Raw genomic sequence first — 115,343 nt, forward strand, 5'->3', positions numbered from 1 at the left:
CGCATTGTTACAGCGCGCATTCGATCTGGGGATTAACCATTTTGATCTGGCAAATAACTATGGTCCACCGCCGGGTTCGGCAGAACGGAATTTTGGTCGGATCCTGCAGGAAGATTTTTTACCGTGGCGAGATGAGCTTATTATCTCCACTAAAGCGGGCTACACCATGTGGGAAGGTCCCTACGGTGACTGGGGTTCACGCAAATATCTGATTGCCAGTCTCGATCAAAGCCTGAAGCGTCTGGGGCTGGAGTATGTCGATATCTTCTACCACCATCGCCCCGACCCTGAAACGCCGCTCAAAGAAACCATGCGCGCGCTGGATCACATCGTCCGTCAGGGCAAAGCGCTGTACGTCGGACTGTCTAACTATCCCGCGGATCTTGCCAGGCAGGCGATTGAAATACTCGACGATTTAGGCACGCCATGCCTTATTCACCAGCCCAAATATTCCATGTTTGAACGTTGGGTCGAAGGTGGCTTGCTGTCGCTATTACAGGAAAAAGGTGTCGGCAGTATCGCCTTCTCACCGCTGGCTGGCGGACAGTTAACCGACCGCTATCTGAACGGCATTCCTGCGGATTCTCGTGCGGCAAGCACCAGTCGCTTTCTGAATCCGGACCAGATCACTCCACAAAAACTGGAAAAAGTGCGGGCGCTGAATGTGCTGGCAGAACGACGCGGGCAAAAGCTTTCCCAGATGGCGCTGGCATGGGTGTTACGGGATGACAAAGTCACGTCAGTGCTGATTGGCGCGAGTAAAACGGCGCAGATTGAAGACGCTGTCGGCATGCTGGCAAACCGTCACTTTACGTCTGAAGAGTGCGCGGAGATTGATGCTATCCTGAGTTGATTGAAATAAAGACACATTTATTAACAAAAAGTGCTCTCACTTGCGATTTAAGAGTTAAGGCGATGAAACGGGGCTTTACTGCCCCGTAATATTACGTTAACAGGCCGGCTACGGCTCGATCGTGAAGGAGAGAAAACATGTTCAGGTCACTGATTCTGGCGGCAGTCTTATTGGCTTTTACACCGCTGGCCGCGAACGCTGGCGAAATCACCCTGCTGCCATCAATAAAATTACAAATTGGCGATCGCGATAACTACGGTAACTACTGGGATGGCGGCCGCTGGCGCGACCGGGATTACTGGCACCATAACTATGAGTGGCGAAAAAATCGCTGGTGGCGTCATGACAACGGCTACCATCGTGGCTGGGACAAACGCAAAGCTTATGAGCGCGGTTATCGTGAAGGCTGGAACGATCGTGACGACCATCGCGGTCGCGGGCGTGGCCACAAACATCATCATTAATGTAACAAAAGGGCCAACAGGCCCTTTTGTTTTTACAAACCGAGTGCGGTTCCTACCAACAGCCAGATATTGAGCGCCACCACCAGCACAACAATCACCCAGCCTACCTGTTTCACCCATCGGGTATTCACCAAATCGCCCATCAGCTGACTGTTGCTGGTGAAGATCAACAGCGGCACCAGCGCCAGTGCAATACCAAAACTGAGCAACACCTGGCTCATCACCAGAATACGCGTCGGATCCAGTCCCATCAAAATCACAATAAATGATGGCATCATGGTGACGGTACGGCGTACCCATAGCGGAATGTGAAAGCGGATAAACCCTTGCATCACCACCTGCCCGGCCAACGTACCGACCACGGTAGAAGAAAGTCCCGCAGCCACCAGGCTTAAACCGAATACCGTCGCCGCAGCGTGACTCAACAGCGGTTCAAGTGTCAGATATGCTTGATCGAGATCGGCAATACCGGTATGCCCACTAAAATGAAATGCAGCGGCAGCCGTCGCCATCATCGCCAGATTGACAAATCCAGCAATCGTCATGGCGATTGCCACATCCCATTTCGTGGCCGCATAGCGCTGTTGACGTGTTCCGCCGTGCAGATGCTGAGTTAAGGAAGAGTGCAGATAAATGACGTGTGGCATGATAGTCGCGCCGAGCACGCCAGCAGCCAGGAACACCGCTTCGGAATTAGGCAGGCTCGGGATAACCATTCCCTTGCTAAGTTGCGCGAAGTTCGGCTGGGAAAAGATCAGTTCCACAATGTAAGCCGCAGCCACAAACAGCAGCAAGCCGCCAATCACTTTTTCCAGCGGTTTTTGCCCACGGCGCTGTAACATCAGAATCAAAAAAGTCGCGATACCGGTGAGCACGGCCCCCTGCAATAACGACACGCCGAGGATCAATTTGAAACCAATCGCGGCACCAATGAATTCAGCAAGGTCTGTCGCCATGGCGATAATTTCGGCCTGCACCCAGTAGAACCACACCACCGGACGAGGATAGTGATCGCGAATTTGCTCCGCCAGGTTTTTACCCGTGGCAATACCCAGCTTTGCCGACAGCACCTGGATCAGCATCGCCATCAGGTTTGCCCAGACCACCACCCACAACAGTTTATAGCCAAAGCTGGCCCCTGCCTGGATGTTGGTGGCGAAGTTGCCCGGATCGATGTAGCCGATCGCCGCGATGAACGCAGGTCCCATTAATGCGAGCTTCAACTTGCGCGCTGCCCGTCCACTGCTACTCTCAACGCGATCGTTAGTCATTTTAGTGCCTCAGAAACATAGCCTTTGCTATGTTTCAAGCTACGCCTATTGAGAATGATTATCAAATTCATTTTGATGGATGAAGTTGATTTCTCTGATAGCGTTTGTCTATGGATCGATAAGGATTCTGGAAATACTGGTGAGATGTTTAATTATTGTTATGAGATTAGCACAATGACATAACTTTTCACTTCCATACTAAACATAACAGAAGTGTATCACCGATCACTAATTTTGAATCTCGTCACAGGTCCTTATTATAGTGTGTGTTTGATCTCGTTTTCTTTATGGTTGTTACATAGAATGTGCACGAAAACTAAACCTGCCTCATATTTGGAGCAAATATGGACCGCGTTCTTCATTTCGTCCTGGCCCTTGCCGTGGTTGCGGTACTCGCACTGCTGGTAAGCAGTGACCGTAAAAAAATCCGCATTCGTTATGTTATTCAATTGCTTGTTATTGAAGTGTTACTGGCATGGTTCTTCCTGAACTCTGATGTCGGTCTGGGCTTCGTGAGAGGCTTCTCCGAGATGTTTGAAAAACTCCTCGGATTCGCTAATGAAGGGACAAACTTTGTCTTCGGCAGCATGAACGACAAAGGCCTGGCATTCTTCTTCCTGAAAGTGCTGTGCCCAATCGTCTTCATTTCCGCTCTTATCGGTATTTTGCAGCATATCCGCGTTCTGCCGGTTATCATCCGCGCGATTGGTTTCCTGTTATCCAAAGTGAACGGTATGGGCAAGCTGGAATCCTTCAACGCCGTCAGCTCCCTGATCCTGGGTCAGTCCGAGAACTTTATCGCCTATAAAGATATTCTCGGCAAAATGTCTCGCAACCGTATGTACACCATGGCTGCAACGGCGATGTCGACCGTTTCCATGTCTATCGTCGGCGCGTACATGACCATGCTGGAGCCGAAGTACGTGGTTGCAGCGCTGGTTCTGAACATGTTCAGCACCTTTATCGTGCTGTCGCTGATCAACCCGTACACCGTTGATGCCAGCGAAGAAAACATCCAGATGTCTAACCTGCACGAAGGCCAGAGCTTCTTCGAAATGCTGGGTGAATACATCCTGGCAGGTTTCAAAGTGGCAATTATCGTTGCAGCTATGCTGATTGGTTTCATCGCGCTGATCGCAGCCCTGAACGCCCTGTTCGCCACCGTGACCGGCTGGTTTGGCTACAGCATCTCCTTCCAGGGCATCCTGGGCTACATCTTCTACCCTGTTGCATGGGTAATGGGTGTGCCGTCCAGCGAAGCGCTGCAGGTGGGCAGTATCATGGCAACCAAACTGGTTTCCAACGAATTCGTTGCGATGATGGATCTGCAGAAAATTGCCGCCACGCTCTCTCCGCGTGCAGAAGGTATCCTGTCCGTGTTCCTGGTCTCCTTCGCTAACTTCTCTTCCATCGGTATTATCGCCGGTGCGATTAAAGGTCTGAACGAAGAGCAAGGTAACGTGGTTTCCCGCTTCGGTCTGAAGCTGGTGTACGGCTCTACGCTGGTGAGCGTACTGTCTGCATCTATCGCCGCACTGGTGCTGTAAGCGTAAGACAACGTCGTATTGATAAGACCGGGGAGATTCTGAACTGCACCCAAAAAGTTGGACACCCAACGAAGTAAGGTGCAGTTTTTTATGAGCAAGTATTCTCTCAGCTTCAAGCTTGAGGTTGTGCAGCACTACCTTTCCGGGCTGGAAGGACAGGAGGCGACTGCAAAACGTTTTGGTATCGATCACAGTGCCGTTCGTAAATGGTCTGCTGCCTGGAAGCTCCATGGCGAAGCCGGGCTTACAACCCGGCATTTCACCTATTCTCCTGCTTTTAAAGAGTCCGTTATCCTGCATATGCGTGAACACCAGCTGTCTGTTCGCGAAGTCTGTGCAAAATTCACTATCCCTGCCTTTTCCACTGTTAGTCAGTGGGAACGACTGTATGATGAAGGGGGATTAGAAGCCCTTACAGACAGTCGACGCAGGAAAAAAACGATGCCAGAACGCCCTGAGAATCACCCCGTCCCTCCTTTGCAGACCCCTCTTGCTCCGGATGAACGTGAGGAACTTGAACAACTGCGTGCTGAAGTGGCATATCTAAAAAAGCTGCAGGGCTGGCAAGAAGCTCGTTCTACTGGCAACTGGCCAACGGTAAAAAACCAGACAAATATGCCGATGATAAGCAGCATATTTTAACGCTGTTCCATAAACATAAAGGACGGTATGGATACAGGCGAATCACGCTGGCTGGCCGCCGGAAAGGAAGCTTACTGAACCATAAAACGGTTCAGAGGTTAATGAAGGTGTTAGATTTAACCTGTTGTATCAGAAGGAAGAAATATAACTCTTACAAAGGCCGGCATGGGAAAGTTGCGGGTAATGTACTGAACCGGCAGTTCAGTGTGGATAAACCCAACCAGAAGTGGGTAACATATGTCACGGAATTTAAAATAAGCGGAGAAAAGCTGTATCTGTCCCCGGTTCTGGATCTGTATAACGGAGAAATAGTAGCGTATCAGATGGAGTCCCGTCCTCTTCTGTCGATGGTGGATAACATGCTGTCGAAGGCTATATCTGTACTGGGCAAAAACGAATACCCGCTGCTCCACTCAGATCAGGGCTGGCAATATCAGATGGCGCATTATCAGAACCGGCTAAAGGAGGCGGGTCTAAAACAGAGCATGTCAAGAAAGGGAAACTGTCATGACAATGCAGTGATGGAGAGCTTCTTCGGCACACTGAAATCTGTGTGTTTTTACCTCACGGAACACAAGAATATCAGCGAGTTGCGCATGGCTATCGATGACTACATCCACTATTACAACCATGAAAGAATAAAACAGAAACTGAAAGGCCTGAGTCCGGTAGAGTACCGAACCCAGGCCCAGATAACCGCTTAAAATAAACTGTCCAACATTATGGGGTCAGTTCAATTCTTCTCCCCGGTTTTTTTATGCCTGCTATTCAGCAAACCGAAGAGATACAGGATAAGAACAGGTAGGAAACAGAAACAAAAAACCCCCGCTTTTCAGCGAGGGTTTAAATTTTGGTGGAGCTAAGCGGGATCGAACCGCTGACCTCTTGCATGCCATGCAAGCGCTCTCCCAGCTGAGCTATAGCCCCACGATGCTATTACGTACGTACCAAATTTATTGGGATTAAATTTGGTGGAGCTAAGCGGGATCGAACCGCTGACCTCTTGCATGCCATGCAAGCGCTCTCCCAGCTGAGCTATAGCCCCATTACGTAAAGCTTGTCGAGTTGACGGGCGGCATCATATGAATTCCCTTCGCGTGTGTCAACGGCAAAATTAACTCATAGAATTCAATCGCTGAAAAAGCAGTCAAATGAAGAACATTGCGTAACAACTCGCATTCAGTAGTTAAACGCGTCACGGTTTCTACTAAAATGGTGCTATAAAATGAGCCACTAATTAACCCCACGACTATTCAGGGAATCGTTATGTTCAAGGAACGGATGACGCCAGAAGAACTTGCTAATCTGACCGGATACAGCCGACAGACCATCAATAAATGGGTGCGCAAGGAGGGTTGGGCTACATCACCAAAACCAGGCGTACAGGGCGGTAAAGCGCGTCTGGTTCACGTCACCGAACAAGTTCGTGAATACATTCGCAGTGCTGAGCGTTCAGCCGAAGGTTTATCAGATAATTTATCGTTATCCGGCGATACCTCTATCGAAGCTCTACTGATTAGGCTCGCCAAAGAGATGACTCCGTCAGAACAAAAAATGTTTACGTCACTGATCCTGCGTGAAGGCATTACGGGTTTGTTACAACGCTTAGGAATCCGCGACAACAAATAATATGAAAAAATTACGCAGCAAAATGACGACCGAAGAACTGGCGGACTGTCTCGGGGTTGCCAAACAAACCGTCAATCGTTGGATCAGAGAACAAAACTGGACCACCGAAAAGTTTCCCGGCGTTAAAGGGGGTCGTGCAAGGCTGATTCACATCGACTCCAGCGTCCGCACGTTTCTGCTCAATATTCCGGCTTTTCGCAAAGTCCCTGACATTTATCAGGCTGAGGAACCGCTGGCAGAATACAACCACGTGGTGCGTAGCCACGCCTGTCGCCAGATAATTAGCGCACTGGACAACATGTCCCCAACGGAACAAGAAAAGCTGGCTATGTATATTTCGCGCGAAGGTATTCGCACTTTCCTTACCCGTCTGGGTATTGATGAGTCTGAATAACAGGCAAAAAAAACGGCAGGATGCGCTCCTGCCGTTGTTTCATCGCTCAACCGATCTTACTGCTGGCTTTCACGCTCAGCAATAAACGCCAGCGCTTTATTAATACGCTCAATGCTGCGTGATTTACCAATCGCATGCACCGTGACGTCTAACGCCGGAGACTGACCCGCGCCGGTTACGGCTACGCGCAGCGGCATCCCAACTTTACCCATACCCACTTCCAGCTCATCAGCGGTCGCCTGAATCGCGTGGTGCACGTTTTCTGCCGTCCACTCGCTGATAGCAGCCAGCTTATCGCGAACCACTTCCAGCGGCTGACGCGCTACCGGACGCAGGTGTTTCTTAGCTGCATCCGCGTCGAACTCAGCAAAGTCTTCGTAGAAGTAGCGGCAGCTCTGTGCCATCTCTTTCAGCGTTTTGCAGCGCTCACCCAGCAGTTTAACCAGCTCAGACAGCTGCGGGCCGACGCGAGTATCGATATTTTCCTGCTCAATGTGCCATTGCAGATGCGTTGCCACATATTCTGGTGCCAACGAATTAATGTAGTGATGGTTCAGCCACTGCAGTTTTTCGGTGTTGAACGCACTGGCAGACTTGCTCACCGCACCAAGGGAGAACAGTTTGATCATCTCTTCACGGGTGAAGATTTCCTGATCGCCGCTGGACCAGCCCAGACGCACCAGATAGTTCAGCAGCGCTTCCGGCAGGTAACCGTCGTCGCGATACTGCATAACGCTGACCGCACCGTGACGTTTAGAGAGTTTTTTACCGTCGTCGCCGTTGATCATCGACACGTGTGCATAAACCGGCACCGGCGCATTCAGCGCTTTCAGGATGTTGATCTGACGCGGAGTGTTGTTGATATGGTCTTCACCACGAATAACGTGAGTGATTTCCATATCCCAGTCGTCGACAACAACACAGAAGTTGTAGGTCGGGGAACCGTCAGTACGGCGGATGATCAGATCGTCCAGCTCCTGGTTGCTGAATTCGATCGGCCCACGGATCTGGTCGTCAAAAATAACGGATCCATCCTGCGGGTTGGCAAAACGCACCACGCATGGTTCATCAGCAGCATGATGCTCATGGCCGTGGCGGCAGCGACCGTCGTAACGTGGCTTCTCACCGTTTGCCATCTGCTCTTCGCGCAGTGCGTCCAGACGCTCTTTGGAGCAATAGCATTTATACGCGGTACCGGCTTCCAGCATCTCATCAATCACGGCGTTGTAGCGATCAAAACGTTTGGTCTGGAAGTACGGGCCTTCATCCCATTCCAGATTCAGCCAATTCATGCCATCCATAATGGCTTCAATAGCTTCCGGAGTGGAGCGTTCGAGATCGGTGTCTTCAATACGCAGCACAAACTCACCGTCATGGTTACGTGCAAAAAGCCAGGAATATAGAGCAGTACGCGCACCACCGACGTGCAGGTAACCTGTCGGGCTTGGCGCGAAGCGAGTTTTGATTTTCATGAAATGGCCTTACGTTTATAAAGATGCCGACAACCGGCAAATCCTGGGAAGATTATCAGGCTCGTATTCTATCACTGTGGTCTGATTCCTCAATGTTGTTCAGGTTGGAACATCACGCTTTGCCATTTTCGTATACAAATCATGCTGCATGGATTGATTTGCGATCGTTTTGTTTAAATTTACGACGAACGAACAAATTCTTTAGAAAATGCGTTGACTCATTTTCAACTCTCCCTATAATGCGACTCCACACAGCGGGGGTGATTAGCTCAGCTGGGAGAGCACCTCCCTTACAAGGAGGGGGTCGGCGGTTCGAACCCGTCATCACCCACCAACTACTTTATGTAGTCTCCGCCGTGTAGAGTAAGAAATTGAGAAGTGGGTGATTAGCTCAGCTGGGAGAGCACCTCCCTTACAAGGAGGGGGTCGGCGGTTCGATCCCGTCATCACCCACCACTTTCTCGCCAGCTGGATTTCTTACAAAAAATTGAAGTACCGAAGTGGGTGATTAGCTCAGCTGGGAGAGCACCTCCCTTACAAGGAGGGGGTCGGCGGTTCGATCCCGTCATCACCCACCACTTCGGGTCGTTAGCTCAGTTGGTAGAGCAGTTGACTTTTAATCAATTGGTCGCAGGTTCGAATCCTGCACGACCCACCAATGTAAAAAGGCGCCCTAAAGGCGCCTTTTTGCTATCTGCGATTTATAAGATTCGAACCTGCATCGCCTGATGCGCTACGCTTATCAGGCCTACAGACAATACCGCACACGTAGGCCGGCACAGACATCACATCGTCAATGCCGCTACCAGTTTCCCCAGCGCGGGTGTCGCCTGCTGTTGGTCATACACAATATACAAATCCGCCGGAATACGTTCCTCTAACGGTCGAAATACCACGCCAGGCCAATTCATCTGCGCATAGCTGTCAGCAATTAACGTAATACCAATCCCCATGCTGATCATCGCCAGCACCGTTTGCGGCTCCCTCACCTCACGAATAATCATCGGGGAAAATCCAGCACTCAGGCAAACTCGCTGCAAAAATGCCCAGTCAGTATGAATGGAAGGCATTGTGACAAAATATTCATTTCTCAACGCCTCCAGCGGTATGGACTCACAGGCAGTAAGAGGATGTTCTTCCGGCATGGCAACCAGAAAAGAGGACTCATGCAAACGCAAACTGGTAAAACCGGGAGAAAGCTCCGTAGCCATCCGCCAAATTCCCGCATCCAGTTCACGCCGTTCCAGCATCGTCATCTGCATCGCGGGCATGTTCTCGCGAAACAGCACCTCAACATTGGGATTATCCTTCATAAAACGCCGCATCACCGGACGCATTTTTCCCCACATCGCTGTACCGATAACGCCAAGCTCAATTCGCCCTGCCTCACCACGACCAATTTGCTCCACTCTCGCCAGCGCCTGATTGGCACTGGATAACAGTCGGCGCGACTCTTCCATCAATATCTTTCCCGCGTGAGTTAACGCCACGCTGCGGGAATGACGGATAAATAGCAAAGTGCCGAGCTGTTGCTCCAGCTCTTTAATATGGGTACTGAGCGGCGGTTGCGACATATTCAGGCGAGCAGCAGCACGTCCAAAATGCAGTTCTTCTGCGACAGCAAGAAAATAACGCAGTAACTTCAGATCGATGCGGTGCGTGCGTTCCATGGATAATGCGCTCCTGAAATAAGGATAATGCGCAAAGTTACCACATTGCCTCGCAGAAAATGAAACGGCGGGTATCAGATCCCGCCGCCAATGGAGTGTTAATGTGCCGGTGATTTCTGTGCCAGTCGTTCAGGCTCATGCTTGTACTTGAAGAACAATGCAAAGATAACCGCCAGAGCCAGCGCATACGCGGCAAACACCAGCCAGATAGTTTGCCAATCCTTGACGCCATCGACAGAAAAATAGTCTACCGCCATACCACTCAGGATTGATCCCACCCACGCGCCAACGCCGTTTACCATCGTCATAAACAGCCCTTGCGCGCTGGCGCGAATGTTAGAGCTAACCTCCTGCTCGACAAATACCGATCCCGAGATATTGAAGAAATCAAACGCACAGCCGTAGACGATCATCGACATCAGCAGCAGCACAAAACCAAACGGCGACGGATCGCCAAAGGCAAAGAAGCCAAAGCGCAGCGTCCATGCCAGCATGCTCATCAGCATCACCGTTTTTATGCCAAAGCGTTTAAGGAAGTACGGAATAGTGAGAATAAAGCCCACCTCCGCCATCTGTGAAACGGAAAGCAATATGGAGGGATACTTCACCACAAAGCTGTCGGCAAATTCCGGGTTACGGGCAAAATCATGCAGGAACGGATTGCCAAAGACGTTGGTGATTTGCAACACCGCCCCCAGCATCATCGCAAACAAAAAGAAGATTGCCATCTGCGGTTTTTTAAATAGGACAAAGGCGTCCAGACCGAGCTTGCTGGCAAGCGTGGTGTTTGCTTTCTTCTCAGCAACCGGGATTTTCGGCAACGTAAGCGCATACAGAGCCAGCAGCAACGATGCCCCTGAAGCGATATACAACTGCGCGCTGCTCAGTTCCAGTCCCATCAAACTGACTGTCCACATCGCCACAATAAACCCTATGGTGCCAAACACACGAATTGGCGGGAACGCGGTGACCGGATCCTGACCCGATTGTGCCAGACACGAGTATGAGACGCTATTCGATAACGCAATCGTCGGCATATACGCCATTGCGTTAACCAGCATCACCCAAAACATGGTCTGCGGATCGGTAACGGTTGTGGCATATAGCAACACGCCCGCACATACAAGATGACAAAGCATATAGGCGCGCTCGGCGCGTAGCCATTTATCGGCAATGATGCCCATAATGCCCGGCATGATAATCGCCGCCAGCCCTTTCGAACTGTAAATCATACCGACGTTCGCACCGGTAAAATCCAGGGTATTAATCATGTAGGAACCCAGGGTTACCAACCAGCTTCCCCAGATGAAATATTGCAAAAACGACATGAGCTTTAAGCGAGATGCGATACCCATTTTTCCGTTCCTTGCCATAAAGTAAGACCCCGCAAGCGGGGTCATTTTTTAGTTATTCAGGCCAGTTTGCGCAAGAATCCGCAGATCAAATTGATGAAATTCTGCCGGGAGAGTTCCGCCGCAGCCAGCGTCTGCGCGTGAGATAATTTAACATCACCCAGACCTTCCGCCAGGTTGGTGATGGCCGCCACCGCAACCACTTTCAAACCGCAGTGGCGCGCAGAGATGACTTCAGGCACCACCGACATCCCCACCACGTCGCCACCGATAATTTGCATCATGCGGATTTCTGCCGCGGTTTCAAAGTTCGGACCCGGATAAGAGACAAAAACCCCTTCACTCAGCGAGAATCCTTCCTCAGCGGCAACAGTTTGCAGGACCGCACGGTAGTCAACATCATAGGCATTCGCCAATGAAAAGAATCGCTCACCAAAACGCTCATCGTTTGGCCCTACCATCGGCGTACCCGGCATCGTATTGATGTGATCGCTAAGCGCCACGAGGCTACCCGGTCCGACTTCGGGACGCAAAGAGCCTGCGGCATTGGTGCAAAACAGCAGCTCACATCCCAGCAGCTTCAGCGTACGAATGGCATCCGTCATCACCGTCATACCGCGACCTTCATAGAAATGTCCACGTCCTTTCATACAGGCCACCGGAATTCCCGCCAGATTTCCCAATACCAGTTCACCAGCATGACCGTGTACGGTACTCACCGGGAACCCCGGCAGTTTCTCGTAAGAGATGGCAACCGCATCCTCAATTTGATCCGCCAGCGCCCCCAGGCCGGAGCCGAGGATAAAGGCTACGCGCGGCGTAAAATCCGGTTTGTAACCACGAATGATATCAGCGCTATACCAGGGATTTTGCGAGAAAAGAGAGTGGCTCATGAGATGTCCTTAATACTGAGTAATCGAAATAACGTAGCGTACCGCATTGTTATAGCGAGACTACGCAATCGATTACCAATACCGTTTATCCCGATTACCGATAGTAAATCGGTATAGATGGCATGTGCTAAATCAGCCTGAACTCACATTTTTTTTCTGCCAGAAATGGCAAGGAGTACCAACATATCCGGAATTCGTCAGACGAGTGGGCTGACAAAGCCCGCCCTGAGAATGACTGACAAACATTTGTTGATTATTAATAAGCGAAAGCAGGTATAACAACGCACTTTCGCTAATCAATAATCAAAACGGGGGAAACTGCTGTTTACTTTTTATAGAGTTCGCTGGTCACTACAGCCTGAGAACCATTGCCTATAGAAGAGAAGTTCTTAATGACAAAGAAATCAGCACCTTCTTTATCTGCCATTTTCGAAATTTTGTGCATACATTGATTCACCGTATTTTCCGTTACGGTGATTGACTTGACATGCTTTAAACTATTGGCTTCTTGTTGCGAGATTTCTGTAGCAGCAAAGGCAGACAGACTGAGAAAACACAAAGAAGCGGCCAATGATGTGACTAATGTCTTTTTCATAACTATCCTCATAACTTACATATTAATATTTGAGCGTCAAGATATACTTTCCTCATAATATTGCAAACAAAAACCCTTCAATTTATAAAATAGACGAATCGACAAACATTGAAGAGTAATGAACATCATATGTATTGTTCAATAGGTTTATTATAGCGGGTTAAATACTTTCATAATAAACGCAGAAAAATAACACTAAATATCCGCGAGGAATTTAGTGCTATTTGCAATTAATTACCGGCCACTTCGTTAAGAAGAGTTGCCAAAATGCTAACTGGAGCAACAATATTATGTGCAACACCATAATCAAACTCCAGAACAGTACTTGCATCCTGATAATCTATATGGGTATCACCATTGTCATCCTGCCAAATAACCACCCGTAGGGGTAACTCTATTGCCGCATGAGGATTTGCTTGCATGGCAGGAGTACCACCCTTTGGGTTACCAAACAGAAATAACATCGTCGGTCGCAGAGCAAGACCTACATCCGTTGCCGCTTGCTGTTGATCAACCTGCACAAAAATACGAATATTTTTAGCATTCAATACGCTGACGAGTCTGTTTACAGTATCATCAAAATTGAACTTACTAGGCAGCGTTTTTGTCCGCTCCGGCTTTCTCATCTGTCGTTCCTTTATTTATAGAATATTCATGAAAATACCCGCCAGCGAATGACGGGTATTGATAAATGCTAGCACAGTTATTTAGGCGTCACTTCGACAGAGCCCCAGCTGATACCATTTGGGTTGTTGTCTACCGGAAGCGTGTTCACTACCTTACGCTCATTAATGTCAATCATCGAGACAGAGTTTGCAAATGAGTTAGTTACGTAAGCATATTTGCCATTTTTATCGACGACCACGCCATGGGCCCCATCGCCAGTGGTGATGGTTTTCGCTACCGCAAGGCTTGCGATATCAATCATGTTTATTGTGTTACCCGGCTTGCTCTTCGAGCCCTGATTGGTTACCAGCATGCTTTTACCATCCGGAGTACCAAACAGCTGGATTGGTACGGTACCGACATTAATTTTCTTCACAACTTTACGCGTTGCTGTATCAATCACCGCTACAGCATCTTCACCAGACAGGGAAACAAACACCAGTTTTCCGTCCGGTGAGAAACCTACCTGGGCTGGCATTTTACCTAATGGGATCTGCGCGACTTCTTTATTACTGGCTGTATCAACAACGGATACCGAGCCCCCTTTCATATTCGCGATAAAAACTTCTTTACCGTCAGGACTCACTCTGAGGCCATGAGGGAATTTACCTACATTAATTGTCGTTAAATTTTTCAAATGTTCTGCATCAATCACGCTGATGGTGTTATCTGCACTATTTGAGATATACTCCATTTTCCCATCAGGGGTGACGACAACATGCGCAGGGTGTGCGCCAACCGGAAGTTTTGCAATAACCGTATCATTTTCGGCATTAATAACCCAAACTTCGCCATGTTCCTTTTTGCCAGCATGAGAATCTTTGCCCATGTCCATTTTCTCAGAATGAGCATCTTTACTCATATCCATATGTTCAGAGCCTGATGAATGTGTTCCGTTAGCACCAAGGTTGGTTACCCAAACTGTTTTATTGTCTGGTGACACCTGAACGTTATGCGGCATTTTACCAACATGTACTTTATCTACAGTCTTTAAAGACGCAGCATCAAGTACATTAACTGAATCTGCACCTTCATTTGCTACATACACTCTGTCTGCTGCAAACGTATAACCAGACCATGCCAGCATACTAATTTGCATTGCAATTAAAATTTTATTTTTGCTTATCATCGCCGCCAATACCCCATTAGTTAAATATATTTACCGGATTAGTTTCAGCAACCAGCTATTGTAGGATTATTTAACATATCACTAATATTACTCCATCGGGATCGTGTTAATTCTACCTATAACGAGCTACTGTATAAATTGCTTAGTCATTTCATTAATCAATCGCTATACATCATTGTATTAGATACTGCTATCCGTACTTGCGTATAAAGAGTATCAACCTTCCAGCAAGTGGAAGGTCAAGAAAAAAAAGTAATAATTTAAAATAGCCTTAAAAATCCGCAAGCTGAGCAATTGTCTAAGAATATCGCAGGAGAATTTATAAATATAAAGAGGTAGTCCGGTGCCGGGTAAAATATCAAAGTTAACGATCAGTTCATCGATACTGAAAGCCAAACCTAACGACATGACAAACACCAGCCATATCGTTAAAGCTGGTACAAAGGATCCCGTGCCCGACCGGCGGTTAATTCACTGGCCTGCATCCGCACCACGTCCCACAGCGCCTGGGCCGCAGTCGATAAAGAACGATTTTTACGTCGTGCCAGCATCAATTGTCGTTCCACAACCGGCGTCAAGCGTTTAACCTGCAAATGGCTGCCTTGTGGCAGAGGAAGCGCCAGCGCAGGCAGCACGCTGATACCAATCCCCGCCTCAACCATCGGGAACAGTGTGGCAGGGTGACCTATCTCCTGAACGATATTGGCCTCAATGGAAAAGTGGGCCAGTGCCGCATCGATCAACGGTCGACTGCCGGAAGCGTAATCCTGTAATACCAAGCGCTCATGATATAAATCCTGCCAATTTACCCATTCGCGTTGGGCTAGCGGATGATCCTCTCGACACAACAGCAGGAACGGTTCGGATAACACCGCTTCACACTGTAGATCGGTCACAGCACCTGGATCTATCACAATGCCAAAATCCACCTCGCCCTGACGAATACTCTCCAGCACCCACTGTTGCGGACGATCGTGCAGCACAAAATCGATTGCTGGATAAAGCTGATTACTCTGGGCAATACACTGTGGAATAAGGTGAGCAGATATTGTCTGGCTGGCGGCAACGCGCACTGTTCCGGTTAACTGCGTTCCCACCTGGCCTGCTTCACGCAGCGTGCTGTGCAGTTCATCCAGAATACGTTCCAGCCGAGCCGCCAACTGGTGCCCTGCTTCCGTCAGCACCACTTCCCGCGTTGTTCTATCTAACAACCGCACACCCGTCTGCCCTTCCAGCTCTTTAACGCTGTGGCTGACCGCCGACTGGCTTAAGCCAATGATATCCCCCGCCCGGCTAAAACTTTTGGCCTGAGCGACGGTAACAAAGATACGCAGCTGACGCAGAGAGTAATTCATTTATTCGATTCATATATGGATGCAATAAATCAATTTTATTTCTCAAACAGAAAAACGCAAAATGTTCCTACCGAATTTCAGGAGCTTTTATGAAACTTTTTCGTATCCTTGATCCGTTCACGATAACGTTGATTACGGTCGTATTACTGGCGTCCTTTTTCCCGGCCAAGGGTGGCTTTGTGCCTTTCTTTGAAGGCTTAACCACCGCTGCCATTGCCCTGTTGTTTTTTATGCACGGGGCGAAGCTTTCGCGTGAAGCCATTATTGCTGGCGGTAGTCACTGGCGTTTGCATCTATGGGTGATGTGCAGCACGTTTGTTGTTTTCCCGGTACTGGGTGTTCTGTTCGCCTGGTGGGCGCCGGTTAATGTTGACCCGATGCTGTACACCGGTTTCCTGTACCTGTGTATTTTGCCGGCCACGGTGCAGTCGGCAATCGCTTTTACGTCGCTGGCGGGGGGTAACGTTGCCGCTGCCGTGTGTTCCGCTTCGGCCTCCAGCCTGCTGGGTATTTTTCTCTCGCCGTTGCTGGTTGGCCTGGTAATGAATATGCACGGCGCAGAAGGCAGTCTGGAGCAGGTGGGGAAAATCATGCTGCAACTGCTGCTGCCGTTCGTACTGGGACATCTTTCACGTCCGTGGATTGGTAATTGGGTATCCCGACATAAAAAATGGATCGCCAAAACGGACCAATCCTCCATCTTGCTGGTGGTGTACTCCGCCTTCAGTGAAGCCGTGGTTAACGGGATCTGGCACAAAGTGGGGATTGGCTCGCTGCTGTTTATCGTGGTGGTCAGCATCGTATTGCTGGCAATCGTGATTGGCATCAACGTCTTTGTTGCGCGGAAATGCGGCTTCAACAAAGCCGATGAGATCACCATTGTCTTTTGCGGATCAAAAAAGAGCCTGGCAAATGGGATCCCAATGGCAAATATTCTGTTCCCGACGTCAGTGATAGGAATGATGGTGCTGCCGTTGATGATCTTCCATCAAATTCAGCTGATGGTGTGTGCCGTGCTGGCACGTCGCTACAAGCAACAAACGGACGCATTGCAGGCGCAGCAGAAAAGCCACGCCGCAAAGGCTTAGAGCGGGCGTTTCAGGGGCTGCACCAGTTGCGTCAGCCCTTCAGTTTTAATCAGCAGCGTGATTTGCATCAGCTCGCCGAGCTTGCCCGGCGGGAATTCATCTTTACGGGCAAACCACAGCAGATACTCTTCCGGTACATCAATCAGCCGACGCCCTTTATATTTGCCAAAGGGCATCACGGTATTGGCGATTTCAACCAGCTGCTCTTTTTCCATTTCAGGCACCCAGTAAGCGGATCATTTCAGCTTCATCGATCACGGCAATACCCAGCTCCTGCGCTTTCGCCAGCTTCGAACCCGCCGCTTCACCGGCAATCACCAGGTCGGTTTTCTTCGATACGCTGCCGGCCACTTTTGCACCCAACTCGGTCAGTCGCGCTTTGGCGTCATCGCGTGACATCAGGCTCAGGCTCCCGGTCAGCACTACCGTTTTACCCGCGAAGGGGCTGTCGATTTCTTCAGCGTTGATGACCACCGGTGCTGGCCAGTGAATCCCCTGCGCCAGCAGTTGGACGATCACCTCGCGGTTACTCTCTTCAGCAAAGAAATTAAACACGTGGGTCGCTACCACAATGCCGACATCCGGCACTTTTTGCAGCTCTTCAATAGAGGCCGCTTCCAGCGCCTCAAGGGTGCCAAAATGCGCCGCCAGACCAGCCGCCGTAGCTTCGCCGACTTCGCGAATACCCAGCGCGTAGAGGAAACGGGCAAACGTCGTTTCTTTTGCTTTTTCCAGCGCATTCACCACGTTTTGTGCCGATTTCGGCCCCATACGATCAAGACCGGTCAGCTTGCCTGCGGTCAGTGTGAAGAGATCCGCAGGCGTGTGGACATACTCCTTCTCGACCAATTGATCGATAATTTTGTCGCCCATGCCGTCAACGTCCAGCGCACGGCGGGAAACGAAGTGTTTCAGCGATTCCTTACGCTGCGCTCCGCAGATTAAACCACCGGTACAGCGTGTGACCGCTTCGCCTTCCACACGCTCAACGTCAGAGTTGCATACCGGACAGTGGGTGGGAAACTCAATTTCACGCGTATCGTCCGGGCGCTCGGAAAGCACGACGTTTACTACCTGCGGGATGACATCGCCCGCACGGCGAATGACGACTTTATCGCCAATACGCAAACCAAGACGCTCAATTTCATCCGCATTGTGCAAGGTGGCGTTACTGACCAACACCCCGGCAACCTGAACTGGCTCAAGGCGGGCGACAGGCGTAATCGCCCCGGTGCGTCCAACCTGAAACTCAACATCACGTACGAAGGTCATCTGCTCTTGCGCCGGGAACTTAAAGGCCACAGCCCAGCGCGGCGCGCGGGCAACAAAACCCAGTTGTTCCTGCAACACCATAGAGTTGACTTTGATCACCACACCGTCGATATCGAATCCCAGCGTCGGTCGGTCTTCTTCAACCTTGTGATAGTAAGCAAGTACTTCCTCCGGAGAGTCGCAAAGCGTAACTCTGTCGCTCACCGGCAATCCCCACTCTTTAAATTGCAGCAGACGGCCCAGGTGGGTATCAGGCAGCACACCACCTTCCAGCACACCGACGCCATAGCAGAAGAAAGTAAGCGGTCGCTTCGCTGTGATACGCGGATCGAGCTGGCGCAATGACCCGGCCGCCGCGTTACGCGGGTTAGCAAACACTTTGTTGCCAGTACGGCGGGCCTCTTCGTTAATTTTTTCAAACCCGGCCTGCGGCAGGAACACTTCACCGCGCACTTCCAGACGCGTCGGAATGTTATCGCCACGCAGTTTTAACGGGATCGCACGAATGGTGCGCACGTTCGAGGTAATATCCTCACCCGTAGTACCATCACCACGCGTTGCGGCACTGACCAGCACACCGTTTTCATACAGGATACTGACCGCCAGCCCGTCCAGCTTCAGTTCGCAGCACCAGGTTAGTTTGTCCGTACTCTTCAGTCTGTCCTGCACGCGCTTGTTGAAGGCGAGAAAACTCTCTTCATCAAACACGTTATCCAGCGACAGCATTGGCACTTCATGGCGAATCTGGCTGAACGCTGCTAACGGGGCGGCGCCTACGCGCTGGGTTGGCGAGTCGGGGGTGATAAGTTCCGGATGCTGCGCTTCCAGCTCGCGCAGTTCACGCATCAGGCGATCGTATTCCGCATCGGGAATTTCCGGCGCATCCATCACATGGTAGAGATACTCATGATGGCGAAGCGTGGTTCGCAGTTCTGTCAGTTGTTGTTCGATTGATTCCATATCGCACCATCAATGATAAAAAACCCCCGACAGGCGGGGGTTTAGCAAGGATATGTCACGCCAGAGGAGAATCAGGCGTGAGATTCTTTAACTTCGCGGATGCGGTCCTGATACTCGCGCAGTTTCTGCGGCGTCATCATACGACGTTGATCGTCGAGCACCACACCACCCACTTCATCGGCAATGTGCTGTGCGGACTGCAGCATCAGCTTAAAGTTTTGCAGCTCGTCACCGTAGGACGGAACCTGCATAAAAATAGTCACGCCAGGGGTGCTGAAATCACCCGTCATTTCGGGGTCAAACGTTCCTGGGTTAACCATATTGGCAAGGCTGAACAGCGAAGGACCGCTGCCATCCGGACTCAAATGACGATGGAAAATATTCATGTCGCCAAATTTAAAACCGGCTTGCTGAATGCTGTTGAGCAGCACTTCACCGTTGAGCTCACTACCGTGATGCGCCGCAACGTTCATAATAATGACCGCTTCTTTACGCTGCGGTTTTTCAGCAACAGGCGCTTCTTCAACTACCGGCTCAGGCTGAGGTTGATGTTCAACGGCAGGCTCTGCGGGCTGGAAAGCCTGCGGCGCAGGTTGCGGTGCTTGCTGCACGGGCTGCTGAACCTGCGGAGCAACGGGCTGATGCTGCATCGGCTGCTGCGCAGGTTGTTGCTGAACAGGCTGATGCTGCACCGGCTGCTGCGGTTGTACAGGCTGCGGCTGCTGCTGAGCATGCGGCGGCGGTACCGGCGCTTGTGCAGGCTGCGGCGCGGGTTGACGCGGCTGAGCAGACGCATAAGGCGGCTGGTACTGGTGTTGCGGCGACTGAGGAGGAACACCATGTTCCTGCGCGTTACCGGGAGCATGATTCACACGATGAACGCGAACTTCGCCCACGCCTTCGTCTTCCTCGACGTTGTCGTCGAACGAATCCTCGTCTTCACGTTTAGACTTCATGCGTTTCAGTGGGCGATCGCGGAATATAGAAGACCGCTCTTTACGGCTAGTCCAAAAACCATGTACCAGTAAAGCGATTATGGCGATCGCGCCAACAATGATTAATATCAGACGCAAATCCTGCATCATTATATTCTCTGTTGTTCTAACACCTTGCCACCACGGCAAACATTTACTCACTAAGAGTATTTGTCGATTACGCCAAGTGCAAGTGCACTCTTGGCTTTCACGGCATAAAGATGAACAAAATTGTGCTTTTTGCTGTTTTTTCGAACATTTCTGAACAGCTTAACGCTCAACAACCCGGTAAGATACGCAAAGTTTACCAGAGCTTATATAACAAGGAGTATGTCCTGACCATGGTTTCATCATCTGCAATCGTACCTCGCAGTGGCCTTTATTACTTTTCACAGGGATGGAAACTCATCACCCAACCGGGCATTCGTCGCTTTGTCATCCTGCCTTTGCTGGTGAATATTCTGCTGATGGGCGGCGCATTCTGGTGGCTATTCACACAACTCGATAGCTGGATCCCCGCGCTGATGAGTCACGTCCCTGACTGGCTTCAGTGGCTCAGCTATTTACTGTGGCCGATTGTCACTATCTCCGTACTACTGGTGTTCGGCTACCTGTTTTCCACCATAGCCAACTGGATTGCCGCGCCGTTTAACGGTCTGCTGGCTGAACAACTGGAAGCGCGCTTAACGGGCGCAACACCGCCTGACACCGGCGTTCTCGGCATCATGAAAGATGTTCCCCGTATTATGAAACGTGAATGGCAAAAGTTGGCGTGGTATCTCCCGCGCGCCGTCGTGTTGCTGATCCTCTATTTCATTCCGGGTATTGGCCAGACCGTAGCCCCGGTGCTGTGGTTCCTGTTCAGCGCGTGGATGCTGGCCATTCAGTACTGCGATTATCCGTTTGATAACCATAAGGTGCCTTTTAAGGAGATGCGCGTCGCGCTGCGCACACGCAAGGTCACCAATATGCAATTTGGCGCATTGACCAGCCTGTTCACCATGATTCCGGTGCTCAATCTGTTCATCATGCCAGTTGCGGTTTGTGGTGCCACGGCGATGTGGGTAGACTGCTATCGTGCTAAGCACGCGTTATGGAAGTAATGCAAAAATGTGTAAAAGCGGGCTGGCTTATGCCCGCTCTTATTCCATACTGCAACGCATTATTTCCTGGTGGCATATAGATATACGAATTCCTTACTTCCCCATACTTTCTCAACAGGTATGCTGAAGCGGTATCCCAATTTCATACAGTTAAGGACAGGCCATGAGTAAGATTTTTGAAGACAACTCGCTGACTATCGGTCATACGCCGCTGGTTCGACTGAACCGTATCGGTAACGGACGCATTCTGGCGAAGGTGGAATCACGCAACCCAAGCTTTAGCGTCAAATGCCGTATCGGTGCCAACATGATTTGGGATGCCGAAAAACGAGGTGTACTTAAACCGGGTGTAGAGCTGGTCGAACCAACCAGCGGCAACACAGGGATTGCGCTGGCCTACGTTGCCGCAGCTCGCGGTTACAAACTGACTCTGACCATGCCTGAAACCATGAGCATTGAGCGCCGCAAGCTCTTAAAAGCGCTGGGCGCGAACCTGGTGCTGACCGAAGGCGCAAAAGGTATGAAGGGCGCGATTCAGAAAGCGGAAGAAATTGTGGCCAGCGATCCGGAAAAATTCCTGCTGCTGCAGCAGTTCAGCAACCCGGCAAACCCGGAAATCCACGAAAAAACTACCGGCCCGGAAATCTGGGAAGATACCGATGGCCAGGTTGATGTCTTTATTTCTGGCGTTGGTACCGGCGGTACGTTGACTGGTGTGACCCGTTACATTAAAGGCACTAAAGGCAAAACCGATCTGATCACCGTCGCGGTTGAACCTACCGACTCCCCTGTTATCGCCCAAGCGCTGGCAGGTGAAGAACTCAAACCAGGCCCGCATAAAATTCAGGGCATCGGCGCTGGCTTCATTCCGGGTAACCTTGATCTGAAGCTTATCGATAAAGTCGTTGCCATCACTAATGATGAAGCTATTTCTACTGCGCGTCGTCTGATGGAAGAAGAAGGTATTCTGGCTGGGATCTCTTCCGGTGCTGCGGTTGCTGCCGCGCTTAAGCTCCAGGAAGATGAAACCTTTACCAATAAGAATATAGTGGTTATTCTACCGTCATCGGGTGAGCGTTATCTGAGCACAGCACTGTTTGCCGATCTCTTTACAGAGAAAGAACTGCAACAGTAGTGCCAGCATGTTAAAAACGCGTAAAAAAGCACCCTTTTGGGTGCTTTTTTGTGGCCTGCTTCAAAGTTTCAACTCGCCTGGCATTGATTCAACCCGCCGGAACTGGTATTTAACCAAACTAATTATTTTGATGCGCGAAATTAATCGTTACAGGAAAAGCGCTAGCTGAATCGATTTTATGATTTGGTTCAACTCTTCCTTTCGCGGCATAATGTTTAATGACGAACGAAACGTCAGCGGCAAGAAGTTGCCAGCAACGGATTGCACCGAACTCCTTTTGTGTCGCGTCCAGTTTACGCCGATGCTAACAATACAGGCTAAAGTTGAGCCGCCAGGCTAGACTTTAGTTCCACAACACTAAACCTATAAGTTGGGGAAATATAATGTTCCAGCAAGAAGTTACCATTACCGCTCCGAACGGTCTGCATACTCGCCCTGCTGCTCAGTTTGTTAAAGAAGCAAAAGGCTTTACTTCTGAAATTACTGTGACTTCCAACGGCAAAAGCGCTAGCGCCAAAAGCCTGTTTAAACTGCAGACTCTGGGCCTGACTCAGGGTACCGTTGTCACCCTGTCCGCAGAAGGTGAGGACGAGCAGAAAGCAGTTGAGCATCTGGTTAAACTGATGGCTGAACTCGAGTAAGTTCAACGAGTTCTTTTAAATATCAGTCACAAGTAAGGTAGGGTTATGATTTCAGGCATTTTAGCATCCCCGGGTATCGCTTTCGGTAAAGCATTGCTGCTGAAAGAAGACGAGATCGTCATTGACCGGAAAAAAATTTCTGCCGACAAGGTTGATCAGGAAGTTGAACGTTTTCTGAGCGGTCGTGCCAAGGCATCTGCGCAACTGGAAACGATCAAAACCAAAGCTGGTGAAACGTTCGGTGAAGAAAAAGAAGCCATCTTTGAAGGGCATATCATGCTGCTCGAAGATGAGGAGCTGGAGCAGGAAATCATAGCCCTGATTAAAGATAAGCACATGACGGCTGATGCAGCTGCGCATGAAGTTATCGAAGGTCAGGCCACAGCCCTGGAAGAGCTGGATGATGAATACCTGAAAGAACGTGCGGCTGACGTACGTGACATCGGTAAACGCCTGCTGCGTAACATTCTGGGTCTGGCAATTATTGACCTAAGCGCTATCCAGGACGAAGTTATCCTGGTTGCCGCAGACCTGACCCCGTCAGAAACCGCACAGCTGAACCTGAACAAGGTGCTGGGTTTCATCACTGACGCGGGCGGACGTACTTCCCATACCTCTATCATGGCGCGTTCTCTGGAACTGCCTGCCATCGTAGGTACGGGTAGCGTCACCTCTCAGGTGAAAAACGACGACTATCTGATTCTGGATGCCGTAAACAACCAGGTTTACGTCAATCCGACCAACGACGTTATTGAGCAACTGCGTGCCGTTCAGGAGCAGGTTGCTACCGAGAAAGCGGAACTCGCTAAGCTGAAAGATCTGCCGGCTATCACGCTGGACGGACATCAGGTTGAAGTTTGCGCCAACATCGGTACCGTTCGTGACGTTGAAGGCGCTGAGCGTAACGGCGCTGAAGGTGTGGGTCTGTACCGCACCGAATTCCTGTTCATGGACCGTGAATCGCTGCCAACTGAAGAAGAACAGTTTGCTGCGTATAAAGCCGTTGCTGAAGCCTGTGGCTCTCAGGCGGTCATCGTCCGTACCATGGACATCGGCGGCGATAAAGAACTGCCGTACATGAACTTCCCGAAAGAAGAGAACCCGTTCCTGGGCTGGCGTGCCGTGCGTATCGCCATGGATCGTAAAGAGATCCTGCGTGACCAGGTTCGCGCTATCCTGCGCGCCTCTGCTTTCGGCAAACTGCGTATCATGTTCCCAATGATCATCTCTGTTGAAGAAGTGCGTGCACTGCGCAAAGAGATCGAAATCTACAAACAGGAACTGCGCGACGAAGGTAAAGCATTTGACGAGAGCATTGAGATTGGCGTGATGGTGGAAACACCAGCTGCGGCAACAATTGCGCGTCATTTAGCCAAAGAAGTTGATTTCTTTAGTATCGGCACCAATGATTTAACGCAGTACACCCTGGCAGTTGACCGTGGTAATGATATGATTTCACACCTTTACCAACCGATGTCGCCATCTGTGCTGACGCTGATCAAGCAAGTTATTGATGCTTCTCATGCTGAAGGCAAATGGACTGGCATGTGTGGTGAGCTTGCAGGCGACGAACGTGCTACACTTCTGTTGCTGGGGATGGGTCTGGACGAATTCTCTATGAGCGCCATTTCTATCCCGCGCATTAAGAAGATTATCCGTAACACGAACTTCGAAGATGCGAAGGTGTTAGCAGAGCAGGCTCTTGCTCAACCGACAACGGACGAGTTAATGACGCTGGTTAACAAGTTCATTGAAGAAAAAACAATCTGCTAATCCACGAGATGCGGCCCAATTTACTGCTTAGGAGAAGATCATGGGTTTGTTCGATAAACTGAAATCTCTGGTTTCTGATGATAAGAAAGACACCGGAACTATTGAGATCGTTGCTCCGCTCTCTGGCGAGATCGTCAACATCGAAGACGTGCCGGATGTAGTTTTTGCTGAGAAAATCGTTGGTGATGGCATTGCTATCAAACCAACCGGTAACAAAATGGTTGCCCCTGTTGATGGCACCATCGGCAAAATCTTTGAAACCAACCACGCTTTCTCTATCGAATCCGACAGCGGCATTGAGCTGTTTGTTCACTTCGGTATTGATACCGTTGAACTGAAAGGCGAAGGCTTCAAACGCATCGCTGAAGAAGGTCAGCGCGTGAAAGTGGGCGACCCGGTTATTGAATTCGATCTGCCGCTGCTGGAAGAAAAAGCCAAGTCTACCCTGACTCCGGTTGTTATCTCCAACATGGACGAAATCAAAGAGCTGATCAAACTGTCCGGTAGCGTGACAGTGGGTGAGACTCCGGTTATCCGCATCAAGAAGTAATTCTTTTTGCAGAGAAAGATGGCGCCAGCAGGCGCCATTTTTTTTATCTGATGGTTATCAAAACCCTGCCGGATGGCGCTACGCTTATCCGGCCTACAACAAACTCCGTAACGTAGGCCGGATAAGACGTTCTCGCCGCCATCCGGCATTAAATCTGTAAGGTGACCGGTCGGTAACACGCCTCGCGCATCAGGATTTTCATCCCTTCCGGCCCGCTTTCCAGCATCCGTCGCTCCGAGTCTGCCACTAACAATTCACAGTCGTAGCCACCCGCAATACCAAACATGGCCCGCGCTACACAGATATCTTCCAGCGCTGCTGCCCCGTTGGTGTCAAAATGTCCAACCATACGCCCATTCTGGCGAATCACCAGCCGGTAACTCTTCATCGCGCCTCCCCTGCCGGTGGCAGAATTAATTCATCACAACCGCACAGGTGCGTCCACGTCATCACGTCCAGCACCCGCTGCGCGGCGTCGTGCGTCGCAGTCGTCAGCGCTTTCCCCAGTACAAGGCCGCTCACCAGCTCTGCACAAAACAGATCGCCAGTCCCCTTCAGATCCGTTTTCACTCGCGGATGGACTAACACCTCAACCGTTTCAGCCGTCACCACCGCAACGTTAATAATCTCTTCGGTATCCCCCGGCGCACTGGTGATCACCACCCATTTCAGGGTGTCAGTGAGCAGTGATTGTGCCGCCGTAATGGCTTCATCAAGCGTACGACACGGCTTTCCGCTCAGCATTTGCAGCTCGAACACGTTCGGCGTCAGCCCCTGCGCCAGCGGCAGCAGGTGCTGACGATAAGCTTCCGGGATTTCGGCTTTCACATACATGCCGCTATCCGTATCGCCAATCACAGGGTCGACCAAAATGCACAGGTCCGGATGCGTGGCCCGAACGGTTTCCAGCCACTGTGCCAGCAAGGCGATTTGCTCCGCGCTGCCCATGTATCCAGTAGTCACCGCCTTTAGCTCGCGCAAGGCATCACGCTCGCTTAAGGCGCGGAGATAGCCACTAAACCAGTCGGACGGAATAACGCCGCCGTAAAAGGTTTCATAATGCGGGGTATTACTGAACAGCACCGTGGGTACTGCCGTCACGCGTAACCCCTGCGCTTTAATGGCCGGGACGGCGATGCTGTTGCCTACGCTGCCATACACCACCTGTGACTGGACGGCGACGATATCGGTCTGTAACGCCCGATTCGTGTCGTCAAAGAGCACTGACTGGATATCACTCTCCTGCTCCATAAATTTCTCCTCTCTCTGGACAGCGGGCCTACGCCTCACTATTATCGTCATATGCTAAAATTCATTTTGTCATAGGTCAATAATGATCGACGGAAAAACCGCTAACGAAATTTTTGACAGTATCCGTCAACATGTCACTACAGGCACGCTGGCAGCAGGCGAAACGTTGCCGCCAGTGCGGGAACTGGCGACGGAATTAAACGTGAACCGCAATACTGTCGCGGCGGCTTACAAACGCCTGGTCATCTCCGGGTTGGCGCAGAGCCTGGGACGCAACGGCACGGTGATTAAGGGGATTACGGCCCCCGTTGCGCTGGAAGGTGGTAATCCGGATACCCCGCTCGTCGATCTTTCCGGCGGGAATCCATCGCCCTCGCGTCTTCCTGACCTGAGTAGTTATTTCGCAAAGATAAATAAGAGTCCGCGGTTGTATGGCGATGCCGCTGTATCACCTGGACTTAAGGCGTGGGCATCACAATGGATGCAAAATGCAATGCCCGGCAAAGGGGAAATTGATATCACCAGCGGCGCCATTGATGCTATCGAACGGCTACTGTGCGCCCATTTACTGGCTGGTGATAGCGTTGTCGTAGAAGATCCATGCTTTTTGAGCAGCATCAACATGCTGCGTTATGCTGGTTTCTCCGCCAGTCCGGCCAATGTTGACCACGAAGGTATGCTGCCGGACCAACTGGAACTCGCGCTACAGAAAGGTGCGCGGGCGGTGATTCTGACACCGCGCGCGCATAACCCCACAGGATGCAGCCTGAACGCATCCCGCGCGGCGCAATTGCAGGAAATCCTGGCCCGCTATCCGCAGACGCTGGTGATCGTCGACGACCACTTTGCGCTGCTATCTGCTTGCCACTGGTATCCGGTGATTGCGAAGGAAACCACGCACTGGGCGATTGTCCGTTCGATGTCCAAAACGTTAGGTCCGGATTTACGCCTGGCCATTGTGGCCAGCGATCCGCTCACTTCAGGGAAGCTACGTTTACGGCTCAACTCCGGCAGTCAGTGGGTCAGCCATCTGCTGCAGGATTTGGCCTGCGCCTGCCTGAGTGACAAGACTTATCAACACACGCTGGCGCAAACTCAGCAGTTTTACGCCGCCCAGCAGCAAACGTTGGCGGCAGCACTGCGGCGACATGGCATTGAGTTACCCGTTGGTGACGGTCTGAATATGTGGCTACCGCTGGAAAATAACAGCCAGGCTATCGCTTTTGCGCTGGCGAAGTCCGGCTGGCTGGTGCGGGAAGGCGAAGTGTTTGGCGTCAATACGCCTGCCCACGGCCTGCGTATTACGCTGTCAACCTTAACTGACAGCGACATTGATAAGCTGGCGGCTGATATTCATCAGGCGCTAAAACGCTAACAGGAGAGAAAAAGTGCGAGTTCATTTTGTTATTCATGAGTCTTTCGAATCTGCTGGCGCGTATCTGCCGTGGGCCGAATCACGCGGCTATACCATCACCTGGTCGCGCGTTTATGCCGGAGAAGCGGTCCCTGCGAACGCCGATGATTTCGATATGTTGGTGGTGTTTGGCGGTCCGCAGTCACCACGAACCACGCTGGCAGAGTGCCCGTACTTTGATTCTCAGGCCGAGCAGCATCTGATCAACCAGGCGATTGCGGCACGTAAAATTGTGGTGGGGATCTGCCTGGGTTCACAGTTAATCGGCGAAGCGCTGGGTGCGAAGGTGTGCCAGAGTCCGGAAAAAGAAATTGGTCACTACCCCATCGTTCTGACCGAAGCCGGTCAACAGCACCCGTTGTTCAGCCATTTCGGCTCACCGCTTACCGTCGGCCACTGGCACAACGACATGCCAGGATTAACCGACCAGGCGACCATTCTTGCTGCTAGCGAGGGCTGTCCACGACAAATCGTGCAATACGGTAATTTTGTTTATGGTTTTCAGTGCCATATGGAGTTTACAGCTGATGCTATAGAAGGGCTTATTCAACACTCCGAACAAGAACTGACGGAAGCTAAAGGCAAGCGCTTCATCCGTTCCGTTGAAGAGATGCGAGCATGGGATTATCAGCAGATGAATGAGAAGCTGTGGCAATTCCTAGATAAGCTTGTGGAAAAACGTAACGATTGATTATGGCAGGCCGGATAAGACGCTTTACGTCGTCATCCGGCGCTCGTGCCGTACGTTTGCCTGATAGTGCTATGGTTATCAGGCCTGAAAACTAAATCCCTAATCCCTGGTTAAAGTGCTCTTCGCCAAACACGCCGGTTGAAAGGTAGCGATCGCCGCGATCGCAGATGATCGCCACCACCACCGCTCCCGGTGTCGCGCGCGCCACACGTAACGCCCCCGCTACCGCGCCACCAGAACTGACACCACAGAAAATCCCTTCGCGCACGGCCAGTTCACGCATGGTGTTTTCTGCATCGTTCTGGTGAATATCCAGCACCTCATCCACCAGCGAGGCGTTAAAAATGCCCGGCATATATTCCGCAGGCCAGCGGCGAATTCCCGGAATACTACTGCCCTCTTCCGGCTGCAGGCCAACGATAGTGACCGCTTTTTCTTGCTCACGCAGAAAACGCGACACACCGGTAATGGTGCCTGTCGTTCCCATACTGGAGACAAAGTGGGTAATACGACCTGACGTCTGCTGCCAGATTTCCGGTCCGGTGGTGGTGTAATGCGCGTACGGGTTATCCGGATTATTAAACTGATCCAGCAGCTTGCCTTCTCCACGCTGCGCCATTTCAAGGGCTAAATCGCGCGCGCCTTCCATCCCCTGCTCTTTGGTGACCAGAATCAGCTCGGCACCATAGGCGCGCATCGCCGCACGGCGCTCCTGGCTCATGTTGTCTGGCATCAGCAGCTTCATACGGTAGCCCTTCAGCGCGGCGATCATTGCCAGCGCGATTCCGGTATTACCGCTGGTAGCCTCAATCAGCACGTCGCCTGGCTTAATTTCTCCGCGCTTTTCCGCTTCGACGATCATCGACAACGCGGCGCGGTCTTTCACCGAACCTGCGGGATTATTGCCTTCCAGCTTGACCCAAATTTCACTGCCGTTATCCGGCGCCAGACGTTGTAATTTCACCAGAGGCGTATTGCCAATTGTTTGTTCTAATGTGTTCACGTTTTCAGCTCAATAAAATGCCGGGTGGCGCTGCGCTTACCCGGCCTACAGGTCATGCTGCACCTGATAAGCCCGATAAGAACAGCGCCACCGGATGATAACTATACGAATTAACCTATCAGGCACTTTGCGCCAGGGCAAGTTCCTCTTCACGCGTTTCAATCCGCTGGTCTCCGTTATACAGGCGCGCATTTTGCAGCCCGACAAACAGCCGTTCGCCGCGGTTCGGGGTATCATCGCCCTGCATGATGACCGTCAGCGGTTCGTTATACCACCCCAACGGTTGCACAACTAATTGGGTGTAGTGTCCTTTCGGGCTGGCTTCCAGCACCTGTACCGGCAACGGCGAATCCAGGCTGGTACGACGGCTCACGTCCACTTCCCACGGACGCAGGAACAGATCCACCGGTCCCTGATAACCAGGCGTATAACCCAGCGGCCAGCGGTGTGCGCCCACGTGGAATTGCCCACCGCGAATCGTTCCCTGCAAGCGGTTAACCTCGCCCATAAACTCCAGCACAAAACGGGTAGCCGGTTCGCGCCAGACCTGATCCGGCGCATCAGCCTGCTCGATATGACCCTGACTCATCACCACCACGCGGTCTGCGACTTCCGTCGCTTCTTCCTGGTCGTGGGTCACAAACACGCTGGTAAACTTCAGCTCTTCATGCAGCTGACGCAGCCAGCGACGCAGCTCTTTACGCACCTGCGCATCAAGCGCGCCAAACGGCTCGTCGAGCAGCAGGATCTGCGGCTCTACCGCCAGCGCACGCGCCAACGCCACGCGCTGTTTTTGCCCGCCGGAGAGCTGTGCCGGGAAACGGTCCGCCAGATGAGCCAGTTGAACCATTTCCAGCAGTTTGGTGACTTTTGCTTTAATGGCCGCCGCATTCGGGCGCTCACGCCGTGGCAGGACCGTCAGACCAAACGCGATATTGTCGAAAACGGTCATATGACGAAACAGCGCATAGTGCTGGAACACGAACCCCACCTTACGGTCGCGGGCGTGCAATCGGCTAACGTCGGTACCGTGAAAACGGATATGCCCGCTGGACTGATGCTCCAGCCCGGCAATAATGCGCAGCAGCGTAGTTTTGCCCGAGCCAGACGGCCCCAGCAGCGCAACCATCTGACCTGAAGGAATATCCAGCGAGATATCGTTCAGCACCTGGGTGCGACCAAAAGACTTCTTAATATTGGCAATCTCAATGCTCATGATTTTCCTCCTGCTGCGCGCGTTTCTCCTGGTTCTCCAGACGCCATTGCAACATGCTCTTCAAAAACAGGGTAATAATCGCCATCAGCGTTAATAGCGCCGCGGCGGTAAAGGAGCCGACCGTATTGTAGTCCTGCTCCAGTAATTCAATCTGTAGCGGCAGCGATAAGGTTTCGCCGCGAATCGAGCCGGAAACCACTGACACCGCGCCAAACTCACCAATCGCACGGGCGTTGGTCAACACCACACCGTACAGCAATGCCCAACGGATATTCGGCAGCGTCACGCGGCGGAACATCTGCCAGCCGGACGCGCCAAGCAGCACAGCCGCTTCATCTTCATTGCTACCCTGGCTTAACATCACCGGCACCAGCTCACGCACCACAAACGGACAGGTCACGAACACTGTCACCAGCACCATCCCCGGCCAGGCAAACATAATTTGCAGGTTATGCTCATCCAGCCATCCGCCAAGCGGGCCGTTAGAACCGTAAAACAGCAGATAGACCAGGCCGGCAACCACCGGCGAGACAGCAAATGGAATATCCAGCAACGTCAGCAGCAGTTGGCGTCCGGGGAAGTTAAAGCGGGTCACCAGCCAGGCCAGCAACACGCCAAACACCAGGTTCACCGGCACCGCAATCAGCGCAATCAGCACCGTCAGCCAGATGGCATGCAGCATGTCCGGGTCCGCCAGATTCTGTAATACCGGCATTAATCCCTTGCTGAACGCCTGCACGAAGATGTAAATCATCGGCACCAGCAAAATAAACGCGGAGACCAGCATGCCCGTGCCGATCAGGAACCATTTCCCCCAGTTGATGCGGGGTGCGCCATAGCGTTTCAATTGGGTAATGTCTGCCATCAGTGACCTACCACACGTCGACCAAAGCGACTTTGCAGAGTGTTAATTGAAAACAGCAGCAACAACGAAGCCCCGAGGATCACAGAAGCAATCGCGCTGGCGGCCGGGTAGTCAAACTCCTGCAAGCGAACAAAAATCATCAGCGAGGTCACTTCCGTCTTCCATGCGATGTTTCCGGCGATAAAAATAACCGCGCCAAACTCACCGAGGCTGCGGGTAAACGACAGCGCAACGCCAGCCACCAGCGCGGGAGACAGCTCCGGCAGCACTACTTTACGGAAACTTTGCCAGCGCGTAGCACCGAGTGTTTCAGCTGCTTCTTCATATTCCGGGCCTAACTCTTCCAGTACTGGTTGCACAGTACGCACCACAAACGGAATGCTGGTAAAGGCCATCGCTACCGCGATACCGAGCCAGGTGTAGGTCACCTTGATATCCAGCTTCGCCAGCCACTCGCCGTAGAAGCCATTAACCGAAAACAGTGACGCCAGCGTCAGACCTGCCACCGCCGTAGGCAGTGCAAACGGCAGGTCCATCAGCGCATCCAACAGCGTACGGCCCGGAAAGCGATAGCGGGTTAATATCCACGCCATCAGCAAACCGAACACGCCGTTAAAAATCGACGCCACAAACGCCGACAGCAGCGTCACTTTATAAGCCGTCACCACCTGCGGATTGGTAATCACATCCCAGTATTGCGCCCAGCTCATTTGCGCCAGTTGCATCACCAGCGCGCTCAGCGGCAGCAGCAATATCAGGCAGACAAACAGTAAGCTGGTGCCCAGGCTCAAAGTGAAGCCGGGCAGCACGCGTCGGGAAGAAACAGCAAACATTTACTTACGCCCCGCCGCCAGCAGTTTGTCCAGCTCACCGCCGCTGACAAAGTGTGTTTTCATCACTTCAGGCCACGAGCCAAACTTATCTTCCACACGGAACAATTCGGTCTGCGGGAATTTATCTTTCAGCTTGTCCATTACCTGTGGGTTATTCACGCGGTAGTAGAAATCGGTAATGATGGTTTGCGCCTGCGGGCTGTACAGCCAGTTCAGGTAGGCTTTCGCCGCTTTTTCAGTACCGTTGGCCTGCACATTTTTATCTACCCAGGCCACCGGGAACTCCGCCAGAATGTTGACCTTCGGCACCACCACTTCGAAGCCCTGGTCTTCATACTGTTTACGGATATTGTTCACTTCCGATTCAAAGGTAATCAGTACGTCGCCCAGACCGCGCTCCACGAAGGTGGTAGTTGCACCACGACCGCCGGTATCAAATACTTCCACGTTTTTCAGAAACTGGGTCATGAACTGTTCGGTTTTAGCTTTATCCCCACCGTCCGCTTTATCTGCCGCGCCCCACGCTGCCAGATAGGTATAGCGTGCGTTACCGGAGGTTTTCGGGTTCGGGAAAATCAGCTTCACGTCCGGGCGAACCAGATCGTTCCATTCGTGGATATTCTTCGGGTTGCCCTTACGCACCAAAAACGCCATGGTGGAATAGAATGGCGAACTGTTATTCGGCAGGCGGCTTTGCCAGTCGGCAGGGATCAACTTGCCTTTGTCATGCAGGATCTGCACGTCGGTCACCTGGTTATAGGTCACGACGTCAGCTTTCAGCCCCTGCAAAATCGCCAACGCCTGTTTTGATGACCCGGCATGAGATTGTTTAATCGTCAGTTTGTCGCCGCCGTTATCCTTCGCCCATTGCTGTTCAAACGGCGGATTAAGGGCGGCAAACAGCTCGCGGGAAACATCGTATGAACTGTTCAGCAGTTCCGTTGCCTGCGCCTGCCCCACCAGCAACAGCATGGCTGCCAGCGTCAGTGTTCTTTTTTTCAGTAAGTTAACGGCCATTGCGCACCCTTATAAATTAAATGACTTTCTTATGGTCATCATATTTATAACCAGTGCTAAAGGAGTAACGGTTTTATATACCGTTTGATGATTTGAAAGTTGAAAAGAGAATAAGGGGTACCTCCTCCCCAGCACATGGGGAGGAGACTGGCATCAATCAGACGCCGACGCTTACGCTTTCAGGCAAAGTGCTGCCGCCATCAATCACGTTTTGCGTGCCAGTTAAATAACTGGACTCATCCGATGCCAGGAACGCCGCCAGTTCGCCGACCTCAAGCGGGCAGGCCAGACGACGCATTGGGATCGCTTTCGCCATTTCGACTAAAACGGATTCAGGATCTTCCGGGTTAGACTGACGCGCAATGCTTTCCGCCATCGGCGTACGAACGTAGCCAGGGCAAATGGCATTCACGCGAATGCCGGACTGCGCATATTCTACCGCCAGGGATTTGGTCAAACCGATGATCGCGGCTTTCGACAGCGCGTAGGCCGTTTCGCCCGGGTCAGCAACCATATCGCCGGTCACCGATGACATCATCACGATGCGCCCATCTTTGCGCGCAATCATCTCCGGCAGAACGGCTTTCGTCACGTTCCAGACGCCTTTAATGTTGATATCAATGTGAAAATCGCGATCTTCATCGCTCATATCAAGGAAGTTGCCGAGGCGGCATACGCCGGCATTGTTCACCAGAATATCGATTTTGCCTTCAATCTGCTTCGCGCGCGTCACCGCTTCCTTGACCGACGCAAAATCTCTGACGTCAGCGTGAACGGCTGTGCAACGGTGCCCACGCCCAGCCAACTCATCCGCCAGTTTTTCAATCTCATCGGAGATATCCAGCAGGATTAAGTTCGCGCCATGGCGGGCAAACGTTCTGGCGATACCCTCGCCAATACCCTGAGATGCGCCCGTAATCAATGCTGTTTTGCCCGTGAGTTTTCCCATTTCAATATTCTCCTTTTGAATATGAAGCCTTCGCTTCATTCACGCAGAAGATACAGCAATAACAAATTAGTGCTGAGGAATAGCTCACTAAATCAGGTTAATCTCAGGTAAAAAAAATCCCCGACGATGCGGGGATGTCTATTTCGTGGCCGATAACAGGATCAGCTCAACATTACAGCGCCATTAAACGGTCCAGCGACGGTGCAAAGTAATAGCCGCCGGTTACCGGTTTGGTGAAGCGCAGCATCGCATCACGCTTACCGTCAGTGTCACCAAACATGCTCAGCAATTGTTGTTCAATGTTGTGCAGACGAGCGCAGTAGGCGCAGAAATAGAGACCATGCGTGCCGCTGGCAGTACCGTATGGCAGGCTCTGGCGCACAATTTTCAGCCCTTTACCGTCTTCTTTGAGGTCAACACGGCTCAGGTGAGAGGTGACCGGACGGTCATCACCGTCGATCTCTTCGTTGGCTTCCTTGGTGCGACCAATCATCATTTCCTGGTCATGGATGCTCATGCGATTAAGCTGCTTCAGGTTATGTTCCCAACGCTGTACAAACACATAGCTGCCACCGGCATCCACGCCATCTTTGATAACGGCAACTTCACGGCGCGTTTCTTCGCCTGCCGGATTTTCCGTACCGTCAACAAAGCCGCTGAGATCGCGCTCTTCGACCCAACGGAAACCGTGGATTTCTTCTTTGACTTCAATACAGTCGCCAAATGCTTCCATTGCCGCCTGCGCAACGGAGAAATTCACGTCATGACGCAAAGAGAGAATATGGATCAACACGTCATATTGGGTTGCTGGTGCCAGACCTTTACCGTAAGGGATAAAGTCTTTTAACTCTTCAGCACCGACGCCGCCGCTCAATGCACGCCAGGTGTTGTTGCCAAAAGCGACAACCGCGCCCAGATGCGCATCCGGGAACTTAGCTTCAAAGGTCGCCAGCTTATCGGCGAAGGTTTTGCTGGCCGCACGCAGGGCATCAACGTCGCCTTTAACATTGGCTTCAATCCAAATCGCCGCACGGCAATGTTCTGGCAAAATGCCACTCTGAACCTGAGACATTGTTCCTCCTGAAAAAAAGATGCCACGACATCGTGGCATTGATGGGCGCTATTCTACCTGTTTTTTTAACAAGCCGATTTGTTCAGACGCAAATTAACGCCGCCAGATAATTTTGCTTACTTTCCACGCTTTCAGCGTGTCGTCAGACGGCATTATATCCTCAGGCCCGCTCCATTCACCGGAAAAAATATAGCTAATATGTTGACTTCCCTCAGCTTTACACTCAACGCCCGCGCTGTCATCGCCGGTTGCTTTTTGGCAATTACCGAAAGCTTTAGTGTAAAGGTCGCTAAACGGTGTACCGATTTCGACACCCGCGGCTGACGAAATATCGTGATCTAATATATCAATACGACTGATGGTTCCCTGGCTGCCGTTGATGACTATCGCCAGCTTGTCGTCTTTCATCGCTTCATAGAAGCGCACCACATTACCGTTATCGGTCTTCATTCCGCTACGCAGGCGGTAATCACCGTCCAGCGCATCAGCAATAGCTTTTTCATCCAGCGGCGTAGCGCCCGTTAACGCTCCGACGCCCTGCTCTGTGACCTGCGTTGAAGAACCAAACCAGTTCCACGGATTGGCGGCAGACCAGTTCACCGAGGACAACGTTGAACACCCGGCCAGTAGCAGCGGCATCGCGCATAAAGTCAAACGCAGTGATTTCATTTCACTTCCTTCCTTATTTATCAACGTTGCTTGGAGTCCGGTTTCCCCAAAAAGTGCCGTTATTCTTTCTCAAGGGAAAAACAGGCGCGCAGACGTTGATTGGTTAACAGCCAGATCAGCGCGACAATATCCGCCACCAGCAGCGCCAGCCCGACGCCATTGAGCGGATCGCCTGCCAGCCACATCACCGGCTGCCAGCACAGCAGCACTAGTTGAGCGAGAATCAATAATCCACGCAGCCAGCGCCAGATCACCGGAAACGCAAAGCGTCGCCCGCTGAGTAAAAACGCCAACACGGCGGGAACGCCGGGAAGCAACCCCAGCCAGAATGCGTCATGATCGGGATAAAACAGATTCAGCAAGGTGTTGCCCTGCTCACGGGAAGAACCGGCAATCACAAACAAAACCCAGGTGCGTGCCTGCAACAGCAGTACGCACCAGAAGAGAAAAGGCAGGCGCAGACGCCCATGACCATCATAGTCGGCCGGATGAAACTCAGTACTCTTCATCTTCGATCAAACGCTTGCCCAGATTGAGTACATCCGCATGTTCATAGCCCAGACGTTCATACATGCCCTGTACGACGTCGTTATCGTCACGCACCATGATTTGAATCTTCGGACAACCGCGGGCAATGAGCTTTTTCTCCAGCCGGTTGAGCAGCGCATTGGCAATACCGCGTCCGCGAAACTCAGGATGCACGCCCAGGTAATAGGCGGAACCGCGATGCCCGTCGTATCCGCCCATCACCGTGCCGACCACCTCGCCGTTCACTTCAGCAACGAGGAACAAGCTGACGTCATGATTGACTTTACGTTCGATGTCCATTTCGGGGTCGTTCCATGGACGCAGCAAATCACAACGCTCCCAGAGGGTAATCACCTCTTCGAAATCTTCCTGGCGAAAAACGCGTATTTCCATGGTATTGGGTACCTTTTCAGGACGTTAAAAAGCGATTATGGCGCGAACGGCTGATTTAGCCAATATCTGACGCGAAGCGGCGGAAAAAATGGCATAATACGGAATTGTCACGTATTGAAATGAAAAGTAAAACAATTCTTATCTCGATCCGTCGCAACGGACTACGCGATACGATATAACGTTTAGAACCTTTTTTTTACAACTCAGGCCGTATGAGCACTTTTAAACCACTAAAAACACTCACATCGCGCCGCCAGGTGCTGAAAGCCGGGCTGGCCGCCCTGACGCTGTCAGGCATGTCACAAGCCATCGCTAAAGAAGAAGCGCTAAAGACCAGCAATGGACACAGCAAACCGAAAGCGAAAAAATCCGGTGCTAAGCGCGTTGTTGTCCTTGATCCGGGGCACGGAGGGATTGATACCGGCGCAATTGGTCGCAACGGCTCGAAAGAAAAGCACGTTGTGTTAGCTATTGCCAAAAACGTGCGCTCGATCCTACGCAACCAAGGGATTGATGCACGCCTGACCCGCTCCGGCGATACGTTTATTCCGCTCTACGATCGCGTCGAGATCGCCCACAAACATGGTGCCGATCTGTTCATGTCGATACACGCCGACGGTTTTACCAATCCGAGCGCTGCGGGTGCTTCGGTCTTTGCCTTATCCAATCGCGGCGCCAGTAGCGCCATGGCGAAATATCTGTCCGATCGTGAAAACCGGGCCGATGAAGTCGCCGGAAAGAAGGCCACTGACAAAGATCATTTGTTGCAGCAGGTGCTGTTCGATCTGGTGCAAACTGACACCATAAAAAACAGCCTGACGTTAGGCTCGCATATTCTTAAGAAGATCAAGCCGGTACACCGTCTGCACAGTCGCAGCACGGAACAGGCCGCCTTCGTGGTGCTAAAATCACCTTCGATTCCGTCGGTCCTGGTCGAAACCTCGTTCATCACCAACCCGGAAGAAGAACGATTGCTGGGTACGGCGGCGTTTCGTCAGAAAATCGCCACCGCTATCGCCAATGGCATCATCAGCTATTTCCACTGGTTTGATAACCAGAAAGCCCACTCGAAGAAACGTTAACCATGAAGCCCGATGCACAGCGCGTAAAACAGTTCCTGCTCAGCCTGCAGGATGAAATTTGTCAGCAGTTATCCGCCGTAGACGGCAGCGAGTTTGTTGAAGATAACTGGCAGCGCGAAGCGGGCGGCGGCGGGCGCAGTCGGGTGTTGCGTAACGGCGGTATTTTCGAGCAAGCAGGCGTCAACTTCTCCCACGTCCACGGTGATGCAATGCCGGCCTCGGCTACCGCGCATCGCCCGGAGCTTGCCGGGCGCAGCTTTGAAGCGATGGGCGTCTCGCTGGTGGTGCACCCGCAGAATCCCTACATTCCAACCAGCCATGCCAACGTACGGTTTTTTATCGCGGAAAAACCGGGGGCCGATCCCGTGTGGTGGTTTGGCGGCGGCTTTGACTTAACGCCCTACTACGGCTTTGATGAGGATGCGGTTCACTGGCATCGCACGGCGCGGGATCTGTGCCAGCCGTTTGGCGATGACGTTTATCCACGTTACAAAAAGTGGTGCGATGACTACTTCTTCCTCAAGCACCGCAACGAGCAGCGCGGCATTGGCGGGCTGTTTTTCGATGATTTGAATACCCCTGATTTCGACCACTGCTTCGCTTTTATGCAGGCAGTAGGTCAAGGTTACACCGAGGCGTATCTGCCCATCGTCGAACGCCGCAAAATGATGAGCTGGGGCGAGCGCGAGCGTAATTTCCAGCTTTATCGTCGTGGGCGCTATGTGGAATTTAATCTGGTGTGGGATCGCGGCACGTTGTTCGGTTTGCAAACCGGCGGGCGCACGGAATCGATTCTGATGTCGATGCCGCCGCTGGTACGCTGGGAGTATGACTGGCAGCCGGAAGCGAACAGCCCGGAAGCTGCCCTTAGCGAGTTTATTCAGGTCCGCGACTGGGTGTAATTACCTGATAGCGCTACGCTTATCAGGCCTACAACAACGGCAAACCCGTAGGCCGGATAAGACGCGTTAGCGTCGCATCCGGCACAATAATCTCATCATGCCCACTGGCGCATACGCTGATGCAGCGTCAACGACGGTTTCTCCGCAAACAGCTGCTGGTAGTCGGTAGCAAACTGCCCTAAATGCCAGAATCCCCACTGCATGGCGGCGTCTTTCACCGTCGCACTCTGCGACCACGGGCTTATCAACTCACGGCGCACGGCGTTCAGGCGAATACGTTTCAACCAGGCATTCGGGCCAATACCGAGGATCGCGTGAAAGGCGTTTTGCAACGTTCGGCGGCTAACGTGCAGTTGATTGCATAAGTCGAGCACGGTCAGCGGCTCTGACATATTCTCCAGCACATATTCGCGCGCACGCGACAGCAAGCGACGATAGCTTTGATGGCTGATGCTCTCCGCAGTCATAATCGGCTGCGCTTCTTCCAGCATGGTGCCCATCGCCAGCAGCAGGTTATCGCTCAAGACCTTACGTACCGCAGGTTGATGGAGGTTTTCCGGGTTTTCACTAAACGTCGCCAGCGCCTGCTGCACAAAGCCCCATAGCGCGGCTTTGTGTTGTTCTTTAACTTCCAGCGCCGACTGGTTACGCAGCATATGCAACACCCTTTCCGGGTTATGCAGGAAGTTGGCCTGACGGGCAATGGCCTCTTCCGAAATGACGACACCCAAAATGGTGTAGTCATCCGGTGTACTCAGTTCAAACTCCGTCCCGCCTGGGCGGGTGGCAATTTCAGCGCTCCCCAAACACTGGGTACCAATAAATCCCTGCTCGCCGCGCGTGGCCGGAATGCCAAACCAAAATGAGTTTGGCCAGACAAGGCACGACTGACGCAGCGCCAGTCCGGTGTATTCACGGAACACCTGAATATCGTCGAGCAGGATTTCCGTGAACTCGCCATGAAATTTTCCCGGATGCAGCTGGTCGTAGATCTGCTGCCAGGCAGTTATCGTCAGAGCATGCTCATACACATCCGTTGTTCGCCGCTGGTGAACGTTGTCCACCTCCACTTTCGGCGTCAGTTTAACGTCTTCGGGTAATGCTTCATGATAAAGATGGTGCAGGTTTGCAGTACGTTTCTTTTTCATGATCTTTTAAGCCGGAAGCTTCAACGAAGCCCCCGGCCCTCCGACAGGTTAATTTTTTAAGCGATAGCGACTACTGCGTTTACGCAACGCTCCGTCAGAAAAGAGCTGTTCCAGCGCTTTTCTGGCTTCATCAAGTGACCAGCCAAAGTGGGCGGCCACTTCCCCTGCCGTCATTCCTTGACGGACCGATGCTAACAGCGTCAAAAGTTGGGCAGAGGATTCAGACGTCACTGGGGCGTCTTGTGTCTTCTCTGGTTTCACTTCTGTTTTCGCTTCTGGCTTCTGTTCAGGTTTCTTCGGCTGGCGTTTAAAACCGCCGATCAGCCACTGGGTGTCATCGTCCGGCCGGCCTATTTCCTTACGGCTGATAACACGGCCCGTACGCGCTGCGGCTGCACTGCCAGCATCCAGCGCTGCGCGGCATGCCGCCAGATCGCCTTCCACCACCAGCGTCAGCCGACCAGGATCGAGCACTTCGTGGCTAAGCAGACGCACGTTCGCGGCTTTCAGCATGGCATCCGCCGCGTCTACGGCAGCCACCATGCCATCCACTTCCAGTAATCCCAGTGCATTGATCATCACTACCTCTCTTACGCGCGCTGGATTGGATTACGGGCAATATCCAGAACGGCATCGGCAAAGGCGTTACATGCGGCTTTACAAGCGGCCTGGCTACCGGTCAAAAACGCTGCTGAATAGTTGGTTTCTGACGGCGGTGGTACATAGGTCACCAGTTGCACATCGGCAGATTTCAGCGCGGCATCAATACCAAATGTCGCTTCCAGCGGCGGTGCTACCAGATACGCCATCGGATCGCCCAGTCGGCATCCTGCGGTCGCGGAAAGATACGAACCGGTGCGCGAAACCACATGCGCCAGGAAGGCGGTATCTTCTGCGTCATTCGCCCACTGGAATGCCGCCCCGCTTTCAATATTGGCCACCATCGCGTCCAGACCTGCGCGAACTTCGGCTGGGTTTGGTCCACCGAGCATAATCAGCACTTCGCCCGAGGTTGGAGAGGGACTGTGCGCCGCACCGGCATACAGCGAGCGGCCATAAACCACTTCCACCATCGCCTGTTTTGTCGCTTCATCTGCGGCAATATACGCCACGTCATCAGAGTCTGCTGTGATGAGTCCGAGGCTACGTATATGTGGCGGCAATTTAAGTTCGCGGGCAAAACCGTCATTTACCGAGGCAATCACGCGCATCGCGGTGACTGAAGGTCTAATCAAATCTAATGCTGGCATGATGCCTCCTTAACGGGTCATATTGATGCCGGATGCTTTTTGCTCCAGCATGCGCTTGGCCAAATCCACAATTACTGCTGCCGCTTCAACCGGAGGCGTACCGCCCTGGTGAATATTCGAGATGCAGGTACGGTCAGCCTCAACGGTGGTTGCCACACGCGGCGAATAGACGGCGTAGCAAGAAAGACTTTCCGACTGGCCGAGGCCCGGACGTTCACCAACGAGCAGGATCACCGCTTTTGCACCCAGCAGTTCACCGATCTGATCTTCGATTTTCACGCGCCCATAGCGAACAAAGAACGGCGTCCCGACTTTCAATCCAGCCTGTTTTAAGCCCGACAACAGCGGCGGCAGGATCTCTTCGTAGTTGGCAGTGATGGCATCGGTAGACAAGCCATCAGAGATAATCACCTGTACATCCGGATTCATTACACACTGTGATTTCAGTGCTTCAATGGCTTCCGCACTCAGACGACGCCCCATGTCCGGGCGCGTCAGATACAGGTTTTTGTCGCTGATTTCCGAGCGCACTTCCAGCAGCCCCTGGGCTTTTACCCACTCTTCCGGCACTTCTTTCAATACCGTATCTTTCGAACGCGAGTGGTCAGCCAGGAAGCGCAGCAACGCCTGGGTACGCGGACGAGGACCAGCACGACCGGTACATACACGCGCAGCGGTGCTACGGCGCAGTTCGGTCAATACCTCTGCGCGGTGCGGATTCTCAACGCCTATCCACGCTTTGGCTTCGGCTGAGCCTAAGTCCATCGCGCAGCTTTCACCGGTCGATACGTCGCACTGCGTGGTGCTGCATTTTGCTGGTGCTGACGGTTCTTGAGCCTGCGGTTGAGACTCACCCATTGACGCCATTACGCTGCGTACAATTTCTTCAATCTGTTTTTGATCCATCGTGTGTCATCCCCGCGTCATCAGAAGAACAGTGACGGATCGCCCGCCCGTTTGGTCAGGCGACCGTTTGCCATAATGCCCATGGTTTCCAGCCAGCGTTCAAACTCCGGCGACGGACGCAGGTTCAGCAGCTGACGCACAGTCGCGGTGTCGTGGAAGGCGGTGGTCTGATAGTTGAGCATGATGTCGTCACCGAGCGGCATGCCCATGATGTAGTTGCAGCCAGCGGTGGCGAGCAGAATCATCAGGTTTTCGTTAAGGTTCTGGTCAGCATCAGCATGGTTGGTGTAGCAGCAGTCACAGCCCATTGAGATGCCGCTCAGCTTGCCCATAAAGTGATCTTCCAGACCGGCACGAATAATCTGACGGTCGTTGTAGAGATACTCCGGCCCGATAAAGCCCACCACGGTGTTCACCAGGAACGGATCGTAGTGGCGCGCCAGCCCGTAGTTACGTGCTTCCATCGTCACCTGATCGGCACCGAAGTTCGCGCCCGCGGAAAGCGCAGACCCTTGCCCGGTTTCGAAGTACAGGCAGTTTTCCCCGGCGATACGGTTGAACTCAGCGCCCACTGCGCGCGCTTCATCCAGCATGGCCAGCTCAACGCCAAACTCTTTTAAGCCTTTTTCGCTACCGCAGATACTCTGGAAAATCAGCCCGCCCGGCGCACCGCGACGAATCGCTTCGATCTGGGTAGTCACGTGTGCCAGTACGCAGCCCTGGGTCGGGATGTTAAATTTGTCGATAACGCCGTACACGGTATCCAGTACGCGGCTTAAGTTTTCCACGTCATCCGTTACCGGGTTAACACCAATCACCGCATCGCCCGCCCCGAAGGACAGCCCTTCGTAGATTTGTGCCGCAATACTCTGCACGTCATCACGGGTGTCGTTCGGCTGCAAACGGCAGCTGAAGGTGCCCGGCAGACCGATGGTGGTATTGGCCTTTTTGATCACCGGCATTTTCTTACCGCCGTAGATCAGGTCCGCGTTAGAGCAGATTTTTGCTACCGCAGCGACCACTTCCGACGTTAACCCTTTGCGCGTAAACGCAATGTCATCAACGGAGGTTTCATCGCTCAGCACGTACTCGCGCAGCTCGCTGATACTCCAGTTTTTGATACGGTTATAGGCCGTCTCGTTGACGTCATCCTGAATCAGACGCGTTACACAGTCCTCTTCATAGGAAATCACCGGGTTATTGCGGATATCCGCCACCGTCATTTCCGACAGTACCTGCTTGGCCGCCACGCGTTCCTGCGAACTGGTTGCAGCCACTCCTGCCAGCACATCCCCCGAACGCAGTTCGTTGGCTTTTGCCAGCACCTCTTTAACATCCTTAAACTGATAAACATTGCCGAACAATGTGGTCTTTAGTTTCATAAGTCGTTCCCTCAGGAAGGAAATGCGAGTGATTTCACCGTCACCGGCACAACCGATCCGCCAAAAAGAGGCGTACCAATGTCGATATAGTCCCCCGCCCGGACAACCACCTCATCGATGACTGCCAGCGGGTGTTGCTGTAACTGTGGGCGTAACAGCATGCCCAGGGCCTTACCAAAATCCTGCTCGGCTACCACCAGCAGGGGATGCGGATTCGGATAGCGCGCGACGAAGGCCAGCAGCGCATCAATCACCGTTAACAGCGCGGCGTAGCGCACCGGCAGTGAACCGGGCAGCGCCAGAACGTAAGCGTCTGTTTGCGGGTCAAGATCGAGCTGCATTAGCGCCTGTTGCCAGGCGGCCACCAAATCAGCCTCATCAACCGGAATCGCCACCGGCAGATTGCGCAGCGGAAGCGCCACACCTTCCAGCCAGATAGTGCTGCCCGAAAGCGACAGCGTATGCGCACCAGCGCCAATCACCGTGGCGCGCACGGTTTGCGCCGGGAACTGCACGTTCATCTCACGCAGGCGCGGATGTTCATGCAGAGCCGTCGCTAACAGCGGGCCAATGTCGGAAAAACAGAACGGATCGGCTGGTTGGTTGCGGTAGCACTCGCCCACCCCGCCGGACAACGTAATCACTTCCGGTTTCATGCCCGCCGGTAACAGGCCGGTTTGCATCAGCGCCTGTGCCAGCGGTGATAACGTGCCGTCGATCACCTCCACAATCAGCGCCGCCATCCGTCGGGCTACCTGAACAAGCTGCGCCGCATTGAGAGTTCGGGCATCAGTGCCCGGACCAAATACGTCATCAACAATCATCTGCCCCGGCTGATGCGCATGCACAACGCGCCCCTGGCCGTCCGTTTCCAGCAATCGTCCGCCGACGTTGAGGCAAGCCGAACCGCTGACCTTTCCGGCATCGAACAGAACGTAGTTCGACGTACCGCCACCGATGTCGATATTCAGTACGCGGCACAACTTCTGCTCGGACAGGGTTTGTGCCCCCGCACCGTGACCGGCAATCACCGATTCCAGATGCGGACCGGCGCTGGCCACCACAAAATCCCCCAGCGACTGAGAGAGCGCCATCACCGCCGGTCGCGCATTGCGGGTTTTGGCACTTTCTCCGGTGATGATGATCGCGCCGGAATCGACAGTCTCAGGCGCAATACCCGCCGCCTGATACTGGGCGAGGATCAGCGCCTTAAGTTCGGCCTCTTTCAACCCGCCCTGCTTATCAACGGGGGTAAAGAACACCGGGCTTTGCCAGCTAATTTCGCGTTTGATGAATTCGTAGCGCGGCACCTGCGACACTGCCGCACGGTTAACCAGTTCAAGGCGCGAGAAAATCACCTGAGTGGTAGTGGTGCCGATATCGATACCGACGCTCAGTAGCTGGCGAGTATTCACGATTGCGCCTCCGGGTTGGTTTCTACTTCTGCTGGCACATCTTCATCTTTCGGTACTAACAGCATAGCCACACCAATCGCCGTCACGCCGCCAATCAACTTGCCGACAATCATCGGGAAGATCATCGCGTTCATATTGGCAGCGGCGAAGCCTAAGTGGTCACCCAGTGCAAAGGCCGCGGAGACCGCAAAGGCGCAGTTGATCACTTTGCCGCGGGTATCCATATTCTTCATCATGCCGAACATTGGAATGTTGTTCGCCAGCGTCGCGACCATACCAGCAGCCGCAATATTATTGATTTTTAACAGATTACCGACGCTCATCAGCGGTTTTTCAAACCAGCGGGTCAGCAGCAGTACCATTGGGTACGCACCGAGCAGTACGCAGGAAATAGAACCGATAACTTCGATGGCGCGCATCACTTCACCCGGCTTGTCGCCCGGAGCCATGAAGATAGGATCAAGACCTGGGATTAGCTCCCAGCCGAGCAGGAATTTGACCACTGCTGCTGCCAGACCGATGGTGATCAGCGCCACCAGGAATTTCGCGAAGATCTGGAAGCCGTTGATCATTTTTTCCGGGATGAATTTCAGTCCCAGCGCCACCAGCACGGCCACGATCAGCACGGGAATCATATTCATCAGGATTAGCGCGAAGGTGAATTCCACCGGCTGTCCGTTGATTTCGACGCCGGAGTACATCGCAATCAAACCGCCCGCAATACAACCAATCGGAATGGTGACAATACCCGCCAGCACGCCCAGCGCCAGATAACGACGGTCAGACGGTTCAATAATCCCCAGCGCAACCGGAATGGAGAAGACCAGCGTCGGCCCCATCATCGCCCCGAGGATCAGGCCAGAGTACAGCCACGCCGCAACGTCGCCGCCCGCCAGTTCTTTCGCCAGGAAGAAGCCGCCCATATCGCACGCCAGCAGCGTTCCGGCAAACATCGACGGGTTCGCGCCCAACATTTCATACAGCGGAATAATTACTGGCCCGAGCACATGCGCCAGAACCGGTGCCAGCGCGGTCATACCGACCATCGCCAGGCCCAGCGCGCCCATCGCCATAAAACCTTCTTCAAACTGGCCGCCCGATCCCTCAATACTCTTACCAAACTTACCGAGGAAGCGTGCCGAACCGCCGAACTGCGACAGGATCCTGTCCACGGCGGCAATCAGCATAAAGAACATCATGATGTACATGATGATTTCGTTAATTCCCATAGCCCCTACTCCCTGTCATTTGTGATTTGTAGGCCGGATAAGACGTTTACGTCGCCTCCGGCATTAACGCCGTGTTATTGCCGGATGACGGTGCGAGCACCTTATCCGGCCTACAGGCATTACCCGGCAGCCGCGTACAGGTCGATGATCTGTGCCTGCGTGGCGGTGCGTGGGTTACTGCGAATACAAATATCCTCCAGCGCGGCGTGAGCCCATGCGCTGTACTGCTCGGGCTTTGCCCCAACGTCAGAGAGTCGTTTGGTCTGGCCCACTTCGCTAATCAACTCGCTGACCGCGTTGATAGCATCACGATCGTCCGATTTCTTGTTGGTTAACGCGCGTCCGATATGGCTGAAGCGCTCACGACACACCATGCGGTTGAACCCCATTACCGTAGGAAGCAGCATGGCGTTAGCCTGTCCGTGTGGAATGTGCAACGTCGCCCCCGGCTGGTGCGCCATCGCATGGCACAGGCCAAGCCCAGCGCTGGAAAACGCCATCCCGGCCATACAGGAAGCCAGCAGCATGCTTTCGCGCGCCGCCAGATCCTGACCGTAGCCGACGGCCTTCGGCAGCGATTTACCGATCATCGCTATCGCACCAATCGCCAGGCTGTCGGTAAACGGCGTCGCGTTCAGTGCGCTATACGCTTCAACGGCGTGCGTCAGTGCATCAATCCCGGTCATCGCCGTTACGTGCGCAGGCACGCCTTCCGTCAATGCGGCGTCAAGGATCGCTACATCCGGCATCAGGGTTGCGTGGGCCAGCACTTTTTTGAGTCCGGTCGCGGCGTCGATAATCACCGTGACGTTCGTGGTTTCTGAGCCCGTTCCGGCGGTAGTCGGTACGGCAATCAGCGGCAGACGCGGGCGTAACACGCTACGCTCGTCCATGTCAGCCAGCGTCTGGGTAGGATTGGTCACCAGCAACGCCACTGCCTTGGCGGCATCCAGCACGGAACCGCCACCAAAAGCCACGACGCCGTCGCACTTTGATTCACGCAGTTGCGCGACTGCCGCGCAGACGTCCGTAATGCACGGTTCACCTACCGGACAAGGCCACAGCGTCATTGCCACACCTTTCATCGCCAGGCTGCGCTCCAGTGCGGCGGTCATCCCCGCCTGATGCAGAAAGCTGTCAACCATGACGAACATATGCGTCAGTCCGCGCGTTTGTGCTTCCTGTCCGCAGGTACTGAGCGCTCCCAGTCCACATAACGTAACCGGGGGAACGCTAAACGTTTTTACGCGTTGCAGATTCAGGGTATCGAATGCCTGAAAGAGCGCGGTCTGCAATTCAGCTTGCATAGATTCCTTCCGCTTTTTCTTTTCCGCTGTTTGCAATCGCCAGCGGAGTCATAAACAGGCTGTGCTGGGGTAAATGCACCTGCAGTTCCGGGAAACGCTTACGGAACAGTTCATCAACGCCTGGCTGCATACAGGAGCCACCCGCCAGCCACAAATCAGCGACACTCTGTCCGGCAATATGGTGCGCCACGATTTCCGCCATCTTTTCGTAGACAGGCTTCACCACCGGCCAGATTTCTTTGCCATTGCTGCGCTTGTACTGCTCGGCTTCCTCCAACTGGATACGACGGTTCCCGGCCAGCGTCAGAGAGATATGGTGCCCGCCGGTCGCTTCATCAGCGGAGTAAGTCACTTTTCCCTGTTTAACAATTGCAATCCCGGTAGTGCCACCACCAATATCCACCACTCCGGCGTTATCAAGCTGCAACAGATCCGCCACCGCGGTTGGTTCGTCGAGGACATGGCTCACTTCAAGCCCGGCAGACTCCAGCACGTTAATAGAGATGCGTGGGTCAGTTCCCGGTGGAAACGAGGTTGCCGCATGGGTAAAACGGCAACCCAGCTGTTGTTCGAGCGTATCGAGATGGCGACGAACGATGGTCACCGCACCAAAGAAATCCCAGACGATGCCATCGCGCACGACATCGGCCCAGTCCAGGCAAACCGCGACCGGCTGTCCGTCACTGTCCACAACCATCGACACCACATCACACGTTCCCAAATCAATGCCCAACCACAGCGGTGAATCGCTCTTTGCGGGCGTCTGGTTACATAGCGTTGCCGCTTTTAGCAGTCTGGGTGTCAACCAACGTTGTTCGTCGTGCGCCATCTCATTTACTCCTTATACAATTCTGAAGGCGTCTACCAACACACAGCGACGCAGACGCACAAACGTACGCGCACTGGTCACCCCTTCCCCGGTTGGTGTGGTAATGGTCATCGTGGTCCAGCCTTCACCGCCCAGTCCAAGACCGGCAATGCACGGTCCGTTCTTAACGAAGATGCTGGTATCAATGGCGTTTGCCATACGGTTCATATTTTCGATATTGCGTGAGTGCATCGCCGCCGTATGGTGGCAGCCGCCTTCCAGCTTGACCGCCAGTTCAATGGCTTCATCGACGTTGGCAACCCGTACGACTGGCAGCACCGGCATCATCAGTTCGGTAACGGCAAACGGATGCGTCGCTGAGGTTTCGACGAATAACAGACGGGTTTGCTCCGGTACGTTCAGACCAATCGCCGCAGCGATTTTTCCGGCATCGCGCCCGACCCAGTCACGACTGACCGTGCCTTTACCGCGCTCATCGATATTTTTCAGCAGCACCGGCTGCAGCTGTTCGGCCTGAGCCGCGGTCAGTTTCACCGCATGCTGGCTTTCCATCAGACGCATCAGTTCATCAGCGACGCTATCGACCACGATCAGCACTTTTTCGTCGGCGCAGATGATGTTGTTGTCAAACGATGCACCTTTGACTATCGACTGCGCCGCGCGTGCCAGGTCAGCCGTTTCATCAACCACCACTGGCGGATTACCCGCACCAGCGGCAATCAGACGTTTGTTGGTGTGCTTACGCGCGGCGTCCACTACGGCTTCACCACCGGTCACCACCAGCAGGCCGATACCTGGGTACTTGAACAGACGCTGGGCAGTCTCGATATCCGGGTTGGCAACCGTCACCAACAGGTTTGCCGGACCGCCTGCGGCAACCACCGCCTGGTTAAGCAGAGTGATAGCGCGCTGAGAGACTTTTTTCGCCGCCGGATGCGGTGCGAAAACCACGCTGTTACCAGCGGCAATCAGGCTGATGGCGTTGTTAATGACGGTCGCGGCCGGGTTGGTGGATGGGGTTACCGAGGCCACCACGCCCCACGGCGCGTTTTCAATCAGCGTCAGACCGTTATCGCCGGTCAGAACCTGTGGAGACAGGCATTCCACACCCGGCGTGCCGCGCGCCTGCGCCACGTTTTTGGCAAATTTATCTTCGACACGTCCCATGCCGGTTTCAGTGACGGCAAGTTCCGCTAATTCTCTGGCGTGCTTTTCGCCCGCCTCACGTAGAGCCGTGATAGCCAGTTGGCGCATGGCGACGCTTTTCAGCCCCTGCTGGGCTAGTTTTGCTGCCGCCACTGCGTCATCCAGGGAGGCAAAAACGCCCATTTCTTGAACGGCACTGACGGGTTGGCTGCTGTCTTTCATTTTCAGCAGTACCGCTTTCACGACCTGTTCAATATCCTGTTGATTCATGATTTTCTGCCTTATTTATGGAAGATCACCTGACCACCTGCCACCACTTCATCGACAATGCCAATCACGCACAGATCGACAGGCGATGATTCATTCCGGTGCGCCTGACGGGCGGAGCTTCCGCTGACCAGCAGCACCCACTCTCCGGTTCCCGCCCCGATGCTGTCGATAGCAACAGCACATTGCCCGTCGGGATTTCCCTGGGCGTCAATCATTTCCACCATCAGCAACTTGTCGTGCGCGAGCCCCTGATGGCGTACGGTACAAACAATTTGTCCTGTAACGATTGCCAGTTTCATACGCGCCTCCGTGGCATATTTCAGGTAAAACCTCCCCCTACCCTCCGCAGAAGGTAATGTGAAAAGGAGAGAGGGTGACGCCAGCAATGAAGTCTGTGGCGTCACATGGACGACTTACATGTCGTTGCTGTCGCCTTTAAAGCTGATCGGGAACACTTCTTCCAGATCGCCGTGCGGACGTGGGATCACGTGTACTGAAACCAGCTCGCCAATACGCTGTGCAGCCGCTGCACCTGCGTCCGTTGCGGCTTTACATGCCGCTACGTCGCCACGGACCATGGCAGTGACCAGACCGCCACCGATCTGCTTCACGCCAACCAGTTTCACGCGTGCCGCTTTAACCATTGCGTCAGAAGCCTCAATCAGTGCAACCAGGCCCCGGGTTTCAATCATTCCTAATGCTTCCATTGTGTTTTCCTCTCATTAAGGGGTCCAGAACGGGACCTAAACAACCAGTGTGTGCGAGGCGTTTTCACGACTCATGTCAGTCTGGCGCGGCACTGCTGCCACCAACGCCAGTTCGATAATTTCCTGTACGCTACAGCCACGAGAGAGATCATGAAGCGGTGCGGCAAGCCCCTGAATCAACGGACCTACTGCGCGATACCCTCCCAGACGCTGAGCGATTTTGTAGCCAATATTGCCTGCCTCCAGCGATGGGAAGACCATCACATTGGCATTGCCCTTTAACGGGCTGGCGGGCGCTTTTTGCGCAGCGACATCCGGAACAAAGGCGGCATCAAATTGCAGTTCTCCGTCCACGGTAAGCTGCGGGGCACGCTCACGAACGATCTCGGTCGCCTGCTGCACGTTAGCAACGTTAGGATGACGAGCACTGCCATTACTTGAAAACGACAGCATGGCCACGCGCGGCTCTTCACCGGTAATCGCCTGCCATGTCTGTGCGCTGGCAATCGCAATATCCGCCAACTGTGCGGCGGTGGGCTGCGGCACGACGCTGCAATCGGCAAAGCCCAATGACGGCCCAAGGTACTGCGGCAGCATCAGGAAAATTGACGACAGCGTTTTACAGCCAGGCTGTAGCCCGATAATGCGTAATCCGGCACGCAGCACGTTCGCTGTTGATGAAAGATTGCCCGCAATACAGACGTCTGCTTTGCCCGCGCTGACCATTGCGGCGGCAAACATCAGCGGATCGTTGAGTTTTTCCAGCGCATCTGCAGGCGTTTTATCTCCCGCGCGGGCCAGCCAGCGCAGCGCAAATTCTTCGCGCATTGGCAGGTTGCTTTGCGGATCGATAACCTGAATGCCATCCATTGCCACCCGGTGGCTGAGGGCAAACTGGCGCAGCGCAAACGGACTGGCGACGAGAATGGGATGTGCCAGACCGTGCTGATGCAGGTAATTCGCCGCCTTCAGCACCCGGACATCCAGCGCATCCGGGAACACCACCCGTGCCGGTGAGCGTTGGGCGAGTTGACGAGCACGTTCAATGATCATTGCTTCTCCCCCAGTCGCTGTTGAATTTGGTTAACCGTCAGCGGATGCTTCGCAACGCTCAGAATCATCATCACGTAGACCGTACTGGAAAGGCGATTGAGCGCCTGCATAATGTCCGGTCGCATAACCTCAAAACTGCGAGTGATGAACACCTGGGCCGCCACCGTCTCCGTTTCACGGACTTTGGTACGCAGCAAATTAAGCAGCGCGCAATCGCGTCCGTGGCTGGCTTCAGGCACCAGATGGTCGTGATCCAGATAGCGCAGCGGTTGATGCGAAAGACGGTGTAAATCTTCGTCACTTAACCCCACGACAGCTTGTGCTGCCAGCGGCTCATCCATGGCGTCAGCGCGCATAATATTGCCCAGGCGCGAGCGGATATCCGCCAGCCACGGCTGCCACTGTTCTGCCATCTCAATCTGCAACCACACGGCCAGGGCGATGGTGCTGTCCAGCGCGGCGCGAAATCCCAGCCGAGGGTCACTTTTGGCGACCATCTTGTCCGCCGTCAGATGCGTCAGGGTGTCCGGTTTCTTCGCCACCGGTTGATGGCACAGTTCGCAGCTGGCCTGTGGATGCGTATCACTGCTGGTTAATCCATGCACCGGCTGCGGCTGCTGTTCTTCGTCATCAATAAACAGGCTGCCCTGCTCGTCGATAAACTTAATACGCAGATGTCGGCTTTCCAGTAATTCCCGGGCAGACGGCGTCAGGCGAGCGTCAGCGGGGAGATGAATTTCAGCCCCTTCGCTGAGCGTATGATTCGCTCTGAGCCATGCTTCGGTAATGAAATCCTTCATACATCCGCCTTAGCAGGACTGCCAGTTCGCAGGCCAGGCCACATACAGAAACTTCACCGTCGATGGCGTACCAAATTCGATGCTGGAACCTTTCGGGATAAACATTACGTCCCCGGCTTTTGCAATCATGGTTTCGCCTTCGTGGCGAACGTGCAGCTCGCCTTCCAGAATCATGTCGATTTCGTCGTAGTTCAGCGTCCATGGGAAAAAGGCGTTATCCCACTGCATAAACCCGGCGGCCATACTGCTACCGTCCTGGTCGGTCACCAGATCGGTTAAGCCCACGCAGTGCGGCTGCGCGCCGTCAAAACGACCAAACTTCACGCTGCTGCCGTCGATGACTTTGACGCCGCCTTTGCCGGTTACCGAGTTAAAGCTCGGCTGCATTCCGCCCTGTTCCAGCGACTGCTTCTCCTTCATAACTTTGTCCATCAGTTGGGCGACCAGGCTTTCGGTAAACTGCCCTTCCGGTAACTGCGCAATGATGGTTTCGCGAATGCGCTGGCTTTCCGTTTTGCCGTCATCCGCCGCCGCAGGTGCTGCCGTAGACGTTGATACGGCTGCCGGTGCGGATTCATCGCATTCCGTGATAGTGACGCCCAGCAGCGCCGCAACTTCGCGCGCCTCCGGGGTGATGATGCTGGCGCGCAGAACAACCGATACGTCCTGTTCACCGCGTGCGTGGGCCGCACGAATATCGTTAGCTGTGATGAGTTTTTTCACCTGCCCTTTCCTCCTTTTGGCTGAGCTCAGTCAGATAATCCACCAGGTGCTGCACGCTGCGCGGGTCATGGCTATTGAGCTCAAAAATCGGCTCCTGAAACCCCATCCCGCGAAGTAGTTGTCGCGTTGCGGCGACGTCGGCATCCGGCATGTCCGTTTTGCTGATAACGGCGATTTGTCGTTTACTGGCGCCGATATCCAACAGCCCGGCAGGTAAGCGACTTTCTTTATCATTTGCCGCGTGTATATAAATCAACGTATCGACATCCTGCAGCGTAGTAATTAAGGCGTGATACCAGCGCGGATGGCTAAAATATTCCCCTGGCGTATCGATATCGCCATTTTCATTAAACTCCACGGCCTGTGTTTTTCTGGCGAGGGAATAATTCCCCTGTAGCGCATTAAAGAGCGTGGTTTTCCCCGCCCCCACCGTACCGACAAATGCAATACGTTTCATCGCCGCCTCTGATTAACTTTTTGTCAGGTTGCACAAAGTGAAATTTAATAATCGACCCAGACCGCTTACCGTCTGTAATAACGCTTCTTCTACTGCGCCTACCGAACCGTAGATCACCAGTGCGCCGCTGAATCTATCGAGAAAACCGATATGTACATCCGCCGCCTTCATGGCTAAGTCACCGGCAATCATCGCGGTTTCGCCTGGCGTCAGCGTCATGATGCCGATAGCGCCCGCTTCGGGAACGCCGATCTTTTTCGCTAATTCCTCGCCGGGGTGCGCAATGAGATGCGCCAGCGTGACCTGTTTCCCCGGCACAAATTCCTGAATAATGCGTTCTTTTTCCATTGCTCACCGCCTCCGCTAAAACTGCCCTTATCGTGGCAATTTTTTGTCAGAGTAAATAACAAAATTCGGCAACCAGGTTTAAAAGGTGAAGTAGATCACTAAGAAAGGGAAAATAAAAAGGCGCGGGAGAAACCCGCGCCGGAAATAAATTAAAGTGAAATTACAGCGGCTGCGTTTGGGCTTCTACAACCGCCAGCGCCACCATATTAACGATACGACGAACAGAGGCGATCGGCGTTAATACGTGAACAGGTTTCGCAACCCCCATCAGCACCGGGCCAACCGTTACGCCTTCAGAACTGGAAACGCGTAGTAAGTTGTAACTAATACGGGCCGCTTCCATATTTGGCATCACCAGAATATTCGCTGAGCCTTTCAATGGACTGTCCGGCATGCGGTCATTACGGATGCTTTCCACCAGCGCGGCATCGCCGTGCATTTCGCCGTCAATCATCAACTCTGGCGCACGCGCCTTAATCAGCTCCAGCGCGTCGCGCATTTTGCTGGCCGACGGGCAGTTAGAGGAACCAAAGTTGGAGTGCGACAACAACGCCACCTTCGGTTCAATACCAAAGCGGCGCACGGTCTCTGCCGCCATCACAGCGATTTCCGCCAGTTGCTCAGGCGTAGGATCGTCGTTAACGTAAGTATCGGCGATAAAGGTGTTACCGCTTGGCAGCAGCAAGGCGTTCATCGCTCCGGCAGTATGCACGCCGTCGCGATGACCAAACACCTCTTTTACCACGCTGAAGTGCTCATGGTAGTCGCCAATCGTACCGCAGATCATCGCATCCGCTTCGCCGCGCTGTACCATGATTGCGCCGATCACCGTGGTGTTGGCAATCACCGCACGCTGCGCCTGCTCCTGGGTAATCCCACGACGCTTCATAATCTGGTAGTACTCGCTCCAGTACTCTTTAAAGCGCGGATCGGACTCATTGTTGACGATTTCAAAATCGACACCCGCTTTGATCTGCAGACCCAGCTTCTGGATACGCATTTCAATAACGCTCGGACGCCCGATCAGGATCGGTTTTGCCAGCCCTAACGTGATCAGCTCCTGGGTAGCGTGCAGTACGCGCGCTTCTTCCCCTTCGGTCAGCACCACGCGCTTTGGCGCTTTGCGTGCCAGGGAGAAAATCGGCTTCATGAACAGGTTGGTTTTGTAGACGAACTCGGTCAGCTTATCGATGTAAGCGTCAAAGTCGGCAATCGGACGCGTTGCCACGCCGGAGTCCATCGCCGCTTTCGCTACAGCAGGGGCGATTTTGACGATCAGACGCGGGTCGAACGGTTTCGGAATGATGTATTCCGGGCCGAAGCTCAGGTCCTGATCGCCATAAGCAGAGGCCACCACTTCACTCTGCTCGGCATGCGCCAGCTCAGCAATGGCGTGCACCGCCGCCAGTTTCATCTCTTCGTTGATGGCCGTGGCACCAACGTCCAGCGCACCGCGGAAGATGAACGGGAAGCACAGGACGTTGTTAACCTGGTTCGGGTAGTCTGAACGACCGGTACAGATGATGGCGTCGGAACGCACCTCTTTTGCCAGCGGCGGCAGGATTTCCGGCTCCGGGTTGGCGAGTGCCAGAATCATTGGCGCACGCGCCATCTTCTTAACCATTTCCTGCGTCAGCACTTTCGGGCCCGAGCAGCCGAGGAAAATATCTGCGCCGTCAATAACATCATCCAGCGTGCGCTTACCATCATCCACCACCGCGTAAGCCGCTTTGGTTTCCGCCATGTTCGGTTCGCGGTCTTTGTAAATCACGCCTTTGGAGTCACAGACCACAATATTGTGTTTCTGCATACCCAGCGCTACCAGCAGGTTCATACAGGCAATCGCCGCCGCACCTGCACCAGACACCACCATGCGCACGTCAGAGATATTTTTCTCAACCACCCGCAGACCGTTCAGAATTGCGGCAGTACTGATGATTGCCGTACCGTGCTGGTCATCGTGGAAGACCGGAATATTCATGCGTTCGCGCAGTTTTTGCTCAATGTAGAAGCACTCCGGCGCTTTGATATCTTCGAGGTTGATACCGCCAAACGTGGGTTCCAGGGCCGCAACCACATTGATAAATTTATCCGGATCGAGTTCATCGACTTCAATGTCGAACACGTCGATCCCGGCGAATTTCTTAAACAGAACGCCTTTACCTTCCATCACCGGTTTGCCGGCCAACGCGCCAATGTTGCCGAGACCCAGCACCGCTGTGCCGTTGGAAATAACCGCAACCAGGTTGCCGCGCGCGGTGTATTTGTAGGCTGCCAGCGGGTCCTTTTCAATTTCAAGACACGGTGCAGCCACGCCCGGCGAATAGGCCAGCGCCAGGTCGCGCTGCGTTGCCAGAGGCTTGGTTGGAGAAACCTGGATTTTACCGGGTACCGGAAATTCGTGGAAATCGAGGGCGCTTTGTTTTAACTGGTCATCCATCTTGTTGTTCCTTTCACGTATCTATCAAAAAAGTGGCGCGGGTAACCATTCTACTGAGCCGCACATTATCACCTCAGTCAACGGCACAAACTTTGAAGGTCCCCAAACTCTCACCATTCAAAGAAAGAATTTGTTATCAATTTATAACAGCCATGTTACCTGCTTAATCCAGCAATACCATGCTTGTCTGCTATGCTTTTTGCTGACAACGGCCGCAATTTTCCCAAAAGTGTGAATCACAACACGCATCTAACACTTTACTTTTCAAGGAGTATTTCCTATGACCCGTAAAGAGCTTGCCAATGCCATTCGTGCGCTAAGTATGGATGCCGTCCAAAAAGCAAACTCCGGCCACCCTGGAGCACCAATGGGGATGGCCGATATCGCCGAAGTGCTGTGGAACGATTTTCTACGCCATAACCCGGCCGATCCCACCTGGTACGATCGTGACCGGTTTATTCTGTCCAACGGCCACGCCTCAATGCTGCTTTACAGCCTGTTGCATCTTTCCGGTTACGACCTGCCGATCGAAGAATTAAAGAACTTCCGTCAGCTCCATTCGAAAACGCCAGGTCACCCGGAAATTGGCTACACACCGGGCGTGGAAACCACCACCGGACCGCTGGGCCAGGGGTTAGCCAACGCCGTCGGCATGGCCATTGCCGAGCGAACGCTGGCAGCGCAGTTTAACCAGCCAGACCATGAGATTGTTGACCACTTTACCTGGGTCTTTATGGGCGACGGCTGTCTGATGGAGGGTATTTCACACGAGGCTTGTTCGCTGGCGGGCACGTTGGGGCTTGGCAAACTCATCGGCTTCTACGATCACAACGGCATCTCGATTGATGGCGAAACCGACGGCTGGTTTACCGACGATACTGCAAAACGCTTTGAGGCTTATCACTGGCATGTGGTGCACGAGATTGACGGTCATGACCCTGAGGCGGTGAAAAAAGCCATTCAGGAAGCGCAGGCTGTTACCGATAAACCGTCGCTGATTATCTGCCGCACGGTAATTGGTTTTGGCTCACCTAATAAAGCCGGGAAAGAGGAAGCGCACGGCGCTGCGTTGGGCGAAGAAGAGGTGGCGCTGACCCGGCAGAAGCTGGGGTGGCATCATCCTGCTTTTGAGATCCCCAAAGAGATTTACCGGGCGTGGGACGCACGCGAGAAAGGCGAAAAAGCGCAACAGGGCTGGAAGGAGAAATTCGCAGCTTACCAACAAGCCTACCCGGAACTGGCGGCAGAGTTTTCTCGCCGGATGAGCGGTGGACTGCCGAAGGAGTGGGAGGCAACAACCCAGAAATATATTACCGAGCTGCAGGCCAATCCGGCCAAAATCGCCACCCGTAAGGCCTCGCAAAATACCCTTAACGCCTACGGGCCTATACTGCCAGAGCTGCTTGGCGGATCGGCGGATTTGGCCCCCAGCAACCTGACCATCTGGAAAGGCTCCTCCTCTCTTAAAGAGGATCATGCAGGAAACTACATCCACTACGGCGTGCGTGAATTTGGCATGACCGCGATTGCCAACGGTATCGCGCACCACGGGGGCTTCGTACCGTACACCGCTACGTTTCTGATGTTTGTCGAATATGCCCGTAATGCTGCGCGCATGGCGGCGCTGATGAAAGCCCGACAAATCATGGTTTATACCCACGACTCGATTGGTCTGGGGGAAGATGGTCCCACGCACCAGGCCGTTGAACAGCTCGCCAGCCTGCGCCTGACGCCTAATTTCAGCACCTGGCGACCATGCGATCAGGTTGAGGCGGCGGTAGGCTGGAAGCTGGCAGTCGAACGTCACGACGGGCCAACGGCGCTGATCCTCTCGCGGCAGAATCTGGCGCAGGTTGAGCGCACGCCTGAGCAGGTGCAGCAAATTGCCCGCGGCGGCTATGTGCTGAAGGATGGCGGCGGTAAGCCGGATATTATTTTGATTGCTACCGGTTCAGAAATGGAAATTACGCTGCTGGCGGCGGAAAAACTGACCGGCGAAGGTCGTAACGTGCGGGTAGTTTCTCTACCCTCAACCGATATCTTCGACGTCCAGGATGAGGCGTACCGGGAATCGGTCCTGCCGGCAAACGTCAGCGCGCGCGTGGCGGTAGAAGCAGGGATTGCTGACTACTGGTACAAATATGTCGGGCTGAAAGGGGAAATTGTTGGGATGACGGGTTATGGAGAGTCGGCTCCGGCGGACAAGCTGTTCCCGTTCTTCGGCTTTACGGTAGATAACATCGTCGACAAAGCGCACAAGGTGCTTAACGCGTGATCCACAATGTGGGCCAGGCATCTGGCCCATGCCAGTTATCGCAGCTTGGCTCCTGGGCATAGCGCACCAGGCGAAAACGTTGCCCGTCGTAGCGCCAGCGGGTCTGGATACCGCAATCTGCCAACCCTCGTCCTTTAGCGAGGGTAACCAGCTCCCGCGACTTCTCGTCAAACGTCGCGTTGGTCAGCTCCATATCGCGACTTTCCGCCTCCGTTTTAAACGGCAGGCTTAAACGTACCGCGCGTGAAGTCAACGGAGTCGTACGTGAAACCACCCACGCCAGATCGATAGTGTTATACGCCCCGGCCTCACAACTAATCATAAGCAGCGCTTTATCATCCGTTAGGGCCGTGACGCGCATCTCGCGACGCAGCGGATCGATAGAGCAGCGAATACCGTTGATCCGCCAGTTACCATAGTCCAGCAGTTCACTGCGCTCCTGCTGTGTGAGAGGCGTTGGCGTTGGATTAATGACCGCTACACCTTTCAGCGCGGGGGCCGGAGGTACGCTGAGCGGAGGCTCGTCACCTTTTTCAATCCATGCGGTTTCGCTCCCCACCCGTTTTTGCTGGGCGTCGATAAACAACAACGCGGCTTTTAGCCCGACCAACGACAGGTTTTGCGCACCTTTTTGCAGGGTAATCGCCTTCGCGTCCTGTACGGTTTGTAAAAATGCGCTGATGGTGGCGGGATCATCGGTCGTCAGCTGCCAGGGAGTTATGCGCCAGTGCTCGCCGCTCAGCGAGAGTGGCGCACCATCCAACAGCAGACGCGGCGCAATATCGCTCTCTTTGACGCTGGACGATTCCAGCCCGCCCAGCTCAATACGCAACACGGCGTCGGTATGTGCCCCGGCGCTGCGGCTCAAGGTCATGACCAGGCCGTGGTGCTCTCCGGTATTGCGCGCCACGCAAAAATTTTGGTTATTACACGTCACCTGCCAGTCAGAAAACGCCTGTTGCGCGGGCGCAGCCCACAGCAAACGGGCGGGTAGCAGCCCGAGCAGGAAAAGGAGAATAACGCGATAGCGCATGGACGGTACAACCCCGAAGTCAAAACACACAGCCTAAGCGGTATCTTCCTTGCGTGACTGATGTGGCTCAATAAGAATCGTCGGATTGGCCGTAAATTTGTAAAGAAATATAAATTCCGCGCATTAGTCCATGAGATGCGATGACTGCAAATAGTTCAGTAATAGCACCGTTTTACCGTCACGAATCTCACCCGTTTTGATCATTTCCAGCGCCTGTGTGAACGGCAGTTCCAGTACTTCAATATCTTCATCTTCCACGCCGCCGCCGGCATTTGCTCGCTGACTGTCACGGTATTGCGCGATGAAGAAGTGGATTATTTCCGTCACACCGCCCGGCGACATGTATAGCTCAAACAGTTTACGTACTTCACCCACTTCAAAGCCGGTCTCTTCAATCGCCTCTTTTCGAATACATGCTTCCGGTTCGTCGTTATCCAGCAGCCCGGCGCAGGTTTCAATCAGTTGACCGTCTTCGTTACCGTTGACCCATGTCGCAACACGAAACTGGCGGATGAGCACCACCGTCTTCTTCTCCGGGTTATACAGCAGGATTGTGGCGCCGTTGCCACGATCGTAAACCTCACGTTTGTGACGGATCACCTCTCCATTCTTACGGGTCAGGTCATAAGTGATATTGCGCAGGACGAAGTAGTTATCGGAAAGGACTTTATCTTTGATGAGGGTAATTTTTTGCGACATACCGGCTCCACAGCAAGAAGTGAGAAATAATACTACGCTGTGAAACCGGGTTTGTCTTGGAACAATGTAGGCCTGATAAGCAAAGCGCCATCAGGCATTCATGCGGCACATTGCCGGATGGCAACGCTAACGCATTTTATCCGGCCTGCTCGCCGATTAATGAGATTTGACTGATTTTACGCCCAGCCAGTCGACGATCCCCTGGGCGGCGTGCCGCCCTTCCGCCATAGCCGTCACCACCAGGTCTGCACCGCGTACCGCGTCACCACCGGCAAAGATTTTCGGGTTACTGGTTTGATAACGGTATACGCTTTCAACATCGGCGGCAATGCGCCCCCAGTTATCGACCTTAACGCCATGCGACTCCAGCCACGGCATGCCGTGTGGGTGAAATCCAAACGCCATGATCACCGCATCTGCGGGCATAACAAACTCACTCCCGGCGATGGGAACCGGGCGACGACGGCCCTGCGCATCAGGTTCGCCAAGTTGGGTACGTAAGAAACGCACACCGCTGACTCGCCCATCGGCATGCAGCACCAGCTCAACCGGCTGGACGTTAAACTCGAAGTTTGCCCCCTCTTCCCGGGCGTTCTTCACCTCTTTTTTTGAGCCGGGCATGTTGGCTTCATCACGACGATAGGCGCAGGTCACCTGGCTTGCGCCATGACGCAGGGCGGTTCGCACACAGTCCATTGCCGTATCGCCTCCGCCCAGCACAACCACGTTTAGTCCGGCGGTATCGATAAACGGTTCTTCAGGCAGTTCCTCCAGCCCCATCACCTGCTTGGTGTTGGCAATCAGGAACGGCAGCGCATCATACACGCCAGGCGCATCTTCATTTGGCAGGTCCGCCTTCATGGAACGATAGGTTCCTACGCCCACGAACACGGCATCGTAATCCTCCAGCAGCTTTTCAAGCGCGACATCCTTACCCACTTCACAGTTAAGTTCAAAATGAATACCCATGGCGCTGAAGATTTCACGGCGACGCGCCAGCAGCGATTTGTCCAGCTTGAAGGCCGGAATACCGAACGTCAGCAAACCGCCAATTTCAGGATGGCGATCGTAAACGGTGGCGCTGACGCCGCTGCGCGCAAGCACATCCGCACAGGCCAGACCCGCCGGACCCGCACCGATGATGGCAACACGCTTGTCCACTTTCTGCACATGGCTTAAGTCCGGTCGCCATCCTTTACTCAGCGCCCGATCGGAGATGTAACGCTCAATATTACCGATGGTGACTGCGCCATGCTCGCTACGCACCGTGCATGCCCCTTCGCAGAGTCGATCCTGCGGGCAAACGCGTCCGGTCACCTCCGGCAGGCAGTTGGTCTGGTGAGAAAGCTCAACCGCCGCGTCGATATTCCCGGCTTTGACCAGTTCAATCCACTGCGGAATGTGGTTATGCAGTGGACAGGTCCATTCGCAGATACTGTGGTCGCCGCATTTCAGGCAGCGAGAGGCTTCGCGCTCCGCCTGCGCCGTACGAAACGGCAGATAGATCTCTTCAAAGCTGGTTTTCCGGGCCTCAATCGCCAGTTTATCCGGCTCCCCGCGCGCAGGCGTCGCCTGCATTTGCTCACGTTTAGTGATGACATGTGGAACAAAATCGGTAGTGCTGGCATGCCATGGCTGGCTTTCCAGACTTGCGGCACGTAGCCTGCGCGCTTTTGACAGACCGGTAAGCGAATTTTCCGTCACCAGCTGTAACGCCTGCGCCGGACAGTTCTCTACGCAGGCGGGTCCCTGTTCACGCCCCTGGCACAGATCGCATTTGTGCGCGGTAGCTTTCACCTTCCCTTTGGCGACGGGAGTGAGTACGATCTGCATCGTGCCGAAAGGACATGCAACGACGCACGATTTACAGCCAATACACTTTTGCGGGTTCACCTGAACGCTGTCGTTATCATGGCTAATTGCCCCGTTTGGGCAACTTCTGGCGCAGGGTGCATCTTCGCAGTGGTGGCAGGTCACCGCGCTGCGCTGCTGCTGATGCTTAATGACGGTAATTCGAGGCTGAAAATGCCGTTGGCTCAGGACATGCTGTTCGCCATTGTGAGCCATGACGCAGGCGACCTCACAGGCATGGCATCCCAGGCACTGCTGGCTATTGACCATAATAAAACGATTCATGGCTTCCTTCTTTTTTGGTTGCAAAAACCTTATTCTTTATAAGAGTGTTATTAACCGACACGGAAGGAAGCGGCAATGTTCATTTGCCCAGGAAGCACAACTATTTATCCAGAACCTGTGGCAGATCAATTTATTTCATCGCATATGAAATTGTGTTTCAGTTACCATCCAGTTTCATGGCGTTTTATTAACATTTATCAAATACACCGCATCGTTCACGCTGTTTTCAGGCGCGACGTGTATTGTGTGAGGATGCACAAGTGACGGTAAAGCGTCCGGTCTCGGCCAGTCTGGCTAAAGCTTTTTTCTACATAGTGCTGCTGTCAATTCTCTCAACGGGTATTGCGCTGCTCACGCTGACCAGCAGCTTGCGAGATGCCGAAGCCATCAACGTTGCTGGCTCGTTGCGCATGCAAAGCTACCGTCTGGGTTACGATCTACAAAGCCAGAGCCCGCAGCTTAACGCCCACCGCCAGCTTTTCCAGCAGGCGCTAAACTCGCCAGCACTACAGAATCTGAACGCGTGGTATGTGCCACAAGCGGTAAAAAGCCGCTATGGACGACTGCATGCTAACTGGCTGGAAATGAACGCCCGCCTGATCGACGGCGATTTGAAATGGTACCAGGCCAACATCAACAACTACGTCGATCAGATCGATCTCTTCGTGCTGGCGTTGCAGCATTATGCCGAACGCAAAGTGATGCTGGTATTTGGCATCTCGCTGGCGGGCGGGATAGGCATATTCACCCTCGTCTTCTTTACCCTGCGGCGCATTCGCCAGCAGGTGGTGCGTCCGCTGAATAAACTGGTGATGGCCAGTCAGCAAATTGAACACGGTCAGTTTGATATCCCACCGCTGGATACCGGTTTGCCCAATGAACTGGGATTGCTGGGCAAAACGTTTAGCCAGATGTCGAGTGAATTACACAAGCTGTATCGTTCGCTGGAAGCGTCTGTGGCCGAGAAAACTCACGATCTCCACGAAGCCAATCGCCGTCTGGAGGTGTTGTATCAGTGCTCCCAGGCGTTAAATACCAGCCAGATTGACGTGCACTGCTTCCGCCATATTTTACAGATCGTCCGCGAACATGACGCCGCATATTTCCTTGAACTCACCGTCGGTGATAACTGGCGGATTAGCGAAGGGACTAAAAGCCCCGAGCTGCCGATGCAGATCCTGCCGGTCACCATGCAGGAAACCGTCTACGGCGAACTGCACTGGCAAAGTCCAAACGTCAGTGCTTCTACTCCGCTGCTCAACAGCGTCTCCTCGATGCTGGGACGTGGGTTGTACTTCAACCAGGCACAAAAACATTTTCAGCAGCTGTTGTTAATGGAGGAGCGAGCGACGATTGCACGCGAACTGCACGACTCACTGGCGCAGGTGCTCTCTTATTTACGTATTCAGCTCACGCTGCTTAAGCGTTCAATTCCGAAAGATAACGCCCCGGCGCAAAGCATTATGGCGGATTTCTCCCAGGCGCTGAACGATGCCTACCGTCAGCTACGCGAACTGCTCACCACCTTCCGTCTGACCTTACAGCAGGCAGACTTACCCTCCGCCCTGCATGAAATGTTGGAAACGCTGCAAAATCAAACCTCAGCTAAACTCACACTCGACTGTCGGTTACCCACGCTAGCGTTGGATGCTCAAATGCAGGTGCATCTGTTGCAGATCATCCGTGAAGCGGTGCTGAACGCCATTAAACATGCGAGTGCGAGCGAAATTGCCGTCAGCTGCGTAACGGCTCCGGACGGCAACCACACGGTTTATATCCGCGATAACGGCATCGGCATTGGCGAGCCGCATGAGCCTACAGGGCACTATGGACTCAATATTATGCGTGAACGGGCGGAAAGACTGAGCGGCACGTTGACCTTCTCTCAACCTTCCGGAGGGGGAACGTTGGTGAGCATCAGTTTCCGTTCGGCGGAATCAGACAGTGAGCTAACGTAAAGAACCGCAAAGCGCCGTCGAGTCTGGATCCAGGCCTGACGGCGTTGGCACGAAAGGTATGCTGTAAACGGGCATGATAATTTACATTATCTTCTTTTTTTCTCCACGTTTGACCCGTACCTTCCCGCTAAAGTGAAGCAAGCCATACCCATAACGATACGCAGAAACACGAGGTCCTCTTTTAATGGCGAATTTTTTCATCGATCGCCCCATTTTTGCCTGGGTGTTAGCTATCCTGTTGTGCCTGACAGGAGCCCTGGCTATTTTTTCACTGCCCGTTGAGCAATATCCCGATCTGGCACCGCCAAACGTGCGGGTCACCGCCAACTATCCCGGCGCTTCGGCTCAGACTCTGGAAAACACCGTCACCCAGGTTATCGAGCAGAACATGACCGGTCTCGATAACCTGATGTACATGTCATCGCAGAGCAGCGGGACAGGTCAGGCGACGGTTACGTTGAGCTTCGTTGCCGGAACCGATCCTGACGAGGCCGTCCAGCAGGTGCAAAACCAGCTGCAATCGGCAATGCGTAAACTGCCGCAGGCGGTACAGGATCAGGGGGTCACGGTGCGTAAGACCGGGGACACCAATATTCTGACTATCGCCTTTGTCTCCACCGATGGCTCAATGGATAAGCAGGACATCGCCGACTATGTCGCCAGTAACATTCAGGATCCGCTTAGCCGTATTAACGGCGTGGGAGATATTGACGCTTACGGCTCACAGTACTCCATGCGGATCTGGCTTGACCCGGCCAAACTGAACAGTTTCCAGATGACCGCTAAAGATGTGACCGACGCTATCGAGTCACAGAATGCGCAGATTGCCGTCGGACAACTTGGCGGTACGCCTTCGGTGGACAAGCAGGCGCTGAACGCGACGATCAACGCCCAGTCGCTACTACAGACTCCGGATGAATTCCGCGCCATTACGCTACGCGTCAACCAGGATGGCTCAGAAGTTAAACTGGGCGATGTGGCGACGGTCGAAATGGGCGCAGAGAAATATGACTATCTCAGCCGCTTTAATGGAAATCCGGCCTCCGGCCTGGGCGTGAAGCTGGCCTCCGGCGCCAATGAAATGGCGACGGCGGAGCTGGTTATCAACCGTCTGAACGAGCTGTCGCAATATTTTCCACACGGGCTGGAATATAAGGTGGCATATGAAACCACCTCCTTTGTCAAAGCCTCAATCATCGACGTGGTAAAAACCCTGCTGGAAGCGATCGCGCTGGTATTCCTCGTGATGTACCTGTTCCTGCAAAACTTCCGCGCCACGCTGATTCCCACCATCGCCGTTCCCGTCGTCCTGATGGGTACCTTCTCCGTGCTTTACGCCTTTGGCTATAGCGTTAATACCTTGACGATGTTTGCGATGGTGCTGGCGATCGGCCTGCTGGTCGATGACGCCATTGTGGTAGTGGAAAACGTCGAGCGTATTATGAGTGAGGAAGGACTCTCTCCGCGGGAAGCGACACGGAAATCGATGGGGCAAATCCAGGGTGCGCTGGTCGGTATCGCCATGGTGCTGTCAGCGGTGTTTATCCCGATGGCCTTCTTCGGCGGCACTACCGGGGCTATTTACCGACAGTTCTCGATTACTATCGTCTCCGCTATGGTGCTGTCTGTTCTGGTGGCGATGATCCTGACCCCCGCTCTGTGCGCCACCCTGCTCAAACCGCTGCATAAGGGCGAGCATCACGGACAAACCGGTTTCTTCGGCTGGTTTAACCGGATGTTTAATCGCAACGCCGAGCGCTACGAAAAAGGCGTTGCCAGAATTCTGCACCGCAGTCTGCGCTGGATACTGATCTACGGCCTGCTGCTCGGCGGGATGGTTTTCCTGTTCCTGCGCCTGCCAACCTCCTTCCTGCCGCTGGAAGACCGCGGCATGTTTACCACCTCGGTACAGTTGCCCAGCGGCTCCACGCAGCAGCAAACATTGAAAGTGGTTGAGGAAGTGGAGAAGTATTACTTCACCCATGAGAAAGACAACATTATGTCAGTCTTTTCCACTGTCGGTTCTGGCCCTGGCGGGAACGGTCAAAACGTGGCGCGTATGTTTGTCCGCTTAAAAGACTGGGATGAGCGCGACACCACTACCGGAACCTCTTTCGCCATCATCGAACGTGCGACCAAAGCCTTTAATAAGATTAAAGAAGCCCGCGTCTTCGCCAGCAGCCCTCCGGCTATCAGCGGTCTCGGAAGCTCTGCCGGTTTCGATATGGAGCTGCAGGATCACGCCGGTGCGGGCCATGATGCGTTAATGGCCGCGCGCGACAAACTCATTGAGTTGGCCGGGAAAGACACCTCCCTGACCCGCGTTCGTCATAACGGTCTGGACGACAGCCCGCAGTTGCAAATTGATATCGATCAGCGCAAAGCCCAGGCGCTGGGCGTTTCCATCGACGACATCAACGACACATTGCAAACGGTCTGGGGTTCCAGCTACGTCAATGACTTTATGGACCGGGGCCGTGTGAAGAAGGTTTACGTGCAGGCGGCAGCAAAATATCGCATGCTCCCGGACGACATCAACCTGTGGTACGTACGCAATAACAACGGTGGCATGGTGCCTTTCTCGGCCTTTGCGACTTCACGCTGGGAAACCGGTTCACCACGTCTGGAGCGCTATAACGGCTACTCCGCGGTCGAGATTGTCGGCGAAGCCGCGCCGGGCGTCAGTACCGGTACGGCAATGGACATAATGGAATCGTTGGTGCGCCAGTTGCCGACCGGGTTCGGCCTCGAATGGACGGCGATGTCCTATCAGGAACGGCTGTCGGGTTCTCAGGCCCCCGCCCTGTACGCCATTTCTCTGCTGGTCGTGTTCCTGTGTCTGGCGGCCCTGTATGAAAGCTGGTCGGTACCCTTCTCCGTCATGCTGGTCGTGCCATTGGGGGTTATTGGCGCGCTACTGGCGACCTGGATGCGCGGCCTGGAAAACGACGTTTATTTCCAGGTCGGGTTACTTACCGTTATCGGGCTATCGGCGAAGAACGCAATATTGATTGTTGAATTCGCCAATGAGATGAACGAGAAAGGACACGATCTGCTCGACGCCACGCTCCATGCTTGTCGCCAACGTTTACGCCCAATCCTGATGACCTCACTGGCGTTTATCTTCGGGGTGCTGCCGATGACCATCAGCAGTGGCGCTGGTTCTGGCGGTCAACATGCGGTGGGGACTGGCGTAATGGGCGGGATGATTTCAGCCACAATTCTGGCGATTTACTTCGTTCCCCTGTTCTTTGTGCTGGTGCGCAGACGCTTCCCATTGAAGCCACGCCCAGAATAATCGCGCACAAAAAAGGCGACTTACGTTGAGTCGCCTTTTTTTATCCTTTACAGGATATGAATTTCTTCCAGAAAATTATTTACGAAGCATCACTTCGATAAAGTCTTTCCAGTTCCCCAGTTCACGTTCAATCATAACAACCTCTCTTATTATTATGGGCATTCTACGAAATCATCATCATTAAAAGAAGGCAATTTAACCGATGGTTGCGATTGATTCCTCCAGTGTTTGGGGTTTATGTGATCACTATGCGCTATACCCATAAATTTTATGTGACTTACTGCAATATTTTGAAATATTCATACATCATCTACTACTTTTGCAATTCTGATGGAAAAACAGGCTGATGCAAACAGGCAGATTCTGATTTTTAGTTATACGGTATTTTTTGGAGCTTTCAGGAATCATTATTCACTGTTGTTCAACAATGTTATATTTTTCTATAACGATTGAATGACAATATGTATTATTCATTGCCACAGAATAAAAGAATAAATATTCAAATTACGTCAATAAGGATTCAAATGATCACCCTCTACGGCATTAAGAATTGCGACACGATTAAAAAAGCCAGACGCTGGTTGGAGGCTCAAGGTATTGACTACCGATTTCATGATTATCGCGTCGACGGTCTGGACAACACGCTATTACAGTCCTTTATCAGCGAATTAGGTTGGGAGGCGCTGCTCAATACGCGTGGAACCACCTGGCGTAAACTCGATGAATCCACGCGCAGTCAAATCACCGATGCGGCTTCCGCCGCCGCGTTGATGATTGAAATGCCAGCAATTATCAAACGCCCATTGCTCTGCGCGCCGGGTAAGCCTATGCTGCTTGGTTTCAGTGAATCCAGTTATACTCTGTTTTTTAATGAGGTGTAGTCTATGTCGTGCCCGGTCATTGAGCTGACACAGCAGCTTATTCGCCGTCCTTCCCTGAGCCCGGATGATGCCGGGTGCCAGGCGTTAATGATTGAACGCCTGCGCGCGGTAGGTTTTACCGTTGAGCGTATGGATTTTGGTGACACACAGAATTTTTGGGCATGGCGCGGTAAAGGTGAGACCCTGGCATTTGCCGGTCACACTGACGTAGTGCCTGTCGGCGATGTCGATCGTTGGATTAACCCGCCGTTCGAGCCGACCATTCGCGATGGTATGTTGTTCGGGCGTGGCGCTGCCGATATGAAAGGTTCACTGGCGGCGATGGTCGTGGCCGCAGAGCGTTTTGTCGCCCAGCATCCAAATCATCAGGGTCGTCTGGCATTTTTGATAACGTCTGACGAAGAAGCCAGCGCCAAAAACGGCACCGTGAAGGTGGTTGAAGCGCTGATGGCGCGTAATGAACGACTGGATTATTGCCTGGTGGGTGAGCCATCCAGCACGGAAATCGTTGGCGACGTGGTGAAAAATGGACGTCGTGGTTCACTGACCTGCAACCTGACCATTCACGGCGTGCAGGGCCACGTAGCCTATCCGCATCTGGCCGATAACCCGGTACACCGCGCGGCCCCCATGCTCAACGAACTGGTGGCGATCGAGTGGGATCAGGGTAACGAATTCTTCCCGGCGACCAGCATGCAGATTGCCAATATCCAGGCTGGAACCGGCAGCAACAACGTTATCCCTGGAGAACTGTTTATCCAGTTCAACTTCCGTTTCAGCACTGAGCTGACCGATGAGATGATTAAAGCACGGGTTCACGCGCTGCTGGAGAAACATCAGCTGCGTTATACCGTCGACTGGTGGCTTTCCGGTCAGCCGTTCCTGACCGAACGCGGTAAACTGGTGGATGCAGTGGTGAACGCCATTGAGCACTATAATGAGATTAAACCGCAGTTACTGACTACAGGCGGGACGTCCGACGGGCGTTTTATTGCCCGCATGGGGGCGCAGGTAGTAGAACTTGGGCCGGTCAACGCCACTATTCATAAAATTAATGAATGTGTTAATGCCGCCGACCTGCAGCTGCTTGCCCGTATGTATCAACGTATCATGGAGCAACTCGTCGCCTGATGAGTGTTCCTGTAAGAGGAAATGAGCATGGACTGGCTGGCAAAATATTGGTGGATTCTGGTGTTGGTGTTTCTGGTAGGCGTGCTGCTGAACGTGATTAAAGATCTCAAGCGCGTCGATCACAAGAAATTTCTTGCCAACAAGCCGGAGCTTCCCCCGCATCGTGACTTTAACGATAAATGGGATGACGACGACGATTGGCCGAATAAGGACCAACCGAAGAAATAATTAATAGGCAGATAAGTCCCGTAGGCCCGGTAAGCGTTAGCGCCACCGGGCATTACGTGCCGGATGGCAACGCTTCGCGTTTTATCCGGCCTACGGTGATCAATCAGATCATGGCAATCACATCATCATCGTGAGGCTTACCGCCGCTCAGCGCTTCATCAAAGTAGTGCTTCGGTACGGTAAAACGCAGATGATCGAGCGCAAACTGCATGCTGCGTTCATCAATGGCGTGCCCCAGATTTTCGACGATATCCAGCGTCACGTCTCCACCAGCGCGCATTAACGCTTCCTGCGCGGCAACGGCATGAGATAACTCAATTACCCGGTCTTCACCACCGTGAATCAAATGCACCGTCGTCGCGGTGGTTGCAGCCTCTGGCAAGGTGGCATAGCGGCCATTGAAGGCGATGACCCGCGATGCCAGCCCCGGCTCAGCTTTGATGCTCTCAAGTGACATAATCGCCCCCTGAGAAAAGCCAATCAGCGCGGTTGCCTGCGGCGAAACGCCGCTGTGCTTCTGCCAGTAACGCACGGTTTCGATAAACACCGGCATTATGGCGTCAACGCGTGCCTGACGACTCTCTTCTGTTACGCCCTGCACCGAAAACCACTGACGTCCGGACGTCGTCCCGTAAGGCTCTGCCCCGCCAATGCTAACGATTAGCGCATCCGGAAACAGCGGCGCAAACCAGGTGCCAATTTCACCCATGGCAACCGGATTATCGCCGACGCCATGAAACAGCAGCAGTAGCTGTTGAGCGGGTTTATCGGGACTTTGAACAACAAAATGGTCATGTTTCATGGCGTTCTCCTTAGCTGATGAGAATCATTCTACGCCGCTTAACCGCAATGACCATGCCAGGAAATTGAAGAAGTTAGTGAAAAAATTGCCATTGCATAATGCGATTATGTAGCCGCTGTTCACGCTCTGCATCCAGCTGATTTAATGCCTGCGCCGCTTCGGCGCGCTGAATGACCAGCAACGCTTTACGACCAGAAATCTTGAGCTGTTGGCACAATTCGGCGTCGCTACGTTTAGCCTGGATGCGTCCGCGCAAAGCAGGAAGAGGTAACTCACTGTGCTCAAGCAGACGACTCAGACAGCCTAGCGACGTCAATAATGGCCGATGAGCGAAGGCAAACCCGGCCAGCTCAGCCCAGTCATCCTCATTAAGCGTAGCCTCTTTCAGAGGGACTAGCGGAATGTTCTCACCGTTCCATCGCGCAAGGATTTCCGCATCACGACGCAAATGCTGGTGCTCCCGCTCAGCAAGGCGTTTCCCCGCTTCGCTAATGGGAAGTAACGCCATGGCGGTATAACAGCCGCTGCTGGCTTCCCGATGATTTCCCATTCGCACCAGCACAAAACCGCAACGTTGCCAGAAACGCCATAGTTCAGCCGTATACCCAAAACTGACCGACAGATAGTCACACGATGTGGAATAGCGGTGGGCCAGCATAATCAGCTGTTGCCCAATACCTTCTTTTTGGCGCGCAGGATGAACCGCAATTCGACTGACCCGTCTCCCGACGAGCGTCGCCGCCAACGGGTCACCACCGTGCGCCGCCAGCGACTGTGCAACCAGATTGCCCCTTGGTCGGCGATATCCGGCCCAGACTGCCTGGCTTAATTCTGCGGATAGTCCCCCTTCATCGACCAGCCAGACGGCTCCCGCCACTGAGTCAGCGGTTGATGCCTGAAGAAAATGCTGTCCAGGCGCGTCCATCATTCGCCGCAGGTCCAATGGCGAGGTGCGATAATGCGCTCCGGAAAGCAGCTGATATACCGCTAACGGCAGCGCTGGGTTAGCATGCCAGGACTGTTGCTCAAATGCCGAAAAGTGAAGTTCCCCCAATGGGGCATGTGTGAATGTTTCATCATCAAACACCAGCGCATCGCTGACGATTTGCTCCAGCGGACACCCCTGCGCCCAGCGCACGGGTTGTTGCAACTCATAGCGTTGAAGATTGGGGAAGCGGGCACAGAATTTCAGCAAGAAGCCTCTCCCCGTTCCCTCGTAGCCTTGTACTGTAGTGGTTAACAGCGTACGAGGAAAACGCGCCACCAGTTGGTGCAGCAGCGGCGCGGGGATCGCGGCGGCTTCATCCACAATCAGCCAGTCTGCGGTTGCAGAACTGCTTAACAGCGCATCCGGGGCCATAAAGCGGTAACGCTCCCCGGCAAATTGCGCCAGCACATCCGTTGCCGCTTTGGCAGGCGCTGTCACAATCGCAGTGCCGTTAATCCGCGCTATGAGTTGCCCTGCCAGAGCAGATTTGCCCCGACCCCGTGCGGCCGTCACCGCAACCACACCGGGAGGCATAGCCAGCAAATGATTTAATATCATCGCCTGTTCTGGTTGGGGTTCGCCGGTTGCCGCGTGCCAGGCTGCGCGAGCAGGAAAGTGCGGACAGGAAACCGGCTGATGCTGCTGCCAGTGCAGAGCCTGTCTATCGAGGGAAATCACCCGTTTGATGTGTTCAACAAAGTGCGGTGTAGGGATGGGTTCCGCACAATCACTCCAGCGTAGTGAATCCGCGTCCGGATGCGTGTGCCAGGAATGCCAGGGTGGGGTCAGCAAAACCAGCCAACTGCCGGCAAGTAGTGTGCCGCTTAAGGCGGCAAATGCCGCAGCATCAAAACCATGCCTGGCGTCAAAAATCGCATGACGAAACTCGCGCCCTAATAATGTTTGTAGCGCCTGCGGCGTACAGCACGGCTCGGTAGGGGCTTGCTCCCCTACCCACAGCCAGTCGCCGAGTAACATGCTGCGTAGCGCTAATGCCTGTTCCTGACACCAGTTATCCTCGCCGCTGATAATCAGCAGACGACGGATCCCTTCGAGGGTCATTTGTTCGGTTAACGTGCTCAGCGCCGTGTTATCGGACATCCCTGCCTCAGTATCTTAAATACCTTTACCAAAGGTATTACATTGCCCCGGATCGCCGCTATCAAAACCGCGTTTGAACCAGGTAAAACGCTGTTCAGAGGTTCCGTGAGTAAAGCTGTCCGGCACGACGCGTCCTTGTCCCTGCTGTTGCAGACGATCGTCACCAATGGCCTGTGCGGCGTTCAGTGCCTCTTCCAGGTCACCAGACTCCAGTACGCCCTGCTGCTGCATGCTGTGGCCCCAGACACCGGCAAAGCAGTCTGCCTGCAGTTCCATTCGAACGGAAAGACGGTTCACTTCTGCCTGTGAGGCATTCTGCTGCATCTGACGAACTTTAGGTTCAATGCCCAGCAGTTTCTGCACGTGGTGACCCACTTCATGGGCGATAACATAGCCCTGAGCAAAATCACCATCAGCGCCCAGCTTGTTTTTCATGTCGTCATAGAATGAAAGGTCGATGTAAACCGTACCATCTGCCGGGCAATAAAACGGCCCCATCACGGACTGACCCGCGCCGCAGCCGGTACGCGTCGCGCCCCGGTACATCACCAGTTTCGGCTGTTGGTAGGTGCGGCCCATTTTTTCAAACTGCTGTCCCCAGGTGTCTTCTGTGGTAGCCAGAATCACCGAGGTAAATTTTGCCGCTTCATCATCGTTTGGGCTGATGGAGCGTGATGATTGCTGTTGGGAGACCGGCTGGCCAGTCATTAGCCCGGTGAGATCCACGCCATAATAACCTGCGACAAGCACCACAATCAGCAGAATGATGCCGCCTTTACCACTGGGCAGACGAAAACCAGGCCCACCCATAGAGGGGCCGCCGCCAGAGCTGTTTCGTCTGTCTTCCACGTTGTCACTTTCACGACGCCCTTGCCAGCGCATAATCACCTCAACTTTTTATTCATTATGATGATGATCGTAGGCGGTTCGGAACAGGATTACCATAAGAAATAGTAATCAAATCAGGTGGGGTTAATGAGCCGGAGAGCGATCGCCGGCTCAGGGGAAGATTAGTCTAACTTCACACCCAGGCGATGCGCGACGGCTTCATAGGCTTCGATCAGGCCGCCCAGACTCTGGCGGAAGCGATCTTTGTCCATTTTATCCAGCGTTTCTTTGTCCCACAGGCGGCTACCGTCCGGTGAGAATTCATCACCCAGGACCACTTCACCTTTATACAAACCAAACTCAAGTTTGAAGTCGACCAGAATCAGACCAGCATCATCAAACATCTTTTTCAGCACGTCGTTAGCTTTGTAGGTCAGCTCTTTCATACGTGCCAGATTCTCTTTGCTCACCCAACCAAAAGTTTCGCAATAGGAATCGTTAATCATTGGATCGTGCATAGCATCGTTTTTCAGGAACAGATCAAACAGCGGCGGATTCAGTTCAATACCTTCCTCAACGCCTAAACGCTTAACCAGAGAGCCTGCCGCGCGGTTACGTACCACACATTCAACCGGTACCATCTCCAGTTTTTTCACCAGACATTCGGTATCAGAAAGCAGTCGCTCCATCTGGGTAGGAATACCCGCTTCTTGCAGTTTAGTCATAATGAAATGGTTGAATTTGTTGTTCACCATACCTTTACGGTCAAACTGTTCAATGCGCGCGCCATCCCCTGCTGACGTATCATTGCGGAATTCGAGCACCAACAGGTCCGGGTTTTCCGTGCTGTATACGGTCTTCGCTTTACCACGATACAACTCAGCTTGCTTTTGCATCTTTATTACTCCTGGGTGTGAATTAACGATAAATATTGCGTTTTTCTGCCGACGCACACGTTTGCGTATCATATCAGAAAAAAAGGGCTGGAGTTATCCAGCCCTTTATTTTTACTTACTGAACGCTGCCTGGAAGACGGCGACCAGCGCGTCGTTCTGGCTTTGCGTCAGGGTATGCCCCTTCGGATCGATAAACTGCAAGCTGCTGCGGTTGTCTAAATCACCGACCTGCAGTTTATAGTCGCCGGATACCAGACCCGGATCGCTTGCGCCCAACTCCTGCCAGTTGCTATCGGACAGTGGTTTGTAGGTCACCGCGATGCTGCCCTGAGAACGGGTGCTGTCGGTTACCTTCATCCCCACTTTCTCAAGCGCTGCCGGCAGACGCTGCCACACCACGTTGAACGGTCCACGTACCACCAGCATTGGTAAACCGGTGTCATCGGCGGCGCTCTGAACATCCATGGTGGCTGCAGAGCGGTTCTGCGCGGCATTCGCGGCGTCGGTGGCGTTCTTATCCAGACCAGCAGAGATAACGTTCATCATCTCAGCGCTGTAGCGCTGCATTGATGCCGCATCGGCTACGGGTTTACCCGCCTGCTCGAGGTTAACCAGTTTCACCGTAACCGCTTGCTGATAGCCCTGCGGTTTAACCGAGATTTGATAACGTCCACGGTACTGCTCGTCTTCATCCAGACGGTTCCAGTCAACCCAGTCGGTGGTCAGCGTCTGGCTGGCATCATCACGTTTGGTGATCGTGTAGTTTTTAGACTGAATGACGCTAACGACCTGCGGCCACAGCGTGTTGCCACGACCGTTTTCCACCAGTAATGTCGACGTATCACCCGCGATCTGTGTGCGAGCACCGGTGACTAATGCTAACGGCTGAGCCGGTGGACGAATATCCAGCGCTTTACCCACGGCACCACTGCCGTTGGTTACCGGGATATTATAGTCGCCCGACATAACCGGCAGAATCATCCCAGCTGGAGCATGAAGCTCAGCAAGCGGTGCGGCCTCCAGATAGGATTCATCACCGCTCACCTGGCGCTTATAGCGCGAGTCAGAGCTACAGGCCGCGAGCAACATAACAAGCGAAACACCCGCAACCTTGGCCAGGCGCGACTTTTGTACTGAGTAAGCCATCAAATCTCCCTAAACTTTACAGCAAACCGGCATGCTTAAGCGCCGCTTTGACGATTTCACGAGCATTGTCCGTGATTGGCGTCATCGGCAGACGTAGCGTATCGGTCGCCACAAGTCCCAACTCCTTACACGCCCATTTCACGGGAATAGGGTTGGGTTCGACAAATAGTTTGTTGTGTAACGGCATCAGACGTTGGTTAATCACCCGCGCCTCGGCAAATTGCCCGGCTGCCGCCAGTTTGCACATTTCAGCCATATCACGTGCCGCAACGTTAGACGTTACGGAAATCACGCCATGACCACCGAGCTGCATAAAATCCAGTCCGGTCGCGTCATCACCGCTGAGCAGAATAAAGTCGTCCGAAACCAGCTCTTTGATCTGGTGAACGCGACTTAAGTTCCCCGTGGCCTCTTTAATAGCGATAATATTTTTAACTTTCGCCAGACGACCAACGGTTTCCGGCAGCATATCGCAGCCAGTACGGGACGGCACATTATACAGAATTTGCGGCAGGTCAGTATGCTCAGCAATGGCTTTGAAATGCTGGAACAAACCTTCCTGGGTTGGGCGGTTGTAGTAAGGCGTCACCGTCAGGCAGCCGACAACACCGCTGTCGTTGAAACGCTGCGTCAGACTAATGGCTTCCGCGGTCGCATTGGCGCCGGTTCCGGCAATAACCGGAATACGCCCGTCAGCCAGCTCCAGCGTCATCACCACCACATCGCCATGTTCATCATGACTCAGGGTGGCGGACTCACCGGTGGTGCCAACAGAAACGATCGCCGAGGTGCCGCTGGCGACATGATAATCAATCAGTTTTTTCAGGCTCGACCGGCAGACTTTACCTTTCTCATCCATCGGCGTAACAAGCGCGACAATACTTCCCGTGAACATGGGCCATCCTCTGTGCAAACAAGTGTCTCAATGGTACGTTTGGTACGACAATAAAAGCAAGCGACCAGAGCCGTTCTGATTGTTGTATGCATGTTTTTTTTATGCTTTCCTTATGATTACCTCACCGCTCAAAGGAAGAACAGGTTTGACATCGTCATCGCAACACTATCTGGTCATTACTGCGCTGGGTGCCGATCGCCCAGGAATTGTGAACACCATCACGCGTCATGTCAGCAGTTGCGGCTGTAATATCGAAGACAGCCGACTGGCCATGCTGGGTGATGAGTTCACGTTTATCATGTTGCTGTCGGGAACCTGGAATGCCATCACCCTGATTGAATCAACCCTGCCATTAAAAGGCGCAGAGCTGGATTTACTCATTGTGATGAAGCGCACGACCGCGCGCCCCCGTCCGGCAATGCCTGCTACGGTATGGGTGCAGGTCGATGTCCCTGATTCTCCCCATTTGATTGAACGCTTCACCGCTCTGTTTGACAGCCACCAAATGAATATTGCGGAACTGGTTTCACGCACGCAACCGGCTGAGAATGGAAAGGCGGCGCAGTTGTTTATTCAAATTACCGCACATAGTCCTGCGTCACATGATTCGGCAAATATTGAAGATGCGTTTAAAGCACTCTGTACAGAACTCAATGCGCAAGGCAGTATTAACGTCGTCAATTACTCACAGCATGATGAACAGGATGGAGTTAAGTAATGAACCCACTGAAAGCCGGTGATATCGCACCGAAATTTAGCTTGCCGGATCAAGACGGAGAACAAGTAAATTTAACCGACTTCCAGGGACAGCGTGTTCTGGTTTATTTTTACCCGAAAGCCATGACACCCGGCTGTACCGTACAGGCCTGCGGCCTGCGCGATAACATGGATGAGTTAAAAAAAGCGGGTGTTGAAGTGCTGGGGATCAGCACTGACAAACCAGAGAAGCTTTCCCGATTCGCGGAGAAAGAAGTCCTGAATTTCACGCTCCTGTCCGATGAAGATCATCAGGTTTGCGAGCAGTTCGGCGTCTGGGGTGAGAAGTCATTTATGGGCAAAACCTACGATGGCATCCACCGCATCAGCTTCCTGATTGATGCCGAAGGGAAAATTGAGCATGTGTTTGATGACTTCAAAACCAGCAACCACCACGACGTGGTAATGAACTGGTTGAAAGCAAATGCCTGATTTGCGTTTAGCTGAATAAAGCCTGATGGCGCTTCGCTTATCAGGCCTACAGTTTGCACACTTTGTAGGCCTGATAAGGCGTATACGACGCCATCCGGTATAAAAGGTGTTTATTCAAACGTCCCTTTTACGCAGGCTTTTTTCTCCCTGACCACGGCTTTTCCCTTCGCCCACAGGTGATAAACCTCCAGCGCGTCGTTGAGCACCAGAATGTCCGCATCGCATCCCACCGCCAGACGCCCTTTATGCTCCAGTGCCAAAAATTCTGCGACCGTACGCGTCAGCGGACACAGCGCCTGTTCCAGCGGTATGGCATGAACCGTCACCAACTGGCGCACCGTCTCGGCCAGTGATTCAAACCCCGCGACACCGATGCCGGTGAGATTGCCAAGCTCATCAAATTCCGGCTGGCTGCCGTTGCCATCCGAGCTAAGGGTAATGCGCGACAGCGGCACGTTCTGGCGCAGCGCCGTGGCGATAGCCGTGGCCGGGTCGACGGGCTCATCAATGCTGCTGGTAATGTCGATATAACCGCCTTTACGGGCATACTCCAGCGCCGCCTGGAACAACGGTTCCGCACGGTTAACGTGTGTCGGCAACAGTTTAGTAATCGGCACATCGCAGCAGTCGAGGATCTGGTACAACGGTTCCAGCATGCGCGGGCTGTCGCCCATATGGAAAACACTGATCCCTGGTTTGCGCCCTAACAATCCGCCGACGCGCGACTGCGCCGCCATGTTTGCCAGCGCCGAGGTATCCGGGGCTGAGGAACGATGGTCCGAAACCGCACATTTCACGCCAATGATTTTATCGATCAGCGCCACGTCGCGATCGATACTGCCGGTGATAGTCGGGGAAGGCAGAGAATACGCCCCGGTGAGCATCCATGCGCTGATGCCTTCAAACTCCAGCGCGCGGGTTTTTGCCAGCAGCGATTCCGGGTGACGGGTAATGCCATCGGTCCCCAGCAACCCCACCACCGACGTGACGCCAGCTTCAACCAGCCGTGACAAGCGCACTTCCGGGGTGCGGGTATGCGGCCCCGCCTCCCCACCGCCGCCAATAAGATGGACGTGTTGATCGATAAATCCTGGGCATACAATCGCGCCGTCAAGATTGATACACTCGCAACCGGGAAAGTCTTCAGGAGAAATTGACGGGGCGATGGCAACAATTTTGCTGCCGGAGACCAGTATATCCTGTCGCCCTAAATCTTCCGGCGCATACACGTGTCCCTGCTGGAACAACGTCAAATCAAGAATTGAACAGTTCATAACCTTCCTTGTCAGGCAATAACCTGCATAACCCAAATAGAGAGCAGCGCATTAATGACGCATACCGCAATAATTAGCGGGTAATAACGAGGATGAACCCCCGCGGTCCCCAGACAACGGCCCACATTTTGCACCGGATTTCCCATCAGGTAGATAGCCGGTAACAACACCGTGGCATCATGTCCCGAAAGCGTACCGGCGACAACCAGGCTGGCGCACACGCCGACGCCGCCCCCCATACTCATCACCGCTGCCAGCAGCACAGTGGCAGATTCCCCCGGCAGCCCCCACAGCGCCATTACCGGCTCGCATACCCGCCCGACAACCTCGAGCAGCCCTGTCACCTTCAGCGCCTGAATAATCACAAACGCCATCACCACGTTAGGCAACAGACTGGTTGTTGCAATGGTAAACCCGCGCCGTGCGCCATCGATAAACATATCCATGACGTTTTTACGTACCTGTGTTGTCATCTCACGCCTCCTGCTGCATACGGCGATTTTCCAGCTGCGCGATCCATACACGCAACAGGTTCGCGCCCACAAATTTGAAGACAAGGATCACCGCCAGCGGCGTAATCACCGGAACGGTCACCATCGTAAACAGCGCTGCGCCAGAAGAAAAATAGTTGGTAATGCACGCGCTGCCGCTGGTTTGCCAGCAGGCAAAAATAGCGCGTTCCTGCTCTGTGATAATGCCCTCTTCCGCCATTTCTTTGGTCATCCCGGCCGCGGCATCGGTATTTTGCAAATTCGCAATCAACGCCAGCGAACAAATACCCGGAATGCCCAGTAACGGACGCAGGACCGGCGTCATCAGCTGTTGTGCCGCGCGCAACCCACCCAACCCTTCGGTGACAGAAATAATCCCAAGCGAAAGAATGACGGAAGGTGCCAGCTCAAGCGCGAATAAGAAACCGTCTTTGGCCCCCATCCCTCCAGAGCCACGAAAAGAGACCGCCGTGCCGCCCGCAGCATTAATCTGCCCAAACGCACCGTTGAGGACGGTGAAGTCAAAGACCCGCCACCATTCGGTACTTTTCGCAAACATGCCGGAAAAAAGAATAATCGTAATAAAAAAAGCGAGATAACCGCCCCATCCCACCTTTTGCTGCGTGTGTGTGCTGTGACCCATTTTGTTCTCCTGTTGGCCTTAATCCTTGTGTGACTAAAAGACATCACGATGGTCAAGTTAAAGACAAACGCGGAGAAAAACGACACCAGAAGAGATTATTCAGAAAGAGTGGATAGAGGTCAGACAAGTTCAGATCCGGCGACATGATATCGCCGGATCTTGCAGATTAGGGTTCGTCAACGACCTGACCATCCGGCCAGGCATGCATTACCGCTTTGATTAACGTCGCCAGAGGAATCGCAAAGAATACGCCCCAGAATCCCCACAGGCCGCCGAAAATCACTACGGAGAGAATAATCACCAGTGGATGCAGATTGACCGCCTCGGAGAACAGCACGGGAACCAGCAAATTGCCGTCCAGCGCCTGGATTATCAGGTACACGGCAAAACAGCTCCAGAATTCGGTGCCAAGCCCGAACTGGAACAGCGCCACGCCAACCACCGGAATAGTCACCACAAAAGCCCCGATATACGGGATCAGCACAGAGAACCCGACCAGCACCGCCAGCAGCAGCGAATAGTTGAGACCAAACAGCAGGAAGCCGAGCCAGGTCGCTACGCCGACCACCACCATTTCCAGCACCTTTCCGCGGATATAGTTGGTGATTTGCTGATTCATCTCTTTCCATACCTGCCCAGCCAGCCCGCGGTTACGCGGCAGCACCCGGCGCACGGCGTTCAGCATCTGTCCTTTATCCTTGATCAGGAAGAACACCATCAATGGGACGAGAACAAGATAGACCGCCAGGGTCAGCAATCCAACCAGTGAGGCTAACGAATATTTCACCACCGAATCGCCCATGGTGAGCATTCGCGAGCGCATATTTTCCGCCATCGCATCAATGATGCCTGCATCCATCAGCGCCGGGTAACGTCGTGGCAAGGTGGCGGCAAAATCAGACAATTTATTGAGCATGCCGGGCATGTCGCGGATCAGGTAAATTCCCTGCTGCCACGCAACGGGCATCACCACAAAGGCCATCAGCAGTAAAATACCGACAAACACCACCAGCACAATCGATGTCGCCCAACGCCGTGAACAACCAATATGTTCCAGCCGCACTGTCGGCCATTCAAGCAGGTACGCCAGCACAATGGCGACCAGCAGCGGCGCCAAAAGGCCGCTAAAGAAAAACAGTATGCCAAAACCGGCAACAAGAATAATCAGCAGGGCGATGGCTTCGGGGTCGCTAAAGCGGCGACGATACCATTGCATCAACATTTCGAGCATAAAACCCTTCCATGAACCCAATAGCGGGATTGCGATCCCGAATTGTATCGAAATGTCACAAAAAAGACTTCGCTTTTTATGGCTGATTACGCAAAGTGAAAAGACATTTTTCCTGGGTGTTCATCGTCAGGTTTCGCAGTTACACTCCGTAAGCTTGCGGAGTGTGAACGATACTTCACAGCATCGGTCAAATGGCTATCTCAAAAAAGAATACAGGACAGAGGTTATGTTCAGGCAGTTGAAAAAAAACCTGGTTGCTACCCTCATTGCCGCACTGACTATCGGTCAGGTTGCGCCCGCATTTGCTGATACTGCGGACACCCTGCCTGATATGGGAACGTCGGCAGGCAGTACGCTTTCCATAGGACAGGAAATGCAGATGGGCGATTATTACGTACGCCAACTGCGCGGCAGTGCGCCATTAATTAACGATCCATTGCTCACCCAATACATTAATGCCCTGGGGATGCGTCTGGTCTCGCACGCCGACTCGGTAAAAACGCCCTTCACCTTCTTTTTGATTAACAACGATGAAATCAACGCCTTTGCTTTCTTTGGCGGCAACGTTGTCCTGCACTCTGCACTATTTCGCTATTCCGACAACGAAAGCCAGCTGGCATCGGTTATGGCGCACGAAATTTCCCACGTTACGCAGCGTCACCTGGCGCGTGCCATGGAAGATCAGAAACGTAGCGCACCGCTAACGTGGGTTGGTGCGTTAGGTTCAATTTTATTAGCAATGGCCAGCCCGCAGGCGGGTATGGCGGCGCTGACCGGTACGCTGGCGGGTACACGTCAGGGAATGATCAGCTTTACGCAGCAAAACGAACAGGAAGCAGACCGCATCGGTATTCAGGTACTGCAACGCTCGGGATTCGATCCCCAGGCCATGCCAACGTTCCTGGAAAAACTACTCGACCAGGCTCGTTACTCTTCGCGTCCGCCGGAAATTTTGCTGACTCACCCCCTGCCGGAAAGCCGTCTGTCTGATGCCCGTAACCGCGCCAACCAGATGCGCCCGGTGGTCGTCCAGTCGTCAGAAGATTTTTATCTGGCTAAGGCACGAACCTTGGGCATGTACAACTCTGGTCGTAACCAGTTAACCGATGACCTGCTGAGTAACTGGTCGAAAGGCAACGTACGTGAGCAACGTGCGGCGCAGTATGGCCGGGCATTGCAGGCGATGGAAGCCAGTAAATATGACGAGGCGCGTAAAGCGCTGCAACCGCTGCTGGCGGCAGATCCTAACAATGCCTGGTATCTCGACCTGGCAACGGATATCGATCTCGGCCAGAAGAAAACCAGTGATGCCATTAACCGCCTGAAAAACGCCCGCGACCTGCGCACTAACCCGGTTCTGCAGCTCAACCTGGCGAATGCCTATTTACAGGGTGGACAAGCCAAAGAGGCGGCGACCATCCTGAATCGCTATACGTTTAACCATAAAGATGACCCTAACGGCTGGGATCTGTTAGCGCAAACGGAAGCCAACCTGAGCAACCGCGATCAGGAGCTGGCGGCGCGCGCGGAGGGGTATGCCCTCGCGGGACGTCTGGATCAGGCTATTTCGATGCTCAGCAGCGCAAGTTCTCAGGTGAAACTGGGTAGCCAGCAGCAGGCCAGATACGATGCCCGTATTGACCAGCTACGCCAGCTGCAAGAACGCTTTAAACCGTATACGAAGATGTAATTCTCGAACCTTTGCCGGATGGCGACGCTGTAGCGTCTTATCCGGCCTACGTCAGACGCAATATGTAGGCCGGATAAGGTCTTTTGGCCGCCATCCGGCAGTATTGTTATGCAAGGAGAAGTCATGTCAGACGCGATTAAAATCTACCATAACCCACGCTGCTCCAAGAGCCGTGAAACGCTGGAATTACTGAAGTCCAACGGCGTGGACCCGGAAGTGGTGTTGTATCTGGAAACGCCGGCTGATGCAGCAACCCTGCGTGAACTGCTGCAAATGCTCGGTATGTCCAGCGCGCGTGAACTGATGCGCCAGAAAGAGGATCTTTATAAATCACTTAACCTGGCGGACAAAAATCTGAGTGAAGACACGCTGATTCAGGCAATGGTGGAAAACCCGAAACTGATAGAGCGCCCGATTGTGGTTGCCAAAGGTCAGGCTCGAATTGGACGCCCGCCTGAGCAGGTACTGGAAATCGTCGGTTAACCTGCAACCTGCCGCAGTCTTCCCGGCTGCGGCGCTTACAGCTTCAGAATTTCTTTTACGAACGGAATGGTCAGCTTACGTTGGGCGGTGATCGAAGCATGATCAAGCTGATCCAGCGTCATAAACAGCGTACGCATTTCTCGATCCAGACGCTTTAGCAGAAAACGTCCCACATCTTCCGGCAGTTCAAATCCACGAAGTCTGGCGCGTAATTGCAACGCCTGCAGCTTATCTTCATCGGAAAGCGGTTGTAGCTTGTAGATTTGCCCCCAGTCCAGGCGTGAGGCAAGATCCGGCAACCCCAGATTCAGCTGTCTTGGTGGACGATCGCCGGTGATCAGCAAGCGCGTTTTCCCCGACTCCAGGATACGGTTGTAGAGATCAAAGATCGCCATTTCCCACAGCGAATCACCGGCCACACATTCGATGTTATCAATGCAAACCAGCGATAAATGCTCCATTCCGTCGAGCACCTCGGGGACGAACCAGGTGCGTTTGTCGAGCGGCACGTAGCCTACCGCATCGCCGCGCGCGGACAGTTCCGCACAGGCTGCATGCAGCAAATGACTACGGCCAGCGCCTTCACGCGACCAGAGATAAATATACCCGCTATGTTCCTGACGCAGCACGTTTTGCAGTGCAGCCAGTAAAGAGGAGTTATCCCCCGGCCAGAAACTTGCGAAAGTTTCGTCGTCAGGAAGATAAAGTGGCAAAGAGAGCTGTGCCGGTGTGTTCAGAGATACCTCAACCCAGGATTTCATAAAATCGCGTTGAGTTTAACACAGAAATACGTCGCGATAGAACCGGGCAGCGCTGCCGCCCGGTCAGAGATTTACTGTTGCGGACTGTCTGCATCTTTCGCGTCAAGCACGACTTCTTCCGGACGCAGCAGGCTGATAACTTTGAAAATCAGGCTCAGACAGACACCAACGATGGTCGCCAGCGCCATGCCTTTCAGCTCTGCGGCACCGATGTGAACTTTCGCGCCACTTACGCCGATGATCAAAATAACCGAGGTCAGGATCAGGTTCTGCGCCTTGTTATAGTCAACCTTCGACTCGATCAGTACGCGAATACCAGAAGCACCAATCACACCGTACAGCAGCAGCGATACGCCGCCCATAACCGGCAGTGGAATGATTTGGATCGCTGCAGCCAGTTTACCCACGCAGGAGAGCAGAATGGCGAAAATTGCCGCACCGCCGATAACCCAGGTACTGTAAACGCGGGTGATTGCCATTACGCCGATGTTTTCGCCGTACGTGGTGTTCGGCGTAGAGCCGAAGAAACCAGAGATTACCGTAGACAGACCGTTAGCAAACATAGAACGATGCAGGCCAGGATCGCGAATCAAATCTTTTTTCACGATATTCGCCGTTACCACCAGGTGCCCGACGTGTTCAGCGATGACCACCAGCGCTGCTGGCAGGATGGTCAGAATGGCAACCCATTCAAAACGCGGCGTGTAAAACGTCGGCAGCGCGAACCAGTGGGCCTGCGCAATCGGCGTAGTGTCCACAACGCCCATCACGAAGGAGAGCGCATAACCGGCCAGCACCCCGATCAGAATCGGGATAATCGCCATAAAACCGCGGAACAATACGGAACCAAAGACCGTTACCGCCAGCGTTACCATAGAAATGATGATGGTTTTTGAATCCGGTAATTGCCCCTCAGCAGGCAGTAACCCCGCCATACCCGCAGCAACGCCAGCCAGCTCCAGACCGATGACGGCAACGATTGCGCCCATCGCCGCAGGCGGGAACATGACATCCAGCCAGCCGGTTCCTGCCTTCTTAACAATGAAAGAAACCAGGCAGAACAGGACGCCACACATAATGAAACCGCCCAGCGCCACTTCATACCCTAACGGCAGCAGCAGCAGTACCGGGGAAATAAAGGCAAAGCTGGAACCCAGATATGCGGGAATTTTACCCTTACAAATAAAGAGATACAGCAACGTACCAATGCCGTTAAACAGCAGAACGGTAGCTGGGTTGATGTGGAACAGGACTGGCACCAGCACCGTTGCGCCAAACATGGCGAACAGGTGCTGCAAACTAAGCGGGATTGTCTGTAAAAGCGGCGGTCTTTCACTCACCCCGATAGCACGGCGCGTCATAGTATTTTCCTCTGAGTGTTGTTTGTTATTAGCCATTGGGTTGTTTTATTCAAAAAAAAGCCGACTCTTAAAGTCGGCTTCTTTTCACTTATTCGTTTACTTAGTACCAAAAATCTTATCGCCGGCATCGCCGAGCCCCGGAATAATGTATCCGTGCTCGTTCAGTCCCTGATCGATGGAGGCGGTGTACAGCTCCACATCCGGGTGCGCTTTTTCCAGTGCCGCGATACCTTCCGGTGCCGCAACCAGGACCAGCACTTTAATGCTGGTGCAGCCTGCATTTTTCAGCAGATCGATAGTGGCGATAACAGAGCCGCCGGTTGCCAGCATTGGGTCAACGATCAGCGCCATACGCTCATCGATGTTAGAAACCAGCTTCTGGAAATACGGAACCGGCTCCAGCGTCTCTTCGTTACGGTACATACCAACAACGCTGATACGCGCGCTCGGAACGTTTTCCAGAACGCCTTCCATCATGCCCAGGCCCGCACGCAGGATAGGCACAACGGTGATTTTTTTGCCTTTGATTTGGTCAACTTCAACTGGACCGTTCCAGCCTTCAATGGTCACCTTTTCGGTTTCCAGACCAGCGGTTGCTTCATAAGTCAGCAGGCTGCCAACTTCCGAGGCGAGTTCACGAAAGCGTTTAGTGCTGATGTCGTTTTCACGCATCAGTCCCAGCTTGTGTTTGACGAGTGGGTGTTTGACTTCCACGATCTTCATACTCTTCTCCTTTCCTCAGACGAATGGCAACCACAAAAAAAATCGCCGGATTATACCGCTTTTCCTCTCTGGCGCAACACTGCATACGCTTGATATGGATCAACCAAAGTCATTTGCGTCTGAATGATGAGTATAAAACAAGCCCCGCACTGATGGCGGGGCTAGCTGTCAATGCTATGAATTTTAAAGATATTCAGCATTGGTCTGGATAACGTTTTGATACCATGAAAAAGATTTTTTAGGTGAGCGCGTTAATGTCCCGCTACCATCATTATTTTTATCGACATAGATAAACCCGTAGCGTTTTTTCATCTCTCCCGTCCCGGCCGAGACTAAATCAATGCAGCCCCACGGGGTATATCCCATCAGATCCACGCCATCTTCCACCACCGCTTTTTTCATCTCACGTATGTGGGCGGCAAGGTAGTCGATACGATACTGGTCGTTAACTGTACCATCGTCCTCGCGCACGTCGATGGCGCCAAATCCATTCTCCACAATGAATAGCGGCAACTGATAATGATCCCAGAACCAGTTTAGTGAATAGCGCAGGCCGACAGGGTCAATCTGCCAGCCCCAGTCCGATTTCTGCACGTACGGATTGGAAACCAGGCTTTTCGACTCATCGTAATCCAGTTGCGGGTTGTCCGCCGTAGCCTGGGTTGCGAAAGACATATAATAGCTAAAGCCGATGTAATCAACGCAGCCCTCGGTCAGCGCCTGACGGTCTTCCTCGGTGATATCCAGTTCAAAGCCACGACGGGCAAAGTAGTTGAGAAGATGCTGCGGGTATTTGCCGCGCACATGGACGTCGGTAAACCAGTAACGCCGGTGCATGGCATTCATCGCCATCATCATATCGTCTGGCGCGCAGGTCAGCGGATAGATAGGACACATGGCAATCATGCACCCTATCTGTAATTCCGGGTTAATCTCACGCGCGACCTTTACCGCCAGCGCGCTTGCCACCAGCTCATAGTGCGCCGCCTGGTACATGACCGGCTCGCGGTCTTCGCCGGGCTGGTATTTCAGCCCCGAGTTAGTAAAAGGCGCGAAATCTTCGTGATAATTTGCCTGGTTGTTAATCTCATTAAACGTCATCCAGTACTTCACTTTGTGCTGGTAACGGGTGAATACCACCCTGGCAAAACGGACAAAGAAATCGATAAGCTTGCGGTTGCGCCAGCCGCCGTACTCCGTCACCAGATGGTAAGGCATCTCAAAATGCGACAGCGTAATCACCGGTTCAATGCCATATTTCAGGCATTCATCAAACAGGTCATCATAGAACTGTAGGCCAGCCTCATTGGGTTGTTCTTCATCACCTAAGGGGAAAATACGCGTCCAGGCAATAGAGGTGCGAAAACATTTAAAACCCATTTCGGCAAACAGCTTTATGTCGTCTTTATAGCGATGATAAAAATCGATGGCCTCGTGGTTAGGGTAATTTTTTCCGGCAATCACACCATCGGTAATTTCACGCGTCACCCCATGCGCTCCCGCGGTCATGACATCGGCAACGCTAATGCCTTTTCCGCCCTCCTGCCAGCCACCTTCCAGTTGATGAGCTGCTACGGCACCCCCCCACATGAAATCTGCTTTAAATCCTGACATACCCTTCCCCTATCGTGATGACTCTGCGCAAAACGCTGTTGATGAGGTCCGCAACAGAAAACAGAAACCGGTTTCAGTACGATACTGTGCATTCGGCTAACAGGATTCAAGCACAAGACTGTACCCGGTTTCATTTTCGTGGCGCAGCTCAAACAAATAGAGAAATGATTGTAAAATGCTGAAAAAACCAGCAGATAAAACTTGATGCAGAGCAGGCTCGCAAACGTTTGCTTTCCCTGTTAGAATTGCGCCGAATTTAACTTTTACTGCAAGTAAACATGTGGGGAAGCAGGCAGTGACCGATAAAACCTCTCTTAGCTACAAAGATGCCGGTGTTGATATTGATGCAGGTAATGCTCTGGTTGATCGAATCAAAGGCGTAGTAAAGAAAACGCGTCGTCCGGAAGTTATGGGTGGTCTGGGTGGCTTCGGTGCGCTGTGCGCATTGCCGCAAAAATATCGCGAACCGGTACTGGTTTCCGGTACTGATGGCGTTGGTACAAAACTGCGTCTGGCGATGGATCTGAAACGCCACGACACTATCGGCATTGACCTCGTCGCAATGTGCGTCAACGACCTCGTGGTTCAGGGCGCTGAGCCGCTGTTCTTCCTCGACTACTATGCGACCGGCAAACTGGATGTGGACACCGCAGCCAGCGTCATTAACGGGATTGCCGAAGGCTGCCTGCAGTCTGGCTGCGCGCTGGTCGGTGGGGAAACAGCTGAAATGCCAGGGATGTACCACGGCGAAGATTACGACGTGGCAGGTTTCTGCGTTGGCGTCGTCGAAAAATCAGAGATTATCGACGGTTCAAAAGTAGCTGACGGTGACGTACTGGTTGCGCTCGGCTCCAGCGGCCCGCACTCCAACGGTTACTCTCTGGTGCGTAAAATTGTAGAAGTCAGCGGTTGTGACCCAGAAACCACCGAGCTTGAAGGCAAGCCGCTGGCCGATCACTTACTGGCCCCTACCCGCATTTACGTGAAATCCATTCTGGAACTGATCGAGAAGGTTGATGTGCACGCCATTGCCCACCTGACCGGCGGCGGCTTCTGGGAAAATATTCCGCGCGTTCTGCCGGACAACACGCAGGCAGTGATCGACGAATCTTCATGGCAGTGGCCAGCCGTCTTCAACTGGCTGCAAACGGCGGGTAACGTCAGCCAGCATGAGATGTATCGCACCTTTAACTGCGGTGTAGGTATGGTTATCGCCCTGCCAGCTCCGGAAGTGGACAAAGCCCTTGCTTTGCTCAATGAGAAAGGTGAAAACGCATGGAAAATCGGTATCATCAAAGCATCTGATTCCGAACAGCGTGTGGTCATTGAATGAAAAACATTGTGGTGCTCATTTCCGGCAACGGAAGCAATTTGCAGGCGATAATCGACGCCTGCGAACAGAAAAAAATCAATGGCACCATACGTGCAGTATTCAGTAACAAGGCCGATGCGTTCGGCCTTGAACGCGCACGCGAAGCGAATATTCCGGCGCACTCGCTGGAAGCCGCCCAGTTTGCCAGTCGCGAAGCATTCGACCGCCAACTGATTCAAGAGATTGACGCCTATGCACCCGATGTCGTGGTGCTGGCCGGTTATATGCGCATCCTCAGCCCGGCGTTTGTCGCTCACTATGCTGAACGATTGCTGAATATCCACCCGTCTTTATTGCCGAAGTATCCCGGCCTGCACACGCACCGTCAGGTTCTGGAAAACGGCGATGAAGAGCATGGTACCTCCGTCCACTTCGTCACCGATGAACTGGACGGCGGACCGGTTATTCTTCAGGCCAAGGTTCCGGTATTTGAAGGCGACAGCGAAGATGATGTCACGGCACGAGTCCAGGCTCAGGAGCATACCATTTACCCACTGGTGGTAAGCTGGTTTACCGATGGTCGCCTGAAGATGCGTGATAACGCTGCATGGCTGGACGGCGTTCGTCTGCCGCCACAAGGCTACGCCGCCGACGAATAATAAAATTCAACCTGTAAGCCGGATCTCACCATCCGGCCTACAGGCATAACTACCTTTTCCGGTTAATACTACCGGTATTCATCTACGCTCCCCCTTTCTCTTTGCTATCAGACGGTTTATTGTCATATTTTTCTGGCACAGTTGGACATCTGAGAGCAATGCTCGCCATAATAAATCGGTAGTGTCCCGTGAATGAAACGGAGTAAAAGTGGTAATGGGTCAGGAAAAGCTATACATCGAGAAAGAACTCAGCTGGTTAGCGTTCAACGAACGTGTACTCCAGGAAGCTGCTGATAAGTCAAACCCGTTGATCGAACGGATGCGTTTCTTAGGCATCTATTCCAATAATCTCGACGAGTTTTATAAGGTTCGTTTTGCCGAACTGAAGCGCCGAATCATTATTAGCGAAGAACAGGGTTCAAACTCTCACTCCCGCCATTTGTTAGGCAAAATCCAGGCCCGCGTATTAAAAGCCGATCAGGAATTTGACGGCCTGTACAACGAGTTGCTGTTGGAAATGGCGCGCAATCAGATTTTCTTAATCAACGAACGCCAGTTGTCGGTCAATCAGCAAAGCTGGTTGCGTCATTACTTCAAGCAATATCTTCGCCAGCACATCACGCCGATCCTGATTAACCGCGAGACGGATTTAGTCCAGTTTTTAAAAGATGACTACACCTATCTGGCGGTAGAAATTATCCGTGGTGATACGATACGCTACGCGCTGCTGGAAATCCCTTCCGACAAGGTTCCCCGTTTTGTGAATCTGCCGCCGGAAACCCCGCGCCGTCGCAAACCGATGATCCTGCTGGACAACATCTTACGTTACTGCCTTGACGACATTTTCAAAGGGTTCTTTGACTACGACGCACTGAACGCCTATTCGATGAAAATGACCCGTGACGCCGAATACGATTTGGTGCATGAGATGGAATCGAGCCTGATGGAGCTGATGTCATCCAGCCTGAAACAGCGTCTGACCGCAGAACCTGTACGTTTTGTCTATCAGCGTGACATGCCCAATGCGCTGGTCGAAGTACTGCGAGAAAAACTGACGATTTCTCGCTACGACTCGATTGTTCCCGGCGGGCGTTACCATAACTTCAAAGACTTTATTAACTTCCCTAACGTTGGCAAAGCTAACCTGGTGAACAAACCGCTGCCGCGTCTGCGCCATATCTGGTTCGACAACGAGAAGTTTCGTAACGGCTTTGACGCCGTTCGTGAACGCGACGTGCTGCTGTATTACCCCTATCACACCTTTGAGCACGTTCTTGAACTGCTGCGCCAGGCCTCTTTCGACCCGAGCGTGCTGGCTATAAAGATCAACATCTACCGTGTGGCAAAAGATTCACGCATTATTGATTCAATGATCCATGCCGCGCACAACGGTAAGAAAGTTACCGTGGTGGTGGAATTGCAGGCCCGCTTCGATGAAGAAGCCAACATCCATTGGGCCAAGCGTCTAACCGAAGCAGGCGTTCACGTCATCTTCTCCGCGCCAGGCCTGAAAATTCACGCCAAACTGTTCCTTATCTCGCGTAAAGAAGGTGATGAAGTCGTGCGCTATGCGCATATCGGGACGGGGAACTTCAACGAAAAAACGGCGCGCCTGTATACCGACTACTCGTTGCTGACCGCCGATTCGCGCATTACCAACGAAGTGCGTCGGGTGTTTAACTTCATCGAGAACCCGTATCGTCCGGTGATGTTCGATTATCTGCTGGTTTCCCCGCAGAACTCACGCCGTCTGCTATACGCGATGATCGACAAAGAAATCGCCAACGCGCAACAAGGACAGCCTTCCGGCATTACGCTAAAACTGAATAACCTGGTCGATAAAGGTCTGGTTGACCGCCTCTATGCGGCCTCAAGTTCAGGCGTGCCGGTCAATTTGTTGATTCGCGGAATGTGCTCGCTCATCCCGAATCTGGAAGGTATCAGCGACAATATTCGCGTTATCAGCATCGTTGATCGCTATCTTGAACATGACCGGGTCTATATCTTCGAGAACGGGGGTGACAAGCAGGTGTATCTCTCCTCCGCTGACTGGATGACAAGAAACATCGATTATCGTATCGAAGTTGCCACACCGCTTCTTGACCCGCGCCTTAAGCAACGCGTGCTGGATATTATCGATATCCTGTTCAGCGACACGGTGAAAGCCCGCTTTATTGATAAAGAACTGAGTAATCGCTACGTACCGCGCGGAAACCGCCGTAAGGTTCAGTCACAATTGGCGATTTACGACTACATCAAATCACTCGAGCAACCTGACTAAAGATATGCCAATACACGACAAGACTCCACGACCGCAGGAATTTGCTGCGGTCGACCTTGGTTCAAACAGTTTCCATATGGTCATTGCCCGCGTGGTTGATGGCGCAATGCAAATTATTGGGCGACTGAAACAACGCGTACATCTGGCGGATGGCCTCGGCGAAGATAACAAGCTGAGCGAAGAGGCCATGGAGCGCGGGCTAAGCTGTTTATCATTGTTCGCCGAACGTCTGCAGGGTTTTCCTCCATCAAGCGTATGCATCGTGGGAACCCATACTTTGCGTCAGGCACTGAATGCGACTGATTTTCTCAAGCGAGCGGAAAAAGTCATCCCCTACCCGATTGAGATTATTTCCGGCAACGAAGAAGCCCGACTGATTTTTATGGGCGTGGAACACACCCAGCCGGAAAAAGGTCGCAAGCTGGTTATCGATATCGGCGGCGGCTCAACCGAATTAGTGATCGGCGAGGATTTCGAGCCTAAACTGGTCGAAAGCCGCCGTATGGGCTGCGTCAGTTTTGCTCAGATGTATTTCCCAGGCGGTGTAATTAACCGTGAAAATTTCCAGCGTGCCCGCATGGCGGCTGCGCAAAAGCTCGAAACCTTAACCTGGCAGTTTCGCATTCAGGGCTGGAACGTTGCGCTGGGCGCATCGGGCACCATTAAAGCAGCCCATGAAGTGCTGCTGGAGATGGGTGAAAAAGACGGTTTTATCACCCCCGAACGTCTGGACAAGCTGACATCTGAAGTGCTGAAGCACGCGTCATTTGATGCGCTCAGCTTGCCGGGGTTGTCAGAAGAAAGAAAAGCAGTGTTTGTACCCGGACTCGCGATTCTGTGCGGCGTTTTTGACGCGTTAGCTATTCGCGAACTTCGCCTTTCTGATGGTGCGTTACGTGAAGGCGTGCTGTACGAGATGGAAGGCCGTTTTCGCCACCAGGACGTTCGTAGCCGTACCGCCAGCAGCCTGGCAAACCAGTACAACATTGACAGCGAACAGGCCCGGCGCGTACTGGAAACGACGATGCAAATGTACGACCAGTGGCATACGCAGCAGCCAAAGCTGGCCAATCCCCAACTGGAAGCGTTACTGCGTTGGGCAGCAATGCTGCATGAGGTTGGGCTGAACATCAACCACAGCGGTCTGCATCGCCACTCTGCGTATATCTTACAAAACAGCGATCTACCTGGTTTCAATCAGGAACAACAGCTGATGATGGCAACATTAGTTCGTTATCATCGCAAAGCGATTAAGCTCGACGACTTGCCCCGCTTTACGCTGTTTAAGAAGAAACAGTTTCTGCCGTTAATTCAGCTGCTGCGCCTGGGCGTGCTATTGAATAATCAGCGTCAGGCGACCACCACGCCGCCGACTTTGACCCTGATAACCGACGACAGCCACTGGACCTTACGCTTCCCGCATGACTGGTTTAGCCAAAATGCGCTGGTGCTGCTCGATCTGGAGAAAGAGCAGCAATACTGGGAAGCCGTAACAGGCTGGCGACTCAAAATTGAAGAAGAGAGCTCACCCGATATCGCCGCATAAGATCTCAGCAGGTGTCAGTTCATCTGGCACCTGCTTTTCCAGAGTTTCATTCAACGGCAGTGGCTTACCAATCAGATACCCCTGCATGTAATCAATCCCCAGCGAAATCACCGCACTGCGTATTTCCTCGCTTTCGACGTACTCCGCAACCACCAGCATTCTTTTCATCCGCGCCAGATGGCAAATAGAGGCCACGATTTGGTAGTCGAGGCTGTTCGAAACAATATTGCGAATAAAGCTACCGTCAATTTTCAGGATATCGGCATTCACATTTTTCAGCCGCGCATAGCTGGCATATCCAGTACCAAAATCATCAATCGCAATCTGACAGCCCAGTGATTGCAGCTGCAGCAACGTTGCCTGTGCCTGTTCCGCATTGGTCAAGGCATTGCTTTCCGTCACTTCAAAGATAAGTTGCCATGCTTCAACCTTGTACTTATTCAGTAACTGATTGATGTCATTAGGAAGTCGCGCGCGACATACTGAGGTGGGTGATAAGTTGATAGCAAACCGGTGGGCGGGCATTTTTTCCCGATTCTGCGCCATAAATTTCAGCGTATTTTCAATCACCCACAGATCGATACGGGAGGACAAACCAAACTCATGGGCTACCGGCAAGAAGCTATCAGGGGCGATAGTTTCACCGTCATCCCCCTCAAGCCGCAGCAGGATTTCGTGATAAACGTCGCCACGTACGCCAAAAATCGGCTGCGCCTTCAGGAAAAAGCGATTGTTCTCCAGCGCCTGCTGAATACGGTTCATCATCGCAACTTTATCTTTCAGGTCACGTTGCAGGTGCATCACACCACGCCGCTGCAAATTCTCTGGTGAATTGGTTGCCAGCGATAATTCGGCAATGGTACTTAACTCTCCCAGCAACAAATAGATATGGTTAACAGGAGAACGGACATAGCAAAAGCTGATCCCAACCTGCGGTTGCAAAGGCATACCGTCCCAGACAAAACGAAACTGCTTGATATGCCTGTCCAGTGCTTCAATGCGTTCCTGGTGTAGCTCAGTGTTAAAACGCAGGATTAGATCATTACCCGATAATTGATAGACATGCTCATCCTGTTCAAGCAACGGTGTTATCCACTGAGCCAGTTTTTGCTTGTACTGGATACGCAGCATAATGCCGTAATTTTTCACCAGCAGCTCCATGCCCGGAACCCCCAAAAAGCAAAGCACTGACCATGGCGAGTTTTTCAAATCCCGGTTCAAAGCGCGCAAATTCGGAATATGCACCATAGGGTCAAAGAAGGCCAGGCGATGGTTGCGCCGGGTAACAAAACGTTGACGCGTTGCCAGGACAGCAATGAAATTCACGATGAAGGAAAAAACCAGATAACTTGATGAGGTAATGGCAAGCTGCGTATCGTAACCCGAATACCATGGCATATAGCGCTGATAATAATGAATTGCGGTAATAAGTACGACCGCCCATATCAACGAAATAAATTTATAACCGTAACGCATTGCCCCCCACAGCATGACAGGCAGTAACAGTGACAATGTATAATTCGTGCTGAATATTGAGCTTTGTTCATTGAGCGGCATACACAACATTGCCATTAGCACAGTCAATATAATCAACCAGACCGCAAACTCTGTTTTAGTCACTTTGGTATCAAACTGCTGCTTTAACTGAGAAAAATAGCCTCTCAGATGCAAGGGGTTGCGAATTGTTCGAATGATGAAATAACACAGCGGCACACCTACAAGATTCCCCGCGAGTATGGACTGATAGTTGATTAATGTGCCTGTATTGAAAGGCATAACGCCCACCATGCCAGATTTGCTTTCATAAACACCCACAAATGCGGCAAACTGGAAGAGTATCAGAAACAGCGTAGCCGGGCAGAAGACCTGCCAGAACATACGCTGAAACAGCAGGTGAGAGTCGCCGTGGGAAACATTGTTTCGTCGGGGAGAAAATACTTTATATCCTCCCCAGCTAAGCACGATCGTAACTATAAAGTGCGAAATTATTGAAAGTGTTTCAAATAACCCGACCTGCGGATATTTGTACCAGATAATGGAAATGATAATTCCTGGCAATGCCGCCCAGCCAAAAAAAAGCATCAGGCTAATCATCAGCGCTAAAGGCAGATAGAAAAGAATTACGGTCCCCGTACTAATATGGGCGTAGGTAGTAGCAGTGCTCAATACAGGCAACAACAAAGAAGGTAAGATGAGAGGTAATGCCCACCATCTATCTCTAATACCAATATAATTTTTATTGAGTTTCATAGATGCTCAGTAGAATCCCGCACATCCTGTAGGGGGTATTCAGACAGGCATCCCACCTGACCTTAAAACGATAGAATAAAATACATCACAATGATTCATCGATTTTAGTTGTCAGCAAAGTGTGATGTTTGATACATATCAAAAAAAATAGCCCTCATTCATCAATTATTACTCTTTTCATTATTTTTTATCGTTAATACATTATTCATGCAAATAATAACATTAATTTCCATAACATAAAAAGATAAAACAACTGAAGCAATTTTACATAAGGAAGAATTGACCATTCCCTCCCAATGTGCCTTAATGTGAGTATCGCCCTCAGTTGGGTACACTACAAGGAACCTTTTGTGAGCCAGGTTACCAGCCTACGCAAACGACACCGATTTAACAGTCGCATGATCCGGATCGTACTGCTTATCAGCTTTCTCTTCTTCTTCGGACGCTTCGTCTACTCCGCCATTGGTGCGTGGCATCACCACCAGGACAAAAAAGAATCTCAGCAGACTACTCAGCCGCAACAGACATCTTCTGCACAAACCGACGTACATTGATCGCTCGCGCCTGTGATATCCCCAGCATTAAGATTCCTTACCGGATGGCTAATCGCCTGACATTTAACCATCCGGTAAGGGATTTGAGTGACGAAACTTTACACACCTCTCCCACCACTCTCGCTAAATTATCGGATAATCGACCGTATTTTTCGCACAAATACACAATCTTTTCATCCCACTTCACCGCACCATTCGCGCTGATTTTTACGTTCCGGTTTAACGAACATAAAAAAGACAAACAGTGCTCAAATAGACGCTAATTAATATCATCAGCAAATATCACTGACACAAACATTAATATTTCACATGAAAATTAAATAGTTATTTGAATTGTTATCATTTTAAATGCTACAGGGTAATACCATGAGTGGTTTTTTGTTATTTCCAAAAATAAGAAGTGGTCTTGAGTGGATCGCCGGGCACAGCGATGCAGTCATTCAATTCGGCTGGAATATCGTTGCCGCCGTTATCTTACTGTTTGTCGGTAAATTTATCGCTCGCCTGCTCTCTCGTGGGCTGGAAAAGTTACTACTTAAACGTAAAGTCGACAGAACCATCATTCAGTTCTTCACCGCGCTGGTACGTTACATCACCCTCGCTTTTTTCGTCGTCGCTGCGTTGGGTCGCGTCGGCATTGAAACATCCTCCATTATTGCCGTCATCGGCGCCGCCGGACTGGCTATTGGTCTCGCGCTACAAGGATCGCTTTCCAACTTTGCCGCTGGCGTGCTGTTGGTTTCCCTGCGGCCTTTTCGCGCAGGGGAAGTAGTGCAGATTGGTGCAGTCACCGGAACAGTAGAAAAGGTGCACATCTTCTCCACCACCCTGCTCACCGCGGACAGCAAAGAAGTGGTGATTCCAAACGGTAAGATCATCGCTGACAACATCATTAACTATTCCCGTCATCCTTTTCGCCGTATCGATCTGGTGATTGGCGTGGGTTATCAGAGTCGGATTGCAGAGGTTAAGCAAGTTATTAATCACATTATCGAGCAGGACAGCCGTATCGATAAGCAACGTGGGGTAACCGTTCGCCTGGGCGAACTGGGCGCTTCAGCGTTGAATTTTTATGTGCGCGTATGGGTGCCCAACATCGAGTACTGGAACACCTATTACGATCTGCTGGAAAACATTAAAGAGGCGCTGGACGCCAACCATATTGACCTGCCCTATCCACAGATGGATGTGCGTATTCAGAATGTCGCACCTCAGCAGCAGCCTCAGCTGCAACTGGTCGATTAGCGTACTATCCGACAGAACATACGCCAGAAGTATTTACTGAAGTATTTGCTGAAATGCGTGCAATAAAAAAACCCTCTGTAAACAGAGGGTTTTTTACATATTACCGGTTCAAAAACCGCTAACGGAAAGGGATATTATTCCCACTCAATCGTAGCTGGCGGCTTACCGCTGATGTCATACACCACGCGGGAAATACCGTTCACTTCGTTGATAATGCGGTTGGATACGCGGCCTAAGAAGTCATACGGCAGGTGTGCCCAGTGCGCGGTCATAAAGTCGATGGTTTCAACCGCACGCAGGGAAACAACCCAGTCGTACTTGCGGCCATCGCCCATCACGCCAACGGAACGTACCGGCAGGAACACGGTAAATGCCTGGCTTACCTTGTTGTACAGGTCAGCTTTGTGCAGTTCTTCAATGAAGATAGCATCCGCACGACGCAGCAGGTCGCAGTACTCTTTCTTCACCTCGCCAAGCACACGTACGCCCAGACCCGGTCCCGGGAACGGGTGACGGTACAGCATATCGTACGGCAGGCCCAGCTCCAGACCAATCTTACGCACTTCGTCTTTGAACAGCTCACGCAGCGGCTCAACCAGACCCATCTTCATCTCTTTCGGCAAACCGCCCACGTTGTGGTGAGATTTGATAACGTGCGCTTTACCCGTGGCAGATGCCGCGGATTCGATCACGTCCGGGTAGATGGTGCCCTGCGCCAGCCACTTAACGTCTTCCAGCTTCAGCGCTTCTTCATCGAATACTTCCACGAATACGCGGCCGATGATTTTACGTTTAGCTTCTGGGTCGTTCTCGCCTTTCAGCGCGTCCAGGAAACGCTGCTCGCCTTCCACGTGAATGATGTTCAGGCCAAAGTGGTCGCCGAACATATCCATCACCTGCTGAGCTTCGTTGAGACGCAGCAGACCGTTGTCAACGAACACGCAGGTCAGGTTTTTGCCGATAGCACGGTGCAGCAGCATCGCGGTGACGGAGGAGTCAACGCCGCCGGACAGGCCGAGGATAACTTTATCATTGCCAACCTGCTCACGAATGCGGGCAACGGCGTCATCGATAATTTTTGCCGGCGTCCACAGCGCTTCACACTGGCAGATGTCGCGCACAAAACGCTCCAGCATGCGCATACCCTGACGGGTGTGGGTAACTTCCGGGTGGAACTGCACGCCGTAGAAGCGTTTTTCTTCGTGCGCCATGATAGCGAACGGGCAGCTGTCGGTGCTGGCAACGGTCACGAAACCTTCCGGAATGGCGGTCACTTTGTCGCCGTGGCTCATCCACACGTCCAGCAACGGTTTGCCGTCTGCGGTCAGGGAGTCTTCAATACCGCGGACAAGCGCGCTGTCGGTCTGAACTTCAACCTGCGCATAGCCGAATTCACGTTCGTTAGAACCTTCAACATGACCACCGAGCTGCATTGCCATGGTCTGCATGCCGTAGCACACGCCGAACACCGGCACGCCCGCATTGAAAACGTATTCCGGCGCACGTGGGCTGTTTTCTTCGGTGGTACTTTCCGGACCACCAGAAAGAATGATACCGCTTGGGTTGAATTCGCGAATTTGTGCTTCCGTAACATCCCATGCCCACAGTTCACAGTAGACGCCCAGTTCACGTACGCGACGTGCAACCAGTTGAGTGTACTGCGAGCCGAAATCGAGGATGAGAATGCGATGTTTATGAATATTGTCTGTCATTGACGCTAATTCCGAGGCAAGTGAAACAAATTCGCCCGGCATATAGCCGGGCGCGGAAACTTATCAGGAGCCCATGCGGTAGTTAGGGGACTCTTTGGTGATGGTCACATCGTGAACGTGACTTTCCTGAATACCCGCACCGCTGATGCGTACTAACTCTGCTTTCGTTCGCAGCGCGTCGATAGTACCACAGCCGGTCAGACCCATACAGGAGCGCAGGCCGCCCATCTGCTGGTGAATGATCTCTTTCAGGCGACCTTTATAGGCAACGCGACCTTCGATACCTTCCGGGACCAGTTTGTCAGCGGCGTTATCGCTCTGGAAGTAACGGTCAGAAGACCCTTTGGACATCGCGCCCAGAGAACCCATACCGCGGTAAGATTTGTAAGAACGGCCCTGGTACAGTTCGATTTCGCCCGGGGATTCTTCAGTACCCGCCAGCATGGAGCCAACCATCACTGCGGCAGCACCAGCAGCAATCGCTTTAGCGATGTCGCCGGAGAAACGAATACCGCCGTCGGCGATAACCGGAATACCGGTGCCTTCCAGTGCTTCAACGGCATCAGAAACGGCAGTGATCTGCGGAACACCGACGCCGGTCACGATACGGGTGGTACAGATGGAGCCAGGGCCGATACCCACTTTAACAGCGCTGCAGCCGGCTTCAGCCAGTGCGCGAGCACCTGCGCCCGTAGCAACGTTACCGCCGATGATCTGCAGGTCAGGATATTTAGCGCGAGTTTCACGGATACGCTGCAGAACGCCTTCAGAGTGGCCGTGAGAGGAGTCAATCAGCAGAACGTCTACGCCAGCAGCAACCAGCGCGTCTACACGCTCTTCGTTACCTGCGCCAGCACCTACCGCTGCACCAACGCGCAGACGACCATGCTCGTCTTTACAGGCGTTAGGTTTACGTTCTGCTTTCTGGAAATCTTTTACGGTGATCATGCCGAGCAGGTGGAAGCTGTCATCAACAACCAGCGCTTTCTCAACGCGTTTTTCGTGCATTTTGGCAAAAACGACATCGCGCGCTTCGCCTTCACGAACGGTCACCAGACGCTCTTTTGGCGTCATATATACGCTAACCGGCTGGTTCAGGTCTGTCACAAAACGCACATCACGGCCGGTGATGATGCCGACCAGTTCGTTATCTTCAGTCACCACCGGGTAGCCTGCAAAGCCGTTACGCTCGGTCAGTTCTTTCACTTCGCGCAGAGTAGTGGTTGGCAGTACGGTCTGAGGGTCAGTTACCACGCCAGATTCGTGTTTCTTCACGCGGCGAACTTCTTCAGCCTGGCGCTCGATGGACATGTTTTTGTGGATAAAACCGATGCCGCCTTCCTGGGCCAGGGCAATTGCCAGGCGCGCTTCCGTCACGGTGTCCATTGCTGCGGAGAGCATAGGAATGTTCAGGCGAATGGTTTTCGTCAACTGGGTGCTGAGGTCAGCAGTATTCGGCAGAACGGTAGAATGAGCGGGAACGAGGAGGACGTCGTCAAACGTCAGGGCTTCTTTTGCGATACGTAGCATGGGCAATATCTCACCTGGGAGGTTATTAAATATTGCCGCGGCATTATACAGAGCGTAACCGATTGCATCCACACTTTTTTGCAAAAAAACCTTGCGCTCCTCTGTGAGCATGTTACTTTCGACTGAATAACTTGCTGATTTAGAATTTGATCCCGCTCACATGTTATCCTCTCAGACCACCTCAATTTTTACCGTAAGCCGCCTAAATCAGACGGTTCGTTTGCTGCTTGAGCAGGAAATGGGACAAGTTTGGATCAGCGGTGAAATCTCAAATTTCACTCAGCCGTCCTCCGGTCACTGGTATTTCACGCTCAAAGATGACATCGCCCAGGTACGCTGCGCGATGTTTCGCAACAGCAATCGACGGGTAACGTTCCGCCCACAGCACGGTCAGCAGGTCCTGGTACGCGCCAACATTACGTTGTACGAACCGCGTGGCGACTACCAGATAATTGTTGAGAGCATGCAGCCAGCTGGTGAAGGCTTGTTGCAGCAAAAATATGAGCAACTCAAAGCCAAACTGCAGGCTGAGGGGCTATTCGATCAGCAGTTCAAAAAATCACTACCCTCTCCGGCTCACTGCGTTGGGGTCATTACCTCGAAAACCGGGGCTGCGCTGCACGACATTCTCCACGTGCTGAAGCGTCGTGACCCATCCCTGCCCGTTATTATCTACCCGACCGCGGTCCAGGGCGACGATGCGCCAGGACAGATCGTTCGCGCCATTGAGCTGGCGAACGCGCGGAGCGAGTGCGATGTGCTTATCGTTGGGCGCGGCGGCGGTTCTCTGGAAGATTTGTGGAGTTTTAACGACGAACGCGTAGCGCGGGCAATCTTTGCCAGCCGCATCCCGGTGGTAAGCGCCGTCGGCCACGAAACAGATGTCACGATTGCCGATTTTATTGCAGATTTACGGGCGCCTACGCCATCAGCTGCGGCGGAAATTGTCAGCCGCAATCAACTGGAACTGCTGCGTCAAATTCAGCATGGCCAGCAGCGTCTGGAGATGGCGATGGACTACTACATCGCCAACCGTACTCGTCGCTTTACCCAGCTTCATCACCGTTTGCAACAGCAACATCCGCAACTGCGTCTGGCCCGTCAGCAGACCGTGCTGGAGCGGCTACGTCAGCGGATGAATTTCGCTCTTGAGAATAAAATTAAGCAGGCCAATCAGCGCCAACAGCGCGTAAATCAACGCCTGAGCCAGCAAAACCCACAGTCGCGCATTTATCGGGCGCAAACCCGTATTCAGCAACTGGAGTACCGTCTGGCAGAGAATATCCGCGCGCGTTTAAGCGCACAGCGAGAACGCTTCGGTAATGTGGTGACGCATCTTGAAGCGGTGAGTCCTCTCTCGACGCTCGCTCGTGGTTATAGCGTCACTACCGCGACGGACGGCAAAGTGCTGAAGCAGACCAAACAGGTAAAAACCGGTGATGTGCTCACTACCCGCCTGTCAGACGGTTGGGTAGAGAGCGAAGTGAAAGGCGTAACGGCGGCAAAGAAAACGCGGAAGAAAAAGTCAGATTAAACCGGCACAAATTCCACACGTTTCTTCGAAATCAGACCATGGCCATTCTGACAGAAGTAATCCACCGCTCCGCAGGCTTTTAACACCTGGAGCGGCTGATGGCACTCCGGACAGCGCGCTTCTAACGGAATATCTTTTTTACAGTTTTCACAGTGTGCCACACCGTTTTGTGGTTCCAGTTCTGCGTGACAATCCGGGCAGGTCATCGACATGGTGACTCCTTTAAATGGCGTTCAATTCTGCGCTAATTTTACCATGATACGCTTAGTGTGAACCACGCAACTGTTGCTGTAGGATCAGTAATGGTTCGACCTCCTCCAGCCTGCGCTGCGTCGTGCGACTCACCTCCTGCGGGCTGCGCTCAAACAGACTTTGCGCCCCCAGAATATGTTCCGCCAGACAATGGGCATAAATCGTACCTGGCAGACACCAGCGTTGCACAACATCACCGTCAATCAATTCGAGCACATCGTCGGCACCCCGTCGGTCGTAGCTGATGATACGCCCATCACGCAGATAAAGGCGCAGACCTTTTTGTCCGCCAGCGGGCCCCGCGTATTTATTCAGCCAGATATCCAGCGGTACACCGCTAATCAGCCCTTGCAGATGCGCCTCTCCTTCAGGCGTGGTCAGGTCACCCTGGATGATGTTATGTCCAAGACGGTCTTTAGCGCTCTTCACCTGCAGGGTCATGCTGTCATTACCACCCAGGTAACGCACCGTTTCACGCAGCATGGCCAGTACGTGTGCGCCAATGTCCAGAATCACACCGTCCGGGTGGCGAAGCTCACGCGTATCTGGCTCACCAGTGGCAAAGTTGAGCGCGATCGGCTCTCCTGTAGCGTTAAATCCGCTCGGCTCCTGCAAAAAACCGTCGATTTTAACAACGTCTGAAAAGTGAGAGACAAGTGCCTGTTGTGGGTTATCGCCCTGCCACTGCGTACCGAGTTTTCCCAATGCCAGCTCCATTGCGCCATTGCGCGCCATCCAGTGGTCGAGCGCCAGCACACGGTCGGCAGCGTCGGGTTGCTCCAGCAGCGTTTTCAGTTTTTCAATTTGGGAAAGCGTGGCAACAATCGGTTTTTCAACCACGATTCGTGCGATGGGAGCGGCCAGCGCCTGTTCAAGCACATCGAGATGATGCAGGGATGCGGTGGTGATAAACAGGGTATCAAGCGGTGTTGCAAGAAGTTCAGCGAGCGATGCACAGCGTGTCACACCAGCGGGCTGTTTTGCAGGTTGCACGTCAAATCCCACACAGCACAGGGAATCACCGTAAAGTTTACGCAATGCGGGCAAGTATGCCGTTTCAACGACTGCGCCAAGCCCAACAAACCCTAACAGCATGTTCTCACCTCGTAAATGAATTGGCCGGGACATCACGTCTGCCCCGGCACAATCGAGGTGTTATCAGGCGCTAGTAGCCGGTTTAGTTTGCGTATTCTCCAGCATGCGACGGATAGGCACAATGAGGACGATCAGTACCGCGGCGCAGATAAGCAATGCAATCGAGCAGCGAGCGAAGAGATCCGGCAGCATATCCAGTTGGTCGGCCTTCACATGACCACCAATCAGACCTGCGGCCAGGTTACCCAGCGCGCTGGCGCAGAACCACAGGCCCATCATCTGCCCGCGCATTCTTTCCGGGGCCAGCAGCGTCATGGTCGCCAGACCGATCGGGCTCAGGCACAGCTCACCAAGTGTCAGCATCAGGATACTACCCACCAGCCAGAATGGGGAAACACCTGCACCACCGTTACTGAGAACGTTTTGCGCTGCCAGCATCATCAGACCAAAGCCTGCAGCGGCACAGAGAATACCGATAACGAACTTGGTGATGCTGCTCGGACGAATGTTCATGCTCGCCAGTTTCGGCCACGCCCAGCTGAATACTGGTGCCAGCAGAATGATAAACAGCGCGTTTATCGACTGGAACCAGACCGCCGGGATTTCAAAATCGCCGATCATACGGTTAGTGTAGTCGTTAGCGAACAGGTTGAACGAGGTTGGCTTCTGCTCAAACGCAGACCAGAAGAACGCGGCGGAAACCAGCAGGATAAAGCAGACCAGCAGTCTGGCGCGCTCTTTGCGATTCAGACCAGCAAAGACAAACAGGTAGATAAAATAGAGCGCGACAGAGGCGGCAATCACATACACCAGCATACTGGCAACCGCGACCGGATTTATCACAATCACGCCCTGCGCAATCAGCGTAACGATAACGGCTACGCCGACGGCCAGCGCCAGCAGCCACGCGCCCACACCGTTACGTTTCACTACCGGGCTGTTCCAGGTTGAGTCCAGACCCACTTCGCTGTCATAACGTTTCATCGATGGAACGGCAAACACGCGGAAGATGATCAACGCCACCAGCATCCCGATACCACCGATGCCAAAGCCCCAGTGCCAACCGTGGGATTTAATCAGCCAGCCGGAGATCAGCGGCGCGATAAACGACCCCATATTGATGCCCATATAGAACAGCGAGAAACCGCCGTCGCGACGCGCATCGCCTTTTTTATACAGCGTGCCAACCATCACTGAGATACAGGTCTTAAACAGACCGGAACCGAGCACGATAAACATCAGGCCGATAAAGAACAGGTTGTTCCCCATAATGGCCGAGAGCGCGATCGACAAGTGACCGAGCGCAATCAAAATGGAACCGTACCACACCGCTTTCTGTTGGCCGAGCCAGTTATCCGCCAGCCAGCCACCAGGCAGCGCGGCGAGATACATCGTACCGGCAAAGATACCCACAATCGCCGAGGCATTTTCACGCGCCAGCCCCATGCCGCCGTCATAAACGGTAGCAGCCATAAACAGGATCAGTAACGGGCGAATGCCGTAAAACGAAAAACGCTCCCACATCTCTGTGAAGAATAGCGAGCCGAGCGGATAAGGATGACCGAAGAAAGTTCGGCTTTCTTTTTGATTAACAGAGGATTGCATAATTCTCCCGAAAGTTATGTCGTCGTGCGTGTAAACACCGCGATGTACGCCAGCCAGTTACGTATCTGACCGATTTTTTACATGCGGCGAAAAGTTATTTAACCATTTGATAACCTAAGGCTAGTTTTGTCTAGTACCAGCCCCCGGACTTTAAGATGAAAACTCGACAAATGTCTACTTTCTTAGATTTAAACTTGGCAAAAAAAGAATAGTGATTGACATCGCACAGGCTGAGGTTGGCGTTGGAATAACGAAAAAAAACCCGCGACAAGCGCGGGTTTTCATCTGCATCAGCAACGATTACTTGCTTTTTTTGATGTGCTTAATCAAGCGCTTACGCTTACGTATCTGAGTCGGCGTCAATGTATTACGTTTGTTCGCAAACGGGTTCTCCCCTTCTTTGAACTGAATACGGATCGGCGTCCCCATCACGTCCAAAGACTTGCGGAAATAGTTCATCAGATAGCGCTTGTAGGAATCCGGCAGGTCTTTGACCTGGTTGCCGTGAATCACCACGATTGGCGGGTTATAACCACCAGCGTGGGCATATTTCAGCTTCACACGACGACCACGCACCAGCGGCGGCTGATGATCTTCTACTGCCATGGTCATGATGCGCGTCAGCATCGCGGTGCTCACGCGACGTGTAGAGCTATCGTATGCTTCACGGACCGATTCAAACAGATTACCCACGCCGCTACCGTGCAGTGCAGAGATAAAGTGTACGCGCGCAAAATCAATAAAGCCCAGACGGAAGTCCAGCGTCTCTTTGACCTGCTCTTTTACTTCCTGCGTCAGGCCATCCCACTTGTTAACAACGATAACAAGTGAGCGCCCACTATTGAGAATAAAGCCCAGCAGCGACAGGTCCTGATCGGAAATCCCTTCACGCGCGTCAATCACCAGCATCACCACGTTGGCATCTTCAATTGCCTGCAGCGTTTTGATTACTGAGAATTTTTCTACCGCTTCGGTAATTTTGCCGCGCTTACGTACGCCCGCGGTATCGATGAGCACATATTCGCGTTCATCGCGCTGCATCGGAATATAAATACTGTCACGCGTGGTTCCCGGCATGTCGTAAACCACTACGCGGTCTTCGCCGAGAATACGGTTAGTAAGCGTGGACTTACCTACGTTCGGACGGCCGACGATTGCCAGTTTAATCGGCAAATCCTGCGGGTTGAAATCGTCTTCAGGCTCTTCTTCGCCGTTTTCTTTAGCTTCAAGCTGCGCCCAGTATTCTGCGTCTTCATCCACTTCTTCCTGAGGAGCAACGTCATCCATCCACGGCAGCAGAACATGCTCCAGCAGGCTGAGAACGCCACGACCATGGGACGCCGCGATAGGATAAATTTCACCCAGACCCAATGAGTAGAAATCAACAACCGCCTGGTCAGGATCGAGTCCGTCAGTTTTGTTGGCGACCAGGAACGTCGGTTTCTGGCGCGAACGCAGATGTTTAGCAATAGCTTCATCCGCTGGCATCAGGCCAGCACGCGCATCCACCATGAACAGCACAACGTCTGCTTCTTCGATAGCCAACAGCGACTGTTCCGCCATACGGGTTTCAACACCGTCTTCGGTGCCATCAATACCGCCGGTATCAATACAGATAAACTCACGGCCTTCAATTTCCGCACGACCGTACTTACGGTCACGAGTCAGACCCGGGAAATCCGCAACCAGCGCATCTCGGGTGCGAGTTAGACGGTTAAATAACGTGGATTTGCCAACGTTAGGGCGCCCGACAAGCGCGACCACAGGTACCATGTTTAAAGCCTCATTTAAAAAATCATCAGACAACGGGCACATTTTTGCGCCGTTGTTAAAAACAGTAAAACGGCCCCTGCACCAGGAGCCGTTTTTCAAAGCGAGCGGCCGGGACGATTAACGCGTAATAGAGTACAGCGTACCGTCTTTCGCCTGGATCAGCAGTTTACCATCAGCAGAGACCGGCTCGGTCAGGAAACCTGAGCTGTCGACTTTCTGCTGGGCAACAAAACGACCATCGTCAACGTTAATCCAGTGCAGGTAGCCTTCGCTATCACCGACGACCAGATTGCCATTATACAATACCGGGGACGTCAGCAGACGGTGCAGCAGATCGCTTTGCGTCCACAGCGTCACGCCGCCATCGGTGGTCAGCGCCAGTACGCGGTCATTCTGGTCAACCAAGTAGATACGGTTACCGTCGACGATGAAATCATTCACCGAGCCTAGTTCGCGTTTCCACATAATTTGACCGCTGCGCAGATCCAGCGCCGTCAGGTTACCATTATAAGCCAGCGCGTAAACAACGCCATTGACGATAACCGGCGTGGTATCAACGTCGCTCAGACGATCGATTTCCGTTGGGCCTGTCGCCTGAGAGATACGCTGCTGCCAAATCATCTGGCCTTGCTGCATCAGCACGGCGCTCACGCGACCGTTATCACCGCCGACAATAGCTGCGCCAAAGGCAGTTGCCGGAGCGGATTCACCACGCAGAGACAGGGAAGGCATGTCGAGGTTAACGGTCCATTTGATGGCGCCATCAGCTTCGTTTAATGCCTGCAACTGGCCGTTGCTGGTGTGGATCAGTACTACGCCATCGCTCACAACAGGACGAGACAGCGCTTCACCGGCGACTTTCGTCTGCCATGCGGTGGTACCGTCGCTGGTATTCAACGCATAAACCTGTGCTTTTTCGCTGCCAATGTAAACATGTCCGCCAGACACGGTTACACCGCCAGAAAGCTGTGCAGATGCACGGGAGAACCAGCCGTCTTTCTCACCCAGATTCACAGACCAGACTTCTTTACCGTCGCCTGCGTTCAATGCTTTCACTACACCAGCGCGATCGGCTGCATAGACAACGTTATCCGCCAGCGCAGGGTGAAGATTGGAATAGAAATCACCAATACCGTTACCTACGGAGGTGCTCCATTCCGTAGACGGAGTAAACTGGTTTTCAACCACCGGTAATGGGGACATCTTAACGACATCTTCTTCGCCACTAAACAGTGAACAGCCGCTCAATAGGGTAACGGAAAGCAGCCCTGGCAGAAGTAATTTACGCAATTGCATCGGGTCCCTCTCAGATGGACAAATTATTGATTTTCATCTGCATCATTTCGCTCAGAGCAGGAGAGGCATCGCTTTTCACACCCGCTTCCCATGCGCTACGCGCACCTTGTTTGTCGCCTTTACTCAGCAACGCTTCACCGCGCAGATCGGCAACAATAGCCGTCCACCCTTCACCTTTAATGGTGTCGAGCGTTTTCAGCGCGGTATCAGCCTGTTTAAGCTGAACCTGAACACGAGCCAGACGCAGGTTAATCACCGCTTTGAGATTTTCATCGCTGGTTGCAGCCAAGCCCTGTTGCAGCTGACTTGCAGCTTTCTCAAGTTCATTTTGGTCAACAAACTGCTGCGCAAGTTCCAGTGAAGCCAGCGCGCCGTAGGTATTTTTATTCTCTGCAGCAAATTTCTCAGCGGCAGGAATGCTGTCCGGTTTACCCGCGCTAACCGCAGTCACCGTATTTTGATACGCCAGAGAAGCAGAGCGTGCGGACTCCGTCTGATGGCTGGTCCAGTAACGCCAACCAACCAGCGCGCCACCCCCTAAAATGATCCCAACAGCCAGCGCCTTGCCGTTTTCAGCAAAGAAGCGTTTTACCGCATCAACCTGGTCGTGTTCGTTCTCGTAAATTTCCACGCTGTCCTTCTCCTTAGCCCAGTAAAGTGCGCAAATGCGCGGCAACGCTATCCTGCGCTACTGCCGTTTGCTCACCAGAGCGCAAATCCTTCACTACAACAGTACCGTCAGCCACTTCGGACTCGCCCAGTACCAGTGCAACGCGGGCGCCCCACTTATCGGCACGGGCAAACTGTTTCTTAAAGTTGCCGCCACCGTGGTTTGTCATCAGTTTCACACCAGGAACTTCATCGCGCAGACGTTCTGCAAGCGTCATTGCCGCCGACTGCGTGTCCGCCCCTGAAGCAACCAGGTATATATCGACAACAGGATCTGCGTTAAATTCCGGATTAACTGCCTGAACTAACAAAACAAGTCGTTCCAGACCCATAGCAAAGCCCACGGCAGGCGTTGCACGACCGCCAAGTTGCTCTACCAGACCGTCGTAACGACCACCGGCACACACGGTGCCCTGAGAGCCCAGGCTGCTGGTGACCCACTCAAATACGGTGCGGTTGTAGTAATCAAGACCACGAACCAGACGCTGATTGACGGTGTAGGCAATGCCTGCGGATTCCAGCAGTTTGCACAAGCCCGCGAAGTGCTCGCGAGAGTCGTCATCAAGATAGTCGCCCAGTGCAGGCGCGTCGTTGAGCAGCGCCTGTACTTCCGGGTTTTTGGAGTCGAGAACGCGCAGCGGATTGGTGTACATACGACGCTTGCAGTCTTCGTCCAGTTTCTCTTTGTGTAATTCCAGGTAGGCGACCAGCGCATCACGGTAGTTAGCGCGGGCTTCAAGCGAACCGATTGAGTTCAGCTCAAGGCTAACATGCTGAGAAATACCCAGCGCGCGCCACCAGCGAGCGGTCAGCATAATCAGCTCCGCATCGATGTCCGGGCCTTGCAGGCCAAATACTTCGACACCCAGCTGATGGAATTGACGATAGCGTCCTTTCTGCGGACGTTCGTGGCGGAACATCGGCCCGATATACCACAGACGCTGTTCCTGATTGTACAGGAGACCATGTTCGATGCCGGCGCGTACGCAGCCCGCAGTCCCTTCAGGACGCAACGTCAGGCTGTCGCCATTACGGTCCTCAAAGGTATACATCTCTTTTTCAACCACGTCGGTAACTTCACCGATCGCGCGTTTGAATAACGGGGTCTGCTCTACAATCGGCAAGCGGATTTCACTGTAACCGTAGCTACCGAGCACGTTTTTGAGAGTGCCTTCAATGCGCTGCCAGATGGCGGTTTCGCCAGGCAGATAATCGTTCATGCCGCGAATGGCTTGAATGTTTTTTGCCACGTTTATTCTCTTTATGAATATAAAAATGAACCCTCAGCGCTAACCCGAACAATGCGGGCGCCATGCGGGTTCAATCATACACGGGAAGCACGCCGCTTCCCATCACGTTGTTATTTTTCAAGCTGCTGCACGTCGATACGACGCGCTTCGTCCAGAATACTCGCTTTAGCGCGGATGCGGGCTTCAAGCTGCGTAATCATGTCGTCGTTATCGAGTCTGTCCTTACGCACGCCGTCTTCATACAGGCCACTTTTCTTGTTACCGCCCGTCACGCCCAGCGTAGAAACCAGCGCTTCGCCAGGGCCGTTTACCACGCAGCCGATGATCGATACGTCCATTGGCGTAATGATATCTTCCAGACGTTGCTCCAGCGCGTTAACCGTACCAATAACGTCAAACTCCTGACGCGAACAGGTTGGGCAAGCGATGAAGTTGATCCCGCGCGCGCGAATGCGCAGCGATTTCAGGATATCGAAACCCACTTTGATCTCTTCCACCGGATCGGCTGCCAGAGAAACACGCAGCGTATCGCCGATCCCTTCAGATAACAGCAGGCCAAGGCCGATCGCGGACTTCACCGAACCACTACGCAGGCCACCGGCTTCGGTGATCCCCAGATGCAGCGGTTGATCGATCTGTTTCGCCAGCAGGCGATAGGATTCTACGGCGAGGAAAACGTCAGACGCTTTAACACTGACTTTGAATTGATCGAAGTTCAGACGATCGAGGTGATCCACGTGGCGCATAGCGGATTCCAGCAGCGCCTGCGGCGTCGGTTCACCGTATTTTTCCTGCAGATCTTTTTCCAGCGATCCGGCGTTGACGCCGATACGGATAGGAATATTTTTATCACGAGCGCAATCCACCACCATGCGAATACGCTCTTCACTGCCGATATTACCTGGGTTAATACGCAAGCAATCAACACCGTATTCCGCTACCTTCAGCGCGATACGATAGTCGAAGTGAATATCGGCAACCAGCGGGACGTTAACCTGCTGTTTGATAAGCTTGAACGCTTCTGCGGCATCCATTGTCGGTACAGAGACACGAACAATGTCCGCGCCTACGCGTTCCAGCGCTTTAATCTGATTAACCGTCGCTTCCACATCCGTGGTACGCGTATTAGTCATAGACTGTACGGCGATGGGCGCACCATCGCCGATCGGCACGTTCCCAACGTAAATGCGTGTCGATTTTCTACGTTGAATTGGAGCCTGGTTATGCATTAAAAAATCTCCCGCATTGCCGTCTGTTACTGAGCCGGTGATTGTTCGGCATTAACGGTCAGACGCGCAACCTGGTTAGTTCTGATAAAACGACTCAGATCGACAGGTTTACCCTGGAACTGAATCTGCACTGCCGCCGGGGCGCCAATTTTCAGTTTGTACGGCGCTTGACCGGTCAGGTTTAGATTGCCGTCTTTACGCTGCATCCCGCTGAACAGTTTTTTACCGGTCGCATCGGTTACTTCCAGCCAGCAATCGGCGGTAAAGTTCATCACCAGCGCGTTAGGATCGGCTGCAGGTGTAGTCACACCTGCCTGATCGGTCGGCAGAGGGGCCGATGTAGCTGGCGCGGTTGCGGTATCGACGTTAGCCTGAGAAGGGGCAACAACGGCGTTCTGCTGCGCATCAGCGGCGGGTGCCGGGGTCGCAGCAACGTCTGGCGTTGGCGCTGCGTCCGCTACCGCACCATCGTCAGGAGCCGGAGGGGTATCCTGCCCTGCTGCTGCGCTGGTATCTAACGGTACGTTCTGCGCACCCTCTTTACCGGCATTCAGCTCAGCAGAGGATTGATCGGCCATGGTGGTGATCTCTTCCTGCTGCGCTTTATGGTTCTGCCACCACCAGGCGCCTGTCAGTCCGACAACGACAAACAGCACCAGCCAGGTAAAGGTCATTAACCAGCCGTCACGTTTCTTACGACGCTTACCGAGCGAAAAGCTCTGCATCGGTGCGACCTTAGCTGGTCGAATCGGAGCCTGTTTTTCCAGCCCTGGCAACAGTTCTTCTTCAGGAATATGCACCAGACGCGCATAAGAACGGATATACCCGCGCAGGAATGTTGAAGCAAGATCGGCTGGCGCCTTATCTTCTTCAATATCGCGTACCGTGGAGACCTTCAGGCAAAGTCGCTCCGCGACTGCCTGCTGGCTGAATCCGAGTTGTTCACGGGCATTGCGCAGACGAACGCCAGTGGATAGTGTTTCATTTTTGTCGTGCGTGGCTTCAGTATTCATTCGCTACAGCTGCGTAAATTTGGGTTCTGATGCCGGCGAGCCACAATGCTCACCCACACCGCGAAACATCTGGTCAGTTAACCTTCGTCAGACAGTATAAAACGGTCAGACTATCAATGACAAAACGGCGTAAACCTGAGGGCTAAACACTTGTTACGCCGTTACATACTGCCTTAAAGTCGACAAAAACGCACCGTTATTATTGACCTGACGACGACAACAAAAAACCTCATATGGCTTACGTTGCACTACGGTACAGGAATTATACCGTAGTGCGCCAACATCAAACGGTCTTAATGTCGATAGCGTCGCCCTGCATACGCTTACGCAGAGTACGCTTGGTACGGTCGATAACGTCGCCCGCCAGCTGACCGCAGGCAGCATCGATGTCATCACCACGTGTTTTACGCACGATGGTAGTGAAACCATAGCTCATCAACACTTTGGAGAAACGATCGATACGGCTGTTAGAACTACGGCCATACGGCGCGCCCGGGAACGGGTTCCACGGGATCAGGTTGATCTTACACGGCGTATCTTTCAGCAGTTCTGCCAGCTGATGCGCGTGTTCAGTGCCATCATTGATGTGATCTAACATCACATACTCAATGGTTACACGACCCTGGTTAGCGTTGGACTTCTCCAGATAACGACGAACCGCGCCAAGGAATGTTTCGATATTGTACTTTTTGTTGATAGGTACAATTTCGTCACGAATTTCATCGTTCGGCGCATGCAGAGAAATCGCCAGCGCGACGTCAATCATATCACCCAGCTTATCCAGCGCTGGGACAACGCCTGAAGTGGAGAGCGTAACGCGACGCTTGGACAGCCCAAAACCGAAGTCATCAAGCATGATTTCCATCGCCGGAACCACGTTGGTCAGGTTGAGCAGCGGCTCGCCCATCCCCATCATCACCACGTTGGTGATAGGACGCACGCCCGTTGCTTTTACCGCGCCGACGATTTTCGCCGCGCGCCAGACCTGACCAATGATCTCCGATACCCGCAGGTTACGGTTAAAGCCCTGTTGCGCCGTAGAGCAGAATTTACACTCTAATGCGCACCCGACCTGTGAAGAAACACACAGGGTCGCACGATCGTCTTCCGGGATATACACCGTTTCAACGCGCTGATCGCCAACCGCGATAGCCCATTTGATCGTACCGTCAGAAGAACGCTGCTCTTCCACCACTTCCGGGGCGCGAATTTCAGCCACTTCTTTCAGCTTGTTACGCAGCACCTTGTTGATGTCAGTCATGTCATCAAAGTTGTCGCTGCAATAGTGGTACATCCACTTCATGACCTGATCGGCACGAAACGGTTTTTCGCCCATCTCTTTGAAGAATTCGCGCATTTGCTGACGGTTCAGATCCAGCAGGTTAATTTTTCCATTTTTATTTGGAACCGCAGGAATGACGACTTCAGAGGTGTTAACTAATTCAGACATAATTTTTTCCGGCCTCGTTGTTACACGTTGTGGCCCGTGGAGGGTTAAAAAGAAACGCCCCGGCAAGCGATCTGCTCTTCCGGGGCGTTGCATTGTACAAAGTCTGGCGCAGGGATGCCACGTTTGCACGAAGCATTAGCGAAAATAATATGTAAAGGAAGATCGTAGGCCTGATAAGACGCATCAGCGTCGCCACCAGGCAAAGCAGAGCCGGATGCGCAAACGCTTATCCGGCCTACAGGACGAGCTTATTAGCGCGTACGCGGGCAAACCTCGCCTTCACCAAAGAAATAGGCGATTTCGCGCGCCGCTGACTCAACGGAGTCGGAACCGTGAGTACCGTTCTCGGTGAAGCTGTCAGCATAGTCTGCACGCAGAGTACCAGCCAGCGCATTCGCCGGGTTGGTTGCGCCCAGCAGATCGCGATGACGCTGTACTGCATTTTCGCTTTCCAGAACAGAAACAACGATCGGACCGGAGGTCATAAATTCAACCAGACCGTCAAAGAACGGTTTGCCATCGTGCTCAGCATAGAAGCCACGTGCCTGCTCAACGGTCAGGTGCAGCATTTTAGTGCCGACAATTTTGAACCCTGCTGCTTCAAAGCGCGC

At 53.0% G+C, this 115,343-nt stretch carries 107 protein-coding genes, 6 tRNA genes and 1 pseudogene (2 of these 114 running past the window's edge); 37 read left to right on the top strand and 77 right to left on the bottom strand.

Features of this window, described 5'->3' with window-relative positions:
* On the top strand, window positions 1–853 hold the 3' portion of the coding sequence (mgrA, locus tag OGY18_RS10875; protein ID WP_003834887.1) for an L-glyceraldehyde 3-phosphate reductase. Its footprint begins 137 nt before the window's first position; only the last 853 of its 990 coding nucleotides appear in the window; the start codon falls outside the window, past its left edge; it ends in the stop codon at window positions 851–853.
* Between the two features lie 137 nt (window positions 854–990).
* Entirely contained in the window at window positions 991–1,317 is a 327-nt protein-coding gene (gene ypeC / locus OGY18_RS10880; protein ID WP_003834889.1) for a DUF2502 domain-containing protein YpeC, read from the top strand.
* A gap of 32 nt (window positions 1,318–1,349) precedes the next feature.
* On the opposite strand, the gene OGY18_RS10885 is transcribed toward ypeC, so the two are convergent.
* Complete coding sequence (locus tag OGY18_RS10885; RefSeq protein WP_003834891.1) at window positions 1,350–2,588, bottom strand: Nramp family divalent metal transporter; 1,239 nt, start codon at window positions 2,586–2,588, stop codon at window positions 1,350–1,352.
* Entirely contained in the window at window positions 2,585–2,659 is a 75-nt protein-coding gene (locus tag OGY18_RS27530; protein ID WP_418219455.1) for a hypothetical protein, read from the bottom strand. Before OGY18_RS27530 ends, OGY18_RS10885 begins: the two co-directional genes overlap by 4 nt.
* Window positions 2,660–2,932: 273 nt before the next feature.
* On the opposite strand from OGY18_RS27530, the gene nupC reads away from it, so the two are divergent.
* Together nupC and OGY18_RS10895 are read left to right on the top strand one after the other, a co-directional pair.
* Window positions 2,933–4,135 (top strand): nucleoside permease NupC, encoded by a 1,203-nt coding sequence (gene nupC, locus OGY18_RS10890; protein WP_003834893.1) that lies wholly within the window; start codon window positions 2,933–2,935, stop codon window positions 4,133–4,135.
* Between the two features lie 90 nt (window positions 4,136–4,225).
* Window positions 4,226–5,481: pseudogene (locus OGY18_RS10895) on the top strand (IS3 family transposase).
* Between the two features lie 147 nt (window positions 5,482–5,628).
* On the opposite strand, the gene OGY18_RS10900 reads toward OGY18_RS10895, so the two are convergent.
* Together OGY18_RS10900 and OGY18_RS10905 are read right to left on the bottom strand one after the other, a co-directional pair.
* Window positions 5,629–5,704 (bottom strand) — tRNA-Ala (locus OGY18_RS10900).
* 42 nt (window positions 5,705–5,746) lie between these two features.
* Window positions 5,747–5,822 (bottom strand) — tRNA-Ala (locus tag OGY18_RS10905).
* Window positions 5,823–6,043: 221 nt separating this feature from the next.
* On the opposite strand from OGY18_RS10905, the gene OGY18_RS10910 reads away from it, so the two are divergent.
* Both OGY18_RS10910 and OGY18_RS10915 read left to right on the top strand, forming a co-directional pair.
* Window positions 6,044–6,406 (top strand): YfeC-like transcriptional regulator, encoded by a 363-nt coding sequence (locus tag OGY18_RS10910; RefSeq protein ID WP_003028277.1) that lies wholly within the window; start codon window positions 6,044–6,046, stop codon window positions 6,404–6,406.
* A gap of 1 nt (window position 6,407) precedes the next feature.
* Window positions 6,408–6,800, top strand: coding sequence for a MerR family transcriptional regulator (locus OGY18_RS10915; protein WP_148361680.1), 393 nt, complete (start codon window positions 6,408–6,410; stop codon window positions 6,798–6,800).
* 56 nt (window positions 6,801–6,856) lie between these two features.
* Here the strand turns inward: OGY18_RS10915 and gltX are convergent, their stop codons facing one another.
* Entirely contained in the window at window positions 6,857–8,272 is a 1,416-nt protein-coding gene (gene gltX, locus OGY18_RS10920) for a glutamate--tRNA ligase (RefSeq protein ID WP_008785393.1), read from the bottom strand.
* 258 nt (window positions 8,273–8,530) lie between these two features.
* Here gltX and OGY18_RS10925 point away from each other — a divergent pair.
* The 4 genes from OGY18_RS10925 (at window position 8,531) to OGY18_RS10940 (ending at window position 8,930) form a co-directional block, all read left to right on the top strand.
* Window positions 8,531–8,606: transfer RNA gene (locus OGY18_RS10925), tRNA-Val, on the top strand.
* A 46-nt stretch (window positions 8,607–8,652) separates the two neighbouring features.
* Window positions 8,653–8,728 (top strand) — tRNA-Val (locus OGY18_RS10930).
* A gap of 46 nt (window positions 8,729–8,774) precedes the next feature.
* Window positions 8,775–8,850 (top strand) — tRNA-Val (locus OGY18_RS10935).
* A 4-nt stretch (window positions 8,851–8,854) separates the two neighbouring features.
* Window positions 8,855–8,930 (top strand) — tRNA-Lys (locus OGY18_RS10940).
* A 127-nt stretch (window positions 8,931–9,057) separates the two neighbouring features.
* Here the strand turns inward: OGY18_RS10940 and OGY18_RS10945 are convergent.
* From OGY18_RS10945 to OGY18_RS10975, 7 genes are all read right to left on the bottom strand, one after another.
* Window positions 9,058–9,942: a LysR family transcriptional regulator gene (locus tag OGY18_RS10945; RefSeq protein ID WP_126317606.1), complete on the bottom strand. Its 885-nt coding sequence runs from the start codon at window positions 9,940–9,942 to the stop codon at window positions 9,058–9,060.
* A 98-nt stretch (window positions 9,943–10,040) separates the two neighbouring features.
* The gene (locus OGY18_RS10950) at window positions 10,041–11,297 is read right to left on the bottom strand and encodes a nucleoside permease (protein WP_003834901.1); all 1,257 of its coding nucleotides are present in this window, start codon (window positions 11,295–11,297) and stop codon (window positions 10,041–10,043) included.
* A 56-nt stretch (window positions 11,298–11,353) separates the two neighbouring features.
* A complete protein-coding gene (xapA, locus tag OGY18_RS10955) occupies window positions 11,354–12,187 on the bottom strand; it encodes a xanthosine phosphorylase (protein WP_286552981.1) in 834 nt (277 codons plus the stop codon).
* A gap of 325 nt (window positions 12,188–12,512) precedes the next feature.
* Window positions 12,513–12,782, bottom strand: coding sequence for a YdgH/BhsA/McbA-like domain containing protein (locus tag OGY18_RS10960; RefSeq protein ID WP_008785396.1), 270 nt, complete (start codon window positions 12,780–12,782; stop codon window positions 12,513–12,515).
* A 230-nt stretch (window positions 12,783–13,012) separates the two neighbouring features.
* On the bottom strand, window positions 13,013–13,408 hold the full coding sequence (locus OGY18_RS10965) for a DUF302 domain-containing protein (protein WP_003834908.1): 396 nt from the start codon (window positions 13,406–13,408) through the stop codon (window positions 13,013–13,015).
* A 77-nt stretch (window positions 13,409–13,485) separates the two neighbouring features.
* Window positions 13,486–14,577, bottom strand: a complete 1,092-nt coding sequence (locus tag OGY18_RS10970; protein WP_286552983.1) for a YVTN family beta-propeller repeat protein — start codon at window positions 14,575–14,577, stop codon at window positions 13,486–13,488.
* A gap of 428 nt (window positions 14,578–15,005) precedes the next feature.
* The gene (locus tag OGY18_RS10975) at window positions 15,006–15,932 is read right to left on the bottom strand and encodes a LysR family transcriptional regulator (protein WP_003834913.1); all 927 of its coding nucleotides are present in this window, start codon (window positions 15,930–15,932) and stop codon (window positions 15,006–15,008) included.
* Between the two features lie 89 nt (window positions 15,933–16,021).
* Here OGY18_RS10975 and OGY18_RS10980 point away from each other — a divergent pair, with 89 nt between their 5' ends.
* A complete protein-coding gene (locus OGY18_RS10980; RefSeq protein ID WP_149385203.1) occupies window positions 16,022–17,020 on the top strand; it encodes a bile acid:sodium symporter family protein in 999 nt (332 codons plus the stop codon).
* On the opposite strand, the gene OGY18_RS10985 is transcribed toward OGY18_RS10980, so the two are convergent.
* The 3 genes from OGY18_RS10985 to zipA form a co-directional block, all read right to left on the bottom strand.
* Window positions 17,017–17,235, bottom strand: a complete 219-nt coding sequence (locus OGY18_RS10985) for a DUF3820 family protein (protein ID WP_003038102.1) — start codon at window positions 17,233–17,235, stop codon at window positions 17,017–17,019. The two genes, OGY18_RS10980 and OGY18_RS10985, sit on opposite strands and share 4 nt — an antisense overlap.
* 1 nt (window position 17,236) lies before the next feature.
* Window positions 17,237–19,252 (bottom strand): NAD-dependent DNA ligase LigA, encoded by a 2,016-nt coding sequence (ligA, locus tag OGY18_RS10990; protein WP_060683464.1) that lies wholly within the window; start codon window positions 19,250–19,252, stop codon window positions 17,237–17,239.
* 71 nt (window positions 19,253–19,323) lie between these two features.
* On the bottom strand, window positions 19,324–20,337 hold the full coding sequence (zipA, locus tag OGY18_RS10995) for a cell division protein ZipA (protein WP_003834924.1): 1,014 nt from the start codon (window positions 20,335–20,337) through the stop codon (window positions 19,324–19,326).
* A gap of 230 nt (window positions 20,338–20,567) precedes the next feature.
* On the opposite strand from zipA, the gene cysZ reads away from it, so the two are divergent.
* The 5 genes from cysZ (at window position 20,568) to crr (ending at window position 25,428) form a co-directional block, all read left to right on the top strand.
* Window positions 20,568–21,329, top strand: a complete 762-nt coding sequence (gene cysZ / locus OGY18_RS11000) for a sulfate transporter CysZ (protein ID WP_126317601.1) — start codon at window positions 20,568–20,570, stop codon at window positions 21,327–21,329.
* A 163-nt stretch (window positions 21,330–21,492) separates the two neighbouring features.
* A complete protein-coding gene (gene cysK, locus OGY18_RS11005; protein WP_003038091.1) occupies window positions 21,493–22,464 on the top strand; it encodes a cysteine synthase A in 972 nt (323 codons plus the stop codon).
* Window positions 22,465–22,847: 383 nt separating this feature from the next.
* Window positions 22,848–23,105, top strand: a complete 258-nt coding sequence (ptsH, locus tag OGY18_RS11010) for a phosphocarrier protein Hpr (protein ID WP_002913505.1) — start codon at window positions 22,848–22,850, stop codon at window positions 23,103–23,105.
* Between the two features lie 45 nt (window positions 23,106–23,150).
* Entirely contained in the window at window positions 23,151–24,878 is a 1,728-nt protein-coding gene (gene ptsI, locus OGY18_RS11015) for a phosphoenolpyruvate-protein phosphotransferase PtsI (protein WP_286552986.1), read from the top strand.
* A 40-nt stretch (window positions 24,879–24,918) separates the two neighbouring features.
* Window positions 24,919–25,428 carry a PTS glucose transporter subunit IIA gene (gene crr, locus OGY18_RS11020; RefSeq protein WP_000522253.1) on the top strand — a complete coding sequence of 170 codons (510 nt, stop codon included), beginning with the start codon at window positions 24,919–24,921 and terminating at the stop codon, window positions 25,426–25,428.
* A 148-nt stretch (window positions 25,429–25,576) separates the two neighbouring features.
* On the opposite strand, the gene OGY18_RS11025 is transcribed toward crr, so the two are convergent.
* Window positions 25,577–25,816: a cytoplasmic protein gene (locus OGY18_RS11025; protein ID WP_191214163.1), complete on the bottom strand. Its 240-nt coding sequence runs from the start codon at window positions 25,814–25,816 to the stop codon at window positions 25,577–25,579.
* Window positions 25,813–26,679, bottom strand: coding sequence for a pyridoxine/pyridoxal/pyridoxamine kinase (pdxK, locus tag OGY18_RS11030; protein WP_286552989.1), 867 nt, complete (start codon window positions 26,677–26,679; stop codon window positions 25,813–25,815). The genes OGY18_RS11025 and pdxK overlap by 4 nt, the downstream gene beginning before the upstream one ends.
* A gap of 82 nt (window positions 26,680–26,761) precedes the next feature.
* Between pdxK and ptsJ the strand changes: the two genes are divergently transcribed.
* The gene (gene ptsJ / locus OGY18_RS11035) at window positions 26,762–28,054 is read left to right on the top strand and encodes a MocR-like B6 salvage transcription factor PtsJ (RefSeq protein WP_286552991.1); all 1,293 of its coding nucleotides are present in this window, start codon (window positions 26,762–26,764) and stop codon (window positions 28,052–28,054) included.
* A 13-nt stretch (window positions 28,055–28,067) separates the two neighbouring features.
* Window positions 28,068–28,784, top strand: coding sequence for a type 1 glutamine amidotransferase (locus OGY18_RS11040; RefSeq protein WP_126317597.1), 717 nt, complete (start codon window positions 28,068–28,070; stop codon window positions 28,782–28,784).
* A gap of 91 nt (window positions 28,785–28,875) precedes the next feature.
* Here the strand turns inward: OGY18_RS11040 and cysM are convergent, their stop codons facing one another.
* The 10 genes from cysM to OGY18_RS11090 form a co-directional block, all read right to left on the bottom strand.
* Window positions 28,876–29,787 carry a cysteine synthase CysM gene (gene cysM / locus OGY18_RS11045; protein WP_003835014.1) on the bottom strand — a complete coding sequence of 304 codons (912 nt, stop codon included), beginning with the start codon at window positions 29,785–29,787 and terminating at the stop codon, window positions 28,876–28,878.
* Window positions 29,788–29,905: 118 nt separating this feature from the next.
* Window positions 29,906–31,003, bottom strand: a complete 1,098-nt coding sequence (cysA, locus tag OGY18_RS11050) for a sulfate/thiosulfate ABC transporter ATP-binding protein CysA (RefSeq protein ID WP_126317596.1) — start codon at window positions 31,001–31,003, stop codon at window positions 29,906–29,908.
* Window positions 30,993–31,868 carry a sulfate/thiosulfate ABC transporter permease CysW gene (cysW, locus tag OGY18_RS11055; protein ID WP_003038064.1) on the bottom strand — a complete coding sequence of 292 codons (876 nt, stop codon included), beginning with the start codon at window positions 31,866–31,868 and terminating at the stop codon, window positions 30,993–30,995. The genes cysA and cysW overlap by 11 nt, the downstream gene beginning before the upstream one ends.
* On the bottom strand, window positions 31,868–32,701 hold the full coding sequence (cysT, locus tag OGY18_RS11060; RefSeq protein WP_286552993.1) for a sulfate/thiosulfate ABC transporter permease CysT: 834 nt from the start codon (window positions 32,699–32,701) through the stop codon (window positions 31,868–31,870). Before cysT ends, cysW begins: the two co-directional genes overlap by 1 nt.
* Window positions 32,702–33,718 (bottom strand): thiosulfate/sulfate ABC transporter substrate-binding protein CysP, encoded by a 1,017-nt coding sequence (cysP, locus tag OGY18_RS11065; protein WP_003835019.1) that lies wholly within the window; start codon window positions 33,716–33,718, stop codon window positions 32,702–32,704.
* Window positions 33,719–33,875: 157 nt separating this feature from the next.
* Window positions 33,876–34,667 (bottom strand): SDR family oxidoreductase UcpA, encoded by a 792-nt coding sequence (gene ucpA / locus OGY18_RS11070; RefSeq protein ID WP_003835020.1) that lies wholly within the window; start codon window positions 34,665–34,667, stop codon window positions 33,876–33,878.
* A 172-nt stretch (window positions 34,668–34,839) separates the two neighbouring features.
* On the bottom strand, window positions 34,840–35,739 hold the full coding sequence (gene yfeX, locus OGY18_RS11075) for a porphyrinogen peroxidase (protein ID WP_003835022.1): 900 nt from the start codon (window positions 35,737–35,739) through the stop codon (window positions 34,840–34,842).
* Window positions 35,740–35,832: 93 nt separating this feature from the next.
* Window positions 35,833–36,408 carry an RpoE-regulated lipoprotein gene (locus tag OGY18_RS11080; RefSeq protein ID WP_003835025.1) on the bottom strand — a complete coding sequence of 192 codons (576 nt, stop codon included), beginning with the start codon at window positions 36,406–36,408 and terminating at the stop codon, window positions 35,833–35,835.
* 59 nt (window positions 36,409–36,467) lie between these two features.
* Window positions 36,468–36,917, bottom strand: a complete 450-nt coding sequence (locus OGY18_RS11085; protein WP_003835027.1) for a DUF2919 domain-containing protein — start codon at window positions 36,915–36,917, stop codon at window positions 36,468–36,470.
* Window positions 36,904–37,329: a GNAT family acetyltransferase gene (locus OGY18_RS11090; protein ID WP_003038048.1), complete on the bottom strand. Its 426-nt coding sequence runs from the start codon at window positions 37,327–37,329 to the stop codon at window positions 36,904–36,906. Before OGY18_RS11090 ends, OGY18_RS11085 begins: the two co-directional genes overlap by 14 nt.
* A gap of 212 nt (window positions 37,330–37,541) precedes the next feature.
* Between OGY18_RS11090 and amiA the strand changes: the two genes are divergently transcribed.
* Window positions 37,542–38,411 (top strand): N-acetylmuramoyl-L-alanine amidase AmiA, encoded by an 870-nt coding sequence (gene amiA / locus OGY18_RS11095; protein WP_003038046.1) that lies wholly within the window; start codon window positions 37,542–37,544, stop codon window positions 38,409–38,411.
* A gap of 2 nt (window positions 38,412–38,413) precedes the next feature.
* Entirely contained in the window at window positions 38,414–39,313 is a 900-nt protein-coding gene (gene hemF, locus OGY18_RS11100; RefSeq protein ID WP_149385198.1) for an oxygen-dependent coproporphyrinogen oxidase, read from the top strand.
* 95 nt (window positions 39,314–39,408) lie between these two features.
* Here hemF and eutR read toward each other — a convergent pair whose 3' ends face one another.
* The 18 genes from eutR to maeB form a co-directional block, all read right to left on the bottom strand.
* Window positions 39,409–40,461, bottom strand: a complete 1,053-nt coding sequence (gene eutR / locus OGY18_RS11105; RefSeq protein ID WP_166465371.1) for an HTH-type transcriptional regulator EutR — start codon at window positions 40,459–40,461, stop codon at window positions 39,409–39,411.
* Between the two features lie 48 nt (window positions 40,462–40,509).
* On the bottom strand, window positions 40,510–41,040 hold the full coding sequence (gene eutK / locus OGY18_RS11110) for an ethanolamine utilization microcompartment protein EutK (RefSeq protein WP_123267688.1): 531 nt from the start codon (window positions 41,038–41,040) through the stop codon (window positions 40,510–40,512).
* An 11-nt stretch (window positions 41,041–41,051) separates the two neighbouring features.
* Window positions 41,052–41,711 (bottom strand): ethanolamine utilization microcompartment protein EutL, encoded by a 660-nt coding sequence (gene eutL / locus OGY18_RS11115; protein WP_003838537.1) that lies wholly within the window; start codon window positions 41,709–41,711, stop codon window positions 41,052–41,054.
* A gap of 9 nt (window positions 41,712–41,720) precedes the next feature.
* Window positions 41,721–42,617 (bottom strand): ethanolamine ammonia-lyase subunit EutC, encoded by an 897-nt coding sequence (eutC, locus tag OGY18_RS11120; RefSeq protein ID WP_181510571.1) that lies wholly within the window; start codon window positions 42,615–42,617, stop codon window positions 41,721–41,723.
* A 20-nt stretch (window positions 42,618–42,637) separates the two neighbouring features.
* Window positions 42,638–43,999, bottom strand: coding sequence for an ethanolamine ammonia-lyase subunit alpha (gene eutB / locus OGY18_RS11125; RefSeq protein ID WP_003038029.1), 1,362 nt, complete (start codon window positions 43,997–43,999; stop codon window positions 42,638–42,640).
* Window positions 44,000–44,010: 11 nt separating this feature from the next.
* Window positions 44,011–45,414: an ethanolamine ammonia-lyase reactivating factor EutA gene (gene eutA / locus OGY18_RS11130; RefSeq protein WP_003835041.1), complete on the bottom strand. Its 1,404-nt coding sequence runs from the start codon at window positions 45,412–45,414 to the stop codon at window positions 44,011–44,013.
* On the bottom strand, window positions 45,411–46,643 hold the full coding sequence (eutH, locus tag OGY18_RS11135; RefSeq protein ID WP_003835043.1) for an ethanolamine utilization protein EutH: 1,233 nt from the start codon (window positions 46,641–46,643) through the stop codon (window positions 45,411–45,413). Before eutH ends, eutA begins: the two co-directional genes overlap by 4 nt.
* Before the next feature lie 119 nt (window positions 46,644–46,762).
* The gene (eutG, locus tag OGY18_RS11140; protein WP_008785420.1) at window positions 46,763–47,950 is read right to left on the bottom strand and encodes an ethanolamine utilization ethanol dehydrogenase EutG; all 1,188 of its coding nucleotides are present in this window, start codon (window positions 47,948–47,950) and stop codon (window positions 46,763–46,765) included.
* Window positions 47,940–48,779, bottom strand: a complete 840-nt coding sequence (eutJ, locus tag OGY18_RS11145) for an ethanolamine utilization protein EutJ (RefSeq protein WP_063941690.1) — start codon at window positions 48,777–48,779, stop codon at window positions 47,940–47,942. Before eutJ ends, eutG begins: the two co-directional genes overlap by 11 nt.
* Window positions 48,780–48,791: 12 nt before the next feature.
* Window positions 48,792–50,195, bottom strand: coding sequence for an aldehyde dehydrogenase family protein (locus tag OGY18_RS11150; protein ID WP_003835050.1), 1,404 nt, complete (start codon window positions 50,193–50,195; stop codon window positions 48,792–48,794).
* An 11-nt stretch (window positions 50,196–50,206) separates the two neighbouring features.
* Complete coding sequence (eutN, locus tag OGY18_RS11155; RefSeq protein ID WP_003038011.1) at window positions 50,207–50,494, bottom strand: ethanolamine utilization microcompartment protein EutN; 288 nt, start codon at window positions 50,492–50,494, stop codon at window positions 50,207–50,209.
* Window positions 50,495–50,608: 114 nt separating this feature from the next.
* Window positions 50,609–50,902, bottom strand: a complete 294-nt coding sequence (gene eutM, locus OGY18_RS11160; protein WP_003835054.1) for an ethanolamine utilization microcompartment protein EutM — start codon at window positions 50,900–50,902, stop codon at window positions 50,609–50,611.
* 36 nt (window positions 50,903–50,938) lie between these two features.
* Entirely contained in the window at window positions 50,939–51,955 is a 1,017-nt protein-coding gene (gene pta, locus OGY18_RS11165) for a phosphate acetyltransferase (protein WP_126317590.1), read from the bottom strand.
* Window positions 51,952–52,755: an ethanolamine utilization cob(I)yrinic acid a,c-diamide adenosyltransferase EutT gene (gene eutT, locus OGY18_RS11170; RefSeq protein WP_148361672.1), complete on the bottom strand. Its 804-nt coding sequence runs from the start codon at window positions 52,753–52,755 to the stop codon at window positions 51,952–51,954. Before eutT ends, pta begins: the two co-directional genes overlap by 4 nt.
* Window positions 52,756–52,764: 9 nt before the next feature.
* Window positions 52,765–53,478: an ethanolamine utilization acetate kinase EutQ gene (gene eutQ / locus OGY18_RS11175; RefSeq protein ID WP_148361671.1), complete on the bottom strand. Its 714-nt coding sequence runs from the start codon at window positions 53,476–53,478 to the stop codon at window positions 52,765–52,767.
* A complete protein-coding gene (eutP, locus tag OGY18_RS11180; protein WP_003037998.1) occupies window positions 53,456–53,935 on the bottom strand; it encodes an ethanolamine utilization acetate kinase EutP in 480 nt (159 codons plus the stop codon). Before eutP ends, eutQ begins: the two co-directional genes overlap by 23 nt.
* Before the next feature lie 12 nt (window positions 53,936–53,947).
* Window positions 53,948–54,283 (bottom strand): ethanolamine utilization microcompartment protein EutS, encoded by a 336-nt coding sequence (gene eutS, locus OGY18_RS11185; RefSeq protein WP_003037995.1) that lies wholly within the window; start codon window positions 54,281–54,283, stop codon window positions 53,948–53,950.
* A 160-nt stretch (window positions 54,284–54,443) separates the two neighbouring features.
* Window positions 54,444–56,723: an NADP-dependent oxaloacetate-decarboxylating malate dehydrogenase gene (maeB, locus tag OGY18_RS11190; protein WP_003835063.1), complete on the bottom strand. Its 2,280-nt coding sequence runs from the start codon at window positions 56,721–56,723 to the stop codon at window positions 54,444–54,446.
* 280 nt (window positions 56,724–57,003) lie between these two features.
* Between maeB and tkt the strand changes: the two genes are divergently transcribed.
* Window positions 57,004–58,998: a transketolase gene (gene tkt / locus OGY18_RS11195; RefSeq protein ID WP_286552999.1), complete on the top strand. Its 1,995-nt coding sequence runs from the start codon at window positions 57,004–57,006 to the stop codon at window positions 58,996–58,998.
* Here tkt and OGY18_RS11200 read toward each other — a convergent pair.
* The 3 genes from OGY18_RS11200 to aegA form a co-directional block, all read right to left on the bottom strand.
* Window positions 58,988–60,031, bottom strand: a complete 1,044-nt coding sequence (locus tag OGY18_RS11200) for a DUF1176 domain-containing protein (protein ID WP_193134292.1) — start codon at window positions 60,029–60,031, stop codon at window positions 58,988–58,990. The genes tkt and OGY18_RS11200 overlap by 11 nt on opposite strands.
* Before the next feature lie 123 nt (window positions 60,032–60,154).
* Complete coding sequence (gene nudK, locus OGY18_RS11205) at window positions 60,155–60,730, bottom strand: GDP-mannose pyrophosphatase NudK (RefSeq protein WP_048224974.1); 576 nt, start codon at window positions 60,728–60,730, stop codon at window positions 60,155–60,157.
* A gap of 156 nt (window positions 60,731–60,886) precedes the next feature.
* Window positions 60,887–62,866, bottom strand: coding sequence for a formate-dependent uric acid utilization protein AegA (aegA, locus tag OGY18_RS11210; RefSeq protein WP_286553003.1), 1,980 nt, complete (start codon window positions 62,864–62,866; stop codon window positions 60,887–60,889).
* A gap of 260 nt (window positions 62,867–63,126) precedes the next feature.
* Here aegA and narQ point away from each other — a divergent pair, with 260 nt between their 5' ends.
* Both narQ and acrD read left to right on the top strand, forming a co-directional pair.
* On the top strand, window positions 63,127–64,824 hold the full coding sequence (gene narQ / locus OGY18_RS11215) for a nitrate/nitrite two-component system sensor histidine kinase NarQ (RefSeq protein ID WP_126317581.1): 1,698 nt from the start codon (window positions 63,127–63,129) through the stop codon (window positions 64,822–64,824).
* A 184-nt stretch (window positions 64,825–65,008) separates the two neighbouring features.
* Window positions 65,009–68,122, top strand: coding sequence for a multidrug efflux RND transporter permease AcrD (gene acrD, locus OGY18_RS11220; protein WP_286553006.1), 3,114 nt, complete (start codon window positions 65,009–65,011; stop codon window positions 68,120–68,122).
* Window positions 68,123–68,197: 75 nt separating this feature from the next.
* Here the strand turns inward: acrD and ypfM are convergent, their stop codons facing one another.
* Window positions 68,198–68,257 (bottom strand): protein YpfM, encoded by a 60-nt coding sequence (gene ypfM / locus OGY18_RS11225; protein WP_001386977.1) that lies wholly within the window; start codon window positions 68,255–68,257, stop codon window positions 68,198–68,200.
* Between the two features lie 389 nt (window positions 68,258–68,646).
* Here ypfM and OGY18_RS11230 point away from each other — a divergent pair, with 389 nt between their 5' ends.
* The 3 genes from OGY18_RS11230 to OGY18_RS11240 are packed head-to-tail and all read left to right on the top strand — an operon-like array spanning window position 68,647 to window position 70,362.
* Window positions 68,647–69,003 (top strand): ArsC family reductase, encoded by a 357-nt coding sequence (locus OGY18_RS11230; protein WP_003835078.1) that lies wholly within the window; start codon window positions 68,647–68,649, stop codon window positions 69,001–69,003.
* 3 nt (window positions 69,004–69,006) lie between these two features.
* Window positions 69,007–70,134 carry a succinyl-diaminopimelate desuccinylase gene (gene dapE, locus OGY18_RS11235; RefSeq protein WP_126317580.1) on the top strand — a complete coding sequence of 376 codons (1,128 nt, stop codon included), beginning with the start codon at window positions 69,007–69,009 and terminating at the stop codon, window positions 70,132–70,134.
* Window positions 70,135–70,161: 27 nt separating this feature from the next.
* Window positions 70,162–70,362: a YpfN family protein gene (locus OGY18_RS11240; protein WP_003835080.1), complete on the top strand. Its 201-nt coding sequence runs from the start codon at window positions 70,162–70,164 to the stop codon at window positions 70,360–70,362.
* A 103-nt stretch (window positions 70,363–70,465) separates the two neighbouring features.
* On the opposite strand, the gene ypfH is transcribed toward OGY18_RS11240, so the two are convergent.
* The 6 genes from ypfH to dapA form a co-directional block, all read right to left on the bottom strand.
* Entirely contained in the window at window positions 70,466–71,164 is a 699-nt protein-coding gene (ypfH, locus tag OGY18_RS11245) for an esterase (RefSeq protein WP_003835082.1), read from the bottom strand.
* A 73-nt stretch (window positions 71,165–71,237) separates the two neighbouring features.
* Window positions 71,238–73,253 (bottom strand): tRNA(Met) cytidine acetyltransferase TmcA, encoded by a 2,016-nt coding sequence (locus OGY18_RS11250; RefSeq protein WP_286553008.1) that lies wholly within the window; start codon window positions 73,251–73,253, stop codon window positions 71,238–71,240.
* A 15-nt stretch (window positions 73,254–73,268) separates the two neighbouring features.
* On the bottom strand, window positions 73,269–74,135 hold the full coding sequence (ypfJ, locus tag OGY18_RS11255; RefSeq protein ID WP_003037967.1) for a KPN_02809 family neutral zinc metallopeptidase: 867 nt from the start codon (window positions 74,133–74,135) through the stop codon (window positions 73,269–73,271).
* 128 nt (window positions 74,136–74,263) lie between these two features.
* Complete coding sequence (gene purC, locus OGY18_RS11260) at window positions 74,264–74,977, bottom strand: phosphoribosylaminoimidazolesuccinocarboxamide synthase (protein ID WP_003835086.1); 714 nt, start codon at window positions 74,975–74,977, stop codon at window positions 74,264–74,266.
* A gap of 111 nt (window positions 74,978–75,088) precedes the next feature.
* Window positions 75,089–76,123 carry an outer membrane protein assembly factor BamC gene (gene bamC, locus OGY18_RS11265; protein WP_003835088.1) on the bottom strand — a complete coding sequence of 345 codons (1,035 nt, stop codon included), beginning with the start codon at window positions 76,121–76,123 and terminating at the stop codon, window positions 75,089–75,091.
* A gap of 16 nt (window positions 76,124–76,139) precedes the next feature.
* The gene (gene dapA / locus OGY18_RS11270; protein WP_286553011.1) at window positions 76,140–77,018 is read right to left on the bottom strand and encodes a 4-hydroxy-tetrahydrodipicolinate synthase; all 879 of its coding nucleotides are present in this window, start codon (window positions 77,016–77,018) and stop codon (window positions 76,140–76,142) included.
* Between the two features lie 145 nt (window positions 77,019–77,163).
* Between dapA and OGY18_RS11275 the strand changes: the two genes are divergently transcribed.
* Together OGY18_RS11275 and bcp are read left to right on the top strand one after the other, a co-directional pair.
* On the top strand, window positions 77,164–77,736 hold the full coding sequence (locus OGY18_RS11275; RefSeq protein ID WP_003037954.1) for a glycine cleavage system transcriptional repressor: 573 nt from the start codon (window positions 77,164–77,166) through the stop codon (window positions 77,734–77,736).
* Entirely contained in the window at window positions 77,736–78,206 is a 471-nt protein-coding gene (gene bcp, locus OGY18_RS11280) for a thioredoxin-dependent thiol peroxidase (RefSeq protein ID WP_149281444.1), read from the top strand. Before OGY18_RS11275 ends, bcp begins: the two co-directional genes overlap by 1 nt.
* 110 nt (window positions 78,207–78,316) lie before the next feature.
* Here the strand turns inward: bcp and iadA are convergent, their stop codons facing one another.
* The 4 genes from iadA to OGY18_RS11300 form a co-directional block, all read right to left on the bottom strand.
* Window positions 78,317–79,480 (bottom strand): beta-aspartyl-peptidase, encoded by a 1,164-nt coding sequence (iadA, locus tag OGY18_RS11285; RefSeq protein ID WP_286553013.1) that lies wholly within the window; start codon window positions 79,478–79,480, stop codon window positions 78,317–78,319.
* Between the two features lie 11 nt (window positions 79,481–79,491).
* Window positions 79,492–79,953, bottom strand: coding sequence for a YjiG family protein (locus tag OGY18_RS11290; protein WP_003835099.1), 462 nt, complete (start codon window positions 79,951–79,953; stop codon window positions 79,492–79,494).
* Window position 79,954: 1 nt separating this feature from the next.
* Window positions 79,955–80,614: a nucleoside recognition domain-containing protein gene (locus OGY18_RS11295; protein WP_126317576.1), complete on the bottom strand. Its 660-nt coding sequence runs from the start codon at window positions 80,612–80,614 to the stop codon at window positions 79,955–79,957.
* Window positions 80,615–80,780: 166 nt separating this feature from the next.
* Complete coding sequence (locus OGY18_RS11300) at window positions 80,781–81,845, bottom strand: AI-2E family transporter (protein ID WP_003037941.1); 1,065 nt, start codon at window positions 81,843–81,845, stop codon at window positions 80,781–80,783.
* A gap of 226 nt (window positions 81,846–82,071) precedes the next feature.
* On the opposite strand from OGY18_RS11300, the gene bepA reads away from it, so the two are divergent.
* Complete coding sequence (bepA, locus tag OGY18_RS11305; protein WP_149281447.1) at window positions 82,072–83,535, top strand: beta-barrel assembly-enhancing protease; 1,464 nt, start codon at window positions 82,072–82,074, stop codon at window positions 83,533–83,535.
* A gap of 123 nt (window positions 83,536–83,658) precedes the next feature.
* Window positions 83,659–84,018 carry an arsenate reductase (glutaredoxin) gene (gene arsC / locus OGY18_RS11310; protein WP_148361657.1) on the top strand — a complete coding sequence of 120 codons (360 nt, stop codon included), beginning with the start codon at window positions 83,659–83,661 and terminating at the stop codon, window positions 84,016–84,018.
* A 35-nt stretch (window positions 84,019–84,053) separates the two neighbouring features.
* On the opposite strand, the gene OGY18_RS11315 is transcribed toward arsC, so the two are convergent.
* From OGY18_RS11315 to OGY18_RS11330, 4 genes are all read right to left on the bottom strand, one after another.
* Window positions 84,054–84,755 carry a DnaA inactivator Hda gene (locus OGY18_RS11315; protein ID WP_211924219.1) on the bottom strand — a complete coding sequence of 234 codons (702 nt, stop codon included), beginning with the start codon at window positions 84,753–84,755 and terminating at the stop codon, window positions 84,054–84,056.
* Between the two features lie 95 nt (window positions 84,756–84,850).
* Window positions 84,851–86,140 (bottom strand): uracil permease, encoded by a 1,290-nt coding sequence (uraA, locus tag OGY18_RS11320; protein ID WP_003835107.1) that lies wholly within the window; start codon window positions 86,138–86,140, stop codon window positions 84,851–84,853.
* Window positions 86,141–86,236: 96 nt separating this feature from the next.
* Window positions 86,237–86,863 (bottom strand): uracil phosphoribosyltransferase, encoded by a 627-nt coding sequence (gene upp / locus OGY18_RS11325; protein ID WP_003835110.1) that lies wholly within the window; start codon window positions 86,861–86,863, stop codon window positions 86,237–86,239.
* Between the two features lie 183 nt (window positions 86,864–87,046).
* Window positions 87,047–88,477, bottom strand: a complete 1,431-nt coding sequence (locus OGY18_RS11330; RefSeq protein WP_286553016.1) for a 6-phospho-beta-glucosidase — start codon at window positions 88,475–88,477, stop codon at window positions 87,047–87,049.
* A gap of 295 nt (window positions 88,478–88,772) precedes the next feature.
* On the opposite strand from OGY18_RS11330, the gene purM reads away from it, so the two are divergent.
* The 4 genes from purM to ppx all read left to right on the top strand — a co-directional run bounded on the left by purM (window position 88,773) and on the right by ppx (window position 94,275).
* A complete protein-coding gene (gene purM, locus OGY18_RS11335) occupies window positions 88,773–89,810 on the top strand; it encodes a phosphoribosylformylglycinamidine cyclo-ligase (RefSeq protein WP_198579112.1) in 1,038 nt (345 codons plus the stop codon).
* Window positions 89,807–90,448 (top strand): phosphoribosylglycinamide formyltransferase, encoded by a 642-nt coding sequence (purN, locus tag OGY18_RS11340; RefSeq protein WP_003835118.1) that lies wholly within the window; start codon window positions 89,807–89,809, stop codon window positions 90,446–90,448. The genes purM and purN overlap by 4 nt, the downstream gene beginning before the upstream one ends.
* Window positions 90,449–90,662: 214 nt before the next feature.
* Window positions 90,663–92,729 carry a polyphosphate kinase 1 gene (gene ppk1, locus OGY18_RS11345; RefSeq protein WP_016153984.1) on the top strand — a complete coding sequence of 689 codons (2,067 nt, stop codon included), beginning with the start codon at window positions 90,663–90,665 and terminating at the stop codon, window positions 92,727–92,729.
* Window positions 92,730–92,733: 4 nt separating this feature from the next.
* Window positions 92,734–94,275 carry an exopolyphosphatase gene (gene ppx / locus OGY18_RS11350; protein WP_003835121.1) on the top strand — a complete coding sequence of 514 codons (1,542 nt, stop codon included), beginning with the start codon at window positions 92,734–92,736 and terminating at the stop codon, window positions 94,273–94,275.
* Here the strand turns inward: ppx and OGY18_RS11355 are convergent.
* Window positions 94,255–96,525: a bifunctional diguanylate cyclase/phosphodiesterase gene (locus tag OGY18_RS11355; RefSeq protein WP_286553018.1), complete on the bottom strand. Its 2,271-nt coding sequence runs from the start codon at window positions 96,523–96,525 to the stop codon at window positions 94,255–94,257. The two genes, ppx and OGY18_RS11355, sit on opposite strands and share 21 nt — an antisense overlap.
* A gap of 350 nt (window positions 96,526–96,875) precedes the next feature.
* Here OGY18_RS11355 and OGY18_RS11360 point away from each other — a divergent pair, with 350 nt between their 5' ends.
* Window positions 96,876–97,079, top strand: coding sequence for a YfgG family protein (locus tag OGY18_RS11360; RefSeq protein WP_103015178.1), 204 nt, complete (start codon window positions 96,876–96,878; stop codon window positions 97,077–97,079).
* A 366-nt stretch (window positions 97,080–97,445) separates the two neighbouring features.
* Window positions 97,446–98,324: a small-conductance mechanosensitive channel MscS gene (gene mscS / locus OGY18_RS11365; protein ID WP_286553023.1), complete on the top strand. Its 879-nt coding sequence runs from the start codon at window positions 97,446–97,448 to the stop codon at window positions 98,322–98,324.
* A 134-nt stretch (window positions 98,325–98,458) separates the two neighbouring features.
* Here mscS and guaA read toward each other — a convergent pair whose 3' ends face one another.
* A complete protein-coding gene (gene guaA / locus OGY18_RS11370) occupies window positions 98,459–100,036 on the bottom strand; it encodes a glutamine-hydrolyzing GMP synthase (protein ID WP_003835152.1) in 1,578 nt (525 codons plus the stop codon).
* 63 nt (window positions 100,037–100,099) lie between these two features.
* Entirely contained in the window at window positions 100,100–101,566 is a 1,467-nt protein-coding gene (gene guaB, locus OGY18_RS11375) for an IMP dehydrogenase (RefSeq protein WP_286553027.1), read from the bottom strand.
* Window positions 101,567–101,726: 160 nt separating this feature from the next.
* Here guaB and xseA point away from each other — a divergent pair, with 160 nt between their 5' ends.
* Window positions 101,727–103,100 carry an exodeoxyribonuclease VII large subunit gene (xseA, locus tag OGY18_RS11380; protein ID WP_286547468.1) on the top strand — a complete coding sequence of 458 codons (1,374 nt, stop codon included), beginning with the start codon at window positions 101,727–101,729 and terminating at the stop codon, window positions 103,098–103,100.
* Here xseA and OGY18_RS11385 read toward each other — a convergent pair.
* From OGY18_RS11385 to ndk, 11 genes are all read right to left on the bottom strand, one after another.
* Window positions 103,097–103,312, bottom strand: coding sequence for a zinc ribbon domain-containing protein (locus OGY18_RS11385; protein WP_003835160.1), 216 nt, complete (start codon window positions 103,310–103,312; stop codon window positions 103,097–103,099). The two genes, xseA and OGY18_RS11385, sit on opposite strands and share 4 nt — an antisense overlap.
* A gap of 52 nt (window positions 103,313–103,364) precedes the next feature.
* Window positions 103,365–104,447, bottom strand: a complete 1,083-nt coding sequence (locus OGY18_RS11390) for a Gfo/Idh/MocA family oxidoreductase (protein WP_286553082.1) — start codon at window positions 104,445–104,447, stop codon at window positions 103,365–103,367.
* 63 nt (window positions 104,448–104,510) lie between these two features.
* On the bottom strand, window positions 104,511–106,052 hold the full coding sequence (locus tag OGY18_RS11395; RefSeq protein WP_003835166.1) for a peptide MFS transporter: 1,542 nt from the start codon (window positions 106,050–106,052) through the stop codon (window positions 104,511–104,513).
* Window positions 106,053–106,352: 300 nt separating this feature from the next.
* The gene (gene der / locus OGY18_RS11400; RefSeq protein ID WP_126317565.1) at window positions 106,353–107,825 is read right to left on the bottom strand and encodes a ribosome biogenesis GTPase Der; all 1,473 of its coding nucleotides are present in this window, start codon (window positions 107,823–107,825) and stop codon (window positions 106,353–106,355) included.
* 117 nt (window positions 107,826–107,942) lie between these two features.
* Entirely contained in the window at window positions 107,943–109,121 is a 1,179-nt protein-coding gene (gene bamB, locus OGY18_RS11405) for an outer membrane protein assembly factor BamB (protein ID WP_008785453.1), read from the bottom strand.
* A gap of 10 nt (window positions 109,122–109,131) precedes the next feature.
* The gene (locus OGY18_RS11410; protein ID WP_286553030.1) at window positions 109,132–109,752 is read right to left on the bottom strand and encodes a YfgM family protein; all 621 of its coding nucleotides are present in this window, start codon (window positions 109,750–109,752) and stop codon (window positions 109,132–109,134) included.
* A gap of 13 nt (window positions 109,753–109,765) precedes the next feature.
* Window positions 109,766–111,040 carry a histidine--tRNA ligase gene (gene hisS, locus OGY18_RS11415; protein ID WP_003835173.1) on the bottom strand — a complete coding sequence of 425 codons (1,275 nt, stop codon included), beginning with the start codon at window positions 111,038–111,040 and terminating at the stop codon, window positions 109,766–109,768.
* Window positions 111,041–111,150: 110 nt separating this feature from the next.
* Entirely contained in the window at window positions 111,151–112,269 is a 1,119-nt protein-coding gene (gene ispG, locus OGY18_RS11420; RefSeq protein ID WP_003037720.1) for a flavodoxin-dependent (E)-4-hydroxy-3-methylbut-2-enyl-diphosphate synthase, read from the bottom strand.
* 26 nt (window positions 112,270–112,295) lie between these two features.
* Window positions 112,296–113,282 carry a cytoskeleton protein RodZ gene (gene rodZ / locus OGY18_RS11425; protein ID WP_125112731.1) on the bottom strand — a complete coding sequence of 329 codons (987 nt, stop codon included), beginning with the start codon at window positions 113,280–113,282 and terminating at the stop codon, window positions 112,296–112,298.
* 283 nt (window positions 113,283–113,565) lie between these two features.
* Entirely contained in the window at window positions 113,566–114,732 is a 1,167-nt protein-coding gene (gene rlmN, locus OGY18_RS11430) for a dual-specificity RNA methyltransferase RlmN (RefSeq protein WP_003037713.1), read from the bottom strand.
* A gap of 251 nt (window positions 114,733–114,983) precedes the next feature.
* Window positions 114,984–115,343: the 3' portion of a nucleoside-diphosphate kinase gene (gene ndk / locus OGY18_RS11435; RefSeq protein WP_003037710.1), read on the bottom strand. Its footprint extends 72 nt past the window's final position; the window shows 360 of its 432 coding nt (coding positions 73–432); its start codon lies off the right edge, out of view — the gene reads right to left on this strand; it ends in the stop codon at window positions 114,984–114,986.

The organism is Citrobacter sp. Cpo142, assembly GCF_030332425.1.
Taxonomy (GTDB): Bacteria; Pseudomonadota; Gammaproteobacteria; order Enterobacterales; family Enterobacteriaceae; genus Citrobacter; species Citrobacter portucalensis.

Coding starts and splice junctions, on each gene's coding strand:
- ypeC (WP_003834889.1), top strand. CDS start 991: ATGTTCAGGTCACTGATTCTGGCGGCAGTCTTATTGGCTTTTACACCG.
- OGY18_RS10885 (WP_003834891.1), bottom strand. CDS start 2,588: ATGACTAACGATCGCGTTGAGAGTAGCAGTGGACGGGCAGCGCGCAAG.
- nupC (WP_003834893.1), top strand. CDS start 2,933: ATGGACCGCGTTCTTCATTTCGTCCTGGCCCTTGCCGTGGTTGCGGTA.
- OGY18_RS10910 (WP_003028277.1), top strand. CDS start 6,044: ATGTTCAAGGAACGGATGACGCCAGAAGAACTTGCTAATCTGACCGGA.
- OGY18_RS10915 (WP_148361680.1), top strand. CDS start 6,408: ATGAAAAAATTACGCAGCAAAATGACGACCGAAGAACTGGCGGACTGT.
- gltX (WP_008785393.1), bottom strand. CDS start 8,272: ATGAAAATCAAAACTCGCTTCGCGCCAAGCCCGACAGGTTACCTGCAC.
- OGY18_RS10945 (WP_126317606.1), bottom strand. CDS start 9,942: ATGGAACGCACGCACCGCATCGATCTGAAGTTACTGCGTTATTTTCTT.
- OGY18_RS10950 (WP_003834901.1), bottom strand. CDS start 11,297: ATGGGTATCGCATCTCGCTTAAAGCTCATGTCGTTTTTGCAATATTTC.
- xapA (WP_286552981.1), bottom strand. CDS start 12,187: ATGAGCCACTCTCTTTTCTCGCAAAATCCCTGGTATAGCGCTGATATC.
- OGY18_RS10960 (WP_008785396.1), bottom strand. CDS start 12,782: ATGAAAAAGACATTAGTCACATCATTGGCCGCTTCTTTGTGTTTTCTC.
- OGY18_RS10965 (WP_003834908.1), bottom strand. CDS start 13,408: ATGAGAAAGCCGGAGCGGACAAAAACGCTGCCTAGTAAGTTCAATTTT.
- OGY18_RS10970 (WP_286552983.1), bottom strand. CDS start 14,577: ATGATAAGCAAAAATAAAATTTTAATTGCAATGCAAATTAGTATGCTG.
- OGY18_RS10975 (WP_003834913.1), bottom strand. CDS start 15,932: ATGAATTACTCTCTGCGTCAGCTGCGTATCTTTGTTACCGTCGCTCAG.
- OGY18_RS10980 (WP_149385203.1), top strand. CDS start 16,022: ATGAAACTTTTTCGTATCCTTGATCCGTTCACGATAACGTTGATTACG.
- OGY18_RS10985 (WP_003038102.1), bottom strand. CDS start 17,235: ATGGAAAAAGAGCAGCTGGTTGAAATCGCCAATACCGTGATGCCCTTT.
- ligA (WP_060683464.1), bottom strand. CDS start 19,252: ATGGAATCAATCGAACAACAACTGACAGAACTGCGAACCACGCTTCGC.
- zipA (WP_003834924.1), bottom strand. CDS start 20,337: ATGATGCAGGATTTGCGTCTGATATTAATCATTGTTGGCGCGATCGCC.
- cysZ (WP_126317601.1), top strand. CDS start 20,568: ATGGTTTCATCATCTGCAATCGTACCTCGCAGTGGCCTTTATTACTTT.
- cysK (WP_003038091.1), top strand. CDS start 21,493: ATGAGTAAGATTTTTGAAGACAACTCGCTGACTATCGGTCATACGCCG.
- ptsH (WP_002913505.1), top strand. CDS start 22,848: ATGTTCCAGCAAGAAGTTACCATTACCGCTCCGAACGGTCTGCATACT.
- ptsI (WP_286552986.1), top strand. CDS start 23,151: ATGATTTCAGGCATTTTAGCATCCCCGGGTATCGCTTTCGGTAAAGCA.
- crr (WP_000522253.1), top strand. CDS start 24,919: ATGGGTTTGTTCGATAAACTGAAATCTCTGGTTTCTGATGATAAGAAA.
- OGY18_RS11025 (WP_191214163.1), bottom strand. CDS start 25,816: ATGAAGAGTTACCGGCTGGTGATTCGCCAGAATGGGCGTATGGTTGGA.
- pdxK (WP_286552989.1), bottom strand. CDS start 26,679: ATGGAGCAGGAGAGTGATATCCAGTCAGTGCTCTTTGACGACACGAAT.
- ptsJ (WP_286552991.1), top strand. CDS start 26,762: ATGATCGACGGAAAAACCGCTAACGAAATTTTTGACAGTATCCGTCAA.
- cysA (WP_126317596.1), bottom strand. CDS start 31,003: ATGAGCATTGAGATTGCCAATATTAAGAAGTCTTTTGGTCGCACCCAG.
- cysW (WP_003038064.1), bottom strand. CDS start 31,868: ATGGCAGACATTACCCAATTGAAACGCTATGGCGCACCCCGCATCAAC.
- cysT (WP_286552993.1), bottom strand. CDS start 32,701: ATGTTTGCTGTTTCTTCCCGACGCGTGCTGCCCGGCTTCACTTTGAGC.
- cysP (WP_003835019.1), bottom strand. CDS start 33,718: ATGGCCGTTAACTTACTGAAAAAAAGAACACTGACGCTGGCAGCCATG.
- ucpA (WP_003835020.1), bottom strand. CDS start 34,667: ATGGGAAAACTCACGGGCAAAACAGCATTGATTACGGGCGCATCTCAG.
- yfeX (WP_003835022.1), bottom strand. CDS start 35,739: ATGTCTCAGGTTCAGAGTGGCATTTTGCCAGAACATTGCCGTGCGGCG.
- OGY18_RS11080 (WP_003835025.1), bottom strand. CDS start 36,408: ATGAAATCACTGCGTTTGACTTTATGCGCGATGCCGCTGCTACTGGCC.
- OGY18_RS11085 (WP_003835027.1), bottom strand. CDS start 36,917: ATGAAGAGTACTGAGTTTCATCCGGCCGACTATGATGGTCATGGGCGT.
- OGY18_RS11090 (WP_003038048.1), bottom strand. CDS start 37,329: ATGGAAATACGCGTTTTTCGCCAGGAAGATTTCGAAGAGGTGATTACC.
- amiA (WP_003038046.1), top strand. CDS start 37,542: ATGAGCACTTTTAAACCACTAAAAACACTCACATCGCGCCGCCAGGTG.
- hemF (WP_149385198.1), top strand. CDS start 38,414: ATGAAGCCCGATGCACAGCGCGTAAAACAGTTCCTGCTCAGCCTGCAG.
- eutR (WP_166465371.1), bottom strand. CDS start 40,461: ATGAAAAAGAAACGTACTGCAAACCTGCACCATCTTTATCATGAAGCA.
- eutK (WP_123267688.1), bottom strand. CDS start 41,040: ATGATCAATGCACTGGGATTACTGGAAGTGGATGGCATGGTGGCTGCC.
- eutL (WP_003838537.1), bottom strand. CDS start 41,711: ATGCCAGCATTAGATTTGATTAGACCTTCAGTCACCGCGATGCGCGTG.
- eutC (WP_181510571.1), bottom strand. CDS start 42,617: ATGGATCAAAAACAGATTGAAGAAATTGTACGCAGCGTAATGGCGTCA.
- eutB (WP_003038029.1), bottom strand. CDS start 43,999: ATGAAACTAAAGACCACATTGTTCGGCAATGTTTATCAGTTTAAGGAT.
- eutH (WP_003835043.1), bottom strand. CDS start 46,643: ATGGGAATTAACGAAATCATCATGTACATCATGATGTTCTTTATGCTG.
- eutG (WP_008785420.1), bottom strand. CDS start 47,950: ATGCAAGCTGAATTGCAGACCGCGCTCTTTCAGGCATTCGATACCCTG.
- eutJ (WP_063941690.1), bottom strand. CDS start 48,779: ATGGCGCACGACGAACAACGTTGGTTGACACCCAGACTGCTAAAAGCG.
- OGY18_RS11150 (WP_003835050.1), bottom strand. CDS start 50,195: ATGAATCAACAGGATATTGAACAGGTCGTGAAAGCGGTACTGCTGAAA.
- eutN (WP_003038011.1), bottom strand. CDS start 50,494: ATGAAACTGGCAATCGTTACAGGACAAATTGTTTGTACCGTACGCCAT.
- eutM (WP_003835054.1), bottom strand. CDS start 50,902: ATGGAAGCATTAGGAATGATTGAAACCCGGGGCCTGGTTGCACTGATT.
- pta (WP_126317590.1), bottom strand. CDS start 51,955: ATGATCATTGAACGTGCTCGTCAACTCGCCCAACGCTCACCGGCACGG.
- eutT (WP_148361672.1), bottom strand. CDS start 52,755: ATGAAGGATTTCATTACCGAAGCATGGCTCAGAGCGAATCATACGCTC.
- eutP (WP_003037998.1), bottom strand. CDS start 53,935: ATGAAACGTATTGCATTTGTCGGTACGGTGGGGGCGGGGAAAACCACG.
- eutS (WP_003037995.1), bottom strand. CDS start 54,283: ATGGAAAAAGAACGCATTATTCAGGAATTTGTGCCGGGGAAACAGGTC.
- maeB (WP_003835063.1), bottom strand. CDS start 56,723: ATGGATGACCAGTTAAAACAAAGCGCCCTCGATTTCCACGAATTTCCG.
- tkt (WP_286552999.1), top strand. CDS start 57,004: ATGACCCGTAAAGAGCTTGCCAATGCCATTCGTGCGCTAAGTATGGAT.
- OGY18_RS11200 (WP_193134292.1), bottom strand. CDS start 60,031: ATGCGCTATCGCGTTATTCTCCTTTTCCTGCTCGGGCTGCTACCCGCC.
- nudK (WP_048224974.1), bottom strand. CDS start 60,730: ATGTCGCAAAAAATTACCCTCATCAAAGATAAAGTCCTTTCCGATAAC.
- aegA (WP_286553003.1), bottom strand. CDS start 62,866: ATGAATCGTTTTATTATGGTCAATAGCCAGCAGTGCCTGGGATGCCAT.
- acrD (WP_286553006.1), top strand. CDS start 65,009: ATGGCGAATTTTTTCATCGATCGCCCCATTTTTGCCTGGGTGTTAGCT.
- OGY18_RS11230 (WP_003835078.1), top strand. CDS start 68,647: ATGATCACCCTCTACGGCATTAAGAATTGCGACACGATTAAAAAAGCC.
- dapE (WP_126317580.1), top strand. CDS start 69,007: ATGTCGTGCCCGGTCATTGAGCTGACACAGCAGCTTATTCGCCGTCCT.
- OGY18_RS11240 (WP_003835080.1), top strand. CDS start 70,162: ATGGACTGGCTGGCAAAATATTGGTGGATTCTGGTGTTGGTGTTTCTG.
- ypfH (WP_003835082.1), bottom strand. CDS start 71,164: ATGAAACATGACCATTTTGTTGTTCAAAGTCCCGATAAACCCGCTCAA.
- OGY18_RS11250 (WP_286553008.1), bottom strand. CDS start 73,253: ATGTCCGATAACACGGCGCTGAGCACGTTAACCGAACAAATGACCCTC.
- ypfJ (WP_003037967.1), bottom strand. CDS start 74,135: ATGCGCTGGCAAGGGCGTCGTGAAAGTGACAACGTGGAAGACAGACGA.
- purC (WP_003835086.1), bottom strand. CDS start 74,977: ATGCAAAAGCAAGCTGAGTTGTATCGTGGTAAAGCGAAGACCGTATAC.
- bamC (WP_003835088.1), bottom strand. CDS start 76,123: ATGGCTTACTCAGTACAAAAGTCGCGCCTGGCCAAGGTTGCGGGTGTT.
- dapA (WP_286553011.1), bottom strand. CDS start 77,018: ATGTTCACGGGAAGTATTGTCGCGCTTGTTACGCCGATGGATGAGAAA.
- bcp (WP_149281444.1), top strand. CDS start 77,736: ATGAACCCACTGAAAGCCGGTGATATCGCACCGAAATTTAGCTTGCCG.
- iadA (WP_286553013.1), bottom strand. CDS start 79,480: ATGAACTGTTCAATTCTTGATTTGACGTTGTTCCAGCAGGGACACGTG.
- OGY18_RS11290 (WP_003835099.1), bottom strand. CDS start 79,953: ATGACAACACAGGTACGTAAAAACGTCATGGATATGTTTATCGATGGC.
- OGY18_RS11295 (WP_126317576.1), bottom strand. CDS start 80,614: ATGGGTCACAGCACACACACGCAGCAAAAGGTGGGATGGGGCGGTTAT.
- OGY18_RS11300 (WP_003037941.1), bottom strand. CDS start 81,845: ATGCTCGAAATGTTGATGCAATGGTATCGTCGCCGCTTTAGCGACCCC.
- bepA (WP_149281447.1), top strand. CDS start 82,072: ATGTTCAGGCAGTTGAAAAAAAACCTGGTTGCTACCCTCATTGCCGCA.
- arsC (WP_148361657.1), top strand. CDS start 83,659: ATGTCAGACGCGATTAAAATCTACCATAACCCACGCTGCTCCAAGAGC.
- uraA (WP_003835107.1), bottom strand. CDS start 86,140: ATGACGCGCCGTGCTATCGGGGTGAGTGAAAGACCGCCGCTTTTACAG.
- upp (WP_003835110.1), bottom strand. CDS start 86,863: ATGAAGATCGTGGAAGTCAAACACCCACTCGTCAAACACAAGCTGGGA.
- OGY18_RS11330 (WP_286553016.1), bottom strand. CDS start 88,477: ATGTCAGGATTTAAAGCAGATTTCATGTGGGGGGGTGCCGTAGCAGCT.
- purN (WP_003835118.1), top strand. CDS start 89,807: ATGAAAAACATTGTGGTGCTCATTTCCGGCAACGGAAGCAATTTGCAG.
- ppk1 (WP_016153984.1), top strand. CDS start 90,663: ATGGGTCAGGAAAAGCTATACATCGAGAAAGAACTCAGCTGGTTAGCG.
- ppx (WP_003835121.1), top strand. CDS start 92,734: ATGCCAATACACGACAAGACTCCACGACCGCAGGAATTTGCTGCGGTC.
- OGY18_RS11355 (WP_286553018.1), bottom strand. CDS start 96,525: ATGAAACTCAATAAAAATTATATTGGTATTAGAGATAGATGGTGGGCA.
- mscS (WP_286553023.1), top strand. CDS start 97,446: ATGAGTGGTTTTTTGTTATTTCCAAAAATAAGAAGTGGTCTTGAGTGG.
- guaA (WP_003835152.1), bottom strand. CDS start 100,036: ATGACAGACAATATTCATAAACATCGCATTCTCATCCTCGATTTCGGC.
- guaB (WP_286553027.1), bottom strand. CDS start 101,566: ATGCTACGTATCGCAAAAGAAGCCCTGACGTTTGACGACGTCCTCCTC.
- xseA (WP_286547468.1), top strand. CDS start 101,727: ATGTTATCCTCTCAGACCACCTCAATTTTTACCGTAAGCCGCCTAAAT.
- OGY18_RS11385 (WP_003835160.1), bottom strand. CDS start 103,312: ATGTCGATGACCTGCCCGGATTGTCACGCAGAACTGGAACCACAAAAC.
- OGY18_RS11390 (WP_286553082.1), bottom strand. CDS start 104,447: ATGCTGTTAGGGTTTGTTGGGCTTGGCGCAGTCGTTGAAACGGCATAC.
- OGY18_RS11395 (WP_003835166.1), bottom strand. CDS start 106,052: ATGCAATCCTCTGTTAATCAAAAAGAAAGCCGAACTTTCTTCGGTCAT.
- der (WP_126317565.1), bottom strand. CDS start 107,825: ATGGTACCTGTGGTCGCGCTTGTCGGGCGCCCTAACGTTGGCAAATCC.
- bamB (WP_008785453.1), bottom strand. CDS start 109,121: ATGCAATTGCGTAAATTACTTCTGCCAGGGCTGCTTTCCGTTACCCTA.
- ispG (WP_003037720.1), bottom strand. CDS start 112,269: ATGCATAACCAGGCTCCAATTCAACGTAGAAAATCGACACGCATTTAC.
- rodZ (WP_125112731.1), bottom strand. CDS start 113,282: ATGAATACTGAAGCCACGCACGACAAAAATGAAACACTATCCACTGGC.
- rlmN (WP_003037713.1), bottom strand. CDS start 114,732: ATGTCTGAATTAGTTAACACCTCTGAAGTCGTCATTCCTGCGGTTCCA.